General features: G+C 73.9%; 123 protein-coding genes and 1 pseudogene (1 of these 124 running past the window's edge). 64 read left to right on the forward strand and 60 right to left on the reverse strand.

The annotated features are described in order from the left end of the window. The coding region (locus H958_RS47660) for a hypothetical protein (protein ID WP_231379296.1) at positions 1-417 on the forward strand (417 nt) is incomplete at its 5' end. Between the two features lie 175 nt (positions 418-592). On the opposite strand, the gene H958_RS38465 is transcribed toward H958_RS47660, so the two are convergent. Together H958_RS38465 and H958_RS43620 are read right to left on the reverse strand one after the other, a co-directional pair. After that, positions 593-1,714 (reverse strand): TOMM precursor leader peptide-binding protein, encoded by a 1,122-nt coding sequence (locus H958_RS38465; RefSeq protein WP_051324487.1) that lies wholly within the window; start codon positions 1,712-1,714, stop codon positions 593-595. 88 nt (positions 1,715-1,802) lie between these two features. Beyond that, positions 1,803-2,588 (reverse strand): class I SAM-dependent DNA methyltransferase, encoded by a 786-nt coding sequence (locus H958_RS43620; RefSeq protein ID WP_051324488.1) that lies wholly within the window; start codon positions 2,586-2,588, stop codon positions 1,803-1,805. Positions 2,589-2,697: 109 nt separating this feature from the next. On the opposite strand from H958_RS43620, the gene H958_RS43625 reads away from it, so the two are divergent. After that, complete coding sequence (locus H958_RS43625; protein ID WP_081686035.1) at positions 2,698-3,120, forward strand: RNA polymerase sigma factor; 423 nt, start codon at positions 2,698-2,700, stop codon at positions 3,118-3,120. Next, positions 3,117-3,701, forward strand: a complete 585-nt coding sequence (locus H958_RS0118390) for a winged helix-turn-helix domain-containing protein (RefSeq protein ID WP_028059733.1) — start codon at positions 3,117-3,119, stop codon at positions 3,699-3,701. Before H958_RS43625 ends, H958_RS0118390 begins: the two co-directional genes overlap by 4 nt. 4 nt (positions 3,702-3,705) lie before the next feature. On the opposite strand, the gene H958_RS0118395 is transcribed toward H958_RS0118390, so the two are convergent. From H958_RS0118395 to H958_RS38485, 4 genes are all read right to left on the reverse strand, one after another. After that, positions 3,706-5,862 carry a GNAT family N-acetyltransferase gene (locus H958_RS0118395; protein WP_028059734.1) on the reverse strand — a complete coding sequence of 719 codons (2,157 nt, stop codon included), beginning with the start codon at positions 5,860-5,862 and terminating at the stop codon, positions 3,706-3,708. Further along, positions 5,859-6,296 (reverse strand): Fur family transcriptional regulator, encoded by a 438-nt coding sequence (locus H958_RS0118400; RefSeq protein ID WP_051324489.1) that lies wholly within the window; start codon positions 6,294-6,296, stop codon positions 5,859-5,861. Before H958_RS0118400 ends, H958_RS0118395 begins: the two co-directional genes overlap by 4 nt. A gap of 9 nt (positions 6,297-6,305) precedes the next feature. Beyond that, on the reverse strand, positions 6,306-7,439 hold the full coding sequence (locus H958_RS38480) for a cation:proton antiporter domain-containing protein (RefSeq protein WP_051324490.1): 1,134 nt from the start codon (positions 7,437-7,439) through the stop codon (positions 6,306-6,308). A gap of 147 nt (positions 7,440-7,586) precedes the next feature. Beyond that, positions 7,587-8,012 carry a DUF7144 family membrane protein gene (locus H958_RS38485; RefSeq protein ID WP_037410693.1) on the reverse strand — a complete coding sequence of 142 codons (426 nt, stop codon included), beginning with the start codon at positions 8,010-8,012 and terminating at the stop codon, positions 7,587-7,589. A 115-nt stretch (positions 8,013-8,127) separates the two neighbouring features. Between H958_RS38485 and H958_RS0118415 the strand changes: the two genes are divergently transcribed. After that, positions 8,128-9,222: a lysylphosphatidylglycerol synthase transmembrane domain-containing protein gene (locus tag H958_RS0118415; RefSeq protein WP_028059736.1), complete on the forward strand. Its 1,095-nt coding sequence runs from the start codon at positions 8,128-8,130 to the stop codon at positions 9,220-9,222. On the opposite strand, the gene H958_RS0118420 is transcribed toward H958_RS0118415, so the two are convergent. Together H958_RS0118420 and H958_RS0118425 are read right to left on the reverse strand one after the other, a co-directional pair. After that, positions 9,190-11,898, reverse strand: coding sequence for a LuxR C-terminal-related transcriptional regulator (locus H958_RS0118420; RefSeq protein ID WP_028059737.1), 2,709 nt, complete (start codon positions 11,896-11,898; stop codon positions 9,190-9,192). The two genes, H958_RS0118415 and H958_RS0118420, sit on opposite strands and share 33 nt — an antisense overlap. A 92-nt stretch (positions 11,899-11,990) precedes the next feature. Further along, positions 11,991-12,200, reverse strand: a complete 210-nt coding sequence (locus tag H958_RS0118425; protein ID WP_037410699.1) for a hypothetical protein — start codon at positions 12,198-12,200, stop codon at positions 11,991-11,993. 65 nt (positions 12,201-12,265) lie between these two features. Between H958_RS0118425 and H958_RS0118430 the strand changes: the two genes are divergently transcribed. Continuing rightward, complete coding sequence (locus H958_RS0118430; RefSeq protein ID WP_028059739.1) at positions 12,266-13,219, forward strand: universal stress protein; 954 nt, start codon at positions 12,266-12,268, stop codon at positions 13,217-13,219. 61 nt (positions 13,220-13,280) lie between these two features. On the opposite strand, the gene H958_RS38495 is transcribed toward H958_RS0118430, so the two are convergent. Then, positions 13,281-13,511: a hypothetical protein gene (locus H958_RS38495; protein WP_037410701.1), complete on the reverse strand. Its 231-nt coding sequence runs from the start codon at positions 13,509-13,511 to the stop codon at positions 13,281-13,283. A 5-nt stretch (positions 13,512-13,516) separates the two neighbouring features. Continuing rightward, positions 13,517-14,020, reverse strand: a complete 504-nt coding sequence (locus H958_RS0118440; RefSeq protein WP_028059740.1) for a DUF1269 domain-containing protein — start codon at positions 14,018-14,020, stop codon at positions 13,517-13,519. Between the two features lie 109 nt (positions 14,021-14,129). Between H958_RS0118440 and H958_RS0118445 the strand changes: the two genes are divergently transcribed. The 4 genes from H958_RS0118445 to H958_RS0118460 are packed head-to-tail and all read left to right on the forward strand — an operon-like array spanning position 14,130 to position 17,309. Then, positions 14,130-14,699, forward strand: coding sequence for an HdeD family acid-resistance protein (locus H958_RS0118445; protein WP_081686036.1), 570 nt, complete (start codon positions 14,130-14,132; stop codon positions 14,697-14,699). After that, complete coding sequence (locus H958_RS0118450) at positions 14,700-15,773, forward strand: AI-2E family transporter (protein ID WP_028059742.1); 1,074 nt, start codon at positions 14,700-14,702, stop codon at positions 15,771-15,773. An 11-nt stretch (positions 15,774-15,784) separates the two neighbouring features. Then, positions 15,785-16,576, forward strand: coding sequence for a hypothetical protein (locus H958_RS0118455; protein WP_156028054.1), 792 nt, complete (start codon positions 15,785-15,787; stop codon positions 16,574-16,576). A 16-nt stretch (positions 16,577-16,592) separates the two neighbouring features. Next, a complete protein-coding gene (locus tag H958_RS0118460; RefSeq protein WP_028059744.1) occupies positions 16,593-17,309 on the forward strand; it encodes an MBL fold metallo-hydrolase in 717 nt (238 codons plus the stop codon). Here H958_RS0118460 and H958_RS38500 read toward each other — a convergent pair. Next, complete coding sequence (locus H958_RS38500) at positions 17,240-19,288, reverse strand: phage holin family protein (RefSeq protein ID WP_051324491.1); 2,049 nt, start codon at positions 19,286-19,288, stop codon at positions 17,240-17,242. The genes H958_RS0118460 and H958_RS38500 overlap by 70 nt on opposite strands. A gap of 210 nt (positions 19,289-19,498) precedes the next feature. On the opposite strand from H958_RS38500, the gene H958_RS38505 reads away from it, so the two are divergent. From H958_RS38505 to H958_RS0118480, 3 genes are all read left to right on the forward strand, one after another. Then, positions 19,499-19,900, forward strand: coding sequence for a potassium channel family protein (locus H958_RS38505; RefSeq protein ID WP_051324492.1), 402 nt, complete (start codon positions 19,499-19,501; stop codon positions 19,898-19,900). An 84-nt stretch (positions 19,901-19,984) separates the two neighbouring features. Then, the gene (locus H958_RS38510; RefSeq protein WP_051324493.1) at positions 19,985-20,944 is read left to right on the forward strand and encodes an arylsulfotransferase family protein; all 960 of its coding nucleotides are present in this window, start codon (positions 19,985-19,987) and stop codon (positions 20,942-20,944) included. Positions 20,945-21,072: 128 nt separating this feature from the next. Next, positions 21,073-21,612, forward strand: a complete 540-nt coding sequence (locus tag H958_RS0118480; RefSeq protein WP_028059745.1) for a DivIVA domain-containing protein — start codon at positions 21,073-21,075, stop codon at positions 21,610-21,612. Between the two features lie 19 nt (positions 21,613-21,631). On the opposite strand, the gene H958_RS0118485 is transcribed toward H958_RS0118480, so the two are convergent. Next, positions 21,632-22,501: a WD40/YVTN/BNR-like repeat-containing protein gene (locus H958_RS0118485; RefSeq protein ID WP_028059746.1), complete on the reverse strand. Its 870-nt coding sequence runs from the start codon at positions 22,499-22,501 to the stop codon at positions 21,632-21,634. Between H958_RS0118485 and H958_RS46410 the strand changes: the two genes are divergently transcribed. Together H958_RS46410 and H958_RS46415 are read left to right on the forward strand one after the other, a co-directional pair. Next, positions 22,492-23,481, forward strand: coding sequence for an iron-containing redox enzyme family protein (locus H958_RS46410; RefSeq protein WP_028059747.1), 990 nt, complete (start codon positions 22,492-22,494; stop codon positions 23,479-23,481). The genes H958_RS0118485 and H958_RS46410 overlap by 10 nt on opposite strands. Continuing rightward, positions 23,478-24,653 (forward strand): carboxylate-amine ligase, encoded by a 1,176-nt coding sequence (locus tag H958_RS46415; RefSeq protein ID WP_028059748.1) that lies wholly within the window; start codon positions 23,478-23,480, stop codon positions 24,651-24,653. Before H958_RS46410 ends, H958_RS46415 begins: the two co-directional genes overlap by 4 nt. Positions 24,654-24,670: 17 nt before the next feature. Here H958_RS46415 and H958_RS0118500 read toward each other — a convergent pair whose 3' ends face one another. Further along, on the reverse strand, positions 24,671-24,889 hold the full coding sequence (locus tag H958_RS0118500; protein ID WP_028059749.1) for a CDGSH iron-sulfur domain-containing protein: 219 nt from the start codon (positions 24,887-24,889) through the stop codon (positions 24,671-24,673). After that, positions 24,886-25,557 carry a methyltransferase gene (locus H958_RS0118505; protein WP_028059750.1) on the reverse strand — a complete coding sequence of 224 codons (672 nt, stop codon included), beginning with the start codon at positions 25,555-25,557 and terminating at the stop codon, positions 24,886-24,888. The genes H958_RS0118500 and H958_RS0118505 overlap by 4 nt, the downstream gene beginning before the upstream one ends. 93 nt (positions 25,558-25,650) lie before the next feature. Here H958_RS0118505 and H958_RS38515 point away from each other — a divergent pair, with 93 nt between their 5' ends. Then, positions 25,651-26,406 (forward strand): cupin domain-containing protein, encoded by a 756-nt coding sequence (locus H958_RS38515; protein WP_231379297.1) that lies wholly within the window; start codon positions 25,651-25,653, stop codon positions 26,404-26,406. A 21-nt stretch (positions 26,407-26,427) separates the two neighbouring features. Here H958_RS38515 and H958_RS0118515 read toward each other — a convergent pair whose 3' ends face one another. After that, entirely contained in the window at positions 26,428-27,156 is a 729-nt protein-coding gene (locus H958_RS0118515) for a metallophosphoesterase family protein (RefSeq protein ID WP_156028055.1), read from the reverse strand. Continuing rightward, the gene (locus H958_RS0118520; RefSeq protein WP_028059752.1) at positions 27,153-27,962 is read right to left on the reverse strand and encodes an SMP-30/gluconolactonase/LRE family protein; all 810 of its coding nucleotides are present in this window, start codon (positions 27,960-27,962) and stop codon (positions 27,153-27,155) included. The genes H958_RS0118515 and H958_RS0118520 overlap by 4 nt, the downstream gene beginning before the upstream one ends. A gap of 85 nt (positions 27,963-28,047) precedes the next feature. On the opposite strand from H958_RS0118520, the gene H958_RS38520 reads away from it, so the two are divergent. The 3 genes from H958_RS38520 (at position 28,048) to H958_RS0118535 (ending at position 30,020) form a co-directional block, all read left to right on the forward strand. Further along, positions 28,048-28,983 (forward strand): YihY/virulence factor BrkB family protein, encoded by a 936-nt coding sequence (locus H958_RS38520; RefSeq protein WP_037410705.1) that lies wholly within the window; start codon positions 28,048-28,050, stop codon positions 28,981-28,983. A gap of 31 nt (positions 28,984-29,014) precedes the next feature. After that, positions 29,015-29,533: a DUF1360 domain-containing protein gene (locus H958_RS0118530; RefSeq protein WP_196807427.1), complete on the forward strand. Its 519-nt coding sequence runs from the start codon at positions 29,015-29,017 to the stop codon at positions 29,531-29,533. Between the two features lie 112 nt (positions 29,534-29,645). Beyond that, the gene (locus H958_RS0118535; protein WP_196807428.1) at positions 29,646-30,020 is read left to right on the forward strand and encodes an STAS domain-containing protein; all 375 of its coding nucleotides are present in this window, start codon (positions 29,646-29,648) and stop codon (positions 30,018-30,020) included. A gap of 13 nt (positions 30,021-30,033) precedes the next feature. On the opposite strand, the gene H958_RS0118540 is transcribed toward H958_RS0118535, so the two are convergent. Next, positions 30,034-31,044, reverse strand: a complete 1,011-nt coding sequence (locus tag H958_RS0118540) for a Crp/Fnr family transcriptional regulator (RefSeq protein WP_028059755.1) — start codon at positions 31,042-31,044, stop codon at positions 30,034-30,036. A 100-nt stretch (positions 31,045-31,144) separates the two neighbouring features. Here H958_RS0118540 and H958_RS0118545 point away from each other — a divergent pair, with 100 nt between their 5' ends. The 5 genes from H958_RS0118545 (at position 31,145) to H958_RS0118565 (ending at position 36,080) form a co-directional block, all read left to right on the forward strand. Then, positions 31,145-31,951, forward strand: a complete 807-nt coding sequence (locus H958_RS0118545) for a hypothetical protein (RefSeq protein WP_028059756.1) — start codon at positions 31,145-31,147, stop codon at positions 31,949-31,951. Between the two features lie 74 nt (positions 31,952-32,025). Further along, positions 32,026-33,012 (forward strand): chemotaxis protein CheB, encoded by a 987-nt coding sequence (locus H958_RS38525; protein WP_037410708.1) that lies wholly within the window; start codon positions 32,026-32,028, stop codon positions 33,010-33,012. After that, positions 33,009-34,877, forward strand: coding sequence for a CheR family methyltransferase (locus tag H958_RS0118555; RefSeq protein WP_028059757.1), 1,869 nt, complete (start codon positions 33,009-33,011; stop codon positions 34,875-34,877). The genes H958_RS38525 and H958_RS0118555 overlap by 4 nt, the downstream gene beginning before the upstream one ends. 82 nt (positions 34,878-34,959) lie before the next feature. Beyond that, positions 34,960-35,196, forward strand: a complete 237-nt coding sequence (locus H958_RS0118560; RefSeq protein WP_156028056.1) for a hypothetical protein — start codon at positions 34,960-34,962, stop codon at positions 35,194-35,196. Positions 35,197-35,279: 83 nt separating this feature from the next. Further along, positions 35,280-36,080, forward strand: coding sequence for an SDR family NAD(P)-dependent oxidoreductase (locus tag H958_RS0118565; RefSeq protein WP_028059759.1), 801 nt, complete (start codon positions 35,280-35,282; stop codon positions 36,078-36,080). A gap of 65 nt (positions 36,081-36,145) precedes the next feature. Here H958_RS0118565 and H958_RS0118570 read toward each other — a convergent pair whose 3' ends face one another. The 3 genes from H958_RS0118570 to H958_RS0118585 all read right to left on the reverse strand — a co-directional run bounded on the left by H958_RS0118570 (position 36,146) and on the right by H958_RS0118585 (position 37,915). Further along, positions 36,146-36,916 (reverse strand): SigB/SigF/SigG family RNA polymerase sigma factor, encoded by a 771-nt coding sequence (locus tag H958_RS0118570; protein ID WP_028059760.1) that lies wholly within the window; start codon positions 36,914-36,916, stop codon positions 36,146-36,148. Positions 36,917-37,250: 334 nt separating this feature from the next. Continuing rightward, positions 37,251-37,502: a DUF3618 domain-containing protein gene (locus H958_RS38530; protein WP_037410710.1), complete on the reverse strand. Its 252-nt coding sequence runs from the start codon at positions 37,500-37,502 to the stop codon at positions 37,251-37,253. Further along, the gene (locus tag H958_RS0118585; protein WP_028059762.1) at positions 37,499-37,915 is read right to left on the reverse strand and encodes a phage holin family protein; all 417 of its coding nucleotides are present in this window, start codon (positions 37,913-37,915) and stop codon (positions 37,499-37,501) included. Before H958_RS0118585 ends, H958_RS38530 begins: the two co-directional genes overlap by 4 nt. Positions 37,916-38,016: 101 nt before the next feature. On the opposite strand from H958_RS0118585, the gene H958_RS0118590 reads away from it, so the two are divergent. The 11 genes from H958_RS0118590 (at position 38,017) to H958_RS0118640 (ending at position 51,297) form a co-directional block, all read left to right on the forward strand. After that, a complete protein-coding gene (locus H958_RS0118590) occupies positions 38,017-39,639 on the forward strand; it encodes a carbamoyltransferase family protein (protein WP_028059763.1) in 1,623 nt (540 codons plus the stop codon). Then, a complete protein-coding gene (locus H958_RS0118595) occupies positions 39,636-41,045 on the forward strand; it encodes an HAD-IIIA family hydrolase (protein ID WP_037410713.1) in 1,410 nt (469 codons plus the stop codon). The genes H958_RS0118590 and H958_RS0118595 overlap by 4 nt, the downstream gene beginning before the upstream one ends. Continuing rightward, the gene (locus tag H958_RS0118600; RefSeq protein ID WP_196807429.1) at positions 41,042-42,046 is read left to right on the forward strand and encodes a glycosyltransferase family 9 protein; all 1,005 of its coding nucleotides are present in this window, start codon (positions 41,042-41,044) and stop codon (positions 42,044-42,046) included. The genes H958_RS0118595 and H958_RS0118600 overlap by 4 nt, the downstream gene beginning before the upstream one ends. Further along, the gene (locus tag H958_RS0118605; protein ID WP_028059766.1) at positions 42,043-42,954 is read left to right on the forward strand and encodes a glycosyltransferase; all 912 of its coding nucleotides are present in this window, start codon (positions 42,043-42,045) and stop codon (positions 42,952-42,954) included. The genes H958_RS0118600 and H958_RS0118605 overlap by 4 nt, the downstream gene beginning before the upstream one ends. After that, a complete protein-coding gene (locus tag H958_RS0118610; protein WP_028059767.1) occupies positions 42,954-44,177 on the forward strand; it encodes a glycosyltransferase in 1,224 nt (407 codons plus the stop codon). Before H958_RS0118605 ends, H958_RS0118610 begins: the two co-directional genes overlap by 1 nt. A 101-nt stretch (positions 44,178-44,278) precedes the next feature. Next, on the forward strand, positions 44,279-44,821 hold the full coding sequence (locus H958_RS38535) for a D-sedoheptulose-7-phosphate isomerase (protein WP_156028090.1): 543 nt from the start codon (positions 44,279-44,281) through the stop codon (positions 44,819-44,821). Next, positions 44,818-46,251, forward strand: coding sequence for a D-glycero-beta-D-manno-heptose 1-phosphate adenylyltransferase (gene rfaE2, locus H958_RS0118620; protein ID WP_028059768.1), 1,434 nt, complete (start codon positions 44,818-44,820; stop codon positions 46,249-46,251). Before H958_RS38535 ends, rfaE2 begins: the two co-directional genes overlap by 4 nt. Further along, positions 46,241-46,930, forward strand: a complete 690-nt coding sequence (locus H958_RS0118625; RefSeq protein WP_028059769.1) for an SDR family oxidoreductase — start codon at positions 46,241-46,243, stop codon at positions 46,928-46,930. The genes rfaE2 and H958_RS0118625 overlap by 11 nt, the downstream gene beginning before the upstream one ends. A gap of 6 nt (positions 46,931-46,936) precedes the next feature. Next, positions 46,937-47,995, forward strand: coding sequence for a glycosyltransferase family 9 protein (locus H958_RS38540; protein ID WP_081686042.1), 1,059 nt, complete (start codon positions 46,937-46,939; stop codon positions 47,993-47,995). Positions 47,996-49,479: 1,484 nt separating this feature from the next. Further along, positions 49,480-50,412: an SDR family NAD(P)-dependent oxidoreductase gene (locus H958_RS38545; RefSeq protein ID WP_196807430.1), complete on the forward strand. Its 933-nt coding sequence runs from the start codon at positions 49,480-49,482 to the stop codon at positions 50,410-50,412. Positions 50,413-50,442: 30 nt separating this feature from the next. Continuing rightward, positions 50,443-51,297, forward strand: coding sequence for a glycosyltransferase family 2 protein (locus H958_RS0118640; RefSeq protein WP_028059770.1), 855 nt, complete (start codon positions 50,443-50,445; stop codon positions 51,295-51,297). 23 nt (positions 51,298-51,320) lie between these two features. Here H958_RS0118640 and H958_RS0118645 read toward each other — a convergent pair whose 3' ends face one another. Next, positions 51,321-52,001 (reverse strand): DUF1990 family protein, encoded by a 681-nt coding sequence (locus tag H958_RS0118645; RefSeq protein ID WP_028059771.1) that lies wholly within the window; start codon positions 51,999-52,001, stop codon positions 51,321-51,323. Between the two features lie 57 nt (positions 52,002-52,058). On the opposite strand from H958_RS0118645, the gene H958_RS0118650 reads away from it, so the two are divergent. Continuing rightward, positions 52,059-52,247, forward strand: coding sequence for a hypothetical protein (locus H958_RS0118650; RefSeq protein WP_028059772.1), 189 nt, complete (start codon positions 52,059-52,061; stop codon positions 52,245-52,247). Here H958_RS0118650 and H958_RS0118655 read toward each other — a convergent pair. After that, complete coding sequence (locus tag H958_RS0118655; RefSeq protein WP_028059773.1) at positions 52,244-53,014, reverse strand: endonuclease/exonuclease/phosphatase family protein; 771 nt, start codon at positions 53,012-53,014, stop codon at positions 52,244-52,246. The two genes, H958_RS0118650 and H958_RS0118655, sit on opposite strands and share 4 nt — an antisense overlap. A 38-nt stretch (positions 53,015-53,052) precedes the next feature. Between H958_RS0118655 and H958_RS0118660 the strand changes: the two genes are divergently transcribed. From H958_RS0118660 to H958_RS46420, 4 genes are all read left to right on the forward strand, one after another. Beyond that, positions 53,053-53,565, forward strand: a complete 513-nt coding sequence (locus H958_RS0118660; RefSeq protein WP_156028057.1) for a hypothetical protein — start codon at positions 53,053-53,055, stop codon at positions 53,563-53,565. Next, positions 53,565-54,005, forward strand: a complete 441-nt coding sequence (locus H958_RS0118665) for a DUF421 domain-containing protein (RefSeq protein ID WP_028059775.1) — start codon at positions 53,565-53,567, stop codon at positions 54,003-54,005. Before H958_RS0118660 ends, H958_RS0118665 begins: the two co-directional genes overlap by 1 nt. Positions 54,006-54,022: 17 nt before the next feature. Then, positions 54,023-54,412 (forward strand): VOC family protein, encoded by a 390-nt coding sequence (locus tag H958_RS0118670; protein ID WP_028059776.1) that lies wholly within the window; start codon positions 54,023-54,025, stop codon positions 54,410-54,412. Between the two features lie 111 nt (positions 54,413-54,523). Continuing rightward, positions 54,524-54,691, forward strand: coding sequence for a hypothetical protein (locus H958_RS46420; protein ID WP_156028058.1), 168 nt, complete (start codon positions 54,524-54,526; stop codon positions 54,689-54,691). Between the two features lie 89 nt (positions 54,692-54,780). Here H958_RS46420 and H958_RS0118685 read toward each other — a convergent pair whose 3' ends face one another. Next, on the reverse strand, positions 54,781-55,254 hold the full coding sequence (locus H958_RS0118685; RefSeq protein ID WP_028059777.1) for a hypothetical protein: 474 nt from the start codon (positions 55,252-55,254) through the stop codon (positions 54,781-54,783). 22 nt (positions 55,255-55,276) lie between these two features. Then, positions 55,277-57,055 (reverse strand): glycoside hydrolase family 15 protein, encoded by a 1,779-nt coding sequence (locus tag H958_RS0118690; RefSeq protein WP_028059778.1) that lies wholly within the window; start codon positions 57,053-57,055, stop codon positions 55,277-55,279. 75 nt (positions 57,056-57,130) lie between these two features. Between H958_RS0118690 and H958_RS0118695 the strand changes: the two genes are divergently transcribed. The 4 genes from H958_RS0118695 (at position 57,131) to H958_RS0118710 (ending at position 61,600) form a co-directional block, all read left to right on the forward strand. Continuing rightward, a complete protein-coding gene (locus tag H958_RS0118695) occupies positions 57,131-58,915 on the forward strand; it encodes a thiamine pyrophosphate-requiring protein (RefSeq protein ID WP_028059779.1) in 1,785 nt (594 codons plus the stop codon). Further along, positions 58,912-59,328, forward strand: a complete 417-nt coding sequence (locus tag H958_RS0118700; protein WP_028059780.1) for a hypothetical protein — start codon at positions 58,912-58,914, stop codon at positions 59,326-59,328. Before H958_RS0118695 ends, H958_RS0118700 begins: the two co-directional genes overlap by 4 nt. Continuing rightward, a complete protein-coding gene (locus tag H958_RS0118705) occupies positions 59,328-60,002 on the forward strand; it encodes a gluconate 2-dehydrogenase subunit 3 family protein (RefSeq protein ID WP_037410723.1) in 675 nt (224 codons plus the stop codon). The genes H958_RS0118700 and H958_RS0118705 overlap by 1 nt, the downstream gene beginning before the upstream one ends. 80 nt (positions 60,003-60,082) lie before the next feature. Further along, the gene (locus tag H958_RS0118710) at positions 60,083-61,600 is read left to right on the forward strand and encodes a GMC family oxidoreductase (protein ID WP_081686067.1); all 1,518 of its coding nucleotides are present in this window, start codon (positions 60,083-60,085) and stop codon (positions 61,598-61,600) included. On the opposite strand, the gene H958_RS0118715 is transcribed toward H958_RS0118710, so the two are convergent. Beyond that, complete coding sequence (locus H958_RS0118715; RefSeq protein ID WP_028059783.1) at positions 61,584-62,582, reverse strand: SDR family oxidoreductase; 999 nt, start codon at positions 62,580-62,582, stop codon at positions 61,584-61,586. The genes H958_RS0118710 and H958_RS0118715 overlap by 17 nt on opposite strands. A gap of 74 nt (positions 62,583-62,656) precedes the next feature. Further along, complete coding sequence (locus tag H958_RS48320; RefSeq protein WP_051324496.1) at positions 62,657-64,846, reverse strand: LuxR C-terminal-related transcriptional regulator; 2,190 nt, start codon at positions 64,844-64,846, stop codon at positions 62,657-62,659. A gap of 578 nt (positions 64,847-65,424) precedes the next feature. Between H958_RS48320 and H958_RS46425 the strand changes: the two genes are divergently transcribed. Together H958_RS46425 and H958_RS46430 are read left to right on the forward strand one after the other, a co-directional pair. After that, complete coding sequence (locus H958_RS46425; RefSeq protein WP_156028059.1) at positions 65,425-65,829, forward strand: helix-turn-helix domain-containing protein; 405 nt, start codon at positions 65,425-65,427, stop codon at positions 65,827-65,829. A 233-nt stretch (positions 65,830-66,062) separates the two neighbouring features. Next, positions 66,063-66,218, forward strand: a complete 156-nt coding sequence (locus H958_RS46430) for a hypothetical protein (protein WP_156028060.1) — start codon at positions 66,063-66,065, stop codon at positions 66,216-66,218. Between the two features lie 265 nt (positions 66,219-66,483). Here the strand turns inward: H958_RS46430 and H958_RS46435 are convergent, their stop codons facing one another. Continuing rightward, entirely contained in the window at positions 66,484-66,768 is a 285-nt protein-coding gene (locus tag H958_RS46435; RefSeq protein WP_156028061.1) for a hypothetical protein, read from the reverse strand. Further along, positions 66,765-67,106 carry a hypothetical protein gene (locus tag H958_RS0118745; RefSeq protein WP_028059786.1) on the reverse strand — a complete coding sequence of 114 codons (342 nt, stop codon included), beginning with the start codon at positions 67,104-67,106 and terminating at the stop codon, positions 66,765-66,767. The genes H958_RS46435 and H958_RS0118745 overlap by 4 nt, the downstream gene beginning before the upstream one ends. Positions 67,107-67,271: 165 nt before the next feature. On the opposite strand from H958_RS0118745, the gene H958_RS38560 reads away from it, so the two are divergent. Together H958_RS38560 and H958_RS43630 are read left to right on the forward strand one after the other, a co-directional pair. Beyond that, the gene (locus H958_RS38560) at positions 67,272-67,487 is read left to right on the forward strand and encodes an FmdB family zinc ribbon protein (RefSeq protein WP_037410810.1); all 216 of its coding nucleotides are present in this window, start codon (positions 67,272-67,274) and stop codon (positions 67,485-67,487) included. A 28-nt stretch (positions 67,488-67,515) separates the two neighbouring features. Further along, a complete protein-coding gene (locus H958_RS43630; protein WP_051324498.1) occupies positions 67,516-68,535 on the forward strand; it encodes a helix-turn-helix domain-containing protein in 1,020 nt (339 codons plus the stop codon). 280 nt (positions 68,536-68,815) lie between these two features. Here the strand turns inward: H958_RS43630 and H958_RS0118760 are convergent, their stop codons facing one another. The 17 genes from H958_RS0118760 to H958_RS0118840 form a co-directional block, all read right to left on the reverse strand. After that, a complete protein-coding gene (locus H958_RS0118760; protein ID WP_051324499.1) occupies positions 68,816-69,676 on the reverse strand; it encodes an XdhC family protein in 861 nt (286 codons plus the stop codon). After that, the gene (locus H958_RS0118765; protein WP_037410727.1) at positions 69,673-71,997 is read right to left on the reverse strand and encodes an aerobic carbon-monoxide dehydrogenase large subunit; all 2,325 of its coding nucleotides are present in this window, start codon (positions 71,995-71,997) and stop codon (positions 69,673-69,675) included. Before H958_RS0118765 ends, H958_RS0118760 begins: the two co-directional genes overlap by 4 nt. Next, the gene (locus tag H958_RS0118770) at positions 71,997-72,308 is read right to left on the reverse strand and encodes a hypothetical protein (protein WP_037410732.1); all 312 of its coding nucleotides are present in this window, start codon (positions 72,306-72,308) and stop codon (positions 71,997-71,999) included. The genes H958_RS0118765 and H958_RS0118770 overlap by 1 nt, the downstream gene beginning before the upstream one ends. An 8-nt stretch (positions 72,309-72,316) precedes the next feature. Further along, positions 72,317-72,745 (reverse strand): SRPBCC family protein, encoded by a 429-nt coding sequence (locus H958_RS38570; RefSeq protein ID WP_028059790.1) that lies wholly within the window; start codon positions 72,743-72,745, stop codon positions 72,317-72,319. Further along, entirely contained in the window at positions 72,738-73,301 is a 564-nt protein-coding gene (locus tag H958_RS38575) for a YceI family protein (protein WP_051324500.1), read from the reverse strand. Before H958_RS38575 ends, H958_RS38570 begins: the two co-directional genes overlap by 8 nt. A 2-nt stretch (positions 73,302-73,303) precedes the next feature. After that, positions 73,304-73,750, reverse strand: coding sequence for a molybdopterin cofactor-binding domain-containing protein (locus H958_RS0118785; protein WP_028059791.1), 447 nt, complete (start codon positions 73,748-73,750; stop codon positions 73,304-73,306). A gap of 174 nt (positions 73,751-73,924) precedes the next feature. Then, on the reverse strand, positions 73,925-75,256 hold the full coding sequence (locus tag H958_RS38580; protein ID WP_051324501.1) for a vWA domain-containing protein: 1,332 nt from the start codon (positions 75,254-75,256) through the stop codon (positions 73,925-73,927). After that, positions 75,253-76,137 (reverse strand): AAA family ATPase, encoded by an 885-nt coding sequence (locus H958_RS0118795; protein WP_028059792.1) that lies wholly within the window; start codon positions 76,135-76,137, stop codon positions 75,253-75,255. The genes H958_RS38580 and H958_RS0118795 overlap by 4 nt, the downstream gene beginning before the upstream one ends. Next, entirely contained in the window at positions 76,134-78,497 is a 2,364-nt protein-coding gene (locus tag H958_RS0118800) for an aerobic carbon-monoxide dehydrogenase large subunit (RefSeq protein ID WP_028059793.1), read from the reverse strand. The genes H958_RS0118795 and H958_RS0118800 overlap by 4 nt, the downstream gene beginning before the upstream one ends. Beyond that, the gene (locus H958_RS0118805) at positions 78,494-78,964 is read right to left on the reverse strand and encodes a (2Fe-2S)-binding protein (protein ID WP_028059794.1); all 471 of its coding nucleotides are present in this window, start codon (positions 78,962-78,964) and stop codon (positions 78,494-78,496) included. Before H958_RS0118805 ends, H958_RS0118800 begins: the two co-directional genes overlap by 4 nt. Before the next feature lie 5 nt (positions 78,965-78,969). Then, positions 78,970-79,842 carry an FAD binding domain-containing protein gene (locus H958_RS0118810; RefSeq protein ID WP_028059795.1) on the reverse strand — a complete coding sequence of 291 codons (873 nt, stop codon included), beginning with the start codon at positions 79,840-79,842 and terminating at the stop codon, positions 78,970-78,972. Next, positions 79,820-80,380 carry a hypothetical protein gene (locus H958_RS0118815; RefSeq protein WP_028059796.1) on the reverse strand — a complete coding sequence of 187 codons (561 nt, stop codon included), beginning with the start codon at positions 80,378-80,380 and terminating at the stop codon, positions 79,820-79,822. Before H958_RS0118815 ends, H958_RS0118810 begins: the two co-directional genes overlap by 23 nt. After that, a complete protein-coding gene (locus H958_RS0118820) occupies positions 80,380-80,637 on the reverse strand; it encodes a hypothetical protein (RefSeq protein WP_028059797.1) in 258 nt (85 codons plus the stop codon). The genes H958_RS0118815 and H958_RS0118820 overlap by 1 nt, the downstream gene beginning before the upstream one ends. Next, positions 80,634-80,894, reverse strand: a complete 261-nt coding sequence (locus H958_RS0118825; RefSeq protein WP_028059798.1) for a hypothetical protein — start codon at positions 80,892-80,894, stop codon at positions 80,634-80,636. Before H958_RS0118825 ends, H958_RS0118820 begins: the two co-directional genes overlap by 4 nt. Then, a complete protein-coding gene (locus tag H958_RS0118830) occupies positions 80,894-81,175 on the reverse strand; it encodes a hypothetical protein (RefSeq protein ID WP_028059799.1) in 282 nt (93 codons plus the stop codon). Before H958_RS0118830 ends, H958_RS0118825 begins: the two co-directional genes overlap by 1 nt. Next, positions 81,172-81,429, reverse strand: a complete 258-nt coding sequence (locus tag H958_RS0118835; RefSeq protein WP_156028062.1) for a hypothetical protein — start codon at positions 81,427-81,429, stop codon at positions 81,172-81,174. The genes H958_RS0118830 and H958_RS0118835 overlap by 4 nt, the downstream gene beginning before the upstream one ends. 1 nt (position 81,430) lies before the next feature. Then, entirely contained in the window at positions 81,431-82,312 is an 882-nt protein-coding gene (locus H958_RS0118840; RefSeq protein ID WP_028059801.1) for an FAD binding domain-containing protein, read from the reverse strand. Between the two features lie 78 nt (positions 82,313-82,390). Between H958_RS0118840 and H958_RS0118845 the strand changes: the two genes are divergently transcribed. Continuing rightward, a complete protein-coding gene (locus tag H958_RS0118845; RefSeq protein ID WP_028059802.1) occupies positions 82,391-83,356 on the forward strand; it encodes a LysR family transcriptional regulator in 966 nt (321 codons plus the stop codon). Between the two features lie 22 nt (positions 83,357-83,378). Here H958_RS0118845 and H958_RS0118850 read toward each other — a convergent pair whose 3' ends face one another. The 4 genes from H958_RS0118850 to H958_RS0118870 form a co-directional block, all read right to left on the reverse strand. Further along, positions 83,379-84,308: an alpha/beta fold hydrolase gene (locus tag H958_RS0118850; protein WP_231379301.1), complete on the reverse strand. Its 930-nt coding sequence runs from the start codon at positions 84,306-84,308 to the stop codon at positions 83,379-83,381. Beyond that, positions 84,305-84,772 (reverse strand): (2Fe-2S)-binding protein, encoded by a 468-nt coding sequence (locus H958_RS0118855; RefSeq protein WP_028059804.1) that lies wholly within the window; start codon positions 84,770-84,772, stop codon positions 84,305-84,307. The genes H958_RS0118850 and H958_RS0118855 overlap by 4 nt, the downstream gene beginning before the upstream one ends. Before the next feature lie 15 nt (positions 84,773-84,787). Further along, a complete protein-coding gene (locus H958_RS0118860; protein ID WP_028059805.1) occupies positions 84,788-85,060 on the reverse strand; it encodes an ACT domain-containing protein in 273 nt (90 codons plus the stop codon). 172 nt (positions 85,061-85,232) lie between these two features. Next, positions 85,233-86,285, reverse strand: a complete 1,053-nt coding sequence (locus tag H958_RS0118870; protein WP_028059806.1) for an NAD-dependent epimerase/dehydratase family protein — start codon at positions 86,283-86,285, stop codon at positions 85,233-85,235. 55 nt (positions 86,286-86,340) lie between these two features. On the opposite strand from H958_RS0118870, the gene H958_RS0118875 reads away from it, so the two are divergent. From H958_RS0118875 to H958_RS38585, 3 genes are read left to right on the forward strand one after another with little or no spacing between them, the layout of a single operon-like run. After that, positions 86,341-87,528: a zinc-dependent alcohol dehydrogenase gene (locus tag H958_RS0118875; RefSeq protein WP_028059807.1), complete on the forward strand. Its 1,188-nt coding sequence runs from the start codon at positions 86,341-86,343 to the stop codon at positions 87,526-87,528. 1 nt (position 87,529) lies between these two features. Then, positions 87,530-89,032 (forward strand): phytoene desaturase family protein, encoded by a 1,503-nt coding sequence (locus H958_RS0118880; protein WP_028059808.1) that lies wholly within the window; start codon positions 87,530-87,532, stop codon positions 89,030-89,032. Beyond that, on the forward strand, positions 89,032-89,496 hold the full coding sequence (locus tag H958_RS38585; protein ID WP_037410735.1) for a type II toxin-antitoxin system RatA family toxin: 465 nt from the start codon (positions 89,032-89,034) through the stop codon (positions 89,494-89,496). The genes H958_RS0118880 and H958_RS38585 overlap by 1 nt, the downstream gene beginning before the upstream one ends. On the opposite strand, the gene H958_RS0118890 is transcribed toward H958_RS38585, so the two are convergent. Genes H958_RS0118890 through H958_RS38590 form a run of 3 tightly spaced genes read right to left on the reverse strand, consistent with a single transcriptional unit; the run spans position 89,444 to position 92,325 of the window. Beyond that, positions 89,444-89,893: an SRPBCC family protein gene (locus H958_RS0118890; RefSeq protein WP_028059809.1), complete on the reverse strand. Its 450-nt coding sequence runs from the start codon at positions 89,891-89,893 to the stop codon at positions 89,444-89,446. The two genes, H958_RS38585 and H958_RS0118890, sit on opposite strands and share 53 nt — an antisense overlap. A 35-nt stretch (positions 89,894-89,928) precedes the next feature. Continuing rightward, positions 89,929-90,291 carry a winged helix-turn-helix transcriptional regulator gene (locus H958_RS0118895; protein WP_028059810.1) on the reverse strand — a complete coding sequence of 121 codons (363 nt, stop codon included), beginning with the start codon at positions 90,289-90,291 and terminating at the stop codon, positions 89,929-89,931. A 15-nt stretch (positions 90,292-90,306) separates the two neighbouring features. Further along, positions 90,307-92,325: a GAF domain-containing protein gene (locus H958_RS38590; RefSeq protein ID WP_051324502.1), complete on the reverse strand. Its 2,019-nt coding sequence runs from the start codon at positions 92,323-92,325 to the stop codon at positions 90,307-90,309. Between the two features lie 218 nt (positions 92,326-92,543). Between H958_RS38590 and H958_RS0118905 the strand changes: the two genes are divergently transcribed. From H958_RS0118905 to H958_RS0118920, 4 genes are all read left to right on the forward strand, one after another. Beyond that, positions 92,544-93,062, forward strand: coding sequence for a hypothetical protein (locus tag H958_RS0118905; RefSeq protein ID WP_156028063.1), 519 nt, complete (start codon positions 92,544-92,546; stop codon positions 93,060-93,062). Positions 93,063-93,109: 47 nt separating this feature from the next. After that, complete coding sequence (locus H958_RS43635) at positions 93,110-93,577, forward strand: antibiotic biosynthesis monooxygenase family protein (RefSeq protein WP_051324503.1); 468 nt, start codon at positions 93,110-93,112, stop codon at positions 93,575-93,577. Between the two features lie 91 nt (positions 93,578-93,668). After that, positions 93,669-93,809 carry a hypothetical protein gene (locus tag H958_RS46440; RefSeq protein ID WP_156028064.1) on the forward strand — a complete coding sequence of 47 codons (141 nt, stop codon included), beginning with the start codon at positions 93,669-93,671 and terminating at the stop codon, positions 93,807-93,809. A 232-nt stretch (positions 93,810-94,041) separates the two neighbouring features. Next, a complete protein-coding gene (locus tag H958_RS0118920) occupies positions 94,042-94,338 on the forward strand; it encodes a hypothetical protein (protein WP_028059812.1) in 297 nt (98 codons plus the stop codon). On the opposite strand, the gene H958_RS43640 is transcribed toward H958_RS0118920, so the two are convergent. Then, the gene (locus tag H958_RS43640) at positions 94,335-94,991 is read right to left on the reverse strand and encodes a pentapeptide repeat-containing protein (RefSeq protein ID WP_051324504.1); all 657 of its coding nucleotides are present in this window, start codon (positions 94,989-94,991) and stop codon (positions 94,335-94,337) included. The two genes, H958_RS0118920 and H958_RS43640, sit on opposite strands and share 4 nt — an antisense overlap. Before the next feature lie 95 nt (positions 94,992-95,086). On the opposite strand from H958_RS43640, the gene poxB reads away from it, so the two are divergent. Beyond that, positions 95,087-96,832, forward strand: coding sequence for a ubiquinone-dependent pyruvate dehydrogenase (gene poxB, locus H958_RS0118930; RefSeq protein WP_028059813.1), 1,746 nt, complete (start codon positions 95,087-95,089; stop codon positions 96,830-96,832). Between the two features lie 374 nt (positions 96,833-97,206). On the opposite strand, the gene H958_RS0118935 is transcribed toward poxB, so the two are convergent. From H958_RS0118935 to H958_RS38605, 3 genes are all read right to left on the reverse strand, one after another. Then, a complete protein-coding gene (locus H958_RS0118935; protein ID WP_028059814.1) occupies positions 97,207-97,488 on the reverse strand; it encodes a hypothetical protein in 282 nt (93 codons plus the stop codon). Continuing rightward, on the reverse strand, positions 97,488-97,856 hold the full coding sequence (locus H958_RS0118940) for a hypothetical protein (RefSeq protein ID WP_156028066.1): 369 nt from the start codon (positions 97,854-97,856) through the stop codon (positions 97,488-97,490). The genes H958_RS0118935 and H958_RS0118940 overlap by 1 nt, the downstream gene beginning before the upstream one ends. Positions 97,857-97,917: 61 nt before the next feature. Then, a complete protein-coding gene (locus tag H958_RS38605) occupies positions 97,918-98,946 on the reverse strand; it encodes a LysR family transcriptional regulator (RefSeq protein ID WP_081686044.1) in 1,029 nt (342 codons plus the stop codon). Between the two features lie 137 nt (positions 98,947-99,083). Here H958_RS38605 and H958_RS0118950 point away from each other — a divergent pair, with 137 nt between their 5' ends. The 3 genes from H958_RS0118950 (at position 99,084) to H958_RS38615 (ending at position 102,571) form a co-directional block, all read left to right on the forward strand. Further along, the gene (locus H958_RS0118950; RefSeq protein ID WP_028059816.1) at positions 99,084-99,470 is read left to right on the forward strand and encodes a hypothetical protein; all 387 of its coding nucleotides are present in this window, start codon (positions 99,084-99,086) and stop codon (positions 99,468-99,470) included. Continuing rightward, a complete protein-coding gene (locus H958_RS38610) occupies positions 99,467-100,384 on the forward strand; it encodes an alpha/beta fold hydrolase (RefSeq protein ID WP_051324505.1) in 918 nt (305 codons plus the stop codon). The genes H958_RS0118950 and H958_RS38610 overlap by 4 nt, the downstream gene beginning before the upstream one ends. 102 nt (positions 100,385-100,486) lie before the next feature. Continuing rightward, the gene (locus tag H958_RS38615) at positions 100,487-102,571 is read left to right on the forward strand and encodes an FUSC family protein (RefSeq protein WP_196807432.1); all 2,085 of its coding nucleotides are present in this window, start codon (positions 100,487-100,489) and stop codon (positions 102,569-102,571) included. 64 nt (positions 102,572-102,635) lie between these two features. Here H958_RS38615 and H958_RS0118965 read toward each other — a convergent pair whose 3' ends face one another. Beyond that, a complete protein-coding gene (locus tag H958_RS0118965; RefSeq protein WP_028059817.1) occupies positions 102,636-102,836 on the reverse strand; it encodes a hypothetical protein in 201 nt (66 codons plus the stop codon). 54 nt (positions 102,837-102,890) lie between these two features. Continuing rightward, entirely contained in the window at positions 102,891-103,544 is a 654-nt protein-coding gene (locus tag H958_RS0118970; RefSeq protein WP_028059818.1) for a response regulator, read from the reverse strand. Between the two features lie 19 nt (positions 103,545-103,563). On the opposite strand from H958_RS0118970, the gene H958_RS48750 reads away from it, so the two are divergent. From H958_RS48750 to H958_RS0118990, 4 genes and pseudogenes are all read left to right on the forward strand, one after another. Continuing rightward, a complete protein-coding gene (locus tag H958_RS48750; RefSeq protein ID WP_028059819.1) occupies positions 103,564-104,220 on the forward strand; it encodes an MMPL family transporter in 657 nt (218 codons plus the stop codon). Positions 104,221-104,228: 8 nt separating this feature from the next. Next, positions 104,229-104,519, forward strand: a pseudogene (locus tag H958_RS48755) (MMPL family transporter); the annotation flags it as partial. Positions 104,520-104,653: 134 nt separating this feature from the next. Next, on the forward strand, positions 104,654-105,385 hold the full coding sequence (locus tag H958_RS47670; RefSeq protein ID WP_231379308.1) for an MMPL family transporter: 732 nt from the start codon (positions 104,654-104,656) through the stop codon (positions 105,383-105,385). Between the two features lie 72 nt (positions 105,386-105,457). Beyond that, a complete protein-coding gene (locus tag H958_RS0118990; RefSeq protein WP_051324506.1) occupies positions 105,458-106,138 on the forward strand; it encodes an MOSC domain-containing protein in 681 nt (226 codons plus the stop codon). 42 nt (positions 106,139-106,180) lie between these two features. Here H958_RS0118990 and H958_RS0118995 read toward each other — a convergent pair whose 3' ends face one another. Further along, positions 106,181-106,678 carry a hypothetical protein gene (locus H958_RS0118995; protein WP_028059823.1) on the reverse strand — a complete coding sequence of 166 codons (498 nt, stop codon included), beginning with the start codon at positions 106,676-106,678 and terminating at the stop codon, positions 106,181-106,183. A 287-nt stretch (positions 106,679-106,965) separates the two neighbouring features. On the opposite strand from H958_RS0118995, the gene H958_RS38620 reads away from it, so the two are divergent. After that, positions 106,966-107,520, forward strand: a complete 555-nt coding sequence (locus tag H958_RS38620) for an alpha/beta hydrolase fold domain-containing protein (protein WP_051324507.1) — start codon at positions 106,966-106,968, stop codon at positions 107,518-107,520. 226 nt (positions 107,521-107,746) lie between these two features. On the opposite strand, the gene H958_RS0119005 is transcribed toward H958_RS38620, so the two are convergent. Then, positions 107,747-108,857, reverse strand: the 3' portion of a protein-coding gene (locus H958_RS0119005) for a metallophosphoesterase (protein ID WP_028059824.1). It continues 182 nt past the right edge of the window; only the last 1,111 of its 1,293 coding nucleotides appear in the window; its start codon lies beyond the right edge, outside the window; it ends in the stop codon at positions 107,747-107,749.

Below are 108,857 nucleotides of genomic sequence, written 5' to 3' on the forward strand. Positions count from 1 at the left end.
CACGTCCGAATGTTGCGCGACTACGACTGCGTCGAGCTCGTACGCACCGAGCCACGCCGCGGCGCCCTGCAGCACTTCTACCGCGCAACCGCGCGCCCCACGCTCGACGAGGACCAGTGGAAGACGCTGCCCTCCAGCCTGCGCAAGGAGCTCTCCGGCGAAACCCTCGCCGAGATCGTCGAGGACATGCGCGCCGCCTCGGAAGCCGGCAAGCTCGACGACCCCGAAGTGATCGTCCAACGCACCCCGCTCGAACTCGACGACCGCGCCTTCAAGAAGCTCAACCGCCTGCTCGCCCGCACCCACGAACAAGCACTCGCGATCGCCGCCGAAAGCGCCCAACGCCAAGGCGAGAAGAGCACCACGGTCTTCCCCACCGAGCTCGCCGTGCTGCACTTCAGGCGCGCCGAGCAGTAGACGTCACATGCAGCCGAGCCGGCGCGGCATGCGCATGGCGCGGCGGCGATGGCGCACCGAGTGCACTCCGTGGTGCACCCGCGCGCGCGGCAGGGCCCAGACCTGCCGTGTGCGCGGCCGGCGCGACGCGCGATCACCAGGCTGTTCCGGACGCGGCGGTCCCACTCGGCGCACGCTACCCCCGTGCGGACGGGAATGCAACAACTTCGCTTGACCCCTTGCAACGCGCACAATGCGGTCGGCGCACCACCTCCTCCAGCCGGGTGGACAACGTTGCCATGTCGAACAGCAGGACGCGCCCGCGGGTGGCGGGCGTGAGCGCCCCCGACAGGTGGTGCAGCGCCTCCATCGCGATGATCGCGCCGATCGCCGCCGACGCGGGCGCGAGCGTCGCCGCCACAGGCGCGCCCGCGCGCATGCGGTGGCGCGCGAGCTCTTCGTAGAGCGGATGACGGCGCCGGACGGCGGCCTCCTGGCACGCCAGGCACGCGGTCTCCCCCGGCACCACGAGCGGGCCGACGCGCACGAGCGGCGGCGCCTGGCCGGCCGAGATGTACGGCGTCCCGGTGCGCGCGCAGGCTTCGTCGACCCAGCGCGGCAGCTGGTGCGGCGGCCAGTCCGCCGTCTCGATCACGAGGTCGGCGCGCGCGGCGAGCGCGGCGATCTCCCCCACATCGCTCACGCGACACGCGCGCGCGACGACGGTGAGATCCGGCGCGAGCCGCAGCAGCGCGTCGCGCGCCGCGTCGACCTTCAGGCGCCCGGCGTCGGCGCGGGCGAAGAGCACCTGGCGCGCGAGGTTGCTCAACTCGACGACGTCGTCGTCGACCAGCTCCAGCGCCCCGACGCCTGCACCGGCCAGGGTCGCGGCGGCCTGGCTGCCGAGGCCGCCGACCCCGAGCACCAGCACGCGCGCCCGGCGCAGCCGCGCCAGCGCCGCGTGCGCGTCGACGCCCAGGCCCTCGAGGTAGATCAGCTGGCGGTCGAAGCGCTCGCGCTCCTCGGCGCTCAGCGGCGACGAGAGCGGCTCGGGCGCAAGCATCCCGGCGGCGTCGAGGTCGGCGAGCCGCCGCTCGCACGCGGCGACCGGCTCGCCGACGGCGGCGCTCAGCGACGCCGCGTCGTGCGGCGCGCGGGCGAGCGCGTAGAGCACCGCGACGTCGGTCCGCGAGGCGCCGCGCAGCACGCGGTCGCCGCCGGCGCCGAGCAGGAACACGTCGCCGGCGGCGCTCGGGAACAGCTCGATCGCACGCCGGAGCCGGCGGCGCGCGCCGGCCCCGGCGGCCGAACCGGTCAATTGCCCTTCTGCGTCATCGCCTCGGGGGCCACGGGCTGCTCGAGCGGCTGGATGTTCATGGTCACCTCCTCTCATCGGTCGTGAGCGGTCAAGCGGCGGCCAGGACCCAGACCGCCTTCGTGTGGACGTCCTCGTCGAGCGCCTCGTCCAGGCGGCCGTCGAGGTGCAGGCCGTGCCCGGCGAGGACGCGCAGGCCGGCGTCGCGCGCGCAGGCGGCGATCGTGCCCGGCGGGAAGTGGCGCTGGACGTGCTCGGAGCGCTCGCGCTCCCAGCTCGCGTCCGCGGCTCGGATGAAGGCGTCCAGCGTCGCCAGGGCGCTGGCGCCCGCGGCGAACGAGGAGTCCTCGCGCCCGTTCCAGACGAGCACGCGGTCGTCCTCCTCGACCACCGTCGCCGTCGCGAAGAAGCTGCGGTAGGTGGCCAGCGTGTTGGTGTCGAACAGCAGCGGCGCGCCCGGCGCGAGGTTGGCCGCCATGCCGGCGAGCGCCTCGCGCAGGTCGCCGGCGTCGCCGAGGTAGTTGACCGCGTCGTCGAGGCACGCGACGAGGGCGAACTCGCCGATCCTCCCGAGCGCGCGCATGTCGCGCCGCAGCAGCTCGACGTCAGGCCCCAGCCGCGCGCGAGCGCCGGCGAGCATCCCGTCGGAGACGTCGCAGCCGGTCACCCGCAGGCCGCGTGCCAGCCACGGCGCGCTGCTCCTTCCGGTGCCGCAGGCGACGTCGAGCACCGCGCCGGGCCGCCACCCGTGGCGGAGCAGCAGGGCCTCGAGCGTCCGCAGCCACGCGTCGTAGTCGTGGTGGGCGGTGAAGCGGTCGTAGTGCGGTGCGAAGGCGTCGAACGAGGCCTGCGCCGGTGTGCGGGTGAGCGTCTCCATGCCGCGATAGACCCGCCCACCCCATTTAACGGTTACATGGGGGATAGAACCGTAAAAGCATGATCGCTCAGCATCTCTTTGGGATTGGGCGGAGGCGCGCCGGTGCTGCCTGCCCGTCGCCCGCCGCTACGCGCGTGACGCCTTCGAGGCCGAGGACATCGTCCAGGAGGCGATGATGCGCGCCTGGCGCATGGCCGATCGCTGCCACTCGCCGGGCTCCCCGTGGGCGTGGCTGCGGCGCATCACCGCCAACGAGGCGCTGCGTGCGCGGGCGCGGGCGCGGCCGGAGGTGCCGCCGCCCGAGGAGCTCGGGCGCGAGGACCCCGAGCTGCAGCGCGTGCTCGACGCCGACCTGGCGCGTACCGCGCTCGCGGCGCTCGGCAGCGGCGAACGTGCCGTCGTGCAGGCGTTCTACCTCGAGGATCGCAGCGTGCCAGAACTGGCCGAACGGCTGGGCCTGTCGGTGACAGCCGCTAAGGTGAGGTTGCACAGAGCACGCGGACGCATGCTCGAAGCACTGAAGGAAGAGTGACCAGCCGCCCAGCCACCGCCCGCCGCCTCGACGAGGACTTGGCGCGAGCGCTCGCCCATCCGCTCCGCCAACGGATCCTGATGCTGTTGGAGCGCGAGGTGCAGTCGCCGCTGGACCTCGCCCGCGCGATGGGCGAGCCGCTGAACAAGATCGGCTACCACGTGCACGCACTGCGCGAGGCGGGCTGCATCGAGCTGGTGCGCACCGAGCACCGGCGCGGCGCGGTGGCCCATTTCTACCGGCCGACGTCGCGCGCGTTCCTGACCGACGAGCAGTGGGCCGGGCTGCCGCTGGGCATCCGCCGCAGACTCGTCGCGCAGACGCTGTCGGACCTGGTGGGCGACGCGCGCGGCGCCGCCGAGGGCAAGGGCTTCGACCATGAGCAGGTGCACGTCACGCGCACCGAGCTCGAGGTCGACGAGGAGGGCTTCGAGGCGCTCGTGGACCTGATGAACCAGACGCTGGACCGCGCGCTGGAGATCCAGGCCGAGAGCATCAACCGCCGGGCGACGGGCGAGACCGAGCCGGACGCGCCATCGCATCGCACGCTGCTCGGGCTGCTGCACTTCCACCGCCGCTAGCGGTTCACAGCGGCTTCTCCAGCCACGCGTCGCGGCGCCCGTCGCGCGTGAACACCTCGACCTCGCGATAGTCCGCGGCGCGGTAGAGCTGCAGCGCCTCGGCCAGTGCGCCGGTCGTGAGCAGCCGCACGCGCCGCGCACCCGCCGCGGCGGCGATCGCCTCCAGCTCGCCCAGCAGCCGGCGGCCGTGGCCGCGCCGGCGCGCCCCGGCGGTCACGAACATCCGCTTGACCTCGGCGATCTCGGGCGAGAGCAGGCGCACGCCGCCGCAGCCGACGGCGCGGTCGTCCTCGTAGAGCACGAGGAACGCGGCGCCGGGCTCCTCGAACGCGCCCTCGGTCGCGAAGATCGCCTCGCTCGGCGCGAACCCGTTCCCGAGCCGCTCGCGCACGAAGCGCATGTACTCCTCGAACAGCTCCCGCGCGGGGCCGGCGTGGGCGGGCTCGCGGCGCAGATCCGCGCCGACCGCGCGGCGGACGACGAGCACCGCGACGTCGTCGTGGCGCCCGGAGCCCCAGCGCTCGGCCTCGGCCTGCGCGAGCTCGGCGAGCGCCTGGGCCCCCAGCTCGCGCCCGTGCTCGCCAAGCAGCCCTGGCAGCGCCGCGTCGCTGAAGAAGCGCCGGTCGCGGCGCGCCTCGAGCAGGCCGTCGGTCGCGGCGAACAGCGTGTCGCCGGGGTCGAACGGCAGCTCGCGCTCGGTGAAGCGGCTGTCGGGCTCGACGCCCAGCGGGACGCCGCCGCCCGCGAGCTCGTCCTCTCCCCCGCCGGCCCGCAGCAGTCGCGGCGCCGGATGGCCGGCGTTGCAGTAGCGCATGCGGCCGCCGTCGAGCACGGCGAGGAAGACGGTCGCGAAGCCGCTCGCCGGCAGGCGCCCGCGCATCAGGCGGTTCGCCTGGCTGATCACCTCGGCCGGGCTGTCGGTGTCCAGCGTGCGCGCCTCGACGAAGAAGCGCACCATCGCGCTCATCGCGGCGACCTCGAGCCCCTTGCCGCTGACGTCGCCGAGCAGCACCGCGAGCGCGCCGCGCCGCAGCCGCCAGACGCCGAACAGGTCGCCGCCGCCGAGATCGCGGCCCGCCGGCTCGTAGACGATGCCGACCTCGAAGCCTGTCAGCGCCGCAGGCGGCTCGGGCACGAAGCCGCGCGTCAGCGCGCGGGCGACGCGCCGCTCGCGCTGGAAGTCGAGCGCGTTGGCGATCGCGCCGGCGGCGCCGAGGGAGAGCGCGCTCAGACGCCGCAGCTGGTCCTCGCCGAAGCGGTCGGGCGCCTCGTGCGCGACGGTGACGACGCCGAACAGGCGCACGCCGAGCGCGACCGGGACGTGTACGAACGAGCGGATCCCCTCCGCCTCGATCGTCCGCTGGAGGAACCGGTCGCGATCCTCCTCGCGGCTGACGTACGGCTCGCCGGTCTGGGCGACGCGGCCGAGCATCCCCTCGCCCGGGCGCACGCGCGTCGCCGCGACGCGCTCGGAGAACCCGCGGTTGGCGACGCTGCGCAGCTCGTCCGTCGTCGGGTCGAAGCGGCGCAGCAGCACCTTGCTCGCGCCGGTCAGCTCGGCCGCCTGCTCCACGATCGCGCGGTAGACGGCGTCCGGATCCAGCGACGCGGCGACGGCCTGCCAGGCGCGGTTGAGCCGCTGCTCCTCGCGCGAGCGCTCCTCGCGCTCGAGCGCGAGCGCCGCGAGCCGCGCGAAGACCTCGACGGCGCGCAGGTGCTCCTCCCGGAGCGGGGCGCGCGGCGGGTGCGCGGAGATCACGAGCACGCCGAGCGTGCGCCCAGCCGCGGTCCGCACGGGGCAGGAGATGAACGACGAGTTGACGTACCACTCCCACGCGTCGCCCGCGCCGCCGGCCTCGAGCCTGCGCTTGAGCGCGGCCGCGCCGGGCCACTCGGCGATGCTGGGGATCAGCAGCGCGCTGCCGCGCTCGATCGCCGCCTCGGTCACGCCCGGGTGCTCGGGGTCGTACGGGCGCGAGAGCACGGGCGTGAACGCGCGCGCGGCCGCAGCCGTCACGAACCACGAGGCCGCCGGGCGGATCTCGCCGCGCTCGATGTCCACGACCTCGAACGCGACGCCGCTGACGTCGATCAGCGCGCGGAGCTGCCCGACGATCTCGTCGAGCGTGTCCTCGAGCCGGCTCTCCGGCGCCTGGCTCATTCAGCGGCGCAGCCGGCGCAGCGCCCATGGATCGGGAAATGCGTGAAGCGCGCCTCATGCCCGAACGCCGTGCGGACGAGCTCGCGCACGCGGTCGAGTTGCGCCGGCTCGACGGTCGTGATCCGCCCGCAGCGCTCGCACACGAGGTACTCGCGCTCGCCGCCGCGCGCGAGCACGTAACGGCCAGGTCCGTGCCCGACGTGGACGTGCGTGACGACGCCGAGCTGCTGCAGGCGCTCGAGGTTGCGGTACACCGACGCCGGTTCCAGGCTCGGCGCGATCTGCTCCGCCGCGAGCGGTCCCGGCGCCGCGAACAGCGCCTCCAGCACCGTGCGGGCGGGAAGGGTCACGCGATGGCCGGCGCGCCGCAGAGCCGCCAGCACGTCGTCGATCGTCTGGAACTCGAGCGGCTCGCGTTCGGGAGCGAGCGTCATGGGGAAAGCCTACGTACGCAGCACGCGCCTCGCGACCGCCGGCACGAGGCCGCCCTGGCCGAACACGGAGAACAGCACGGCGACGAAGACGATGCCGTAGACGGTTTCAGCGCCTTCGACGCCGTCGAGCACCGCGAACGCCGCGAGCAGGATCGGGACCGCACCCTTGAGCCCGCTCCAGGCGACGAACGCGCGGTCGCCCGGCTCCAGGCGCGCCTGCGCGAGCGTGATCGCGACGACGATCGGGCGGATCGCGAACACGAGCGCGAGCGTGAGGATCGCGCCGTCGCGCCAGGCGCTGGCGGGCAGGCCGGTGAGGTCGATCGTGAGGCCGAGGGTGACGAACACGACGATCTCCGCCAGGCCGGCGAGCGGCTGCGTGAACCCCTGCACCCGCAGGTCGTCGTCACCGAGCACGAGTCCGGCGACGAAGACGGCGAGGAAGCCCGAGCCGTGGGCCAGCGACGTGACGGCGTAGAGCACGACGGCGAGCGCGAGCAGCAGCACCGGCCGCATCTGCTCGCTGCCGAGCCGGACGAACGGCGCCAGCACGCGTGCGCCGAGGAACCCGAGCGCGACGCCGACCGCCATCTCGATGCCGAAGTCCGAGACCACGTTCAGCAGCGTCGCGTCGTCGTGCGTCGCGAGCTCGATCATCCCCAGCATCAAGGCGATGCCGGCGGGGTCGTTGACGCCCGCCTCGCCTTCCAGGATCGTCCCGGCGCGCCCGCGGATCCGGGTGCCGCCGAGCACGGAGAACACGACCGCCGGGTCCGTCGGCGCGAGCGCCGCGCCGACGATCCCGGCGAGCGTCCACGAGAACCCGAGCACGGCGTGCGCGACGACGGCGATCAGGCCCGCCGTCAGGAACGTGCCGAGCACGCCGAGCGACATGACGGGGTTGACGGAGCGCCGCATCCGGGCCCAGCCGATGTCCATGCCGCCGTTGAGCAGGATCACGACGAGCGCGACGACGGCGATCCGCTCGACGGCCTGCGTCCCCAGCGGGTCGCCCGGTACCAGCGCCGCCGCGAGCAGGAACAGGCCCGGCGCGGGCAGCGGCAGCCGCATCGAGAGGATCGCGAGCGCAAGGCCGGCGGCGACCGGCAACAACAGGAGGGCGAAGTCGGAGATCTCGGACATGGCAAGGCCACGCCGACCAGTCTTCCCGGCACACCCATCGCGGATCCTATCCGTCACCCCGGGCGGGCGCTGCGCCCTGACCCGCGCGCGGGAGGGCGGCGCCGATGTCCCTATGACTCAGCGCGGCCCGCCCGCCGATCGAACGTGTCAGCGCTCCTCGGCCCAGTTGACCGTGAGCTGGTAGATGATGATCACGTCGAGCGTGATCATCAGCAGCGACCACAGCGGGAACGCCGTGATCACCGCCATCTGCAGCAGCGAGTTGACGACCGCGAAGAAGATCGCGGTCCAGCGCGCCCAGCCCTGCAGGGCGAACAGGCCCCAACAGGTGAGCAGCATCAAGGCGCCGACGACCATGTGGACCCAGCCCCAGACGGTGAAGTCCCAGACGATGACGCCCCGCCCGCCGACGGTCACGACTTGGTCGTTGAGCACCGCCGCGAGGCCGTAGACGATCGAGAAGCCGCCGGCGACGAGCAGCATGATGCCGGCGAAGACGATCCAGCCGCTCAGTTGCGGCTCGGCGCGCGCGCCGGCCTGCGCGCCGTAGTGGGGAGAGGAAGCAGCAGCCATGGGCGCAGTGTCAGCGCCGAGCGGGTGATGCGGCCTCGCTCGGGCGGGATGATTCGCCGTGGGTTCATGCGAGGCGGGTGACCCACCGTCGTCGCGCTTGCGACATGATCCTCGCGTGGATCGGGCGCGCTCCGAGTCGCTCGGCGACCGGCTCGAACAGGCGATCGAACGGCATGCCGACACGGCAGGCGAGATCGAGCGCGCGCAGGCGGCCGAGCCGCCGCGCGGACGCCTGCGCCGGACCGTCATGTGGCTCGCGATCACGGGAGTGTCGCTGTACCTCGTCCTCCCCAGCGTGATCGAGGTGTTCGGCTCGTGGCGGCGGATCACCGAGTTCTCGCTGCTCGCGCTGGCCGCGATGGCGGGACTCCAGGCCGCGTCGCTGGCATGTCTGTGGGCGCTGCAGCATGTGGCGCTGCGCGCGCGGCGCTGGCGCCCGGTGATCGCCTCCCAGCTCGCCGGCAACGCGCTGTCGAAGATCGCCCCCGGCGGCGGCGCGCTAGGCGCCGCGCTGCAGTACCGCATGCTCGTCCAGGCCGGGCTCCCCGCGGGCTCGACCGTCGCGGCGCTGACGGCGGTCAACCTGCTCGTGTTCGCCGTCGTACTGGCGCTGCCCGTCCTGGCTATCCCGGCGCTGCTGCGCGGCGCGGTCGACCGCAGCCTGCTCGAGACCGCGATCGCCGGCCTGGTGATCTTCGCCGTCGCCGCCGGCGCCGGCGCCGTGCTGCTGTCGACCGACCGCCCGCTCGCGTGGATCGGGCGCACCGTGCAGCGCGTCCGCAACCGGCTCAGGCGCCGGCGCGCCCAGCCGCTCGACGCGCTGCCGGACCGGCTCCTGCGCGAGCGCGACCGCATCCTGCAGACGCTCGGCCCGCGCTGGAAGCGAGCGCTGGCGGCGACCGTCGGGCGCTGGCTGTTCGACTACGGCACGCTGCTCGCCGCGCTCGCGGCGATCGGCTCGCATCCGCGCCCGGGCCTGGTCCTGCTGGCGTTCTCCGGCGCGCAGGTGCTCGCCCAGATCCCGGTCACGCCCGGCGGGCTCGGCTTCGTCGAGGCCGGGCTGACGGCGATGCTGGCGCTCGCCGGCGTCTCGGCCGGCGATGCCGTGCTCGCCACGTTCGCCTACCGGCTGTTCTCCTACTGGCTGCCGCTGCCGTTCGGCCTGCTGGGGCTCGCACTAGCTCCGCGCGCCGCCGCTCAGCAGGCGTAGGTCGCGCGCCCGCTCGACGGCCTCGCGCCGGCGCGCCACGTCGAGCTTGCGGTAGATCGAGCGCAGGTGCGTCTTGACCGTGTTGGTCGTGACGAACAGCTCGGCGGCGATCTCGCGGTTGGACAGCGTCGTCGGCAGGTAGCGCAGGATCGCGTGCTCGCGGTCGCTGAGCGGCTCCAGCAGCGGGGCGACCGAACGCGGCGCCGGCGCGCGGTCGGCGAACGCGTCCAGCAGCTCGCCGACGACCGCGCGATGCGCGGTGCCCGCGCGGATCTGCTGCCGCAGCAGCGCCTCGATCCGGCGTCCACCGTCGATGAACGGCCACCGGTGCCCGGTCCGCTCGGCGATCTCGAGCGCCTCGCCGAGCGCGCGCGAGGCGGCCGCGGGCTCGCCGGCCTCATCGTTGGCGACGGCGCTCAGCACCGCCCGCTCGACGCCGGTGACGGCGTGCGCCTCCCGGTCGACGGCGACGGCGGCGGCCGTGAGCCGCTCCACCGCACCGGCGGCGTCGCCAGTCGCGAGCAAGAGCCGCGCCTCGGTCACGCCGACGACGAGCCACGGCTCCTCGGCCACCTCGGCGAGCACGGCGCGGGCCGCATCGAGCTCGCCGAGCGTGGCGAGCAGCCGCGCCCGCAGCGCGGCGAGCGTGGCGCGCTCGTACGGCGGCGGCGTGCCGGCGCGGAACTCGGCCTCGAAGCGGTCGAGCTTGCGCAGGCCGTCCTGCGCAAGCCCGCGCGCGCCGTCCATGCGCGCGTCGAGGTGGACGAGGACGAAGTGCAGCTGGCGCGACCGCGAGCCGGAGGCGGCGGCGCGTGCTGCCTCCAGCTGCTCGGCGGCCTCCCGAGGGCGCAACTCGTAGAACGCCGCGATCGCCAGCGAGAGGTGCGCGCACGCGAGCTGCGGGATCGCCGACCACCCGCGGCGCGCCGCAAGCTCGATCGCCGCGCGCGCGTGCTGACCTGGCGTGGCGGGACCGTCGGCCATCACGTCCACCAGAGCGAGGTGGCTGAGCGCGGACACGAGGATGTACTCCAGCCCCGCCGGCTGCGCGACCGCCACCGCCTCGCGCAGCTCCTCGGCGGCGCGGTCGAGGCGCTGCGCCCACAGGGCGGTCTCCCCGAGCGCGGCGTGCACGAGCGCGCGGCGGGCCTGGTCGGGGATGCCGCCGTGCCCGGCCGCCTCGGCCAGGAGGTCGTCAGCGGCGGCCAGCGCGGCGTCGAAGTCGCCCTCGAGGCGAGCCGCGTAGAGGCGTGCGAGCACCAGCGTCTCGAGGTAGCGCCGGCGCCGCGCGTCCGGGACGCGCGCCGCCCCGAGCTCGGCATGCGCGAGATGGATCTCCGCAGCGTCCACGTCACCGATGTCGAGCGCCGTGCAGGCGAGCGCCGCAGCCAGCTCCGCGTCGTCGCGCAGGCGCTCCGGCGGCAACGCGCCAACCAGCGACCGGATCGCGCCGCCTTGTCCGCGCACGAACAACTCGAGCCAGTGCTCCGCGACGATCTCGACGGCGAGGTCCCACTCCCCCGCCTCGACGGCGTGCCGCAGCGCGTGCGAGTCGGCGCCGCGCTCGGCGTACCAGCGAGCGGCGCGGGCGTGCAGCTCCGGCAGCTCACCGGCCAGCTCGCGCGCGGCCCGCGTGCGCAGCAGCCGGGCGAAGAGGCGGTGATATCGGAACCACTCGCGGTGCTGATCGATGCCGATCACGAACCCGTTGGTGCGCTCGAGCGCCATCAGGGTGTCCGCGCCCGCCCACCCACCGTCCAGGGCGTTCGCGAGGTCCCCGCACACGCGGTCGACGATCGACGTGCGCAGCAGGAACGAGCGCAGCTCGGGCGACTGGCGGTCGAGCACCTCCGCGAGCAGGTAGTCGCCGACCGCGCGGTCGTCGCCGGCGAACTGCGAGACGAAGCGCTCCGGGTCCTGGCGGCCCTGGAGGCTGAGCGCCGCCAGCCGCAGGCCCGCGCCCCAGCCCTCGGTCCGCGCCGTCAGCGCACGCACGAGCCGCTCGGGCAGCGCCAGGCCGTGCGCCTCGAGCAGCTCGGCCGCCTCCTCCTCGTCGAACGCGAGGTCGGCCGCGCGGATGTCCACGAGCCGCCCCCGCACACGCAGCACGTGGAGCGGGAGCGCGGGATCCGCGCGCGCGCTGAGCACGAGCCGCAGCGTGGGCGGCGTGTGCAGCACCAGGAAGCCCAACTGCTCCAGGCAGTCGAGCGAGCGCACGACGTGGAGGTCGTCGAGGACGAGCACGACGGGCCGCGGCAGGCCGGCGAGCGCGTTCACGAGCAGCGGCACGAACACCGACCGGGACTCGCGCACCGGCGGTGCGAGCGCGTCGAGCGGCGAATCCGGCGGCACGGCGGCGACGGTCTGCAGCGCGGTCAGCACGGCGGCCCAGAAGCGGCCGGGCTCGTCGTCGCCGGGCTCGAGCGACACCCACGCGGCCCGCGCCCCGATCGCCGAGGCGAGCAGCGTCGACTTGCCGCTGCCGGCCGGCCCGCTCACGAGCGTGACCGGCTCCCGCAGTCCCTCCTCCAGGAGGGCGCGCAGCCGCGGCCGCTCGACGAAGCCGTACGGAGGCGCGGGCGGCGAGAACTGCGTCACGAGCGGAGGCCCCCCGGCGAACGATCCCGCCGGGCGCTCGTCGCGCGGAGGACCTTCCGCCTTCCCCACCGCCGGCATGTCCTTTAGAACGTACCCCTCCCGTGCAGGGATTGTCGAGCGCTGGCGTGACCCATTCGGGCCGACGGCGCGCACCGCTGCTGCACTTCCCCCTATCCGCGCTCGGGCGGCAGCCGGCGGATCTCCAGCAGCTCGAGGCCCATCTCCTGGAGCTCCGCGAGGATCTGGTGCAGGTCCTCCTGACCCTGCACCGGGCCGCGAAGCACGGTCTCGACCGGCTCCACCTCGGCCGCGAGGCCGAGCGAGTCGGCGAGGTGATCGCCCACGCGTCCGCGTACCCGGATCTCATAGTTGAGCGGCATGCGTGCCCTCATGCTGCCGTCGCTCCGGATTGGCGGCCATCACCCCGGTGGGATGAGCCGGTCTCATGCTGCCGGCACGTACGGTCCAGAGCGGGATGGAGCCGACCGTCGTCTGCGCGTTCGACCCCGACGCCGGCGATCGCGCGCCGGTCGAGCTCGCCCGCCTGGCCGCACGCCTGCTCGGCAGCAACCTGCTGATCGTGGTCGTGCGCCCGGGGGGAACCGCGCCGGAGCGGCTCGCGCGGGTGGAGGAGCGAGGTCCGCGGCGGCCGCTGGAGGCGCTCGCCGCCGAGCTGCGCTGGGAGCCCGCGGCCGTGCGGGTCGTCACCGCCCCCTCGGCCGCCTGCGGCCTGTATGACGTACTCGCCTCCGTGCGGCCGGCGCTCGCCGTCGCCGGCTCCGCCGAGGAAGCGCCGCACGGGCGCGTGCGGCCGGGCACGACCACGCAGCGGCTGCTCGACGGGGCGCCATGCCCGGTGGCGATCGCGCCGCGCGGCTGGACGGATCGCCCGCTGCGAGCGATCGCGGTCGCGGTCCTCCCGTCGCCGGAGGGGCGCGCCGCCCTGCGCGCCGGCGCGGCGCTCGCGCACGCCGCGCGCCTCCCGCTGCGGATCGTGCTCGTGCTCGCCGGCTCCCCGGACACGACCGAGGCGAACGCGATCGCCCGCGAGCTGGCGGACGATGGTCCGCACCCGGCGATCCCGGGCGGGCTTGACCACCCCGCCCGGGATCGCGCACCGGCCGCCGGCGGCGCCGCCGCGGTCCTCGTCCCGGCGCTCGCCGGCGCCGCCATCGCCGCCGAGCCGGCGGCGCCGCGCCTGGACGTCGCCTCGGAGGTCTACGTCGGCGACCCCGCCGACACGATCGTGCGCGCGTCGGCGCAGACGGACCTGCTCGTGCTCGGGTCGCGCGCCTACGGTCGCGCCGGCGAGGTCCACACGGGAGGCGTGTCGCGGCGCGTGCTCAACGGCGCGCACTGCCCGGTCGTGCTCGTCCCGCGGGAAGCGGCCCTCGCCTGACGTCGCCTCTGCGCGCGGCGCGCCGCGGGAAGCGGCGAGACGTCGACGAGCGACCTGGGCTTCAGGTGCGTCGTCCGGCCTTGACGGCCGGACTCACGGGCAGGCGGCGGACCTCTATCAGCTCGAGCCCGTTCGTGCGCAGCCGGTCGAGCACGCCGTGCAGCGCGGGGCGGTCGGCGACCGCCCCGCGCAGGACGGTTCCCGCGGGTGCCACGGAGGCGTGGAGGCCGAGCCGGTCGGCCACCTCGATCCGCACTGGGCCGAGGACGCGGATCTCCACGCGGGGCGTCATGGCCTTCAGACCGTCGCGGCCGCCCGCTCGTTGGAGATCGCGGCGGCCAGCTGCGCCTCGGCTTCGTCGCTGAGGGAGCTCTGGATGATCTGGCCTTCGTACTTCGAGATCTCGGGGAGGACCTTGTCCGGCGTCGAGCGGCTGACGAGCACGATCAGCGCCGCGCCGCCCGGCTCCAGCCGGCTGCCGAGGTCCTTCATGAAGCGGTCGTCGACGCCGACGTCGCTCATCGCGCCCGCCGCGCCGCCGGCCGCCGCTCCGACCGCCATGCCGAGCAGCGGCGCGAGGAAGATCAGGCCGATCAGGCCGCCCCAGAGCGCGCCGCCGGTGGCTCCCATGGCCGCCGTCTTGGTCGTCTGGTGCAGCTTGACCTTGCCGCCTTCGTCGCGGGTGACGACCACGGCGTCCTCGAGGTCGATGGCGTGCTCGACCTGCAGGCGCGACAGGACGCCGAGGACCTCCTTGGCGGTGGCCTCGTCCTTGTAGGCGACGGCGATGAGATTGCTCATTGACGAACTCCTTCGCTCGGGTCGCCACACTGTCGGCGGTCGCGGTGTGATGGTGCATCGCCCGATCGGGATGATGCGGCGTCATCCTGGCGCCGCATAGCGTGGCGGCATGTTCAGTGAAGTCCCGCAGATCGCCCGTGACTGGTGGGTGCTCGCCCTGCTGGGGCTCATCTGCGTCGTCACGGGGATCGTCGCGATCGTGTGGCCGGGCATCACGCTGCTCGCGCTCGGCCTGATCTTCGGCATCTACCTCGTCATCGCCGCGAGCATGGAGATCGTCGACGCCATCACAGGGCCGCCCGGCGGCCGCGCCATCAGCGCGATCCTCGGCGCGATCGCGCTGATCGCCGGCCTCATCTGCATCCGCCGCCCGGGCGCGAGCCTGCTGGCAATCGTGATCGCGGTCGGCATCTACCTGGTCGCCTCCGGCGTGATCCGGATCGTGCTCTCGTTCGAGACCAGCGAAGGGCGCGGCTGGGCGATCGCGCTCGGTGCGCTCGACACGGTCATCGGCATCCTGATCCTCGCGTGGCCGGGACTCGGGCTCGCGACGCTCGCGTTGCTCTTCGCGGTGTCGATGCTGATCCGCGGCATCTTCGCGATCGTGATCGGCTTCAAGCTGCGCGGGATGCGCCACGGGGAGCCCCCGCCGGTGCATACCGCGAACCTGGCCACGTAAGTGCCCCCTCAGCGCGTCGAAGTCGTCATCGGCGTGCGCACGCTGCTCACGCTGCTGGCGTTCGGCGCGCTCGTGGCGCTGGCGATCCTGTCGCTCGGCACCCTGATCTCGATCTTGGTGGCGGCGACCATCGCGCTCGGCCTCGACCCGGTCGTCGGGGCGCTCGTGCGGCGCGGCTGGAAGCGCGGGCGCGCCGCGCTGACCGTGTTCGCGGGGCTGTTCGTCGCAGTCTTCGCGCTCGTCCTCGTCACCGCCGGCCCGGTCTGGAACGAGGTCGCCGACTTCGTCCACGCGCTGCCGGCCTACTGGGACGAGCTCCAGCAGAAGGACTGGTTCCAGCAGCTGACCGCGACGGCAGGCGCGGACGACAAGATCCGAAGCGCGCTCAAGGACCTCGCCGCAGGGCTGCCGGAGGCGGCGACCGCGGTGCTGGGGATCGCCGGCGGCGTCTTCGGCTCGGCCCTCTCGCTGGTGACGCTGTCGTTCCTGTCGCTGTTCCTGCTGATGGAGCGCCCGGCGATCACCGACTGGCTGTTCGGGTTCGCGCGCCCCGAGACCGACGCGCGCTGGCGGCCGGTGCTGGAGGACTCGATCGGCGCGGTGTCGTCGTCGCTGATCGGCAACGTCGCGATCTCGGTCGTGGCGGCGACCGTGGCCGGGCTGTCGGCGTGGGCGTTCGGGCTGCCGTTCCCGATCGTCCTGGCCCTGATCACCGGGCTGCTGGACCTGATCCCGCAGGTGGGCGCGACCGTCGCGGCCGTGATCCTCGTGGGCGTGGCGCTCACCGTCAGCACGCCGGCGGCGATCGCGATGCTGGTGATCCAGCTCGTCTACCAGCAGGTCGAGAACTACATCGTGTACCCGATCGTCTACCGCCGCGCGGTGGAGCTGTCGGGCTTCACCACGATCGTCGCGGTGCTGATCGCGAGCTCGATCCTCGGTGTCCCGGGCGCGATCCTCGCCGTCCCGTTCGCCGCCGTGATCAAGATCGTGCTGCGCGAGGCGGGCGCGCCGCGGCGCGCGCGGATGGCGGCCCTGCGGCAGGCCGACGAGCGCGAGCAGGTACCGGTGTGACGTCCCGGCGCATGCCGCGAGACAGGCCGATGTGGCCGATCGACGCGCTGATGGAGATCGGGCGCGACTGGATCGGGCGCTTCATCGCCGTCCAGGGCATCGACCGCGCGATGGCGATCGGCGCGCAGGCCTACACGGCCCTGATCCCGCTGCTGATCGTCTACGCGGCGCTGCTGCCGAACAGCACGAGCTTCGCCGACGCGCTGATCGACCGCTTCGGGCTCACGGGATCCTCCGCCGAGAGCGTGCGGCAGGCGTTCGCGGCATCGGGGACGGTGGAATCGAGCGTGACGGCGCTCGGCGCCGTCCTGCTGATCATCTCCGCGCTCTCCTTCACGCGGGGGATGCAGCGGCTCTATGAAGGCGCGTACGGGCTGCCGACGCGCGGGATGCGCAACACGAAGTGGGGCCTCGCGTGGCTCGCGGTCATCAGCGTCGTCTCGGCCGTCCGGCCGCACCTGCTCGGTGCGCTGGGCGGGCAGGCCGAGATCGTGGGGTCGCTCGCGCTCTCAGGGGTCCTGTGGCTCGTCACGCCGTACCTGCTGCTCGGGCGGCGCATGCGCTGGCAGCGCCTCGCTCCGGTCGCCGTGCTGTCCGCGATCGGGATGACCGGCGTGGGCATCTGGTCGGTGATCTGGATGCCGCACACGATCAGCTCGTCGGCGCAGCAATTCGGCATGATCGGGATCGGCTTCGCGCTGCTGGCCTGGCTGGTCTCGATCGCCGGCGTGCTCGTCGTCGCCACGACCGGCGGCGCGATGGTCGCCGATCGCCTGGATGCGCGCAAGGCTACGGCCGCGTGACGCCGGGGCCGGCGAGATGTCCTCGAGGATCACCTGGCTGGGCCATGCCACGGTCCTGCTCGAGATCGGGGGCGCCCGGCTGCTGACCGACCCGGTGCTGAGAGCGCGGATCGCGCATCTGCGGCGATCCGTGCCGGTGCCCTCAGACCCGGCGCCGGTCGACGCGGTGCTGATCTCGCACGTGCACCACGACCATCTCGACCGCCCGTCGCTGCGGCGCTTCGCGGGTGCCGAGGCGCTGGCGCCGGCCGGCTCGCGCGGGCTGCTCGCGGGGCTGCGGGTGCGCGAGGTTCGCGCCGGCGAGCGGGTCTCCGTCGCGGGAGTCGCGATCGACGTCGTCGCGGCCCGGCACGAGGCGCGCCGGCGCCCGGGCGCGCCGGTGCTCGACGCGCTGGGCTTCGTGGCCGGACGCGTGTGGTTCGCCGGCGACACGGACCTGCACGACGGCATGAGCGCGCTGCGAGGCGCCGTGGACGTCGCGTTGGTGCCCGTCTGGGGCTGGGGGCCGTCGCTCGGTCCCGGGCACCTCGATCCCGAGCGCGCCGCGCGCGCGGTCGCGCTGATCGAGCCCGCGGTCGCGATCCCGATCCACTGGGGCACCTACCTCCCCTACGGCAGCCGCCGGCGCGACCTGCTGGTCGTGCCGCCGCGCGAGTTCGCCGCCTACGCCGCCGAGCTGGCGCCGGCCACGCGCGTGGTCGTGCTCTCGCCCGGCGAGTCGCTGTCGCGGTAGGCGTCCTGCCCGAGGCCGGCGAGCCAGCCGCGGAGGATGCGGTGCACCGCGGGCGCGCCGATCACCGGCGGGTCCGGCCACGGCAGGTCAGGCGGGTGCAGGACGAACGGGTGCGACTGCGAGCCGCCGAGCCCGCCGTGCGAGCCGACGAGCTCCTCGAAGGCGGCGACCTCGTCGAGCTCGGGCCAGTAGGTGCCGTTGACGACGAGGTCGGGGCAGTGCGGATAGGCGTCGGTGCGGCGGACGTGGTCGGCGGCGGTGGGGCCGAACGGCGCCAGCGGGTCCTCGCCCTTCGTGCTGCCGTCGGCGAGGCGATGGATGCCGCCGTGCCCGAGCACGATCGGGCCGTCGGCCTCCGAGCGCACGAGCACGAACGCGACGCCGGGGTGCGTCCGCAGCGCCTGGACGAGCCCCGCGCGGGTCGCCTGGATCTGCTCGAGCGTGACCCGGCCCGGCTCGCGCGGGAAGCTGATCAGGCCGAGGTTCCCCGACGCCATCACCGACACCTCGGGGATGCCGGACGGCTCCGGGTCCCTCAGGCGCTCGCGGGCCGCCGTGCGGACCATGTGGCCGGCCGCCGTGTCGCGGGCGGCGAGCTCGGCGACGCCGGCGTTGAACGAGGACAGCCCCTCGTCGCTGTGCGCGTCCTCGGCGCGGACGTCTCCCCCGCCGTGGCGCGCGACGACGTCGGCGAGCTCCTCGCCGTAGCGCTGCCGGAACGTCGCGCCCTGGCTCTGGCCGTGATCGGACAGCACGACGAGGCGATACGGGCGCGGCGCGTGCTCGACCGCGTCCGCGATGCGCGCGATGGCGAGGTCGACGCGGCGCAGCACCGCGAGCGTGTCGGGCCGCTCGAGCCCGGAGTGGTGCGCGACCTCGTCGTAGGCGAGGAAGGTCGTGTAGACGACGGGGCGCCCGGCGAGCACGTCGGCGGTGACCGCGGCGACCTGCAGGTCGAGCTGGATCACCGTCGCGTACGCGCGCACGAGCGCGTACTTGAAGCCGCGCTTGATGCGGGGGCGGACGTCGCGCCGCGCCTGCCCGACCGCGGCGAAGCGCTCCACCACGATCTCCCCGACCACGCGCAGCAGGGTGCGCGCGACGCCATACGGGCTCGCGAAGTACGCGAAGTAGTCCTGGCCGAGCCGGCCGGGCCTGTCGCGGTCGAGCACCGTGCTCATCGTCAGCATGCTGTGCGGCGCGTCGCCGGAGAGGATGTTCGCGCGGCTGGCGCCGTCGGCGTACAGCAGGCCGCGGCCGTCCGAGCGGCGGCGCTCGATCTCCGCCGCGTCCTTCGGGTGGTTGGTCACGATCGCGCGCCCGGCGTCCTTCTCCCACCACCGGAACGCGGGCATGTCGCCGTCGTCGCCGTGCAGCAGGCCGGCCTGGCAGGCGCCCGTCTGCGAGGACCAGCCGGTCTCCCAGGACTCGAGCCGGTAGCCCCGCTCGTGCACCCAGCGCGCGAGCGCGGGCGCGTTGCCGTCGCGCATCGCGCGCTTGAGGACGTCGTGGGCAAGCCCGTCGATCTCGAGCAGGAGCAGGCCGGGGACGTCCGCGCCGACCGCGAGCTTGGAGCGCTTGAGCTGGCGGCGGACGACGTGGCGGTACCAGAGGTCGCCGCGGTCGAGGGCGAGCACGCCGCCGACCACGGTCGTGATCGCCGTCAGGCCGAGGATCACGCCGAGCGCCGACCACAGGTCGCCGACGTGGACGTCGTCCAGCGCGGCGGAGCCGAGCAGCAGCAGCGCGCCGTTGAGCACGAGCGCGCCGAGGCCGAGCGTGGCGACGGTGAACGGCAGCGCGAAGCGCAGCAGCACCGGCCACACGATCGCGTTCGCGAGGCCGAGCACGGCCGCCAGGCTCAGCGCGGCGGTGAAGCCGTCGAGCGTGAAGCCCGGAAGGAGCGCGCTGAGCCCGAGCAGCGCCGCGGCGTTGAGCAGCAGGACCACCGCGAGGCGGCCGAGCAGGTGAACGGGCACGTTCGGCCGGCTTTCCTCAGAGCGCCGCCGCCGGCGGCTGCTGGACGGACTCGGCTTGCCTCGCGGTCCGGGCCCGGATCGCGGCTCCCTGCTCGCCGGCGGTGGCGTCCGTGAGGCGGTGCATGGCGGCAGCCTCGATGAGCATGGGGTGCGCGGCATCACCCGGTTCGGACGAGGAGGACGTCATCCCGGGGCCGTAGCATCCACGATGTGGACCGGCCCTGGTTCAAGGGCGGCACGATCACGGCGCGTCGCGCCGCCTGGGCGATCGCACTCTCGACGGTGTTGGTCACGATCCTCGGCGCGGTGATGATCTGGCTGCTGGACCGCAAGGAATTCCCTTCGCTGGGCAGCGGCATGTGGTGGGCGCTGCAGACGATCACCACGGTCGGCTACGGCGACCACGTGCCGACCACCGCCGAGGGGCAGGTGGTGGGCGGCGTGATCATGGTCTCGGGGATCGGGGTGGTGACGGTCGTGACGGCGACCATCACGGCGGCGTTCGTCGAGGGCATGCGCACGCGGCTGGGAAGGGGCCGCGACGAGGCGATCCTCGCGCGGCTGGAGCGGATCGAGCGGCAGCTCGAGCGGCTCGAGCGGCTCGAGCGCTGAGCGCTCTTCGGTTTCGCTTACACGAGCGCCGGTGCTGACGTGGTGGGAGGGCAAGACCAACACGCGCGGCTACGGTCAGGGCTCGTGGGTGACCACGCGGTCCGCGCCGACCTCTCGGCGGTGGGCGCCTCGCGCACGCGGCACGCGGTCGACTCGATCGTCCAGGAGATCGACGTCGCCACGGGAAAGGTCCTCTTCGCGTGGCACAGCATGGATCACGTCGCGCTGACCGAGTCGCACGCCGGGCCGCCCGCGCCGGGGCACGACTTCCCGTACGACTACTTCCACGTCAACTCGGTGGCCGTGGACAGCGACGGAAATTTGCTGATCTCGGCCCGCAACACCTGGACGATCTACAAGGTCGACCGCCGCACCGGCCGGATCCTGTGGCGGCTCGGCGGCAAGCGGAGCGACTTCCCGCTCGGCCCTGACGCGCGGTTCGCGTGGCAGCACGACGCGCGGCGCCAGCCCGACGGGACGATCACGATGTTCGACAACGAGTCGACGCCGAAGGTGCGGGATCGGTCGCGGCTGCTCACGCTGCGCGTCGACGAGCCGGCGCGAACGGTGTCGGTCGCCGCGGCGCTCACCCATCCGGCGGGCGTCCTGGCCGACGCCGAGGGCAGCGCGCAGCACCTGCCCGGCGGGGACGTCTTCGCCGGCTGGGGGCTCGGGCGGCGGGCGTCGGAGCAGGACGTGAGCGGCAAGCTGCTGTTCGACGCGCAGTTGCCCGCGGGCTACGACAGCTACCGGGCGTTCACGTTCGCCTGGGACGGGCGGCCCTCGGATCCGCCGGCGGCGTCGATCGAGCGCAACGGCGGCGCGCTGACCGCGCGGGCGTCGTGGAACGGCGCGACCGGCGTGACACAGTGGGAGCTGCTGGCGGGTGCCTCGGCCGGCTCGCTGCGGGTGGTGGCGAGCGCGCCGCGGACAGGCTTCGAGACGACGCTCACCTCGGGTGCCCGCGGGCCCTTCTTCGCCGTGCGCGCGCTGGCGGGCAACCGCCTGCTGGGCAGCTCGGCTTCGGTCGACACATCGACCTGACGCGCCGCGAGGTGTGTGACACACACCCTTCGTCAGGCGCGCGGCGGCGCGCCATGTGCAGCGTCTTTACGTAAAGGCCGGTCGTTGCGTCGGAAGGAGAGGCTTCTGAGCGTGCGAACATCAACTCTGTGTCGTCGCGTGGAGAATCGCTCTCACTGTTCGTCGTCCAGCGCACGTTCACGCTGGTGCGGCGGGGTTATGACCCGCAGGAGGTGGATCGGCATCTCCAGCGGGTGAATCGCATGTTCATGAGCACCGACGCCGGTCAGGCGTTCTCACATGAGCGCGCGGCGTTGCAGGAGCGCGAGCGTGAGGTGGAGCGGCGTCAGGCCGAAGCGGAGCGAGCGCTGGAAGGCGCCCGGCTCGAGGCGGAGGCGACCCTCGAAGGCGCCCGCAAGCGGGCGGACGCCGACGCGGCAGCCGGGGCCCGCGCGCTCGAGGAGGCCCGCTCGGAGGCGGCCGCGCTCCTGGCCCGCGCCGCCGCGGAGCGCGAGCAGATGCTCGCCGCCTACCGCGAGGAGGCGCTCGCCCAGGCGCGCGCCGAGGCATCCGAGACGCGCGAGAGGCTGATGAAGGAGGCCGAGGAGGAAGTACGCGTCTACGCGGAGCGCCGCAAGCGCGAGGCCGACCGTCACGTCGAAGCCGCCCGCCGCCGCCGCGGGGGCTGAGCCCGCCCCTACTTCAGCTTCACGTAGCGCCTCCAGTCGCGCCGCCGTCGCCGGAGGACCGCACCTCTCCACCCGCGACCGACGCGTAGAGCGTGCCGTCGCGGCCCACGGCGAGCTCGTTCGGGGCGCTTGCGATCGCTCCGTGGCGTGACCACGTCGCTCCGCCGTCGGCGCTGACGGTCACCTCGCCGCGGCGGTCGGCGCGGTAGAGGCGGTCCGGGGCGGCCCAGGCGAGCAGGCCTCCGGGCGTCGCGTCGCGCGGGCGCCACGAGCGGCCCTCGTTGCTCGACGTGAAGCCGCCCTGCTCGGTCGTCACGACCAGACGGGAGCCGTCGCGCGGGTCGGCGGCGAGGTCGACCGGGGGCGCCGGCGGCGTGCGCCTCTCGAACGCCTTCCCGCCGTCGCTGCTCACCAGGACGTCGGGCTCGTCGGCGCGAACGGCCACGATCCGGCCGCCGGCGAGCTCGAGCAGGTGGTAGTCGGCCTGGCCCAGCTGCGCGACCGCCGTCCACGAACGGCCGCCGTCGGTCGAGCGGATCAGCCCGAGGTTCTCCGGCAGCGTGCCCTCTTCGGGATGCCCCGACGCGAGCAGCACGCCCGGGCGCGCGGCGCGCACGACGAGGTTCGAGGAGACCGAGCCCGCGCCGTCGGACGTCTCGAGCCGCCCGGCGATCCGCACGGCCTCGCCTCCGCGCCGCTGCACGCGGAAGAGGCCGACGCCGGTGCCGAGGTACAGCGTGCCGTCCTTCGGGTCGACCGCGATCGAGCCGATGAACGCGTTCGCGGCGCTCGGCGCCGCGCCGGTGCACGGCGCATCGCCCGCACGGCAAGCGCGTGTGAGCGGGGTATGAGGGGACGCTGCATGGGTAGCACGGCGGCGTGCCTGCACTTCCTGAGCCCCGTGGCGCGGCGAGCGAAGCCCTGCTCGCCGCGCTGCGCACGCCCCCGCACCCGGATCTCGCGCTTCCCGAGCCGGACGACGACGAGGACCTGCAGCTGTCGCTCTACTGCTGCTACGAGCTGCACTACCGCGGCTTCGACGACGTCGCCGAGGCATGGGAGTGGGATCCGTCGCTGCTCGCGTTCCGTGCGGGGCTGGAGCGGCGCTTCGAGGCGGACATGCTCGCGCTCGCGGGATCGCCCGAGGCGCCCGCCGACGAGATGGACGTCGCGCTGCGCGAGCTCGAGGCGTCCGACGAGGCGCCGTCGCTCTCGAAGTACGTCGAGCGCGAGGCGACGGCCGCCCAGGTCGAGGAGCTCCTGATCCATCGCTCCGCCTATCAGCTCAAGGAGGCCGACCCGCACTCCTGGGTGCTCCCGCGGCTGTGGGGCGGCCCGAAGGCGGCGATGGTGGAGATCCAGGCCGACGAGTACGGTGGCGGCCGCGCGGACCGGATCCACGCCGAGCTGTTCGCGGGCTCGATGCGCGCGCTCGGGCTCGACTCCGCCTACGGCGCCTACCTCGACCGCATCCCCGGCGTCACGCTGTCGACGGTCAACCTGATGTCGCTGCTCGGGCTCCACCGGAGCCGCCGCGGCGCCATCGCCGGTCACCTCGCGATGTTCGAGATGACGTCGTCGATCCCCAACCGCCGCTACGCCGCCGGCCTGCGCCGCCTCGGACACGGCGAGGACGCGACCGCCTTCTTCGACGTCCACGTGGTCGCCGACGCGGTGCACGAGAGCGTCGCCGCGGTCGATCTCGCGGGCGGCCTGGCGCGCCAGGAGCCGGCGCTGGCGCCCGACATCCTGTGGGGCGCGCGGGCGCTGCTCGCCGTCGAGGGCCGCTGGGCGACGCATCTGCTGACCGCCTGGGAGCAGGGCAGGTCCTCCCTGCTCGCCGGTGCGCGATCGCCGGCCGCGGCATGAACGCGACCGAGCTGCGCGAGGCGTTCGACGCGCCGGAGCCGATGACGATCGGCCTGGAGGAGGAGGCGATGCTGCTCGACCCCGCGACGGCGGATCTCGCGCCGGTCGCCGCCGAGGTGATCGCACGAGCGACCGAGCTGCGCGGCGCCGACTCGCGCGAGGGCGCGGCGGACGACCGGGCGGCGCGCGCACTCGCCACCGTCGCGGCGCCGCGCGCGATCCTCCCCAAGCGCGAGTTGCCCGCCTCCCAGATCGAGCTGACCACAGCGCCGGCCGCGACCGTCGCCGAGGCGATCGCACAACTCGGGCGGGGCCGCCGCGCCCTTGCCGCCGCCGCCGAGGGCCTCGCGCTCCCCGCCGCCGCGGGCATGCACCCGTTCGCGGCGCCGCTCGGGGAGCTCAGCGAGGGCGACCGCTACGACGCGATCCTGGCCGAGTACGGCGACGTCGCCCGCAGCCAGCTCGTGTGCTCCCTGCAGGTGCATGTCGCCGTCGGCGGAGCCGACCGTACGCTGGCGGTCTACAACGCGCTCCGCGGGCATGTGCCCGAGCTCGCCGCGCTCGCCGCCAACGCGCCGTTCCTCGGCGGCCGTGACTCGGGGCTCGCGTCGGTGCGCCCGCTCGTCTCTGGCCTGCTGCCGCGCCAGGGCGTGCCGCCCGCGCTCGAGTCATGGGAGGCGTTCGCGGACGCCCTCAGCTGGGGACGCGCCGCCGGCGCCGTTCCCGAGCCGCGCCGCTGGTGGTGGGAGCTGCGTCCGCACGTGGCCTACGGCACGCTGGAGCTGCGCGTGCCGGACGCGCAGACGACGCTCTCCGACGCCGCGGCGGTGGCCGCGTTCGCCCACGCGCTGATCGCCTGGCTGGCCGAGCGCCACGACGCGGGCGAGCCGCTTCCCGCGCCGGCCTCGTGGCGGATCGCCGAGAACCGCTGGACGGCATGCCGCTTCGGGCTCGACGGCGAGCTCGCCGATCTGCGCACCGGTGAGCGGACGCCCGTGCGCCGGGTGCTGCTGGAGCGCCTCGCGCAGCTCGCGTCCTCGGCGGAGCGCCTGGGATGCGCGGCCGAGCTCGCGAGCGCCGGCGCGCTGATCGAGGCCAACGGCGCGCAGCGCCAGCGTGAGCTCGGGCCGGTCCTCGCCGCGCGCCGGCTCGCCGAGCTGTATCTGGAGTAGCGCGACGGGCGCCGGCTTCAGGCGGCGCGTCCCTGCTCGGCGCCGCTCGGCGCCTTGAACCGGATCAGGTTGTGCGTGCCGTCGCAGAACGGGCGCAGCCGCGACTTGCCGCAGCGGCACAGCGCGACGGTCTCCCGGCCGGTGTCGATCTCGTTGCCGTCCTGGTCGACCAGGCGGAACGGGCCGCGGACGAGCAGCGGGCCGTCGCGATAGGGCGTGATCAGGGTCTCGCTCATGTCCCGCCGTCCTTCCCCGCCCGGCCCGGCGCCATGCCGCGCAGTACGAGAACCTCCTCCTCCGCCTGCCCGGACGCGAGCAGGCCGCGGTCCTCCAGCTCGGCGCGCCGATCGCGCAGGATCGGGCCGAGCGGGCCGCGCTCGCGCGCGGCGACGTCCGCTTCGAGCCCCGCGGCGGCGTAGGCGGCGAGCGTCGCCTCAGGCCCGCAGACCTCCGAGTGGACCAGCAGCAGCACGCCGCCCGGCGCGAGATGCGCGGGCGCGTCGGCGCAGATGCGGTCCAGCACCGCGCGGCCGTCGGCCCCGGCCTCCCACGCGCGCCCGGGACCGCGGGCGGGCGGCTCGTCCCCCGGGATGTACGGCGGATTGGCGACTATCAGGTCGAAGCGCTGGCCCGCGACCGGCGCGAGCAGGTCGCCGCGGTGGGCGCGGATGCGGATGCGGCTCAGACGCGCGTTGAGGCTCGCGTTGAGCGCGGCGCGGCGTGAGACGTCGACGGTCGTCAGCGCGCCCTTGAACGCGCGCGCCGCCGCGAGCCCCGCGTACGCCGGCCCCGCGCACAGCTCGAGCACGCGCGCGCCGGCGGGAAGCGGCTGCGTGCACGCGGTGCGCGCGAGCAGCCGCGTGTCCGAGCGCGGGTGGAAGACCCCGGGGAGGACGATGAACACGGCGCAGGCATCGCCGCACGGCGCTCCGCGGAAACGGCGATGGTACGCGCGGTGACGCCCCCACCCGCGGCCGGCGCTCGTAGACTCGCGCCGATGACAGGGGCGACCATGGTCGGGGCCGGCGGCGGAGAGGTCATCGGGGACTCGCCCGAGCGCCGCGTCGAGATCCTGTGCGAGCACGATCCGCTGCACGCGACGGTGTCGCGGTTCGGGCCTGGGCGCGACGGGGCCGATCTGCACGTCCACCGGTCCCACTCCGACGTCTTCTACGTCCTCGAGGGCGAGCTTACCGTCCGGCTCGGCGCGCAGGACCGGCAGGTCGCGCTGCCGGCGGGGACGCTCGCGCTCGTTCCGCCGCCCGTGGTCCACGGCTTCCGCAACGCGAGCGACGCCGACGTGCGCTACCTCAACTTCCACGCGCCCGGGAGCGGGTTCGCCGCCTACATGCGCGGGCTGCGCGAAGGGCGCAGCGTCGGGTTCGACCAGCATGACCCGCCGCAGGATGGCGGCCGGCCCGTGTCGGAGGCGTCGATCGGCGCCGCTGAAGAGCTCGCCGGCGGCCGGCGGCTGCTCGCGGACACCGAGGAGATCGCGATCGCCGAGCTGTCGGCGACCCAGGCCGAGCACGTGCACGCCCGGCACGTCGAGGCGTTCTACGTGCTCGAGGGAACGCTCGAGCTGATGCTCGCCGGCGAGGCGGTCCGCGCGGAGCAGGGCGCGTGGGTCACGGTCCCGGCAGGCGTGCGGCACGCGGTCGGCGGCGAAGCGCGCTATCTCGACGTGCACGCGCCGAACGCGGGCTTCGCGGCGCACCTGCGCGGGGACGCGACCGCGTTCGATCAGGAGTAGCCGCGCGGCGATGCGCGGGCGTCACGGCGCGCGGTCGAGCCCGAGCGCCCGCGCGCGCTCGCGCGCCGGCCGCGGGTCGAACGGCGCGCGGCGCCACGTCGCCGTGCGGGCCTCGAGGTCGAGCTCGAGCCAGAGCGCCGCGGCCTGGGCGTCGAGTCCCGCCCACCATCCAAGCGGCGACGGCGCCGGCGCGCCGACGGCGCCCGGGTTGAGCAGCCATTTGCCGTCCCCGAGCTCGAGCGGCTCGTCGACCCGCACCGCAACCGCCCGAGCGCGCCCGCCGGCCGAGGCCGCCCAGGCGCTCGCGACGTGCGTGTGACCGACGAGCCCGATCGGCGCGCGCTGCGCCGCCAGGCACGCGCCCGCGTTGGACGGCCCGACGAACTCCCAGACCGGGTTGCGAGGGCTCCCATGCCAGCACTGCACGCCTTCCCGCCGCGCCGCCGGCCGGCGCCGCCGCAGCCAGCCGAGCTCCTCCTCGGTGAGCTGCTCGCGCGCCAGCTCCACCGAGCGCGCGCCGAGCTCGCCCAGCCGCGACGGGTCGACCGACCCGGTCGCCCCGTAGTCGTGGTTGCCCACCAGGGCGACGCGGCACCGCGACCGCGTCAGCCGCAGCGCGCGCGCCGGGTCCGGGCCGCCACCGAGCATGTCGCCGAGCGACCACAGCTCGTCCGCGTCCGCCGCCGCGCCGAGCACGGCCTCGAGCGCTTCGGCGTGCGCGTGCGCGTCCCCGAAGACGGCGACCCTCATGGCCACCCGGCGCCGGGCTCGGGGGCCTGCACCGCCAGCACCTGCCCGGTCGGCTCGCCCGCGCCCACGTTCCCGATCCCGCCCCACTCGGCCGCCATGATGAACAGCGTCCGCCCGTCCTCGCCGCCGAGCATGCAGGCGAAGCCGCCGCGGTCGAGCTCGACGACGTCGAGCACCTCGCCGCCCTCGCGCACCCGCACGCAGCGCCGGTTCGGCACGTCCGCGTACCAGACGGCGCCCGAGGCGTCGATGCAGATCCCGTCCGGCGCGCTGCCGTCGACCGCCGCCCACACGCGCCGCTCGGACAACGAGCCGTCCTCGCCGATGGCGAACGCGGTCAGCCGCCCGGCGTAGGACTCGGCCACGATCAGGGTCGATCCGTCGGCCGTGACGGCCATCCCGTTGGGGAACGCGAGCCCGTCCGCCACCCGCTCTCCCGACCCGTCGGGCCGGACGATGGCGACGCCGCCCGGAGCGAATTCGCCGCCCGGGAACTCGAAGCCGGCGTAGTTGACGTACGCGTTCCCGCGCCCGTCGACCACGAGCTCGTTCCACGGCGGGGCGGCGATCGCGCCAAGCTCGGCGTACGGCTCGCCGCCGGCCAGCAGCACCGCTTCGCGCCCCGACACCACGAGCAGGCGCCCGTCCGGCAGCCAGTCGAAGGAGAACGGGAACGAGGACAGCCGCATCACGACGTCGTCGCCCGCGCGCAGCTCGCCCGCCACCCAGTCGGAGAACCACAGCCGCCTGTCGTGCCAGCGCGGGGACTCGCCAAGGGCGATCCCCGTCCACAGAACCTCAGCCATCCGGACCTCCTCGAGGGGACAAACTGACGCTTAGACCGTCTCCCGAAACGAAAATGATCGCGGGCCGCCGGGTATGCCGGTGCCCATGCCCAACGCCGCCGCGGTGCCGCAGAACCCGACCGACCTGTCCGGTCGCACCTGGCCACAGGTGCTCAAGCGCACGGTGAGCCAGTTCTCCGAGGACAAGCTGACCACCTGGGCCGCGGCGCTCACGTACTACGCCGTCCTCTCGATCTTCCCCGCCCTGCTGGCCCTGGTCAGCATCCTCGGCGTGATCGGCCCGTCGGCCACCCAGCCGCTGATCGACAACCTCTCCACCGTCGCTCCGGGCCCCGCCAAGCAGATCCTCACCAGCTCGCTCAAGAGCCTGGGCGCCGCGCAGGGCGCATCGACGCTGGCGTTCGTCATCGGCCTCGTCGCGGCGATCTGGTCGGCCTCGGGATACATCGGCGCCTTCATGGACGCCGCCAACGCCGTCTGGGACGCGCCCGAGGGGCGCCCGATCTGGAAGCGCATCCCGCTCCGCGTCGGCGCCACGATCGTGCTGCTGCTGCTGCTGGCGGCGAGCGCGCTGGCGGTCGTCCTCACCGGCCCCGTCGCCCGCTCGGTGGGGAACCTGATCGGCCTGGGCGACACGTTCGTGACCGTGTGGGGCATCGCCAAGTGGCCGGTGCTCGTGCTCGTCGTCTCGTTCATGATCTCGCTGCTGTTCTGGGCCGGCCCGAACGTCAAGCAGCCCGGCTTCCCGTGGGTCACCCCCGGCGGCCTGCTGGCCGTGATCCTGTGGATCGTCGCCTCGCTGCTGTTCGCGGTCTACGTCGCGAACTTCGCCTCCTACAACAAGACCTACGGCAGCCTCGGCGGCGTGATCGTGTTCCTGATCTGGCTGTGGATCACGAACCTGATCATCCTGCTGGGCGCCGAGTTCAACTCCGAGATGGAGCGCAGCCGCCAGATCGCGGCCGGCCATCCGCCCGACGAGGAGCCGTACCTGCCGCTGCGCGACGAGCCGAAGGCGTGACGGCTCCGCGCACCGTGGGTAGCCCCATCGCGTGACAGCCACGAGCGAGCGAACCGACCTGCCCGGACGCTTCGGCGCCGAGTACGCGGGCGACGACGAGCACCGGCCGCTGGCCGGCTACAGCATCCTCAGCACGGCCTTCGCGGGCGCGTTCGCCGGCGCCCTGATCGTCGCGCTCCGGCGCGGCAGGCCGCTGCCGGACCGCATCAGCACCCGGGACCTGGTCCTCGCCGGCATCGCCACCCACAAGGTCAGCCGCCTCGTCGCCAAGGACAAGGTGACGGGCTTCCTGCGCGCGCCGTTCACGCGCTTCCAGGAGCGCTCCGGCCACGGCGAGGTCGAGGAGGAGGCGCGCGGGCGCGGCCTGCGCCGCGCGGTCGGCGAGCTGCTGATCTGCCCGTACTGCGTCGGGCAGTGGGTCGCGGGCGGCTTCACCGTCGGCTACGTCTACGCGCCCCGGCTCACCCGTCTGCTCGCCGGCATGTGGACGATGCACGCGATCGCGGACGGCCTCCAGCTCGCGTACGTCGCCGCCGAGGACCGCGTCTAGCGCTCCACCGACCGCCGCTCACGGTCGGATCTCTGACCGCGTTCAGGCTCGTGGTCAGGTGCAGGCTCGCCGCCACCACCTTGGACGGCCGCGGCGCGGTATGACGATCCGGATGGACGAAAGTCTGCCGCTCGGCCTCGACCGTGACGGCTCGCCGCCGCTGACGGTGCTCGAGTCGCGCGCCGGCCCACGGGTGGTGCTGACCGTGAAGGGCGAGGTCGACCTGGCGTCGTGCGACGGCCTGCGTGCCGCGCTCGAGGGCGTCGCCGACTCCGGCGTCAGCGAGATCTGGCTGGACCTCACGCACGTCGGGTTCATGGACTCGACCGGCCTCAACGTGCTGGTGGAGGCGCACCGGGAGCTCAACGGGCGCAGCTTCGCGCTGATCTGCCCCGAGGGCCCGGTCCGCCGCGTCATCGCGGTCTCGGGCATCGACAAGGTGATCCCGGTCCATGTGAACCGCTCCGCGGCCGACGGCGCGACTTAGCCTCGATCCAGGCTCAGCGACGGCGCCGGGCCGCGGACCGAAGGCGCTCCAGGCGCTCGGCGCGCTCGCGCCGGAGCGCGTCCGTGCGAGCGCGCAGCGCGGTCGTCTCGACCTGTAAGACCTCGAGGTCCCTGCCGCGCCGCGCGGCCGTCTCGTGCGCGGCTTCGAACGACGCGCGCAACTCCTCCCCGCGCCCGGACGCCATCGGCGCCGGCGCGGACTCATGCGGGGGCTCTTCGGCGGCGCGCGGCTCGGGCATCAGCCGCCGCCGCTGGCGCACCACCTCGCCCTCCTCGCCCTCCGCGGGCGACGGAGCCTCGCCGGTGAGCAGCCACGTCCCGTCCTCACGGCGCACGACGCGCCCCGTGCGCGCAAGCTCGGCGAGCGCCGAGGACACCGTGGGGCGGCGCGCGCCGACGATCTCGCCGAGCAGCCGGTGCGGCAACGCGAGCGGGAGCGCGATGCCCTCGGGCGCCACGCGCCCCCAGCGTTCCGCGAGGTGCCAGAACAGCGCGACGAGCCGGTCCTCCACGCGGTTGAGCTGCGAGATCGCCTGCGTGACCGCCAAGCGCTGCGCACGGCCCGCCAGGCGGTCCACGAGGACCGCGCCGATCTCCGGATACGCGCCCAGCTGCGTCGCCACACGGCGGTCGAGCAGCGCCACACGCACCGGCGAGAGCGCGTTCCAGCGGACGGTGACCGAGAGCAGCAGCGGCTCCCCCTCGATCCGCCACGGCCGCACGATGTCGCCTGGACCCAGCAGCTCGGTGCTGACCATCATGCTGAGCACGACCTCGCGCGCCAGCACTCCGTCGACGACGAGCAGTCCGTAATGCGCGGGATCGGCCTCGCCGAGCCGCCCCACATCCCATTCCCCGGTCGCCAGCGCGCTCACGCGGACGCGCAGCTCCCGCGCCGCCGCAGAGCGCCGCTCGGGCGTCAGGAGGCAGCCCAGCTCCGGGTCGAGCTCGAGCAGCGAGCCGGCGGCGTCCCGGTGGGCGCGGTGTGCCGTCGACGCGGCCATCTGGGTCATCGTACGTGCCCTGACACCGGCGCGGATGCCGTCGCGGTCCGGCTTGTGACCGGTGCGTAGCACATTCAGGCAGTGTAAATACGCTCGGCCCATGAACGACCTCGCCGAATCTGCGCGCGCAGCGTCGCTCCTCGACATCGATCCCACGCTCGCCCATGTGCTCGGCGCGCGAGTGGCGGTGACGACGGGCCGGCTGCCGCTGCTGGAGGTCGTCGCACCGGCGCCTGGCTCCTGGACGCCCCGCGCCTCCCGCTTCGCCGTGCTCGACGGGCTGCTGCTGTGCGGCGATCCCGGAGGCGAGATCAGCGGCGCCTTCGGCCCGGGCGACCTGATCGGCACCGGCGACCTCGCGGCGGGTACGTGGACCGCGGGCCCGCGCGTCCGCCTCGCGGTGATCGACGAGTCGTTCACGACGCTGATCCGCCCTTGGCCCCAGGTCGAGGCGCGCATGGCCGCCCGTGCCGCCCGCCAGGAAGCGGCGCGCACCGCGCTGCGCGCCGCGGCCCGGCAGACGAATCCGCAGGAGCGGCTGCTGGCCGTCGTGTGGTCGCTCGTCGCGCGCTGGGGAGAGCAGTCGCAGAAGGGCTTCAGGCTGCGGATCGGGCTCGACGCCGCCGCGCTGACGCGGCTCACCGGCCTGGGTCCCGAGCTGCTTGAGCGGACGCTGCGAGCGCTCGAGGGCGAGCACGTCATGCGGACGACGGGGGACGCGTGGTTGCTGACCCGCGGCGCGGGGCACGCCGACACCCTCCGCCGCCGCCGCGACGAGCTGCGCCACCGGGTCGCCGAGCAGCTCGCCTTCGCGCGCACGGCCCAGCAGGATGCGCTCGCGGTCTTCGAGCGCATCGAGCTGACCTTTGCCGACGGGTTGGAGGAGGCACGCGCGCGCGGCGGATAGGGGTAGATTCCCTTTGAGTGGATGAGGCGTCTCAGGCCCAGTCGCCGCGCGCTGCGCCCGCGCGCGTCATCGGCATGGCCGCTTCGGCCGGCGGCGTGGAGGCATTGCGGACCCTGGCCGCCGGCTTGGCGGCCGATCTGCCGGCGGCGATCTTCGTCGTGCTGCACATCCCGGCGACCGGCCGCAGCCTGCTCGGGCCGATCCTCGACCGCGAGAGCGCGTTCACCGCCGTGGTCGCGGAGGATGCGATGGCGATCCAGCCCGGCCTGATCTACGTCGCGCCCGCGGATCGCCACCTGCTCGTGCGCCGCGACCGGATCGAGCTCAGCCGCGGCCCGAAGGAGAACGGCGTCCGCCCCGCCGCCGACCCGATGTTCCGGTCGCTGGCGCGGGCATGGGGTCCGGCGGCGATCGGCGTCGTGCTGTCGGGCGCGCTCGACGACGGCTCCGCCGGCACCGTCTCGATGTCGGAGGCCGGCGGCACCGTGATCGTGCAGGACCCGGCGGACGCGCTGGTCCCGGGGATGCCGGCGAGCGCGATCGCCGCCAATCCCCCGGACTACACGCTCCCGCTGGCGGAGATCGGCGGCGTGCTCGAGCGCCTTGTGAGAGCCGCCGCCCCGGCGCCTCGAGAGGAGGAAGCGATGCCGTCGGTCCCCGATCCCGATGATCATCTGCGCGCGGAGCAGCGCCCTGCCGGTCCCGCGAGCGGCTTCACCTGCCCTGAGTGCAGCGGCGCGCTGTGGGAGGTCAAGGACGGCGCGCTCGCGCGCTACCGCTGCCGGGTCGGCCACACCTACTCCGAGGACGCGATGGTCGAGGCCCAGGGTCAGGCCGTCGAGGCCGCGCTGTGGACGGCGCTCGAGGTGCTCGAGGAGCGCGGCGAGCTGCTGCGCCGGATCGCCGGCCGCATGGAGGGCAAGCCGCGCAGCGCCCGGCGCTTCGAGGAGTCCGCGCGCGAGGCGCTCGACCGCGCGGCGCTGATCCGGCGCGCGCTCAGCATGGGCGTGGGCAGCTACGCCCTGACGGTTGACCAGATGCTCGAGGAGACCGCCGGATGAGCGAGGCCGACGCGGCATTCGAGGCGCTGCTGGAGTTCCTCAAGCGCACGCGCGGCCTGGACTTCACCGGCTACAAGCGCACGAGCCTCGAGCGGCGGTTCCGCCGCCGCATGGAATCGGTCGGCTGCCCCGGCTACAGCGACTATCTCGACTACCTCGAGGTCCATCCGGACGAGTACGAGCAGCTCTTCGAGACGCTGCTCATCAACGTCACCGAGTTCTTCCGCGACCCGCCGGCCTGGCAGGACATGCAGGAGCGGGTGCTGCCGGAGCTGATCGCCGCCAAGGCCGAGGACGAGCCGATCCGCATCTGGAGCGCGGGCTGCGCCAGCGGGCAGGAGGCCTACACGATGGCGATGGTGCTGGCCGAGCTGCTCGGGGTCGACGACTATCGCGAGCGCGTGAAGATCTACGCGACAGACATCGACGAGGACGCGCTCGCCCAGGCGCGGCTGGCGGTGTACGCACCGAAGGAGCTCGAGAGCCTGCCCGACGGGCTGCGTGAGCGCTACTTCGAACGCTCCGACAAGAACTGGGCGTTCCGCAAGGACCTGCGCCGCGCCGTCATCTTCGGCCGCAACAACCTGATCCAGGACGCGCCGATCTCGCGCCTGGACGTGCTCATCTGCCGCAACACGCTGATGTACTTCAACGCCGAGACGCAGGCGCGGATCCTGCGTCACTTCCATTTCGCCCTGCACGAGCACGGCGTGCTGATGCTCGGGAAGTCGGAGATGATGATCTCCCACCGCGACCTGTTCGCGCCGCTCGACCTCAAGAAGCGCATCTTCACCAAGCAGCCGCGCGACTCGCTGGCCGCGCGCGCGCTCGGGTTCACGAACGGCGACATCGCCGAGCTGCCGACCCCCGATGACGACCGCGGCACGCGCGACGCCGCGCTCGAGCTCGGCCCGCATCCGCTGCTGATCGTCTCGCGCACCGGGCGGCTCTCGTTCGCCAACCTGCCGGCACGGGCGCTGTTCCAGCTCGCGCTCGACGACTTCGGGCGCGCCTTCGACGAGCTTCCGATCGCGCACCGCCCGTCCGAGCTGCGGCCGGCGATCGAGCAGGCGCTGCGCGAGCGCCGGCGCGTCCCGGTCGGCGAGGTCGCCTTCACGCCCGACCGCGGCGACGAGCGGCGGCTCGGCATCGCCGTGTCGCCGCTGCTCTCGAGCGCCAACACGGTGCTCGGCGTCAGCGTCGTGTTCGAGGATGTCACGCGCTACTTCGCGCTGCAGAGCGAGCTCGAGGGCAACCGCCGCGACCTCGAGCTCGCCTACGAGGAGCTGCAGTCGACGATCGACGAGCTCGAGACGACCAACGAGGAGCTCCAGTCCGCGAACGAGGAGCTGCAGACGACCAACGAGGAGCTCCAGTCGACCAACGAGGAGCTCGAGACGATGAACGAGGAGCTCCAGTCGACCAACGAGGAGCTCGAGACGATCAACGACGAGCTCCGCGACCGGACCGGCGAGCTCAACCAGGTCAATGAGTTCCTCGAGGCGATCCTCACGTCGCTCGGGTTCGGCGTCGCGGTGCTCGACACGCACCAGCGCGTGCAGATCTGGAACCACCGCGCCGAGGATCTCTGGGGCCTGCGACGCGACGAGGCGCTCGACCACCACTTCCTCAGCCTGGACATCGGGCTGCCCGCGGAGCAGCTCGCCGCCGCCTTGCGGTCGGTGCTCACCGGCACGCACCCGCGCGAGAGTCGCGAACTGCAGGCGGTCAACCGGCGCGGGCGGCCGATCGTCGTCAGCGCGACGGTGCTGCCGCTGGTCAGCCGGTCGATGGGGGACGGGGCCAAGGTCCAGGGCGCGATCGTGCTGATGGAGGATCAGCCCGCCGAAGACGCGGCCGAGTAGCGCTCGCCGTCAGCGCGCCGACCGCGACCGGTGCGACGCGACGCCGCCGGGGAAGTCCCGGCCCACGATGAACGAGGACGAGATGGCCAAGCGGATCCGGATCGCCAGCCGGCGCGCCGCGGAAGCCGCGAAGCGCACCGCCGAGGCGCATGAGCAGGCGGCTGACGCGCACGAACGGCATGCGAACATCGCCGATGAGATCGGCGAGACCATCGAGGACGCGCAGCGCTCTCGCGAGCTCGCGCAGCGGCTCCGCGCGAATGCGCGACGCGATCGCGAGATCGCCAAGCGCGAGCACGAGCTCGGCCGCAAGGACTAGTAGCGCGCGATGCAGGGACGCGGCGGGGTCAGCAAACGGTCTCGTCGCGTTGCCGCTCCCGCCGGGGTGGAGATCCAAGGGGGATGGACACGACGACACCTCGCCGGCTCGCCCTTGTGACCGGCGCCTCCAGCGGCATCGGCCATGAGCTCGCCAAGCAGTTCGCCTCGCACGACTTCGACCTTGTCATCGCCGCCGAGGACGAGGACCTCACGGCGGTCGCCGCCGAGCTCCAGGGCCTCGGAGCCGGCGTAAAGGCCGTGCAGGTGGACCTCGCCACAGAAGAGGGCGTCGAGCACCTGTATCGAAGCCTCGAGGGCAGGACGCCCGACGCGGCGGCGCTGAACGCCGGCATCGGCGCCGGCGGCGCGTTCGCGAGCGACACGGACCTGCGACAGGAGCTCCGGCTCGTCGACCTCAACGTGCGCTCGACCGTGCACCTCGCCAAGTACCTGGTCCGCGACATGGCGGCCCGCGGCGAAGGGCGCCTGCTGTTCACGTCCTCGATCGCCTCGACGATGCCCGGCGCCTTCCAGGCCGTCTACAACGCCTCGAAGGCGTTCGTGCAGTCATTCGCGCTCGCGCTGCGCAACGAGCTCCGGGACACCGGCGTGACCGTCACGGCGCTGATGCCCGGGCCGACCGAGACCGAGTTCTTCGAGCGCGCCGGCATGCTCGACACCCAGGTCGGCGCCGGCGACAAGGACAGCGCCGAGGACGTCGCGCGCGACGGCTTCGACGCGCTGATGGCCGGCAAGGAGCGCGTCGTCTCGCACTCGCTCTCGACCAAGCTGCAAGGTCGCGGCAGCCGCCTCATCCCCGACAAGGTCAAGGCCGAGCTGCACCGCAAGATGGCCGAGCCGGGCTCGCGCCCCCGCGACTGACCGCCGCGGAGATGCCCCGGCGCGGCGCTGCTCATCGTCGACCGCGAGCAGGCCGCGACGGCGAGCTAGAGGTCGGTTTCGGCGTGCTGCTGGAGCGTCGCGATCGACTTGCTGAGCATGCGCGAGACCTGCATCTGCGAGACGCCGAGCAGATCGGCGATCTCGCGCTGCAGCAGGTCCTCGCGGAAGCGCAGCTTCACGACCAGGCGCTCGCGGTCGGGCAGGTGGTCCAGCAGCGAGTCCACGGCGACCGCGTCTTCGACCGTCGCGAAGCCGTGCTCCTCGACCGCGGCCAGCGCGCGCTGGGGCTCGTCGTCGCCGTCGCGCGCCGGGCGGTCGAGCGCCACCGGGCGGTGCGCGGTGTCGGAGGACAGCGCCTCGAGCACCTGCTCGACCTCGACGTCAAGCCGCTCGGCCAGCTCCGCCGGCGTCGGTGCCCGGCCGAGCCGGCCGGTCAGCTCACCGCTGACCCGCTCGATCCGCAGCGAGAGGTCCTGCAGCTCGCGCGGCACGCGGACCGACCAGCCGTAGTCGCGGAAGTAGCGCTTGATCTCGCCGAGGATCGTCGGCGTGGCGAAGGAGGTGAACGCGCTGCCGCGGTCGGGGTCGAAGCGGTCGACCGCCTTCACGAGCGCGAGCGACGCGACCTGCACGACGTCCTCGCGCTCGGCACCGCTCGGATAGCGACGCGCGAGGTGTCGGGCGAGCGGCATGTAGCGCTCGACCAGGGCGTTTCTGACCGCCGGCTCGCGATCCCGGCGGTACCGGCGGAAGAGCGCGTGCTCTTCGCCGCGCCGGACGAGCAGCGCAGGTGAGTCAAGAACGACGGGGGCCATAGCGTTGGCTTCACCGCCAAGGCATGCAAATCACGCCTCATGAGAGGGTGCTGGGTCCGCCGTCTGACGGCGAGACGCGCGGCTAAGCGCCCGAATGTGTCGAAGTGGTTCTCCGGTTCGTCGCGACGGCCGCCGCGGCACCGGCCGCGAGGGCGATGATCAGGACCCTCCCGCGCCGTTTCGGCGGCCGGCGATCGCGGCCCGTCATCCGCCGGACCGCGAGCGTTCCCTCGCTCGCGGCGCGCCGCAGGTGCGCGTGGACCTCGTCGTCGCTCAGCAGCCGGTCGATCACGGCGCTCGCGTTGTGAGCCATCTGCGATCGAGCTCCTCTCACTCAGGTCCCGGTCCGGCGGCGGGAGACGAGGCGGCTCGCGAGCAGCGTGAGGACGAACGCGCCGGCGGCCGCGGCGATCGGCGCGGGGTTCTCCCGCGCGCGCTGCTTGAGCTCCTCGGCCTTGTCGCTCGCCCGCGCCTTGACGTCGGTCTTGGCGGCGAGCTCGGCGGCCGTGTCGCCGAGCTCGCGGCGGACCTCTTCGATCTCGCCGCGCAGCTCGGCCGCGGTCTTCGGCTCCCCGTCGGCGGTCAACTGCTGCGCCCGCTCTTGGCCCGGGTCTTGACCCATGCCAGATCCTCCTTCGTCGAATCCACGGCCTGCTCGGGCAGCGGCGGCGTCGCCCGGCGCACCTGCTTGCGACCGGCGAGCGCCAGCACGCCGGCGATCGCGGCGTAGACGACCCCGACGATCAGCGCGGCGAGCCACGCCGCCATGGCGGTGGCCAGTGCGAGGATCACGCATGCGGTCAGCGCGCCGAGCGCGAACACGGCGAGCAGCCCGGCACCCCCGAACATGCCGGCTCCGGCCCCCGCGCGCTTGCCCTTCTCCGAGAGCTCGACCTTGGCGAGCTCGATCTCCTTGCGCACCAGCGTCGTCGTCTGATCCGACAGCTCGCGCAGCAGGTCGGCGGTCGGGCGCTCGCGCCCTTCTGTGTGCTCGCGCATACAGAACGGCCTCGCCACGAGCACGGCCCGCGTAACCCCTCGCGGTCGACCTTCTGACCGGTGCGGTTAGAAGAGAAGCGCTTCTCGGCAGTTCGGGACCGATGACCGCCGTACTCGGGATCAACGCAGTGTTTCACGACCCTGCCGCCGCTCTCGTGGTGGACGGGAAGATCGTCGCGGCCGCCGAGGAGGAGCGCTTCTCGCGCCGCAAGCACGGCAAGACGCCGGTCGCCTTCTCGACCTGGGAGCTGCCGGAGCAGGCGATCGCGTACTGCCTGCAGGCGGGCGGTCTCGCCCCCGGCGACCTCGACGCGGTCGCCTACTCGTACGACCCCGATCTGGCGTTCCAGCCCAATGGGGACATCACCGCGGCCGAGTGGGAGGGCCTGCGCACGCTCTACGCGCGCCGCGCGCCGCTGTTCCTGCGCGCGGCGCTCGGGGGATGGGAGGGCGACTTCCGCTGGATACCGCATCACGTCGCGCACGCGGCCTCGGCGACGTTCGCGTCGGGGTACGACCCGTGCAGCGTGCTCGTGCTGGACGGCCGCGGCGAGTCGGCCTCGCATCTGGCGGCGCGCTCGGCCGGCGGCGAGCTCGAGCCGCTGGCCGCGCAGGCGCTGCCGCACTCGCTCGGGCTGCTCTACGAGGAGCTGACCGCGCACCTCGGCTTCCGCCGCTCCTCCGACGAGTACAAGGTGATGGCGATGGCCTCCTACGGAGAGCCGTCGTTCCTTGGCGAGCTGCGCTCGCTCGTGCGCGCCGACGGTGCGGGCGGCTACGTGGTGGACGACGTCGACCTGCCCGGCTACGTGCCGGCGCTGGGGCCGGGCCAGGAGTTCACTGCGGCGCATGCGGCGCTGGCGGCGTCGGTGCAGCGGCGCCTGGAGGAGGTGCTGCTGGACCTCGCGGGCTGGCTGCACGAGCAGACCGGCGACCGCGACCTCGTGATGGCGGGAGGCGTGGCGCTGAACTGCGTGGCGAACTCCCGCCTGTGGCGGGAAGGACCGTTCGAGCGGGTCTGGGTCCAGCCGGCCTCAGGCGACTCCGGCACCGCCCTGGGCGCGGCGATGCACGTCGCGCACGCGCTCGGCGATCGCGTCGCGCCGATGCGGACCGCGGCGCTGGGCCGCTCGTGGGACGACGACGCCCTGGCCGCGCGGCTGCGGGTCGCCGGCGTGCGCTTCTCGCGGCCGCCCGACATCGCCGATGCCGCGGCCGAGGTGCTCGCCGGCGACGGCGTGGTCGCGTGGTTCCAGGGACGCTCGGAGTACGGGCCGCGCGCGCTGGGGCACCGCTCGCTGCTGGCGGACCCGCGGCGCGCGGAGAACCTCGAGAAGCTCAACGACATCAAGGGCCGCGAGCAGTTCCGGCCGGTAGCGCCGATGGTGCTCGCCGAGCGCGCGGCGGAGATCTTCGACGGCCCGCTGCCGTCGCCGTACATGCTCTTCACGCACGGCGTGCGGGACGGCTGGCGGGAGCGGATCCCGGCGGTCGTGCACGTCGACGGGACCGCGCGGATCCAGACGGTGGACCGTGCGCAGGAGCCGCTCGTCGCCCGCATGATCGAGCGCTTCGAAGCCCGCACCGACGTGCCGGTCGTCGTCAACACATCGCTCAACACGGCGGGGCGGCCGATGGTCGACGACCCGCGCGACGCGCTGGAGTGCTTCGGCTCGAGCCCCGTCGACGCGCTGGCGATCGGGCCGTTCCTGGTGACGCGATGAGCACGCGCGCGATCGTGATCCCTAGCGTCGGACGGCCGTCGCTGCCGCGCCTGCTGGAGGCGCTGGAGGGTGAGGAGGTCCATGTCGTCCAGGGGCTGGCGCCGGCGGCGGCGCGCAACGCCGGCTGGCGCGCGGTCACTGCCGAGTGGGTCGTGTTCCTCGACGACGATGTGGTGCCCGAGCCCGGCTGGCGCGAGGCGCTCGACCGCGACCTGCGCCCGGGACTCGACGGCAGCCAGGGCCGGATCGTCGTGCCGGTGCCCGACCGGCCGACCGACTGGGAGCGCAACGTCGCCGGCCTGCAGGACGCCCGCTGGGCGACCGCCGACATGGCCTACCGGCGTGAGGCGCTGGCGGCGGTCGGCGGCTTCGACGAGCGCTTCCCGCGCGCGTTCCGCGAGGACGCCGACATCGCCCTGCGCATGCTCGACGCGGGCTTGCGGCTCGAGCGCGGGACGCGGCGCGTCGTGCACCCCGTCGGCGCGGCGGGGCCCGCGGTCTCGCTGCGCAAGCAGGCGGGCAACGCGGACGACGTGCTGATGCGCGCCCTGCACGGCCGCGACTGGCGCGAGCGCGCGGGCGCACCGCCGGGAAGGCGCCCGCGGCACCTCGCGATCGCGGCGGCCGGGGCCGCCGCGCTCGGCGCGGCGATCGCGCGCCGGCCGCGCGCCGCCGCCCTCGCGGGCGCCGCCTGGGCCGCCGGGACCGCCGAGCTGGCGTGGGCGCGGATCGCTCCCGGCCCGCGAACGCCGCGCGAGGTCATGACGATGGCGTGGACGAGCGCGGCGCTGCCGTTCGCCGCCTGCGCCTGGTGGCTGCGCGGCCTCGCCGGGCTGCGCGGCGCGCTCGCCGCGCCCGGTCCGCGCCCGTGGCCGAAGGCGGTGCTGCTCGACCGCGACGGGACGCTGATCGAGGACGTGCCGTACAACGGCGACGCCGGGCTCGTCGAGCCGATGCCGGGCGCCGCGGACGCGCTCGCGCGGCTGCGCGAGGCGGGCATCCCGACGGCCGTCGTCAGCAACCAGAGCGGGATCGCGCGCGGGCTGGTCCGCCACCGCGACGTGCAGGCGATCCACCGTCGCATGGAGGAGCTGCTCGGCCCGCTCGGGCCGCTCGAGTACTGCCCGCACGGCCCGTCCGACGGCTGCGAGTGCCGCAAGCCCGCCCCCGGCCTGATCCTCCGCGCAGCCGAGCGCCTCGGCGTGGGGCCGGAGGACTGCGCCGTGATCGGGGACATCGGCGCCGACGTCGACGCCGCCTGCGCGGCCGGCGCGCGGGCGGTGCTGGTCCCTACCGCGCGCACGCGCGCGGGCGAGGTGGCGGCGGCGCCGGAGGTCGCCCCGGACCTGGCCGCCGCCGTCGCGCAGTTGCTGGAGGACCCCGTCGCGGTGCTGGAGGCGGCATGACCCACGTGCTCGCGGTCCGCCTCGACAACGAGGGCGACGTCCTGCTCGCCGGGCCGGCGATCCGCGCGCTCGCCCACGGCGCCTCGCGCGTCACGCTGCTGTGCGGTCCGCGCGGCCGCCAGGCCGCCGCGCTGCTGCCCGGCGTCGACGAGGTCGTGTGCTGGCGCGCGCCGTGGATCGACCCCGAGCCCGAGCCCGTCGACCGCCCGGACGTCGACGCGATCGTGCGCCGGATCGCGGAGCTGCGCGTGGACGCGGCCGTGATCTTCGGCTCCTTCCACCAGAGCCCGCTCCCCACCGCGCTCGTGCTGCGGCTGGCGGGCGTACCGTGGATCGCCGCGACGTCGGTCGACTACCCGGGCTCGCTGCTCGACGTGCGCCACCGGGTCCCGGACGACGTCCACGAGGTCGAGCGAGCGCTCGACCTCGCGCGTGCCGCCGGGTACGCCCTTCCGCCGGGCGACGAGGGCGAGCTGTTCGTCACCGCCGGCTCGGCCCCGGCCCCCACGCAGCCGTATGTCGTCGTGCACCCCGGCGCCTCGGTCCCCGCGCGCGCGTGGGCGCCTGACCGTCATGCCGAGCTGGTCGCCGCACTCGCCGAAGAGGGACGGCGCGTCGTCGTCACGGGCTCGCCGGACGAGCGCGACCTGACCGCGTATGTCGCGCGCGATGCCGGCGTCGACCTCGGCGGCGCGACGACGTTCGCCGGGCTCGCGCGCGTGCTGGCGGCGGCCGACGCGGTGGTCGTCGGCAACACCGGCCCTGCCCATCTCGCGGCGGCGGTCGGCACGCCGGTGGTCTCGCTCTTCGCGCCGACGGTCCCCGCCGTGCGCTGGCGCCCGTGGCTGGTGGCGCACGAGCTGCTCTACGTCGACGTCCCGTGCGCCGGCTGCCGCGCGCGCACGTGCCCGGTGGCCGGGCACCCGTGCCTCGCGGGCGTGACGGTCGAGGAGGTCGTCGAGGCGGTGGACCGGCTCGCGCCGCTGGCGGTGGCGGCATGAGGATCCTGCTGTGGCACGTCCACGGCGCGTGGACGACCGCGTTCGTGCAGGGCCGGCACGAGTACGTCGTGCCCGTCGTCCCCGACCGCTCGGCCGACGGCGTCGGCATCGCGCGTACCTATGCGTGGCCGCGGAGCGTGAGCGAGCTGTCGCCCGAGGGGCTGCGCGGCGAGCATTTCGACGCCGTTCTGCTCCAGCGCCCGCGTGACGAGGCGCTCGTGCGCGAGTGGCTCGGGTACCGCCCGCCGGCGGTCTATGTCGAGCACAACGCGCCGCAGGGCCGGATCGCCGAGATGCGCCATCCGGTCGCCGACCGCGAGGACCTCACGCTCGTGCACGTCACGCACTTCAACGCGCTGTTCTGGGACGCGGGCGCGACGCCGGTGCGGGTGATCGAGCACGGCGTCGTCGATCCCGGCGAGCGCTACACCGGCGAGCTGGCGCGCGCCGCGGTCGTGATCAACGAGGCCCGGCGGCGCGGGCGCGTGACCGGGACCGACCTGCTGCCGCGCTTCGAGCCGCTGGACCTGTTCGGAATGGGCTCCGCGCGCGACCTGCCGCAGGCGGCGCTGCACCATGAGATGGCGCGCCGGCGCGCGTACCTGCATCCGATCCGCTGGACGTCGCTCGGCCTCTCGCTGCTTGAGGCGATGCATCTCGGGATGCCGGTCGTCGCCCTCGGCACCACCGAGGTCCATGAGGCTGTGCCGCCGCCGGCAGGCATCGTCTCGACCGACCCGAGCGTGCTCGAGCGCGGCCTGCGCCGCCTCCTCGGCGACCCGGACGAGGCGCGTGAGCGGGGCCGCGCGGCTCGCGCCGCCGCGCTCGCCCGCTACGGACTTGCGCGCTTCCTCGCGGACTGGGACGCGCTGCTGGCACAGGTCGTCCGCGAGGAGGTGACGGTCTGATGCGAATCGCGATGGTGTCCGAGCACGCGAGTCCGCTGGCCGTGCTCGGCGGCGTGGACGCCGGGGGCCAGAACGTGCACGTCGCGGCGCTGGCCACGGCGCTCGGGCGGCTCGGCGACGAGGTCGTGGTGCACACGCGCCGCGACGATCCGGCGCTGCCGCGGCGCGTCGAGCTCGCGCCGGGCGTGGAGGTCGACCATGTCGACGCGGGGCCTGCGTCCGAGCTGCCGAAGGACCAGCTGCTGCCGCACATGGGGGCGTTCGCCGAGAAGCTGCGCCGGCAGTGGGCCGCCGAGCCGCCTGACGTGATCCACAGCCACTTCTGGATGTCGGCGCTCGCCGCGCTGCACGCGGCCGACGACATCCCCGTGGTGCACACCTTCCACGCGCTCGGGACGGTCAAGCGCCGCCACCAGGGCGTCAAGGACACGAGCCCGTCCGGGCGGTTGGCGACCGAGCGCTGGATCGCCGCCTCGGTGGACCGGCTCGTGGCGACGTGCACCGACGAGGTCTTCGAGCTGTTGCGCATGGACGCGGACCGGCGCCGTATCACGGTCGTGCCGTGCGGCGTCGACCTCGAGCGCTTCGGACCAGGGCGGGCCGAGCCGCGGACCGCAGGTCGCCACCGGCTGGTGGCGGCCTGCCGGCTCGTGGAGCGCAAGGGCGTCGGGAACGCGATCAGCGCGCTGGCGGACGTGCCGGACACGGAGCTGCACGTGGCCGGCGGCCCGGCGCTCGAGGACCTCGACCGCGATCCGGAGGTGCGCCGGCTGCGTGCGCTCGCGGAGGCCTCGGGCGTCGCTGATCGCGTCGTATTCCGCGGGCGCGTCGCGCGCGACATGATGCCCGCGCTGCTGCGCTCCGCCGACGCGGTCGTGTGCGTGCCGTGGTACGAGCCGTTCGGGATCGTGCCGCTGGAGGCGATGGCGTGCGGCGTGCCGGTCGTCGCGTCGGCGGTCGGCGGCCAGACGGACTCGGTCGTGCACGGCGTCACGGGCGTGCACGTGCCGCCGCGCGACCCGGACACGCTCGCGACGACGCTGCGGGCGCTGCTCGCGGACCCGGAGCGGCGCGCGAAGCTGGGCGCGGCGGGAGCCGAGCGCGCGCGAACGCGCTACGGATTCGACCGCATCGCGCGCGCCACGCGCGACGTGTATGCCGAGGTCGCGCGGACCCGCACGCGGTTCATCCGGCGCGGGCGCGGGCGGGAGGCGGCGCGGTGACGCGGTTCGCGAGCCGCCCGCCGTTCCCGCGCGACGGCGCGGCGTCCGTCGCCGCGCCGCCGGCGGCGCGCGGCTTCACCGCCCGCGACCACGTCGACGCGCTGTCCTCGGCGCTCGCCGACCTCGACGTCGCGCGGCTCGAGCGCTGGGGCGTGCGGCTGGCGGCGGTGCTCGGCGGCGGCGGGCGGCTGCTCGCGCTCGGCAACGGCGGCTCGGCGGCGCAGGCGCAGCATCTGACGGCGGAGCTGGTCGGGCGCTATCGCGATGACCGCCCGCCGTTCTCCGCGCTCGCGCTCTGCAGCGAAGGCCCCGCGCTGACCGCGATCGGCAACGACTACGGCGCCGAGCAGGTGTTCGCGCGCCAGGTGGCCGGACACGGCCGCCCCGGCGACGTCGTGATCGCGCTCTCCACCTCAGGCGCGTCGCCGAACGTCATCGCCGCGGCCGAGGTCGCGCGCGAGGGCGGCATGACCGTGCTCGGCCTCACCGGGCCGTCGCCGAACCCGCTCTTCGACCGCTGCGACGACGCGCTCTGCGTCGACTCCCCGCACACCCCGACCATCCAGGAGATCCACCTGATCGCCATCCACCTGCTGTGCGCGGCCTTCGATGCCGCGGTGATGAAGGCGGTGCTGCCGCGATGAGCCGCTTGACGATCGTCGGCGACGCCCTGCTCGACCGCGACCTCGAGGGCCGCGCGGACCGGCTCGCCCCCGACGCGCCCGTTCCCGTCATCGACGCCATCGAAGCCGTGCCGCGCGCCGGCGGCGCGGGCCTCGCCGCGACGCTCGCCGCCCGCGCCGGGCACGCCGTGACGCTCGTCTGCGCGCTCGGCCGCGACGCCGCGGGCGAGGAGCTGCGGCACCTGCTGGAGTCCGCCGGCGTCGAGGTCCTCGATCTCGGGCTGCGCGGGCCCACGCCGGAGAAGGTCCGCGTCCGCGCGGGCGGCCAGTCGCTGCTGCGGCTCGACCACGGCGGCCCGGCGACGGGCTGCGGCCCGCTCGACCGGCTGCCCGAGGCCGACGCCGTGCTCGTCTCGGACTACGGCCGCGGCATCACGTCCGAGCCGACCGTCCGCGACGCCCTCTGCGGCGAGGTCCCGCTCGTCTGGGACCCCCATCCGCACGGCGCCGCGCCGGTCGCGGGCGCGACGCTGGCGACGCCGAACCTGAAGGAGGCGCTGGCCGCGGCGGGCGACGGCGAGAGCGGCGCGTCGCCGCCCGGCGGCTCCCTCGTCGCGACCGCCGCATCGTCGCCCGGCGGCGCCCTCGGCGCCCCGGCCGCATCGCCGCCCGGCGCCACCGCCGGGTCGCCGCCCGGCGGCGCCACCCACCTCGTCGCCGGCGAGACCGCCGCCCGGGCGCTTCTGCGCCGCTGGCGGGCCGTCGCCGTGTGCGTGACGCTCGGCAGCCGGGGCGCCGTGCTCGTCGACGGCGACGGACCTGCGCTGGCCGTGCCCGCACCGCGTGTGCAGGGCGATCCGTGCGGCGCCGGTGACTGCTTCGCGATGACCGCGGCAGCCCGCATCGCCGCCGGCGCGCTTCCCTCGGAGGCGGTGCGCGCCGCGGTCGAAGCGGCTTCGGCGTACGTCGGGCGCGAGAGCGCGGCTGTGCCGTCGGGCGACGCCGTCGAGCTCGCCGCGCGCGTGCGCCGCTCCGGCGGCACCGTCGTGGCGACCGGCGGCTGCTTCGATCTCCTGCACGCCGGGCACGTCCACATGCTCGAGCGCGCCCGCGCGCTCGGCGACTGCTTGATCGTGTGCCTGAACTCCGACGCGTCGGTCGCGCGCCTGAAGGGCCCGGACCGCCCGCTGGTCGACGAGCAGGACCGCGCCGCCGTGCTCGCCGCGCTGGCCTGCGTCGACGCGGTGGTGGTGTTCGGCGAGGACGACCCGTCGCGCGTGCTGGCCGAGCTGCGGCCGCACGTGTGGGTCAAGGGCGGCGACTACGCGTTGTCCGACCTGCCCGAGGCCGAGGTGCTTGCGAGCTGGGGCGGTCGCGCCGTGCTCGTCCCGTACGTCGCCGGGCGCTCGACCAGCGGGCTGATCGACAAGGCGGCGGCGCATGTCGGCTGAGCTCGGGACGGTGCTCGTCACCGGCGGCGCGTCGGGACTCGGGGCGGCGGTCGCCGACGCCGTCGCGCGGGAAGGCGGGACGCCGGTCGTGCTCGACCGCGCCCAGCCGGACGACGGCCTCGCGTGGGAGCGCGTCGACCTCGCCGACCCACGAGCGGCGGAGGCCGCGGTCGCACGCGTCGCGGAGCGCCACGGCGGCCTCGACGCTGTGGTCACGGCCGCCGGCATCGACGCCTGCGGCGAGCTCCCGGACATCGAGCCTGAGGCATGGGACCAGGTGATCATGGTCAACCTGCTCGGCACCGTCTCGGTGGTCCGCGCCGCGCTCCCCCACCTCGAGCGCTCGCACGGCCGCGTGGTGACCGTCGCGTCCACGCTCGGCCTGCGCGCACTGCCCGCCGCGACCGCGTACTGCGCGAGCAAATTCGGCGTCGTCGGCTTCACCCGCGCACTCGCGCTCGAGCTCGGCGATCGCGTAGGCGTGACGATGCTCGTCCCGGGCGGGATGCGCACGCGCTTCTTCGATGACCGCCCGGAGGAGTTCAAGCCCGCCCCTGACCAGCGGCTCAACGACCCGAGCGAGGTCGCCGACGCCGTCGTGTTCGCGCTCCGGCGCCCGCCGGGAGTCGAACTGCGCGAGCTCGTGATCACGCCGTCGGCGGAGCCGTCGTGGCCGTGACCCGGGATGCCGGGGGCTGCTGAGACACGCGCAGGGCGGGCGGGAGACCGCGCGCGACGGCCCGCGGCGTGGGGAGATGACGCGCGGCGGGCAGCCGGCGGCGACGGTGCGCCGCCGGCGGCCGGCGGCGACCGCGGGCGGCGCTCCGGCCCCATCCTCGTCGCCCTGCGCGACCTCGGACTCGGCGACTTCCTCACCGGCATCCCCGCGCTGCGGGCGCTGGCGCGCGCCTTCCCGGAGCACCGGCGCGTGCTCGTCGCCCCGGCGGTGCTGGCGCCGCTGGTCGCCCTGTCGCGCACGGGCTTCGAGCTGTGGCCGGACCCGCCGCCGGGCGCCGACGTCGCGGTGAACCTCCATGGCCGCGGGCCGCAGAGCCACGTCCGGCTGCTCGCGGCGCGCCCGCGCCGGCTGATCGCGTTCGCGTGCGGGGACCACGCGGGGCCCGAGTGGCGCGCGGGCGAGCACGAGGTGCACCGGTGGTGCCGGCTGCTCGCCGAGAGCGGGATCGAGGCCGACCCCGGCGACCTCGACCTCGAGCTCCCCGTCACGCCGACGGGCGCGACCGTCATCCACCCAGGCGCCGCGAGCGAGGCGCGGCGCTGGCCGGCCGAGCGCTGGGCCGCGATCGCGCGGGTCGAGGCCGAGGCGGGGCACGACGTGGTCGTCACCGGCGACGCGCGCGAGCGCGAGCTGGCCGCGCGCATCGCCGACGGCGTCCCGCGCGCCACCGTGGTCGCCGGTCAGACGGACCTGTCCGGGCTCGCGGCGACGGTCGCGGGCGCGGGGCGGGTCCTGTGCGGCGATACCGGCGTCGGGCATCTCGCGACCGCCTTCCGCGTCCCCTCGGTCGTCCTCTTCGGCCCGACGCCGCCGGCGGAATGGGGCCCGCCGCCCGACCGCTCGCGCCACACCGCCCTATGGGCCGGCCGGCGCGGCGACCCGCACGCCGACGCGCCTGATCCGGGGCTGCTGGAGATCAGCGTCGACGACGTGCTCGCCGCGCTGTGTCGGCCGGGGCGGACGCGGAGACCGCGGGTTCCGGCGAACGTCAACGGCGGCAGGTGAGGGAAGCGCGGGGCCGGCCGCGCGGCCAACCGATCACCGTCTCGACGGGGTGCCCTACAAACCTTCGAACCATTCGAAGGTTCGTAGGGCACCCCCGGGACCGTCTGGGCGCAGGCGATCGATCGCGATCGGTGAGCGCCCCGCGGTGATCGGGCGCGATCGGAATCACGCCCTTACCGCGCAGTCGCGGCGATTCGCCGCGGGGCGTCGCGGCGATCGTCGGCCCGGCGGCGATGACAAGCGTGAAGCGGCGATCTCGACTTCAATGTCACGCCCCGCGAGCGAGGCGCACCGCTGGCCGACCGAGCGTTGGGCGCGATCGCGTGGGTCGAGCCCGGGGCGGGGCACGACGTGGTCGTCACCGGCGACGCGGGCGAGCGCGAGCTGGTCCGCGCATCGCCGACGGGCTCGCCGGGCAGACGGACCTGGCCGCAAGCCGGCGCCGCTGCTGAAGCGCAGCGTCGAGGACGTGCTGGCCGCGCTGTCGGCCGGGGCGCGCGCGGAGACCCGGGCTGCGGCGAAGCGAGGAGGCCAGCCGCTCGCCAAACGATCACCGTGCTCGACGGGGTGCCCTACAAACCTTCGAACTATTCGGGGCGGCGCCGCCCGGCGCGGCGGGCAGAGCGAGGGCCGCCCGCGTGACTGCTGGAGCCGCGCGGCGCGGCGATTGCGCGGTGCAAGCCGTCGTTGCCGCCACGGGATCGGCGAACGGCGGGCAGTAAGGAGGTGGGGACGGGTCGCGTCCCCGGCTCGCGAGGCCGCGTGATCGTTTTTTCGCGGGCCGCCGAGGGGTGCGTCACGTTTATCGATACATAGCTTGAGAAACGTGACGCACCCCCCACACGGCGCGAGCGAGCGTGATCGAACATGCGCGTTCACCCGGACTCAGTGACAGAACGTGGTCGATCATCGCGGCGCGGTCTGACCCTCGCGGAGATCGAGCGGGGCGGCCGCACACCGCGCGTCCGCGTCACCGCTCCGCGCGGACAGGCGGGCCCGGCGGAGACGGCGCGGTCGTCCTCCTGAGCGGCCGGAGGCAAGACAGCCGCCTCTCCTTAGTGCGCAGTTCCCAGCCCGGGGAGCCCCGGCGCGACGGTCTCGACGAATGGCCGGTTCAAGGTTCGTGGGGCACCCCCGGGACCCCCCAGGCGAGGACAATTGAATCGTTATCGATGAGGCGGAAATAGTGGTCGGACGCGATCGAACTCACGCCCTTACCGCGCAGTTGACGTTCGCCGGGGAGGCGCGGCGATTCGCGGGCGCGCGCGGCGTCGCGGGCATCGCGGCGCGGCGACCGCCGTGGCGTCGCGGCGATTCGCGGGCGCGCGGGGCGTCGCGGGCATCGCGGCGCGGCGAACGCGCGAACGCGCGGCGATTCACGGGACCGCCGCGGCGATCGCCGACCCGAGCCGCAAATCACCGCCCCCCGCGGCCGGGCCCCAACCGCGCGGATGCGGCGGGACGCCCGTGGGTACGCCCCCGGGGTGCCCGTCGTCGTCATCACCGGCGCCTCCAGCGGCATCGGCCGCGCCGCGGCGCAACTCTTCGCGCGACGGGGCGCGAGCGTGGTGCTGGCGGCGCGCGCCGCGGCTCCGCTGCGCGAGGCTGCGCGCGAGTGCGGCAACGCGCTCGCGGTTCCGACCGACGTGAGAGACGAGGCCGCCGTCGCGCGGCTGGCGGAGGAGGCGATCGCGCGCTTCGGGCGGATCGACACGTGGGTCAACAGCGCGGGCGTGATCGCGTACGGCCGCTTCGACGAGGTCCCGTCGGACGTCTTCCGCGCGGTGATCGAGACGAACCTGATGGGCCAGGTCCACGGCGCGCGCGCCGCGATCCCGCAGTTCCGCCGCCAGGGCAGCGGTGTGCTGGTCAACCTCTCCTCCGTGTGGGGGCGCGTCACCTCGCCCGACGTCAGCGCCTACGTGACGAGCAAGTTCGCCGTGCGGGCGTTCAGCGAGTGCCTGCGCCACGAGCTGCGCGACGAGCCGGGCATCGGCGTCGCGACGATCCTCCCCTCCCCCGTCGACACGCCGATCTTCCGCCAGGCCGCCAACTTCACCGGGCGCGCGACCCGCCCGATCCCGCCCGTGACCGATCCTTGGCGTGTCGCCGAGGGCATCGTGCAGTGCGCGCAGGACCCCAAGCGCGAGGTGACCTACGGACCCGCCGGGCGCCTGCTCGAGTACCTGCACAGCCTCGCGCCCGGCCTGTATCACCGCTTCGCGCCGGGCGCGTTCTCCGGCGGCAACTTCTGCGTCCGCCCAGCCGCCCCCACCGCCGGCAACGTGCTGGAGCCCGTGCCCGAGCTCGAGGGCGTCGACGGCGAGTGGCGCACCCGCCACCGCCGCACGCTCGCCCAGGCGCTGCTGGACGCGGCGGGCGGCGCGCTGCGCGGCCTCGCGGGACGCGAGCGATAGCTGCGCGCCGCCACGAGGTAGGACACCGCCGTGCCAGCGGTCACCATCGTCGTCGCTTCCCGCAACCGCCGGCCGCAGCTGCTCGAGAGCGTGCCGCGCCACCTCGCGCTGCCGGAGCGCCCGCCGGTGATCGTGGTCGACGACGCGTCGGCGGACGGGACGGCGGAGGCGCTGGCCGTGCTGCCGGTGCGGGTCATCCGCCTCCCCGCGAACCTCGGCGGCGCGGCGCGAAACGCCGGCGTGCGCGCCGCCGAGACCCCGTACGTCGCGTTCAGCGACGACGACGCGTGGTGGACGCCCGGCGCGCTCACGCGCGCCGCCGCGGTGCTCGACGCCCATCCCCGTCTCGCCGTCGTCCAGGCGCACGTGCTCGTCGGGGCGGACGAACGCGACGACGCGACCTGCGTCGCGATGGCGGCGTCGCCGCTGCCGGCGGCCGCCGGCCAGCCCGGTCACCCGATCCTCGGCTTCGTCGCGTGCGCCGCCGTCGTCCGCCGCAGCGCGTTCCTCGAGGTCGGAGGCTTCTCCGAGCGGCTGGCCGTCGGCGGCGAGGAGGAGCTGCTGGGCCTCGATCTCGCGGCCGCCGGCTGGCAGCTCTCCTACGTGCCGGAGATCATCGCCCACCACCATCCGCCGCCCGCGGCCGGCGGGCGCCCGAAGCGGCGCGAGATCATGCTGCGCAACGCGCTCTGGACGGCCTGGCTGCGCCGCCCGCTCGGCGCCGCCGCGCGCGCGTCGGCCGGCGCCATCGCCCGCGCCCCCGCGGACCCGACGACGCTTTGCGCGATCCGGGGCGCCCTCGCCGGCGCCGTCTGGGTGCTGCGCGAGCGCCGCGTCAACCCGCCGCACGTCGAGGCGATGCGCCGCCGGCTCGAAGACGCCTGACCCGCGCCGCCGGGACCTGGCCGCTAGACCTCGGCGCGCCGCGTCTCGATCTCGATGCCCCGCTCCAGCCGCCCGCCGGCGCGCCGCGCGACGCGCTCGATCACGCTCGTCCACATGTGCAGCTGCACCTCCTTGGCCATCCGCAGGCGGTCGTGCAGGACGTACGAGAGGCGGTCGCCGCCGCGCGCCCACGACTCGATCTCGAAGACCAGCGCGCCGTCCTCGTCGCGCCCCCGCCACTCGATCTGGCCCGCCTCGATGTGGCCGTCGAGCGTCACCAGCCGGAACGACGACGGCGTCGCCTCGACGACGCGGATCGGCCCGTTCCACGGGCCGGGCATGTGCACGACGTACTCGTCGCCCACGCGCACCTCGCCCTCGTCGCCCGCGATCTTGCGAAAGTGCGCGAGAGCGCCCGGCGCGACCCGGTTCGGATCGGTCTTGATCTGGTCGAAGAGCCCCTCCGCGGTCAGCTCCGCGCCCGAGATGCGCCCCCTGTAGCGGCGGCGGAACAGCGGCCCGCTTCCGTCCTCCGGCAGCTGCACGCCCTCGCGGGTGATCCCCTCCGCGACCGGCGGCGGGCCATCCTGCGGCCATGCGCCGTCGAGCTCGCGCCGGAACAGCGGCGTCGTCCGCCACATGTAGGCCCACGAGGTCATGGCGATGCCGAGCGGCCACCGCGCCGCGATCATGAGTCGGTTCACGCGTTCGGGCTACCCGGATTCGCGTGCGCGGACCGGCCCGCGGGTAGCCCGCTCCAGATGCGCCCTTCAACAGGGATCCACGCGGCGTCGATGGGCGCCGTGGTCCTGTGCATCGGCCTCTGGATCCGCGCCAAGACGCTCACGCAGGAGGAGCGCGGCAACGCCGAGCGCCGCGCCCTGTTCGTCGGTCTGTGGCCCGCGCAGCTGTGGCTGGCCGGCGACGCGGCCGAGCGGCGCGGCTACTAGCCGCGGCGCAGGTCGGCGATCAGCGCCGAGTGGTCGCTGAGGCCGCTGCGGCGCCATTCGTGCGCGTACTCCGCGGCCACCGGCTCGAATCCCCGCGCGAGGATGTGATCCAGGCGCCAGCCGCCGCGGTCCTGCGCGAACGTCCAGCTCGCCGACCGGTGGCCGTAGCCGTGCAGCGCGCGGTAGGCGTCGACCCAGCCGCGCTGCCGCAGCCCGAATACGAGCGCGCGCTCGGCCTCATTCCAGCGCTCGCCGCGCTCCTCGCGCAGCCGCCCCGCGGAGTCGTGGGCGAACGTCAGCACCTCGCCGTCGTCGAGCTCGCGCCGCGGCGTATTCAGGTCGCCGCACAGGATCGCCGGGCCTTCGGCGTCCGCCAGGTACGCCGCAAGCGCCTCGTGCGCGCGCACCTTGGCCAGCTCCGGCGCGGGCGAGATCGGCGAGTGGAAGTTGACGATCTCGACGTCGCCCGCCTCGCAGCAGAGCACGCGCTCCGGCCACGGCACGCCGTCCGGGAGCGGGAGCCGGCGCACCGGCTCGCGGGCCGCCACGAGCACGCCGAGCAGCCGCTTGCGCTGCACCCGCAGCCCGTCGAGCGCCAGCTCGCAGGCGGTGAAGCCGGCGTCCGCGAGCGCCGCACGCCACAGCGGCGCCGTCCTGGCCGTCACCTCCTGGAGCGCCACGACGTCGGCCGCCGTGCTCGCCAGCGCCGCGGCCTGCTGCGCCTGCTTGGTCACCCGCCCGGCGACGTTCCACGTGATCACCCGCACGGCAGGAACCATGCCCCAAGGCTGGAACTGACGAAACCGTGGCCGGTCTATTCGCGGAGGTGCCCGACAACGTGCGCGGGGAACGCGTCGGCCTCGCGGTGCGCCGGGCCTTCCTCACCCTCTTCGCGCTGTTCGCGCTGCTCGCGCTGCTCGGCCTCTTCGGCCAGCGCAGCTCGACCGCGACCGCGACCGGCCCCGCCGGCGCGCTGCGGCTCGACGCGCCCGGCGCCGTGCGCGGCGGACTCTTCTTCGAGGCGCGTGTGGATGTCACAGCGACGAAGCCGGTCCAGCATCCACGGCTCGTGCTCGACGAGGGCTGGCTCGAAGGGATGCAGGTCAACTCGATCGAGCCGGCGCCCGAGAGCGAGGCGAGCCGCGACGGCCGCCTCGTGCTCAGCTACGGGCAGCTCAACCCCGGCGACCGCCTGCGCGTCTACCTGCAGTTCGAGGTCAACCCGACGAACAACGGCCGCCGCCCGGCCGGCATCGAGCTCGACGACGCCGAGACGCGCATCGCCCGGATCGACCGCGACATCACGGTGATGTTCTGATGGATCTCGTCCTGCGCACGATCTTCGTCTTCTTCCTGATCCTGCTGGTGACGCGTGTGGTGGGCCGGCGCGAGCTGAGCTCGATGGAGCCGTTCGACCTGATCCTGCTCGTGGTGATCGGCGACCTCGTCCAGCAGGGCGTGACCCAGAGCGACTACTCGCTCACGGGCACCACGACGGTGATCGTGACGATGGCCTCGCTGGTCGTCTTCACCGCCTACCTCAGCTTCCGGTTCAAGCGCCTGCGCCCGCTGCTGGAGGGCGAGCCGACGCTGCTCGTGTCCGAGGGCCGGCTGCTGGAGCGCAACCTGCACCGCCAGCGGATGAGCGTCGAGGAGCTGCGTGCGGAGGCGCGGCAGCAGTCGATCGGCTCCTTCGACGACATCCGCTACGCCGTGCTCGAGACCAACGGCAAGGTCAGCTTCGTCACCAAGGGCTGAGCGGGTAGCCCCCGGCCATGAGCTCGGTCATCGACCACATCGCGATCGCCGTCTCCGACCTGGAGCGCAGCCGCCACTTCTACTCGGTCGCGCTCGCGCCGCTCGGGTTCGAGGAGCGCGGGCCGTGGAGCGACGAGAAGCGCGAGATCGCGTTCGGCGGCGACGGCGCGGACGACTTCGCGATCTCAGACCGCTACCGCACCGGCGGCACCGTCCACGTCGCGTTCCGCGCCGCCTCGCCCGACGCGGTCGACGCCTTCCACGCCGCCGCGCTGGCCGCCGGCGGCGAGGACAACGGCGCGCCCGGGTTCCGCCCGGAGTACGCGCGCGACTACTACGGGGCGTTCGCGCTGGACCCTGACGGCAACAACGTCGAGGCCGTCTGGCACGCGCCTACGGAGCGGTGACCGCGAGCGACCTTGGTGTCGCGCAGCTCCAGGTGGATCGCGACCATGCCCGGATCGTCGAGCGCGCGGCCGGGTAGGCCGGGCGCGTGATCCACCCGAACGGAGACGCCCATGGCTGAATCGACCCCGCAGGACCCGAACGAGCGCCCGCGCGAGGACCGCGGGGAGCCCGGCGCGGAGGGCGGCGAGTCCGACGCGACGCGCAAGCCCCCGCCGGTACCCGCCGAGGATGACTCGCCCGTCGGCGACACCGACCAGCACAGCGACTCGGATGCCTAGTTGACGACCGTGCTGATGACGCCCGGCATGGCGGCCGAGCACGTCACGCTCACGGCAAGAGCCCGAAGCTCGGCTAGCTGCCGCGACGGCTACGCCGCGAGCGCGTCGAGGTGCGCGGCGATCGCGATCGCCGCGCGCTCCTGCGCCGCGTAGAGCTCGCGCAGGTGCGCCGGCGACCCCGCGTCGCCCTCGCTGACGAGGCCGCGGACCTCGTCCTCGAGCGCCGCGCCGCCCACGTCGCCCGCCAGCCGGACGAGCATGCCGGCGCGCACGCGCGCGCCGTCGGCGAACGCGGCCAGGACGGTCTCCGGCGCGAGCGGCGCGCGGCCGAACACGCGCCCGTGCAGCACCGCCGAGTTGGTGCGGTGTGCCTGGACCTGGGCGCCATGCGCCTCCTCGGGCGACATCCCGGCGGCGCCGGCCAGGTGGTCGATCGCCTGCGTGATGCCGGTCGCGTCCACCGGCAGGGACGCCCGTAGCGCCGGCGAGACCGCCTCCAGCAGCGCGCGGTGCTCGGCTCGGGCGCCCGCGAGGATCGCCTCGACCTCCTGGCGATGCGTCATGCCCTCAACAGTACGCCGGCGCTCACGGTGAGCTCCATCGGCCTCCATCGGCGTGCAGCGAGAGCGCCGCCTCGATGTGGGAGAGATGCGTGAACGCCTGCGGGAAGTTGCCGAGCGCCTCGCCGGTCGCGGCATCGGCCTCCTCGGAGAAGAGGCCGAGGTCGGTCGCCGTCTGCAGCGCGCGGTCGAACGTCTCCTGCGCCTCCTCGGCGCGCCCCTGGCCGGCGAGCACCTGGGCGAGCCAGAACGTGCACGGGATGAACGCGCCCTCGCGCGGCATCCCGTCGTCGGCGTCGTAGCGGCGCAGCAGCCCGTCCTCCCCGAGCGCCTCGCGCAGCACGCCCACGGTCGAGACCATCCGCTCGTCGTCGCACGCGATGAAGCCGTACGCCGGCAGGCGGAGCACCGCGGCGTCGAGATCGCCCGAGCCGAACGCCTGCACGAACGTGCCGCGTCCGGCGTCGTACCCCTTGGACAGGACGGCGTCGCGGACCTCGTCGCGCGCGGCCTTCCAGCGCCGCAGCGGCGCCCTGCGCAGCGAGCGCTCGGCGAGCGCGATCCCCCGGTCCAGCGCGACCCAGCACATCGCCTTGGAATGGACGAAGTGACGCGGCGCTCCGCGCCACTCCCAGATGCCGCAGTCGGGCTCCTGCCAGCGCTCGGCCGCGGCGTCGACGAGGTCGAGCAGGAAGCGCCAGTAGTCGTCGTCGGGCGAGTGGCCGAGCTCGAACCAATTCCAGCTCTGCTGCAGCAGGTGCCCGTACGCGTCGAGCTGCAGCTGATCAGCGGCCGCGTTGCCGACCCGCACCGGCCGTGCCCCGTGCCAGCCCTTCAACGGCAGCTCCTGCTCGTTCAGCCGCCGCTCGCCGCCGATGCCGTAGAAGACGCGCAGGTCCGCGGCCGTGCCGGCGGCCGAGCGCTCGACGAAGCGGCGGAACGCGTCGGCCTCGTCGTCGTGGCCGAGCTCGGTGAGGCAGTGGGTGGCGAGCACGGCGTCGCGGATCCACGAGTAGCGGTAGTCCCAGGTGCGCCGCTCGCCGCCCTGGAGCGTCTCGGGCAGCGAGGTCGTCGCGGCCGCCACCATGGCGCCGGTCGGCTCGTAGGTGAGCGCCTTCAGGACGATCGCCGAGCGGCGCACGTCCTCGCGCGTGTCCTTGGCCCACTCGCGCCAGCGCCGGACGGTGTCCTCGAGCGCCGCGTCCAGCCGCTCGGCGCCGGGCGGCCCGTGGTGGCGCTCGAGCTCGTCGGGGCGCCGGAACGCGATCAGGACCCGTACGCGCTCGCCCTCGCGCACCATCGCCTCGGCGACGAGGTCGCCGTCGTCGGGCTCGAAGCCGGGGTCGCACGCGCACAAAAGCCCGTCGTCGCCGCCGATCGCCGCGTACACGCCGCGCCCCTGGTGGCGCAGCCACGGCCGCACCTCGCCGTAGTCGAAGCGCGCGGCGACGCGAAAGCGCACCGTCACCGTCCCGCGCACCCCCTCGACGATGCGCAGCAGCGCGCGGTGCTCGCGCGCCGGATCGAGCGGATCCTCGAACGGCATCGCGTCCAGCAGCCGCGCCTCGCCGCCCCCGCCGCGCAGCGTGCTCTCGAGCACGAGCGTGTCCTGGAGATAGCGACGGTCGGAGAGCCCGCCGCCCTCGACCTCGATCGTGCACGCCCCGCCGTCGGGGTCGAGCACGCGGGCGAACAGCGCGCCGTCGTCGAAGCGGGGCATGCAGCACCACTCGATGGCGCCGTCGCGCGCCACCAGCGCGGCCCCGTGACAGTCGGCGAGCAGCGCGTAGTCGGAGATCTCCACAGCGCCCTCTTACCCGCTTGGTCCGGCATGTGACGGCTCTCATCGAGTGTCACGGCGGCGGGGTACTCGGGACACATGGCACAGCCGACGGTCGGACAGTTCATCCTCGAGCGCCTCGCCGCATGGGGCGTCAAGCGCGTCTACGGGTACCCGGGCGATGGCATCAACGGCATCCTCGGCGCCTTCCACGAGGTCGGCGATCGCGTCCGCTTCGTCCAGACCCGCCACGAGGAGCTCGCCTCGTTCGCGGCCTGCGCGCACGCGAAGTTCACCGGCGAGGCCGGTGTCTGCCTGGCGACCTCCGGGCCGGGCGCGATCCACCTCCTCAACGGGCTCTACGACGCCAAGCTCGACCACCAGCCGGTCGTCGCGATCATCGGCCAGCAGGCGCGCGTCTCGCTCGGGGCCAGCTACCAGCAGGAGGTCGACCTCGACGCGCTCTACAAGGACGTCGCGGGCGAGTTCGTGCAGACGCTGATGGTGCCCTCGCAGGCCGCGCACCTCGTCGACCGCGCGCTGCGCGTGGCGCTGGCGAGCCGCACGGTGACGGCGATCATCGTCCCCAACGACGTCCAGGAGGAGCCCTACGAGGAGCCCCCGCGCGCACACGGCTCGGTCTTCTCGTCGCCCGGATACGACCGCCCCCGCGTCGTGCCGGCCCATGACGCGCTGCAGCGCGCCGCCGAGGTGCTCAACGCCGGCGAGCGGGTCGCGATGCTGATCGGCCAGGGCGCCAAGGACGCCGAGCGCGAGGTGATGGAGACCGCCGAGGTGCTCGGCGCCGGCGTCGCCAAGGCGCTCAACGGCCGCGCGGTCCTGCCGGACACGCTCCCGTACGTGACCGGCTCGATCGGGCTGCTGGGCACCAAGCCCTCCTACGACATGATGGAAGGCTGCGACACGCTGCTGATGGTCGGCACGAGCTTCCCGTACTCGGAGTGGCTGCCCAAGCCCGGCCAGGCACGCGCCGTCCAGATCGACATCGACGCCCGCATGGTCGGCATCCGCTACCCGACCGACGTCGACCTCGTCGGCGATGCCGCCGAGACGCTGCGCGCGCTGCTCGGGCTGCTCGAGCGCAAGCAGGACCGGTCGTGGCGCGAGGAGATCGAGGCCGGCGTCGCGCGCTGGTGGGAGATCCTCGACGAGCGCGCGCACCAGTCGGCCGATCCCATCAACCCGCAGCTCGTCTTCCAGGAGCTCTCGCCGCGGCTGCCCGACCGGGTGATCCTCACGGCCGACTCCGGCTCGGGGACGAACTGGTGGGCTCGTCACCTCAAGCTGCGCGACGGCATGCAGGCCGCGCTCTCGGGCACGCTGGCGACGATGTGCCCGGCGATCCCCTACGCGCTCGCCGCCAAGTTCGCCTACCCGGACCGCCCCGTGATCGCCGCGATCGGCGACGGCGCGATGCAGATGAGCGGGATCAACGCGCTGATCGACATCGCCCGCTACCACGGCGAGTGGGCCGACCAGCGGCTCGTGGTCTGCGTGCTCCACAACGACGACCTCAACCAGGTCACGTGGGAGCAGCGCGTGATGTCGGGCGATCCGAAGCTCGACGCGTCGCAGGTCCTGCCGGACTTCCCCTACGCCGACTACGCCCGGCTGCTCGGGCTGCACGCCGTCCGCGTCGAGCGGCCGGAGGAGCTCGGCGCGGCCTGGGACGAGTGCCTCGCCGCCGGGCGCCCCGCGGTGCTCGAGGCGATCACCGACCCGGAGGTCCCGCCGCTGCCGCCGCACATCCGCTTCGAGCAGGCGACCGGGATGGCGCATGCCCTGGCGGGCCGCGATCCCAGCGCGCGCGAGATGATCACCCAGTCGGTCAAGGGCAAGCTGACCGAGTTCGTCAACCGATGAAGACCCTGCGCGACTTCCGCCGCGGCCGGATGCAGCGCCTGCTGTCGGCCGCCACCGCGGCGAGCGCGCTGCCGCTCGGGTTCGAGATCTTCGTCAACCACTACGGCGGCTCGTTCGGCAACAAGTGGATGTGGACGCCGGTCGTGCTGAGTCCCGCCCTGTCGGCCGCCGGCGTGGCCGGCGTGGTGTCGGAGCGGGCCGCGAAGACCGTCCTGCCCGCGCTCTCGGCCGTCTTCTTCCTCGACGGCGCCGCGGGCGTCTTCTTCCACCTGCGCGGTGCCGCGCGCAAGCCGGGCGGCTTCAAAGAGGCGACGTACAACCTCGTGATGGGACCGCCGGCGCTCGCGCCGGGTGCGCTGACGATGGTCGGCGGGATCGGGCTGGCGGCGTCGCTGGCACGGCGGGAGCGCTGATGTTCCGCGACGCGGGGCATCTCCCCAAGCTGCGCGACACGCCGCCCGACCCGACGCAGCTGCCGCGCCAGCGCCGCGGCAGGACGCCGCAGATGCACGGGCGCTACCCGGACTACGACGTGCTCGAGAACGCCCGCCACTGGGACGAGACGACGCGCGAGGTCGTGCTCGCCCGCGTGAACGAGGTGCCGCCGGTCCGCTTCTTCGCGCCCGAGGAGGCGGAGGTGCTCCGGCTCTTCCTCGACGTCGCGCTCGCGCAGGATGCCGAGCCGCGCATCCCCGTGCTCGAGATGGTCGACGCGCGCCTCTTCACCGGCGAGACCGACGGCTACCGCTACGACGACATGCCCGAGGACGGCGAGACGTGGCGGCGGCTGGCGCGGCAGCTGCGCGCCGACGGCTTCGATCGCCTCGCCGACCGCGAGGAGTATGTGCGCGCGCTGCACGACGGCGAGCACGCGTGGGAGGGCCTCAACGCCGAGCGCGCGTGGTCGGTCGTGATGCGCTACGCCCTCTCGGCCTTCTACTCGCACCCGTGGGCCTGGAACGAGATCGGCTTCGGCGGTCCCGCCTATCCGCGCGGCTACATGCGCATGGGCGTCGGCGACCATCGCGGACGCGAGCCGCACGAGGGCGCGGAGGCCTTCGAACGCGACCCCGTGCAGGACTCGTGAAGGGCTCGCGGCCGCCGCGCGACAACCGCTCCGCGTTCCTGCTCGACGTCCACCGGCGCGGCATCCCCGGCGCCGCGCGCATGCGCCGCTACGAGGATGGCGACGAGGTGGACCTCGTGATCGTCGGCGCGGGGGCCGGCGGCGGGACGCTGGCGCAGCGGCTCGCGCGCAAGGGCTGGCGGATCGTGATCCTCGAGTCCGGGCCGTTCTGGGACCCCGACCGCGACTGGGTCTCCGACGAGGCGGGCCAGCACAAGCTGTACTGGACCGCGCCGCGCGTGATCGGCGGCGGCGACCCCGTCGAGCTCGGCAAGAACAACTCCGGCCACGGCGTCGGCGGGTCGATGATCCACTACGCCGGCTACGCGCCGCGCTTCCATCCCTCCGACTTCGAGACGAACAACCGCGACGGCGTGGGCGCCGACTGGCCGGTCTCCTACGAGGAGCTGCGGCCGCACTACGAGCGCGTCGAGCGCGAGCTGCCGGTCGCCGGGCAGGACTGGCCGTGGGGCGATCCGCACGCCTACCCCCACGCGGCGCACCCGATCTCCGGCGCCGCCGAGCAGGCGCGGCGCGGCGCCCTTGCCGCCGGCGTCGACATGCGGATCGGGCCGGTGGCGATCCCGAACGGCACATTCGGCAACCGCCCGCACTGCATCTACCGGGGCTTCTGCCTGCAGGCCTGCAAGGTCAACGCGAAGGCGTCGCCGTTCGTCACCCACCTGCCCGACGCGATCGAGCACGGCGTCGAGGTGCGGGCCGACTCGCACGCCGTGCGGATCGGGTTCGCGGGCGGCCGCTGCACGGGCGTGACGTACGTGCGCGACGGCCGCGAGCGCTTCCAGCGCGCCGCCGCGGTGTGCGTGTCCGGCTATTCGATCGAGTCGCCGCGGCTGCTGCTGAACTCCGATGGCCTCGCCAACGCCGCCGACCAGGTCGGGCGCTACCTGATGGTGCAGGGCGCGACGCAGGTCGCCGCGCGCTTCCCCGACGCGCTGCGCCAGTACAAGGGACCGCCGCCGGAGATCAGCTCCGAGCAGTTCTACGAGACCGACGAGTCGCGTGGGTTCGCGCGCGGCTTCTCGATCCAGACGGTCGGCCCGCTGCCGATCGACTGGGCCCAGCACGTGCTCGCCGACGGCCACTGGGGCCACGCCCTGCGCGAGTACATGCGCGACTACAACCACTGGACGACGCTCGGTCTGCTGTGCGAGCTGCTGCCGCTGGCGGAGAACCGCGTGACCCTGGCGGAGGAGAAGGACGCCCACGGCATGCCGGTCGCCCGCTTCGACTACACGCAGTGCGACAACGACCGCGCGAACATCGCCTACGGCACGAAGGTGCTCGAGCGCATCTGGGAGGCCGCCGGCGCCCAGGACACGCTCACGATCGGCCGCTACGCCCACCTCGTCGGCGGCTGCCGCATGGGCTTCTCTCCCGAGGACAGCGTCGTCGACCGCGATCACCGCGCGTGGGGCATCCCGAACCTGTTCGTGTGCGACGGGAGCGTGATGCCGACGCAGGGCGCGGCGAATCCCGCCCTGACGATCATGGCGCTCGCCTCGCGGCTCGCGGAGCGGCTCAGCGCCGGGCGATGACGCCGGCGGCCAGCGCGGCCGACGCGGCGGTCACGGCCGCGAGGGGGCGCTTGTGCAGCGTCAGCCAGGTCTGGGGGCTGCGCGCCTTCGCCTGGCCGTCGAAGATGCCGTGCGGTCCGGGATCGCCGGGCGGCGGCCCGAAGAGGTTGTCGGGTCGTGTGGAGGGATCGATCTCGCGGTCGGTCTCCTGGGCCTGCTCGTTCGTGCGGCCGAGGTAGCGGTCCATCAGCCCGGACGCCACCTTCTCGCCCACGATCGTGTACATCGTGGGCAAGCCGACCCAGATCTCGCGCCGCGGATGCGCGGCGGCGTGGGCGATCGCGCGCGCGGCGATCTCCGGCTGGTAGATCGGCGGCACGGGCTGTGGGTGCTTGCGCAGCCGCGTGCGGACCCAGTCGAACTGCGGCGTGTTGAGACCGGGAAGCTGGACGAGCGCGACCTGCACGTGCGAGCCGTGGTGGATCAGCTCGGCGCGCAGCGAGTCGAGGAAGCCCTTGATCGCATGCTTGGCGCCGCAGTACGTCGCCTGGAGTGGGATCCCGCGCCGTGACAGCGCCGAGCCGACCTGCACGATCACGCCGCGGTCGCGCGGGAGCATCCGGCGCAGCGCCGCCTGGGTGCCGTGAACGGACCCGAGGTAGGTCACCTGCGTCACGCGCAGGAACTCCTCCGGCGTGGTGTCCATCACCTCCGCGAGCACCGCGGTCATGGCGACGTTGATCCATACATCGATCGGCCCGAGCTCGGCTTCGATGCGCTCGGCGGCGCGCTCGACCTGCTCGGCGTCCGCGACGTCCGCGCGAGCGACGCACGCCCGCCGTCCGTGGCCGCGGACCTCCTCGGCGGCCGCCGCGAGGCGGTCCTCGCCGCGGGCGATCAACCCGACGTCGGCGCCCTGGCGCGCCAGCTCGCGCACCGTCGCCCGTCCCACACCGGCCGAGGCGCCGGTGACCACCACGACCTTCCCCGTGAGCTTGCCCATCCCGCCGTCATACCCGCGATCGTCCGCGTCATCCGCCGATCGGGCGAAGCGAGGGCTGCGTGCGGTCGGCGAGGTCAGTCGCCGCGCGCCGGCGCGAGGCGCGCGACGGCGGCGCCGGCCTCGCGCCGGGAGGAGACGTTGAGCTTGGAGAGCACCGAGGAGACGTGGTGGTCGACGGTCTTGGGGGCGATCACGAGGGCGCGGGCGATCTCGGTGTTGGTCGCGCCTTCGACGATCAGCTCGAGCACCTCGGTCTCGCGCGGGGTGAGCCCGGCCGGGGCGGCGCGGGACGCTCCGCGCGGGCCGCGCGGAATCCTCCGCACGCCGGCGGCGCGGAGGCGGCGGCGCAGGTGCGCGGCCGAGCGGACGGCGCCGAGCCGGTCGAAGACGGCGAGCGCCTCCAGCCGCGCGGGCTCGCCGGCGGCGTCGGAGAGCGCGTCGGCGCGCTCGTACGGGAAGCCGATCCGCGCCCAGGCGGTCGCGGCGCCGAGGTGGTCGCCGGCGGCGGCGCGGGCGTACGGCTCGGGGTCGTCGGCGTGGACCGGCACGTGCTCCCCGGCGCGCCGCATCCAGTGGGCCAGCTCCGCCCGCGGCCAGGGGTCGGCGCGCGAGACGGCGAGCTCGTAGGCCTCGCCCACGAGCGCGGCGACGGCCGTGACGTCGCCGTCCAGCCAGGCGTGCTCGGCACGCGCCGCCGCCACCGGCCCGAGCCGTTGCAGCTCCTGCGTCTTGACCGCCACGCGCCATGCCTCCTCGAGCGTCTCCCCCGCCTCGGGATCGCCCCGGCGCGCCTGCAGGCGGCCGAGCACGATCAGCGCGGGACAGAGGCTCACGCCCTGGTGCTCGCCGAGCGCGAGCGAGGCACGCGCGTCGGCCTCGGCGGCGTCCCACCGGCCGAGCAGCAGACGCAGGTTCGCGCGCACCCCGAGCATGTACTGCTCGTAGCCGTCCAGCTCGCGCTCGCGGGCGAAGCGAAGCGCGCGCTCGACGTCGCCCGCGCCGCGCGGATCCTCGCGCCGGCGGATCAGCGTCGCGGTGGCGAGGTTGACGAGCGCGCGCGCGGCGTGGTCCTCGGCGCCGCGCGCGGCCGCGAGCGCGTGCGCCTCCTCGAGCAGCGCCCGGCCGCGCTCGTTCTCCGCGCCGCCGACGAGCACGGTGCCGACGTTCGTCAGCGCGTGCGCGACGGTCTCGTCGTCGCCGAGGCGCCGCGCGAGCTCGACGGCGCGCGTGCCGAGCGCGACCGCCTCCTCCCCGCGCTCGGCGAGCATCGCCAGCTGCGAGCGCGCGCTCAGCGCCATCGAGAGCTCGTGGCTGTCGGGGAACGCCTCCAGCAGCGCGATCGCGCGGTCGAGCGCCGCCTCGGCCTCCGCGCCGCGGCCCGACCACCACAGCAGGCGCGAGATCCAGCGCAGGCCGTCGCCGGCGCGCAGCGTGTCGCCGGCGGCCTCATGCAGCTCGAGCAGCGCGCTCCGGGCCTCGAGGGCGCGGTCCATGCGGCCGCACAGATACGCCTCATAGGCCACGCCCTCGAGCGCCTCGGCGCCCGCGCCGGCGTCGAGCGCGGCGTCCCAGTGCTCGAGCGCCTGCCGGTGCCCGCGGGCGGCGCTCGCCGCTCGCGCCGCGGCCGGCGCCAGCCGGCGGATCGCCGCGGCGTCTCCCGCCCGCCGCGCGTGATGCACGAGCCGCGCGGGATCGGCGCCGCCGCGCGCCTCCAGCGCCTCCAGCACGAACCGGTCGAGCCGCCGGCGGCGGACCGGCGAGATCGACTCCTCGACGGCGCGCCGCGCCAGGTCGTGCCGGAACGCGAGCGCGTCGCCGTCGAGGCTCAGCAGTCCAGCGGCGATGCACTCGTCGATCGCCGCGGCGTCCTCGTCGGCGAGCCAGAGCTCGGCGGGGCCCGGCACGACCGCGGCCAGCTCGACGACCGCGCGCGCCGCCGGCCCGATCCCCGAGAGCCGCGCGGCCAGCGCGTCGCGGACGCTCGCCGGCACCGTCTCCCCCGCCGGCGCGGCAAGCGCCTCGGTGACGAAGAACGGGTTGCCGCCTGACACCGCGTGCAGGTCGTCGGCCGTGCGCCCGGCGCGCCGCGCGAGCAGCGCGACGGCCTCCGCGGACAGCGCCGGCGGCTCGATCCGCCGCACGCAGTCGCGCGGCAGCGCCCCGAGCACGCGCCGCACCTCGGGCCGGTCGCTCAGCGCGTCGCTGCGGCACGTCAGCACCAGGCAGCCGGGCGAGCGAACGAGCCGGCGGCCGAGCAGCGCCACCTCGAGCCCAGCGTAACCGGACGCGGTACTCGCGTGGGGCGTGTTCCCGCTGCACCCAGCGGCCCGCGAGTGGCTCCCCGGCCGCGCCGACGTCGCGCGAGCCCCGTGACGGTCGAGCACATCGAGGATCGCGGTGCGGTAGGCTGAACGTTGCTTGCAGCTCGTGTCACTGCTGACCACTCGCGTCCGAGCACCTGTAAGCACGTTGACCCACTTCAAGAATTGGAGGATGACTCGATGAGTCAGCCCGAACGCCTGCCCGATCACTCCCGGCAGGATGGAGCCACATCGCGCGGACGTGGATCGGCCACGACCGCCGAGGGGATCGCCGGAGAGCGAGCCCTGCTTGCCGCCCGCCTGCGCGGCCACAAGACCGAGCGGGTGACGCGCGCCGCGCGGCGACTCGAGGACGCTGCGCGCGCCGACGCACGCGCCGGCTAACGGTCGGCCCACGCGGCGAACGAGGCGGTGCACCCGAACAGCGAGCCGCCCGGAACCGCGGACCGCCGCGTGCTCCACCTCTCAGCGACCCCCCGACGCGCGCCGCGCCCGTCCCTGAACGGGTGATATCGTTTGACGTGTCCGGGGAGACCAGCTTTCCCCGCTCGCTGACGCAAAGCCGGATGCCGTACGCGCACCGCGCCAGCGCCCTTTTGTATATGCGGCCACTGCTCGGCCCAGCCGAGCGGCGAGGTGGCGCACGGAGCGCCACTGGAAAGGGACGCATCATGCCCCGAGCCGATTCCGCCACGCTGAACGTCCAGCCGCGCCAGCGACGAGACGTGTACGAAGGCCTTGCGAAGCTGCCCGCGGGCCGCTCGGTGAAGGACCTGCTGGGCGACTTCGAGATGCCCGAGAGCGAGCTCCGGGAGACCCTGCGCAAACTCGATCAAGCCGGTCTGGTGCGACGTGTGAAGGGGACCTGGTGGGCGATCCCGCTCGAGCCGACGAACGGGGATCCGAGAGCCGAAGCGGTCGCCTGATCCGGGGCGCGGACATGCCGAGCGAGCCACCGCACGACGCGCCCGTTCCCGAACCGGTGCGCGTCAATCAAGACCCGGACCGAGGCCGCGGCTCAGCTGGGGCCGCGACCGATCCGTCCGAGGAGCGCGAGGCGCGGCGGAGGGCGCGCGAGGATCGCCGCGGGCCGCGCGCGGAGCGCCCGGAGGAGAGGACTTCCTCTCATCGCAGGCGGCTGCCGCTCGAGGCGCCGCTGATGCGGGGTGTGGTCAGCGCCGGGATCGTCGGGATCGCGGTGTTCATCGCCGCGATCATGGGCTCACAAGGCGCCCAGGCGTGGCTGATCGGCTTGGTGGTGTCGGTCACGTCGCTCCTTCTGGCCGCGGTAGCGCGGCTCTCGCGACGGGCGTGATCTCGAGCGGCGGTCCACGCCGACGCGGGCGGAGTCCCAGCAGCCGGTGCTCCCGGCGGCCGGCACGAGCGCGATCGCGGGCGCTGTGGCCGGCGATCGTCGGCAGGGCTTAGGACGCTTGCGCACCGCGCGCGACGATCGTCGCCGGGTGGTGTCCGACGGCAGGTGGCCGTCCTTCGTTGTCCCAGCCGTCCAGCTCGGGTCCCGAGGAACCCGTGCGGAGAAGCGTGGGAGCGCTGGTGTAGCGTTGCCGGGAGCGGAACACTCACGCGCGCTCGACGTCGATGCGCCGCCGGCGCTCCGCGTCGTTGCGCGCGATCGTCTCGCGGATCTGGGCCGAGATCCGCGCGGAGAGGTCCGGAGGTCTGTTGTACGCCAGGCCGCGCGGCCGTGCGCGCAGGGATCGCAGGCCCACGAGCTCGGACAGGTCGCCGACGATTTCGAGCGGCCCCCCGCAACCGGGGCAGAGGTCATCGAGATGATCTGCCGGGGGCCCATCACGCCATACGCGCGCCCTGCAGGCCAGGCATTTGGAATGCGCCATGGTCACGTCTCCTTCGGCGCGGTCGCCGCACCCGCACGGGTCGTCGGCGCGCGGTGGCGGCGCTCGGCATGGTCGTGCCTGCGCGCTCGAACTTCTTGCACATGGGTGGCACTCTCGCGCAGGGACCGGCGCGTGCCGGCGGCGCGGGGCTTGGGCGCCCAGGCCTGGCCGCACTTCCAGCAGCGGTCGGTCTGGCCCGCCATCGGTGCCTGGCAGCCGTGGCACAGGCCCGGCTCGTGGCGGTTGCGCATGATGCTCATCTCCAGCTTTGGAGGGGGCGGTCTTCGCGTCAGCTCGCCCCGCGCGTTCGGGATCGTCGGCAGCGCCGACTCGACGGGATCCATGCGGACCCCCTTTCAGGCGAGCGCGGGAGAACCGGTTCCGAGGCTTCAGACTGGTGCGCGTCCGCACCGGTCACGTTAGCGGACAGGGCGATCGGCTCTGCGCCGAGAGCTCGTACGCAGCGACCGTCCTGACACCGCACCGCCGAACCAGGAGAATCACCGATGGTGCCCGTGTACGTGTACCGGCGCGAGGACGGCTCGACCTTCGAGCTCCAGCAGCGCATGACCGAGGACAGCCTGGTCAGATGTCCGACGACGGGTCAGCGGGTCGAGCGTGTCCTGCAGCCGTTCGCTCCGCGTTTCAAGGGCACGGGGTTCTACTCGACCGACCACCGCAAGCCTAAGCCAGAGGAGCAGCCGAAGCGCGCGGGCGGGGAATGACGGCGGGTGTATCGTGAATTGAGTCGTCATGCCGTGGCTCGTCGACAGCGACGTGGAAGCCGCGTACGGGTTCGCCCGCTCGATCGGGGCGCCCCGTACGGAGGAGGAGTTGGCGTGCCGCGTGCTGCAGGCGCTCGCCGAGCTCGTTCCCGCAGACGTCCTGACGTGGGATCGCGTCGAGCTCGCCACCGGCGCAGTCCGGCACACGGCGCTCCCGGAAGGAGCGGAGCCCGACGGAGCGTTCGAGGCCGTCGTCGGGGACGCGGCCGGTCACCCGCTCCTCGCGGCGCACGCGGCGGGTCGCCGCCCGGCCCTGCGGCTGTCGGACGTCGTGGAGCGCGGCGTCCTCACCCATGACGAGCTCTATGGCGAATTCCTGCACGCGTCCGGAGTGGAGTACGAGATCGCGATCGGCGTTCGGACCGGGCGCGGCGAGGCGGTCGTCGCCGGACTCGGGCGCAGCGAGCGCGCGTTCTCCGAGCGCGACCGCGATGTGCTCGACATTGTCCGCGCGAGGCTCGAGGGCGCGCTGCGGACCACGGAGGCGCGCAGGCGTCTCGCTCGCGCGCTCGCCGGCGAGCCGCGGCCCGACACGGCGGTGGTCGTGCTCGATCGCGACGGCGAGATCCAGCTCTCGAGTCCTGGTGCGGCGCGCTGGCTGATCGAGCACTTCGGCGTGGGCGAGCATCCCGGCTGGCTGCCGGCAGCGGTGGCCGAGTGGCTCGCGCTGCCGCCGCGCCCGCCGCTGGTGAGCGAGCGCGAAGGCCGGCGCCTCACGGTCCGGTTGCTGCCCGGCGATCCGCACGTCCTGCTGCTCGAGGAGACGGTGGCGTGCTTCCGCATGGACGTGCTCGGGCGTCTCGGGCTGACCGCGCGCGAGAGCGAGGTCCTGAGCGCGGCCGCCGCTGTCGCCGACGAAGCAGAGCTCGCGTGCGAGCTGTTCCTGAGCCTTCACGCGGTACGCGAGCGGCTCGCGCGCCTCGAGGCCAAGCTGGGCGTGCAGACGGCGCGCGACGCCGTCGCCCTGGCGCTCCGCGAGAGCGTCTGACGGCCGAATCCCCCGGCCGGCCGGGGTTGTATGGAACCGCGATCGCCGCCTCAGAGCCCTCGCCGATCTCCGCGCCGCGCCGCCGTGAAGACCCACCGGAGGAAGCCGAGCCGCCCCTGGTCACGCGGCCTGCGCGGCCAAGGAGTACAGTTGATCGTAGCTGGCCCTGTGGCCAACATTTCCAGCCTGAGAGCGGGACTACGCCGACTCGCGAACGACGCGCCAAGGCAACGCACCCTCAGGCGATGGGATCGACTGCGGGGCCAGTCCCGCGCTCGCTCTACCTGCGCGCGGCGAACGCCGCCTGGCAGCCCTCACAACAGAAGTACACGCGCCCGTCGCCCTCGCCCAGGGACGGCGTCGACTCGCTCACGACGACCTCCATCCCGCACACGGGATCGACGGCGGTCACGGGGGCCGCCGGCGCGTGCGCCGTGCGCTCGGCGACGATCTCCGCGAGGATCGAGATCGCGATCTCGGCCGGCCCGCGCGCCCCGATGTCCAGACCCGCCGGGGTGTGGACCTGGGCGCGCAGCGCGTCCGGCACGTCGAGCGAGGCGACCACCGCGGCGCCTCGCCGCGGCGACGCGACCAGGCCGACGTAGCCGACGCCGGCGTGCAGGGCGCGTGCGAGCAGCGGCTCCTCGCCCTCGCCGTGCGAGGCGACGACCAGCGCGGCGTCGGACGCGTCGGGCTCGGCGCCGCGCGCGACGTCGTAGCCCGCGGTCGCCGCGAGCTCGGCCACCGCGCGCGCGATCGGCGTGTCGCCCGCGACGACCACGCGCGCCGCCACCGGCTGCGGCTCGAGGAAGATCTCCAGCGACCCGCCGCTCAGGCACGGGTTGTGTGCGACGACGACGCCCTCCGCCGTCGCGGGCTCGTCCGCGGGCGCCGCGCCGGGGATCAGCCGCAGCAGGAGCGCCTCGCCGGTCTCAAGCGCCCGCGCCGCGTGCAGGCGGACCGAGGACTGCGCGCAGACGCCGCCGACGAAGCCCTCGATCGTCCCGTCGGCCAGCACGAGGGCGGAGTCCCCGGGCCGCACCGACGTCGGCTTCGCGGCGCGGACGACGGTCGCGATCACGAACGGCACGCGGCCGCCCCGCAGCCGCTCCATCTCCTTCACGAGCTCACCCTTGATCATCGCGCTCCTTGCATCGCCTCCCACACGCGCGACGGCGTGCAGGGCATGTCCACGTGCCGGACACCGAACGGCTCCAGCGCGTCGCAGATCGCGTTCACGATCGCCGGCGGCGAGCCGACGGTGGCCGACTCGCCGATCCCCTTGGCCCCGATCGGGTGATGCGGGGACGGCGTGACGGTCTCGCCCGTCTCCCAGTCCGGGACCTCGACGGCGGTGGGGATCAGGTAGTCCATCAAGGAGGCGCTGAGGCAGTTGCCGTCCTCGTCGAAGGCGATCTGCTCCATCAGTGCCATGCCGACGCCGTCGGTCAGCCCGCCGTGGATCTGCCCCTCGACGATCATCGGGTTGATGCGCACGCCGCAGTCGTCGACCGCGACGAAGCGCCGGACCTTCACGTGCGCCGTCCCGGGGTCGACGTCGACCACGCACACGTACGCGCCGAACGGGAACGTCAGGTTCGGCGGGTCGTAGACCGCCTCGGCGTCGAGCCCGGCCTCGACGCCCTCGGGCAGCTCGATCGGCCCGCGCGCGGCCAGCGCGATCTCGCGGATCGAGGCGCCCTGCTCGGGATCGCCCTTGACCGCCCAGCGTCCGCGCACCCACTCGAGGTCCTCGGGCGCGACCTCGAGCATCGCGCCGGCGACGATCCGCGCGCGGTCGCGCACCTTGCGCGCGACCAGCGCCGCGGCGGCCCCGCTCACCGGCGTCGAGCGGCTGCCGTAGGTGCCGAGCCCGTACGGCGTCGTGTCCGTGTCGCCGTGCACGACGTCGACGTCCTCCGGCGGGATGCCCAGCTCCTCGGAGACGATCTGCGCGAACGTCGTCTCGTGCCCCTGGCCCTGCGTCTGCACGCTGATCGCCAGCTGCGCGGTGCCGGAGGGGGAGATGCGGATCGCGGCGCCGTCGTTCATCCCCAGTCCCATCATGTCCATGTGCCGGCGCGGGCCGGCGCCGACCGCCTCGGTGAAGAACGACACCCCGATCCCCATCAGCTCGCCCCGCGCCCGCTTGGACGCCTGCTCGCGCCGCAGCTCCTCGTAGCCCGCGAGCCCCAGCGCCTTGCGCAGGGCGCGCTCGTAGTCGCCGGAGTCGTACACCCAGCCGGTCCGGCTCTCGTACGGGAACTGCTCCGGCCGCAGGAGGTTCTTCAGCCGCAGCTCGACCGGGTCCATGCCCAGCTCGCGCGCGAGGCAGTCCACGACGCGCTCGACGAGGTAGACCGCCTCGGCGATCCGGAACGAGCACGCGTACGCGACCCCTCCCGGCGCCTTGTTCGTATACACGCCGGTGACGCGGCAGTGCGCGGCGGCGACGTCGTATGAGCCGGTGAAGACGCTGAAGAAGCCGGCCGGGTAGCGGCTCGGCTGCGCGGTCGCGTTGAACGCGCCGTGGTCGGCGATCACGTCGACCGCCACGGCGAGCAGCCTGCCCTCGCGCGACGCCGCGATCCGCCCGCGCATCGCGTAGTCGCGCGCGAATCCGGTCGACATCAGGTTCTCGGAGCGGTCCTCGACCCACTTGACGGGCTTGCCGGTGAGCATCGAGCCGACCATCGCGCAGACGTAGCCGGGGTAGATCGGGACCTTGTTGCCGAAGCCGCCGCCGACGTCGGGCGAGATGACCCGGATGCGGTGCTCCGGCAGGCCCGTGATGAGCGAGTACAGCGTGCGGTGCGCGTGCGGCGCCTGCGTCGTGCACCAGATCGTCAGCCTCTCGCCGACGCGATCGAAGTCGGCGACCGCCCCGCACGTCTCCATCGGCGCGGGATGCGAGCGCGGAAACAGCATGTCCTGCTCGACCACGACGTCGGCCGCGGCGAACGCCGCCTCGGTCGCCGCCGCGTCGCCGGCCTCCCAGTCGAAGACGTGGTTGTCGATCCGCCCGGCCTGGTCGTCGCGGATCACCGGCGCGTCGGGATCGAGCGCGCGGCGCGAGTCGACGACGGCCGGCAGCACGTCGTACTCGACGTCGATCAGCTCGCGGGCATCGCGCGCCGAGTAGCGGTCGTCGGCGATCACGAACGCGACCTCCTGCCCCTGGAAGCGGACCTTGTCGGTCGCCAGCACGGCCTGGACGTCGGCCGACAGCGTCGGCATCCACGCCATCCCGCGCTCCGCGAGGTCCGCGCCGGTGATCACGGCGTGCACCTTCGGATGCTGCAGCGCCGCGGAGACGTCGATCGAGAGGATGCGCGCGTGGGCGACCGGCGCGCGCAGCACCGCACCATGGAGCATCCGCGGCAACTGGACGTCGTCGACGTAGCGCCCCTGCCCGCGGATGAAGCGCGCGTCCTCCTTGCGCTTCATGCGCCCGAACCCCATCACGGCTCGTCCTTCAGATCGCCGGCGGACGAGCCCTCCGGGGCCGGTGAAGTCGCATGGGCGAGCGTCGGCCCCTTCCAGTCGACGACCGCGACGTTGATCGTGCGGCAGCGCCCGCACTTCACGCGCACGCGCTTGGTCATCTGCTCGAGGTCCATCGCGTGCGCGAGCACGTTGCCGCACTCGACGCAGACGTAGTCGTACCGGCCGTTGCCGCGGAACACCGGGCGGTCGGGGTCCTCCTGGAGCGCGGTGGCGCCGTCGGGCGGCACCTCGCCCTCCTGGATCCGCCGCATGACCATCCGCTCCACGGCAAGCCTCAGATCTTCGCGAGCTTGCCCGTGAAGTCGTTGATCAGCGCGTCGAGCACGCTGTAGACGACGCCCTCGCCCATCGACGCGGGCTTGCCGTTGACCTGCGCCGAGGTGTGGATCCGCCCCCCGCCGTCGGACAGCGTGAACGCCACATCGGCGTTCGCGTAGCCCTGGCCGCCGACGTCCTTGGAGGAGACCTTGAGCACGGCGCGATGCGCGTCCTCGTCGCGCTCGGTGACCTCGACGGTCCCGCGGAACGTCATCGACATCGCGCCCATCTTGACCTTGATCTCCGCCTTGGCTCGATCGGGGCTCTCGCGCTCGAGCACCTTGCCGCCCTCGACGCAGGGGATGATCCGGTCGAGGTCGAGGATCGCGTCCCAGTTGTACTCGGTGGGCTTGCCCGTGGAGAAGGTGTGGTCGAGCTCAACCATCGCGTTCGCTCCTTGTCGCTGCGACCGTCGCGGACACCCGCGCGTCGATCTGGACCTCGACGACGTCGGCGACCTTCAGCGTGCCGAACAGCGCCGAATACGGCTTCATCTTCCAGTCGGTCTGCCTGATCATCGCGCTGCCGGTGAGGCGGCCGTCGCCCGAGAGGTTCAGGGCGAACTCGATCGGGGCCCGGAAGCGCATCAACTCGAGCTCCCCGTGCACCTCGAGCCGGCTGCCCGAGACCTCGACCCGGCTCGAGCGGAAGCGGATCGGCAGGCCCTTGAGGACCTCCTCGTCGATCGTCTGCGCGATGCCGGCGCGCTCCTCTTCGCCCAGCGGGGAGATGCCGCCGCTGGCATCGACGACGCGCAGCGAGCGCGGGTCGGCCATCAGCGCCATCGAGATCGTGTCGCCGGCCTCGATCTTCGCGCTCCAGCGGGTGACTTCGATGATGAGGTTGTGCCCCGCCTTGGCGGCGGCGCCCCCCTTCCCGGTGAGGACGGTGAGCGTGCCGTCAGCCGGGCCGAGGGTGTGGATTCCAGGTTCGAGCGTCATGGTCAGTCCCGGTATACGGTCTGCGCGTCCAGGCCACCCTCGACTCCCGGGGGGAGTGCGCCCGAGCCATGGGCATAGAGCGCGACGTCGGCGATCGTCCGGGTCTCGCCGCCGCCCGCGAACGCGCCGTCGGCCCACTGCAGGTGGTCGGCCTCGGTTCCGAGGTCGGCGCCGGCGAGCAGCCGCGCCTTGGCGAGGATCTTCCCCGTCGCGCTGACGACGGCCGCGCCCGTGCCGCCGGACGGGCTCGTGTTGTAGCCGTGCCCTGCGCCGAAGCGGTTCTCGTCGGCCGGGACGACCTTGACGTCGAGCGCCGGCACGCCGAGCTCGGCGGCGACGAGCTGCGCGTAGCGGGCCTCGTTGCCGTCGGGCTCGGTCGTGAGGCTCAGGACCATCTTGCCGGTCGGATGCACGCGCAGGAACACCGCGCGGTATGCCTCGTCAGCCACGCTGCCTCCTCATTCGCTCCAGGTGCGCCGTCAAGGCGTTGTGGTCGTCGCGGTCGCAGAACGCCGGCTGGGGTCCGCCGGCAGGGTGCGCGGGCACCGCGGGCCGGTCGCAGCCGGGGTAGATGCACGTGCGGACAGGGAATCCTGCCGCGCCAGAGTTACCCTCGTGCCGGTTCACCATCCTGGCGTCGTCCTCCCGCGGCTCGGGCCGTATCCGCTCGGCATCGCGACCGAGCTGCCCGCGACCGGCGTCGCGCTCGCCCATGGCTCGTCCTCCTCCTGCTCCTCCGGCGCGTCAAGCTTGCGGGTGCGCTCCGCCGCGATCGCCTCCGCCACCTCGCCGAGCGCCTCCAGGCTGTGGCCCGAGACGAGCGCGTCGATGTGCGGCAGCGCCGCCGCCATGCCGCCGACGCGCGGCGCGAACCCGCTCGCGCTCGCGCGCGGGTTGACCCACACGATCCGGTAGGCCAGGCGGGAGAGCCGCTGCATCTCGCGCGCCACGAGCTCCGGCTCGCCGCGCTCCCAGCCGTCCGAGATGATCACGATCACCGCGCCGCGCGCCATCCCGCGCCGGCCGTGGCGGTCGTTGAACGCGCGCAGCGCCTCGCCGATGCGGGTCCCGCTGGACCAGTCGGGCGCCGCCGCGGCGGCGCGCTGGATCGCGCGCTCGGGCGAGCGCGTCGCGAGCGCGCGGGTGATGCGCGTGAGGCGGGTGGCGAACACGAACGCCTCCGCCTGGCGGGCGCACGCGAGGAACTGGAGGTACGCGCGGGCGTACGGCTCCATCGAGCCGGAGATGTCGCACAGCAGGACGATCCGGCGCGGGACGACGCGGCGGCGGCGGCGCGCGAGCCGGCTCGGGTCGCCGCCCGTGCGCAGAGCGCCGCGCAGCGTCCGGCGCAGATCGACGTGCTCGCCGCGCCGCGCGCGGTCGGCGCGCCGCGTGCGGCGCTTCGGCGTCGCGATCTCCAGCCGCGCCATCAGCTTGTAGAGCTGCGCGAGCTCGCCCGGCTCGAGCGCGTCGAAGCGCTTGCCGCGCAGCCGCTCCTCGTCGCTCGCGGCGACGGGCACGGGGACCTCGCGCTCGGGCTCGCGGCCGCGGGCGCCCGTGCCGTGGACCGGCGACGGCGGCCCGGCGGCGACGCCCTCGGCGCCCGCTTCGCGCCGCGGCGCGGCCTCGCGCTCGTCCGGCGGCGCCGGCGCCCAGGGCGCGTCCTCCGGCGGCGGGGCGGGCCGCTCGGTGAGCCCGCCGAAGACCGTGAAGAACACGGCGTCGAACGCCTTGACCTGCGACGGGTCGGAGACCAGCACGGCGCGCGCCGTCCAGTACAGGCGCGTGCGCGCGACGGGCCGCGCGAGCGCCAGCGCGGAGGCGAAGCGCGCGGTGCGCTCGGGCGTCATCGGCAGCCCCGCCTCGTGCAGGCGGCGCGCGAAGGCGGCGACGAGCGGCGGCAGGTCGAGCTCGAGCGCCGCGGCCGCCACGGCGACGTGCCGCGGCCCGCTCACACGAGGCTCCCGAGCCCGGCGGCGCGCACCACGTCCTGGTCCTCGCCGTACTTGAGCACCGCGCCGAGCGTGCGGTCGATCGTGGTCTCGTCCAGCTCGATCACGCCGAGCAGCTGCAGCGCGGCCAGCCAGTCGATCGCCTCGGCGATGCCCGGCGGCTTCTGGACGTCGCTCTCGCGCATCTTCGCCACCGCGGTCACGACGGCCACCGCGAGCGACTCCGCCGCGGCCGGCACGCGCCGGCGGACGATCTCCAGCTCGCGCTCGGCCGTCGGGTACTCGATCCACTGGTACAGGCAGCGGCGCTTGACCGCGTCGTGCAGGTCGCGTGTGCGGTTGGAGGTCAGGACGATCGCCGGCGGATGCGTCGCGCGGATCGTCCCGAGCTCAGGGATCGTCACCGCCGCGTCGGCGAGCAGCTCGAGCAGGAACGCCTCGAAGTCGTCGTCGGCGCGATCGATCTCATCGATCAGGAGCACGGCAGGTCTAGGTCCAGGGTGCTCCAGCGCGCGCAGGAGCGGTCGCCGCACGAGGTACTGCGGCCCGAACAGGTCATCCTCCCCCAGCCGCGCATCGTTGGCCTCCGCGAGCCGGATCGCGAGCAGCTGGCGCGGGTAGTTCCACTCGTACAGCGCCTCCGACGCGTCGATGCCGTCGTAGCACTGCAGCCGGATCAGCGGGGTGTCCAGCGCGCTCGCGAGCGCCTTGGCCGCCTCGGTCTTGCCCACGCCCGCCTCCCCCTCCAGCAGCAGGGGCTGCGGGAGGCGGAGGCTGAGGAAGAGGGCGGTGGCAAGCCCTTCGTCGACGAGGTAGTCGACGGCGGCCAGCCGCCGCGCAAGCGTCTCGGCGTCGGGGGCGAGATGTTCCAGCTCGTCGCTCACTGCGGCGGCTCGGGCCTTCCCTGCATCGCCGCCCACACGCGCGCCGGGGTGCACGGCATGTCGATGTGGTCGACGCCGTGGGTGTCGTGCAGCGCGTCGATCACGGCGTTGACGATCGCCGGCGGTGAGCCGACGTTGGGCGATTCCCCGACGCCCTTGGCGCCGAGCGGATGGTGCGGGCACGGCGTGACGGTCTCGCCGAGCTCGAAGTCCGGGCACTCGAGCGCGGTGGGGATCAGGTAGTCCATGAACGAGCCGTTGAGGCAGTTGCCCGCCTCGTCGAACGAGATCACCTCCATCAGCGCGATGCCGACGCCCTCGGCGAGGCCGCCGTGGATCTGCCCCTCGACGACCATCGGGTTGATGCGCACGCCGCAGTCGTCGACGGCGATGAAGCGGCGGACCTTCACGTGCGCCGTCTCGGGATCGATGTCCACCACCGCGATGTAGGCGCCGTAGGGATACGTGAGGTTCGGCGGGTCGTAGATCACCTGCGCGTCGAGGCCGCCCTCCATGCCCTCCGGCAGCACCTCGCCGGAGTAGGCGCGCCTGGTGATCTCGAAGATCGTCGCGCCCTGCTCCGGGTCGCCCTTGACGTACCAGCGGCCCTTCTCCCAGGCGAGATCCTCAGGGCGGGTCTCGAGCATCGTCGCGGCGATCCGGCGCGCCTTGTCGCGGACCTTGCGCGACACCACCGCGACCGCCGCCCCGGACACCGGCGTCGAGCGCGAGCCGTACGTGCCGAGCCCGTAGGGCGACTTGTCGGTGTCGCCGTGGCGGACGTCCACGTCCTCAGGCGGGATGCCGAGCTCCTCGGCGACGATCTGGGCGAACGTCGTCTCGTGGCCCTGGCCCTGGGTCTGGGCCGAGAGCGAGACGACCGCCTTCCCCGACGGGTGCACGCGCAGGTCCGCGCCGTCGTTCATCGACAGACCGAGGATGTCCATGTGCTTGCGCGGGCCGGCGCCGACGCCCTCGGTGAAGAACGAGACGCCGATGCCCATCAGCTCGCCGCGCGCCCGCTTGGACGCCTGCTCGCGCCGCAGGTCCTCGTAGCCGGCGATGTCCATCGCGACCCGCATCGCCTTCGCGTAGTTGCCCGAGTCGTAGGTCCAGCCGGTCGTCGTCTCGTACGGGAACTGCTCCGGCTTGATGAAGCTGCGCATGCGCAGCTCGATCGGGTCGGTCCGCATCTCCATCGCGAGCGCGTCGACCATCCGCTCGACGAGGTAGACGGCCTCGGTGATGCGGAACGAGCAGCGGTACGCCACGCCGCCCGGCGCCTTGTTGGTGTAGACCGCCTTGACCTTGACGTGGCTCGCGGTGAGGTCATAGGAGCCGCAGACGATGTGGAAGAAGCCGGCGGGGAACTTCGTCGGCTGCGCGGTCGAGTCGAACGCGCCGTGGTCGGCGATCACGTCGACCCGCAGGCCGGTGATGCGCCCGTCCCTGGCGCACATCTCGGCCTTCATCACGTAGTCGCGCGCGAAGCCGGTCGACATCAGGTTCTCCGAGCGGTCCTCGATCCACTTGACCGGCGCGCCGGCGACGATCGAGCCGGCGATCGCGCACACGTAGCCCGGATAGACGGGGACCTTGTTGCCGAAGCCGCCGCCGATGTCGTTGCAGCGGATCCGGATCATGTGCTCGGCCAGGCCGGCCACGTGCGCGTAGACCGTGCGGTGAGCGTGCGGCGCCTGGTTGCCGTTGTAGATGTCGAGCTGGCCGGTCTGCGGGTTGAAGTCGGCGATCATCCCGCACGTCTCGAGCGGCGCCGGGTGGCAGCGCGGGTAGATGATGTCGCGGCTGACGATCGTGTCGGCCTCGGCGAACGCGCGGTCGGTCGCCTCCTCGTCGCCCGCCTCCCAGGTCGGGCTGGCGAGGTTGTCGAGCTGCCCCTCCTTGTCGTCGCGGATCAGCGGCGCGTCGGGGTCCAGCGCCTTGCGCGCGTTGACGACGGCGTCAAGCGGCTCGTAGTCGACGTCGATCAGCCCCAGCGCGTCGCGCGCCGAGTACTCGTCGGTCGCGATCACGAACGCGACCTCCTGGCCCTGGAAGCGGACCTTGTCGCCCGCGAGCACGGCCTGGGTGTCGTAGGAGATCGTCGGCATCCACGCCAATCCGAGCGTCTCCAGGTCCTTCGCCGTGACAACCGCCGCGACGTTCGGGTGCGCGAGCGCGGCGCTCGTATCGATCGAGTTGATCTTCGCGTGCGCGAACGGGGAGCGCAGTATCGCGCCGTGCAGCATGCCCGGCAGGCGGATGTCGTCCAGGTAGGTGCCCTTGCCGCGGATGAAGCGGGCGTCCTCCTTGCGCTTCAGGCGGCCGAAGCCGATCGGCCGCTCCTCGATCGCGCTCATCGTGGTGCCTCCTGGTGCTCGGCGGCCCAGCGGACCGCCGCGACGATGTTCTTGTAGCCCGTGCAGCGGCAGATCGCGCCCGAGATCGCGGTGCGGATCTCCTGCTCGGTCGGGTCGGGGTTGGCGTCCAGCAGCGCGCGCGTGGTCATCAACATCCCCGGCGTGCAGAAGCCGCAGTGCAGCGCGTGGCACTCGTGGAAGCCCTGCTGGAGCGGGTCCAGCACGCCGTCGACCTCGAGCGACTCGACCGTCCGGATCTCGTGCCCCATGCACATCGCCGCCAGCGCCGTGCAGGACTTCAGCGGCTGCCCGTCCATGAGGACGACGCAAGCGCCGCAGTTGGAGGTGTCGCAGCCCCAGTGCGTCCCGGTCAGTCCCGGCGTGTCGCGGATGAAGTGCACGAGCAGGGTCCGCGGCTCGACGTCGCGCGAGACGACCTCGCCGTTGATCGTGATCGTCACCAGCATCTCGTTCAGACCTCCTGCTGCAGGGCGCGGGCGGTCGCGCGCCGCAGCGCGCGCTTGGTCAGCACCCCGGCGAGGTGGCGTTTGTAGTCGACCGGGCCGCGGCCGTCCGGGACCGGCATGCAGTCCTCGCTCGCGATCGCGCCGGCCTGCTCGAGCAGCTCCTCCGACAGCGTCGCCTCGCGCAGCAGCTCCTCGGCGCGGGTGAGGCCGATCGTCATCGGGCCGACGGCGCTGAGGCCGATCCCCACGTCGGCGATCGTGTCGCCGTCGAGCCAGACGGCGACCGACGCGGCGGCGATCGCCCAGTCGCCCGCGCGGCGCTCGACCTTCTCGTGCGCGGAGCCCGCGCCCGGTGTCACCGGCAGCCTGATCTCGGTCAGGATCTCCCCTTCGCCGACCGCGGTCATCCACGGGCCGCGGTGGAAGTCGTGCATGCCGATCACGCGCGAGCTGCCCTGGCCGCGGATGACGACGCGCGCCTTCACCGCGGTGCAGACCGCCGACAGGTCCTCGGCGGCGTCGGCCTGGCAGAGCGAGCCACCGATCGTGCCGCGATTGCGCACGACCGGGTCGGCGATCACCTGCTCGGCGTCGCGGAAGGCCGGGAAGCGATCGTGCAGCAGCTCGGACTCGAGCAGCTCCACGTGGCGGGTGAGCGCGCCGATGGCGATCTCGTCGCCCTCCTCGCGGATGTACGCGAGCTCGTCCAGGTCGTTGATGTCGATCAGCCGCTCGGGCGTCGCGAGCCGCAGCTTCATCATCGGCAGCAGGCTGTGGCCGCCGGCGATGATGCGCGCGCCCTCGTGCGCCTTCAGAGACGCGATCGCGCCGTCGAGCGACGTCGCCCGCTCGTAGTCAAACGGCGCTGGGGTCTGCATCTGGCTCCTCGTATTGGACGGGCGCGTCGGTGCCGATGACGGGAGATCTCGACGGCCGCGCGGCGGGATACAGGGCGCGCGCGGCGAGGCTCCCGCGCGTGATGTCGCGCAGCACCGGGCCGCCGGCCGGGCTGGCGACCGCGATCGGCGCCTCGCGGCCGAGGCGCGCCAGGGTGAGCGTGCCGCGCGTGTAGACCTCGCCGATCCGCGGCGCCTTCGCCGTGCCGAGCTCGCGGAAGCCCTCGGCCGCGGCGCCGGGATACAGGCCGTCGACGAGCCCGACGGCATCCTGCATGCCCGCCTTCTTGACGAGCAGGCCCTCGAGCGCCTGCACGGCCGCGTCCAGGTGCGTGTTGATGCCGGTCACGACGCCGTTGACGGGGGCGCTCTTCTCGACGATCTCTCCCACTGCGGAGATGGTGTCGTCTAGACCAACGGAGATCTGACGCAGCGCGAAGATCGTGGCCACGAGGTAGTAGACGAGCGCGAGCACGATCAGGACGACCGTGGCGATCAGGACGACTCCGGCGGCGGGCATCAGGCGTCGTCCAGGATCGTGTCGAGCGAGCCGCCGTAGGCGGCGACGAGCTCGACGGTCTCGACGACCTGCTGCTGGGTCGTCAGCAGCAGCGGCGCGGCGTTGAGGTCGCTCGACCCCGCGGTGGCGACGGTGGCGATGCCGCGGACCGCCGGGACGATGCTCCGGGCCTCCTTCAGCACGCCGTGGAGCAGGTAGACCACGACCGGCAGGACCACCAGCAGGAGCACGAGGTCGCCGATCCACCAGAGCGTCATGACGGCCTCCTCTCGGCGACCACCGCGGCCTTGCGGGCGATGCCCGGGAGCGCGGACAGGATCGTCTCGAACTGGGCGTTGATCGCCTTCACGGCCGGCTCGAGCGGCCGCAGGTGCTCGGCCTCGACCGTCTTGAGCGCGGCCGACAGCGTGGCGAGGCCTTCGGAGATGCTGTGCAGGCCGCGCCGGATCTCGATCAGCGCCACGGCGAGCACGGCGATCACGACGGCGGCGAGGATGACGGAGAGCGCGACCATCACGCCACCGCCTCGGCGCCGTAGCCGTCGGTGAGCGCGTTCATGTAGCCGTCCTGCACCACGGCTTCCTCCACGATCAGCCCGAGCACGGGGGCGGTCGCCTCGAGCTGCGGGATGCCGGCGGTGTTGGCGGCGACGGCGCCGGCGACGTCCAGCAGGCTGCCGACCGAGCTCTCGATGTCGCGCACGGCGCGGATGAGCGCGGCGAGCAGGCCGGCCACGATCAGCGCCGCGACGAGGCCGATGATCAGCGAGACGACCCAGGCGGTGTGCGCGCTCATTTGCCGACCGCCACCTTCCTCAGCGCCCGCGCGGAGCGCAGGATGCGCACGCCGGAGTCGTTGATGCGCGCGACGCCGCCGAGCTCGGACGTCTGCCGGCGCACGGTCTCGAGGCCGGCGACCGAGGTCCGCGCCTGGGCCGCGATCCGCTGAGCGAGCGCGACGATCGTGACGACGATCGCCGCGGCCACGAGGATCACGACGATCCCGAGCGCCATCCCGACGTACCAACCGCTGCTTGCCGCTAGCGGCATCTCACACCTCCTCCTGCACTTGGAGCGCCCGTGCGGCGGCGCGCTGGAGAACGCGCTGCGTCAGGACGCCGGCGACGTGCCGCTTGTACTCCGCCGACCCGCGTTGGTCGCTGACGGGCTCGCACGCTGCGGCGGCGAGCGCGGCGGCGCGGGCGAACAGCTCCGGCGAAGGCGGCTCGCCCACGAGCGCCGCCTCGGCTTCGCTGGACGTGATGTCCCCGCCGGCCGCGGCCAGCGCGACGCCCGCGCCCGCGATCACGCCGTCCTCGAGGGCGAGCGCGGCTCCGGCGGCGACGACGGCCCAGTCGCCGACGCGGCGGTCGACCTTCGCGTACGCGCTGCCGGAGCCGCGCGGCGCGGGGACGCGGATCTCGACGAGCATCTCGGCGGGCCCGACGGCGGTCTCGTACGGGCCGCGGTGGAACTCCCGCATGCCGACGACGCGCTCGCCGCCGGTGGCGCGGATCACCATCTGGGCCTTGAGCGCCGCGCAGACGGCGGACAGGTCCTCGGACGGGTCGGCCTGGCAGAGCGCGCCGCCGATCGTGCCGCGGTTGCGGACCACCGGGTCGGCGATCACGCGCTCGGCGTCCTTGACGATCGCCAGGCGGCGATCGAGCGCCGTGGACTGCAGGAGCGCGTTGTGGCGCGTCATCGCGCCGATCCGCACCTCGCCGTCCTCCTCGGTGACGTAGCCGAGCTCGTCGGCCAGCGGATCGATGTCGACCACGTACGACGGCGACGCCAGCCGCAGCTTCATCATCGGCAGCAGGCTGTGGCCGCCCGCGAGCAGCCGCGCCTCGGGGCCGAGTTGCTCCAGCAGCATGAGCGCGTGATCGACCGACGTGGCTCGCTCATAGCCGAACGGTGCTGGGACCTGCAGGACTCCTCCTTGGTCTCTCTCCGGATCCAGCTTCCCGGTGTTACGGTCGAGGTGTCAACCCGAGTTAAGTGATCGCTTATGACCCTCGCGCAGCTGCAGTCGTTCGTGCTGGTCGCCCGGCACGGGTCGGTGAAGGGGGCCGCCGCGGAGCTGTCGGTCACCGAGCCCGCCGTGTCGGTCGCGGTATCGGCGCTGAGGAAGGAGCTCGGGGATGAGCTGTTCGTGCGCAACGGGCGCGGGATCGCACTGACCGAGGGCGGGCGCAGGTTGGCGGCGCTGGCGACCGAGATCCTGGGGCTGGCCGAGCAGGCCCGGCGGTCGGTGGCCTCGGGCGAGTCGCGGCGGGTGTCGGTCGTGGCCACGAGCCTGGTGGCCGAGCACATCGCACCGCTGATCGAGCTGTTCACCGCGCGCGAGGAGAGCGTCGAGGTCGCCGTCGAGGCGGTGCCCGGCGGCGAGTTCGCCGACGCCCTGGAGCACCGGCGGGCGGACATCGCCCTCGGTCCAAGCCCGGGGGCCGAGCGGATCGCGTCGGCGCCGTTCCTGCGCTGCAGGCTGATCCTCCTGGCCGCGCCGTCGCACCGGCTGGCGGGCGCGCGGTCGATCGCGCCCTCCGAGCTCGCGGGGGAGCGCTGGCTGGTCGGGCAGCCGGACCTCGATCCCTCGACCGGCGCGGGCCTCTTCCTCGCGCGCAACGGCCTCGCGCCCGAGGTCGCCTCCTACAGCTCCCAGGCCGCCGCGATCGCCGCCGCCGCGGCGGGCGAGGGCGTCGTGCTCGCGCTCGCGCACTCGGTCGTTGACGAGGTGCGCCGGCGCGCGCTCGTACGGCTCGACGTGCGAGGCACGCCCGTGCTCGAGCTGTGGCACGCGAGCACGCTGGGGCTGGGGCGCGCGGTGCCCGCAGCGCTGGAGCTGCAGCGGTTCGCGACGACGGCGGAGGCGACGCAGGCGATCTCCTCGGGACGCGCGGGCGCCGTGTCCTCGCATGCGCGGCCGCAGGTGCATGTGACGCTGTGGCAGTCGGTGGCGGCTCGGCGGGGCTGAGCGGCCGCGGCCGACCCGGCGCTCACCGGGCTCGCAACCACTCGACGAGCAGCCGGTTCACCTCGTCCGGCCGCTCCTGCTGCACCCAGTGCCCGGCTCCCGCGATCGTGTGCGAGCCCGTGAGCCCCGGCATCGTCGCCGCCTGCTCCTCGATCACACGCGCGAGCCAGCCGCGCGTCGCGTCGTGCTCTCCGCCGAGGAACAGCGACGGCTGGCGGATCGGCGCGCCGTCCCAGGCCGCGAGGTCCTCCCAGTCGCGGTCGACGTTGCGGTAGCGCGCGAGCGCCCCGAAGAACCCCGTCCGCTCGAACTCGCCCGCGTAGACGTCGAGGTCGTCCTCGGGCAACCATGCCGCGTCCGGGAAGCGGTCGCGCATCCTCCCGCCGGCCGGCACCGTGAAGACGTTCACGTGGTGCTCGCCCGAGAGTGCGGCGTACAACCCGCGCAGCCACCCGCGCACATCGGGCTCGATCTCCGCCTCGGCGCGCCCGACGGCCTGGAAGTAGCTGACGTAGAACTCCTCCTCGCCGCCCGCGCGCGCGAAGATCGACGTCGGCCGCGGCCCGCCGCGCGGCGTGTACGGGACGCTCAGCAGCGCGACGCGCTCGAAGACGTCGGGCCGCAGCAGCGCCGAGTTGGCCGCGATCGGGGAACCCCAGTCGTGGCCGGCGATCGCCGCGCGCTCCTCGCCGAGCGCGCGCACCACGCCCACATTGTCGGACACGTGGGCGAGCATCCGGTAGGCCTCGACCTCGGGCGGCTTCGACGAGCGGCCGTAGCCGCGGACGTCGATCGCCACGGCGCGGAAGCCGGCGGCGGCCAGCGCCGGAAGCTGATGCCGCCACGAGTACCAGGACTCGGGGAAGCCGTGGACGAGCAGCACGAGCGGGCCGGAGCCCTCCTCGGCCAGGTGGATGCGGCCACCCTCGACCTCGACTAGACGGTGATTCACGTGCTCCGTTCGTGCTCGGCGGCCCAGCGGATCGAGCGGACGATCATCGCGTACCCCGTGCAGCGGCAGATCTGGCCGGAGATCGCCTCGCGGATCTCGGCGTCGGTCGGATCGGGATTGCGGTTCAGCAGCGCCCGCGCCGTCAGGAGCATCCCCGGCGTGCAGAACCCGCACTGCAGCCCGTGCTCCTCGTGGAAGCCGCGCTGCACCGGGTCCAGCTCCCCGTCGCGCTCGAGCCCCTCCACCGTCGTGATCTCGTAGCGCTCGGCGGTCGCCGCGAGAACCGTGCAGGACTTGACCGGCTCGCCGTCCATCAGCACCACGCACGTTCCGCAGTTCGACGTGTCGCAGCCCCAGTGGGTGCCGGTCAGCCCGAGCGTGTCGCGGAGGAAGTGGACGAGCAGCAGGCGGGGCTCGACGTCGCGCGAGTGCTCCTCGCCGTTTACCGAAACCGTGATCCGCATCCCGCGGTCAGCAGGCTACTGCTCCGCCACCCCCACGACCCCGACGACGTTCATCAGCCACGCCCCGAGCTGGCTGCCCGCGCGCATGGGCGACTCGACGCAGAGGTCGAGCCGCGCCGGCGCATGACGGTCGCTCGCGCGGAACTCGCAGGCACGCACGGCGAAGCCCCGCCGGCGCAGGAGCACGAGGACGCGCAGGAGCACGTCGGCGTCGCCGGTGGTCTCGAGGGACAGGCGGCGCTCACGGCCGATCGGGGCGAATGAGGGGGACTGGACGATGGCGGTCACGAGGGAACCTCCTGTCCCCTGTTCTCCGCCGCGTCACCGCGCCGGTCCCGAGGGGACCGTCGTGGCCTGGGCGCGAACGACGCTCAGGCCTAGGTGGCGATAATGGAGATGCACGGCGTGCCCGAGGCGATGGAGATCGCAATGGCGCGCCGGCGGAGCATCGCGACCAAGCTTACAGGCGCCGGCCGAGCCCCGTGAACAGCTCGCGCACCCGCAGCGGCCCGCCCGCGTGCGGCTCCAGCGGCGGGGTCGACAGGCCGGCCGGCTCGCGCATCCCCGCGAGCAGCTCCTCGAGGGCCTCGACGGCGGTGTGCCGCGGCGTCCAGCCGAGCTGCTCGCGCGCTTTGCTCGTGTCCATCACCGGCACCTCGAGGCCGAGGTCGAACCAGCCGGGCGGCGCGGGCTGCAGGCGCGCGTGCCACGTCGCGGAGGCGAGCGCGCGCAACGGCCGCTCCGGGACGCGCAGCCGGCGGGCGCGCAGCACGCGCGCCAGCGTGCCCGGGTCGAGCACCGGGTCGGCGGCGATGTTGTAGGCGCCGGACGCCTCGGGCGAGAGCGCGGCGAGCCGGTACGCCTCGGCAACGTCGGCGGCGTGCACGCACTGCACGACGAGCCGGTCCGGCAGCGGCAGCACGGGCAGGACGCCCGGCTTGAGCAGCCGCGCCGGCAGCAGCGGCCCCGCGAACAGGCGGCGAATCTCCGGCCCCGCCTCGCGCTTGAAGATCAGCCCCGGCCGCAGCCGCACGACACGCAGCGCGGGGAACCCCGCCTCGACCGCGTCGAGCATGCGCTCCGCGGCCGCCTTATGGCGCGAGTAGAAGAGCGACTGGATGCCGCCGACCGGCCACGACTCGTCGACCGGCCGATCCTTCGGCCCGGGCGAGTAGGCGCCGATCGAGGACGCGTACACGAGCGCCGGCACGCCCGCTTGCCCCGCGGCCTCGAACACGCGCCGCGAGCCCTCCACGTTGACGCGCTCCAACTCGGCGTCGTCGCGGCTCGGCTGGATCAGCCAGGCGAGATGGATCACCGCGTCGGCGCCTTCGAACAGCGCGCGCATGTCGTCGCGCGCCACGTCGGCGGTCACCCAGCGCGTGCGCACCGCCTGCCAATCCGGCCGCCGGCGCGCGATCCCCACGATCTCGCGCACGCGCGGGTCGTCCCCGAGCGCGCGGACGACGCTCGTGCCGACGTTGCCGGTGGCGCCCGTGACGACGATCCTCATGCGCGGAGGGCTACCCAGGGTGCGGCGATCGCACCGTGTGGGTAGGGACCGGCCGATGAGAGCTCTCACCTTCCACGGCAAGCGCGACGTGCGGATCGACAACGTCCCCGATCCCACGATCGAGCAGCCGACCGACGCGATCGTCCGCATCACCTCGACCGGTCTGTGCGGCTCCGATCTGCACCTGTACGAGGTCCTCGGACCCTTCATCGGCGAAGGCGACGTGCTGGGACATGAGCCGATGGGCATCGTCGAGGAGGTCGGCGCCGAGGTCACGGGCATCGCGCCGGGCGACCGCGTCGTGATCCCGTTCAACATCTCCTGCGGCCGCTGCTTCATGTGCGAGCACGGGCTCCAGTCGCAGTGCGAGACCACCCAGGTGCGCGAACAGGGCATGGGCGCGGCGCTGTTCGGCTACACCAAGCTCTACGGCGAGGTGCCGGGCGGGCAGGCCGAGTTGCTGCGCGTGCCGCAGGCGCAGTACGGCCCGATCAAGGTGCCCGAGGGGCCGCCGGACGACCGCTTCCTGTATCTGTCGGACGTCCTCCCCACCGCCTGGCAGGCGGTCGAGTACGCGCAGATCCCGGACGGCGGCAGCCTCGCGGTGATCGGCCTTGGGCCGATCGGCGAGATGTCCACGCGCATCGCCCAGCATCTCGGCGCCGGCCAGGTGATCGGGATCGACCTCGTGCCGGAGCGCCTGGCGCGCTCGCGGAGCCACGGCGTGCAGACGATCGACGTCGGGGCCGTCGGGAAGAACGTGCCGGAGGCCGTGCGCGAGCTGACCGGCGGGCGCGGCCCGGACTCGGTGATCGACGCCGTCGGCATGGAGGCGCACGGCGCCCCCGGCGCCAAGCTCGCCCACACGCTGGCGGGCCTGATGCCCGACGCCGTCGCGCGCAAGGTGATGCAGACGGCCGGCATCGACCGGCTGAGCGTGCTGAACCTCGCGATCGAGATGGTGCGGCGCGGCGGGACGATCTCGCTGTCGGGCGTCTACGGCGGCACCGCCGACCCGCTCAACATGCTGCAGCTCTTCGACAAGCAGGTGACGCTGAAGATGGGTCAGGCGAACGTGCGGCGCTGGGTCGACGAGATCCTGCCGCTGCTGTCCGACGGCGACGACCCGCTCGGCGTCGACACGTTCGCCACGCACCACCTGCCGCTGACCGAGGCGCCCGCCGCCTACGAGATGTTCCAGAAGAAGCAGGACGGCGCGTTCAAGGTCGTCTTCAGGCCCTGACGTGACGCGCGTCCTCGTGGTCGGCGCCGGCCACAACGGCCTGGTCGCCGCGATCCATCTCGCGGCGGGCGGCTGCGACGTGACGCTGCTCGAGCATGCGCCGCGTCCCGGCGGCGCGACCACTTCGGTGCAGTCGACGCTGCCCGGCTTCGTGCACGATCACTGTGCGGGCTTCGTCCCGATGACCGCGGCGTCTCCCGCGATGCGCGAGCTGGAGCTGGACGTCGAGTGGATCGTCCCGCCGGTCGTCCTCGCACACCCGTTCCCCGACGGCTCGGCGATCGCGCTGCACCGCGACGTCGGCGCGACGGTCGCGTCACTCGGCGCCGCCGGGGGCGGCTGGGCGGCGGCGATGGAGCGGCTGCTGCCGCTCGCGCAGCCGCTGACCGACGCCGTGCTGACGCGCCTCCCGCCGCTGCGCGCGCCGGCGCGGCTGGCGCTGTCGCTGCGGCGCGACGGCATCGAGTGGGCGCGGCGGCTGGCGGCCTCGGTCGAGGCGCTCGGCCTCGACCTCTTCGAGGGCGACCGGCGCGCGACCGCGTGGCTCGCGGGCTCGGCCCAGCACACCGGCCTGCCGCCGACGACCGCCGCGAGCGGCGCGTTCGGGCTGCTGCTGCAGCTGCTCGGCCACAGCCACGGGTGGCCGCTGGCGCGCGGCGGGATCCAGACCCTGACCGACGCGCTCGTGCGACGCGCGCAGGCCGCCGGAGCGCGGCTGCGCTGCGACGCGACCGCCGAGGAGATCCTCGTCCGCGGCGGGCGCGCCGCGGGCGTGCGCCTGCGCGGCGGCGAGGAGCTCGCCGCGGATGCGGTCCTCACCACGGTCAGCGCCGGAGTGCTCGCGCGCCTGGTCCCCGCGGGCGCCCTCCCCGGCCGCCTGCACCGGCGGCTGGGCATCTGGCGCTACGGCACGGCGCCGTTCAAGCTCGACTACGCCCTCTCCGGCCCGGTGCCATGGACGGCAGTAGAGCCGCGCGCGGCGGCCGTCGTGCACGTCGCGGGCGAGCTGGAGGAGCTCACGCGCGCCGCAGACGACGCCCGCCGCGGGCAGGTGCCCGAGCGGCCGGCGCTCGTCGTCGGCCAGCAATCGCTGCACGACCCGGCGCGCGCGCCCGCCGGCCGGCACACGCTCTACGTCTACGGCCACGTCCCCTCCCGCTACGAGCTCTCCGACGAGGCGGTGGCGGAGCGCATCGAGGCGCAGCTCGAGCGCTTCGCGCCCGGCTTCTCCTCGCTCGTGCTGGGCCGCGCCCTGCGCTCGCCGCGACAGTCCGAGCAGGAGAACCCGAGCCAGGTCGGCGGCGACCTCGCAGGCGGCTCCTACGAGCTCGACCAGCAGCTGATCTTCCGCCCGGCGCCTGCGCTCTGCCGCTACCGCAGCCCGCTGCGCGGCCTCTACGTCGCCGGCGCGTCGACCCACCCCGGCGGCGCGGTGCACGGCATGAGCGGCCGCGGCGCCGCGCGCGCGCTGCTGCGAGACCGGCGCGTCCGGAGGCTCGCCTGATGCCGGCCTACGGCGACTGCCGGACCGCCGAGATCGACGCGACGCCGCAGGCGTGCTTCGACGCGCTGACCGCCTACGAGCGGCTGCCGGAGTGGCAGGGCGCGGTCTGCGCGGCGCGCGTGCTCGAGCGCGACGAGCAGGGCCGCGGCATCGTGGTCGAATACGAGATCGACGCGCGCGTCAAGCGCGTCCGCTACCGGCTGCGACAGGTCTACGACGAGCCGCGGCGGCTCGGCAGCGAGTACCTCGGCGGCGACTTCCGGGACTTCGCCGGAGAATGGCGCTTCGAGCCGCTCGCCGGCGGGCGCACGCGCGCCGAGCTCGACCTGCGCATCGACCCCGGCCGCTTCGTGCCCGGGCCGGTGCGCGCCGTGATCGCCGACGCGGTGATGCGCCGCGCGCTCTCAGACCTCAAGCGGCACGTCGAGCGACCCGGCGCAGCGCGCGCCGCTCGAGGCGCCTGAGCGACTCCGCGTTGCGGAGCTTGATCACGAGGTGGACGAACGGGTTGAGCGCGAGCGGCGCGAACACGCCGTCGGGGCGCTCGCTCATGCGCACCGTCGTGCCCCCGTCGGCCGGCTCGAGCTCGAGCCGGACCGCCGCGGTGCCGACGGGGCGCGCCTTCGCGCGCAGGCGCAGGAGGCGCGCCGGCTCCACGGCGACGACCTCGGTGTGGTCGCGCACGGTCAGCGGCCCGATGCCGACCGCGTGGTGGAACCGCGTGCCGGGCGCCGGGAAGCCGTCGTCGGCGTCGCGCACCGTCTTGGAGCCCACGACCCACTCGCCGTACTCCGCCGGATCGGCGAGCACGTCCCAGATCGCCTCGGGCATGACCGGAATGAACCGCTCGATGGTCGCCATCGCGGGGGTCTACCCCGGGCGGCCGGCCGCCAACGTCAGCAATCGTCTTCGAGCAGGTGCTCCGACGCCCACAGCGAGATCTGCTCGAGCGCGGGCATCAGCGCCTTGCCGCGGTCGGTCAGCGCGTAGGAGACCGAGACCGGCGGCCCCGGGTCGACGGTACGGGCGATCGGCCCCGCGGCGGTGAGGTCCGACAGCCGGTCCGACAGCACCGAGTCCGAGATCTTGCCGATCGCGCGCGAGAGCTCGCGGAAGCCGGCCGGCGACGTGCGCAGGTTGCCGAGCACGACGGCGTTCCAGCGCTTGCCCAGGAAGACGAACGCGCGCGCGAGCGCTTGGTCTCCGCGCTCGCACGCCTCGGCGGCGTACTCCTGCCGCTGCTTGCGCGCCGTCGCCATGCGACGCATGGCAAGCTACCCGCTCGCCCTTTCGTAGCCGCTCGGTATCGGGATATCGGCCGACACCAGCGTGCCGCCGTCCGGCGGCGTCACGATCGCCAGCCGCCCGTCGAGCACGGCGACCCGGTCCTTGAGCCCCTGCAGGCCGCTCCCCTCGGCGCGCGCGCCGCCGACGCCGTCGTCACGGACCTGGATGCGCAGCGAGCCGTCGCGGATCTGCGCCGCGACCTCGGCGCACGACGCCTGGGCGTGCTTGGCGACGTTCGTGAGCGCCTCGGCGACGACGAAGTAGGCGGTCGCCTCGACGGCCGCCGGCAGGCGCCCGGACGCCACGTCGAGCTCGACGGGAACGATCATCCGCGAGGCCAGCGCCTCGACGCTCGCGCGCAGCCCCTCGCGCGTCAGGACCGACGGGAGGATGCCCTGCGCGAGCTCGTGCAGCTCGGCCATCGCCCGGTTGGTCTGCTCGATCGCGTCGTTGACGAGCGCAGGCGCGCCCTGCTCCTTGCGATGGAGCGCGCGCAGCGCGAGCTTGAGCGTGATCACGGTATGGACGAGGCGCTGCTGCGCGCCGTCGTGCAGGTCGCGCACCACCTTGCGGCGCTCGGCGTCGGTCGCCTCCATCAGACGGGCCCGCGACGCCGCCAGATCCGCCCGCGCCTGCACGTTGGAGATCGAGGTCGCCACGAGCTCGGTGAACTCGCCGATGCGCGCCTCGGTGCTCGCCGGCAGCGGGTCACGCCGGCACGAGGACGCGATCATCGCACCCCACAACTGTCCCTGGACGACGATCGGACCGCCGACTGCCGACCGCACGCCGCTGCGGGTCAGGCGCTCGGCGAGCGGCCCGGTGGCGGTCGCGTAGTCGTCGATCCGGGACGGCGCGGCGGTGCGCCATACCAGGCTTGAAACGTTTTCGCCGCCGAGTGGCTCGCTCGATCCGACCGGCAGCACGTCTTCGTGGTGGCCCCAGCTCCCGACGACGGTCGCGATGCCCTCCTGGAAGCGCGTCACCCGCATGTCGTCGACGTCGAGCAGCTGCGCGAGCTCCTCCGCGACGGCCATGAAGATCTCGCCCGGCGGCAGCTCCCGCGCGACGAGCGTCGCGACCCGCCGCAGCGCGGCCTGCTCCTCGGTGAGCCGCTCGCTCTCGGCACGCGCCTCGGCGTTCGAGATCGCGGTCGCGATCAGCTCAGTGAAGCTCGCGATCCGCGCCTCGGCGCTCTCGGGCAGCGGATCCGAGCGCATGACCCAGGCGAGCATCGCGCCCCACAGCCGCCCGTCGACGATGATCGGCGCCCCGATCGCGGAGCGGACGTTCAGGTGCCGCACCACCTCGGGAATGCCCCTGCCGCCGGACTCGTAGTCGGCGACGCGCGCCACCCGGCCGGTGTGCCGGATCTCGGCGGCGATCATGGTGTCGGCGAGCTTCATGCGGTCGCTCGGCAGCGGCCCGTACCCCGGCGCGGTCCAGCCCGCGAGCGGCTCGATCTCCTCGTCGCCGTAGACGTAGCGGATCGCTCGCGCGCCGTCGACGCCGAGCAGCATCCCGACCTCGCGCCCGACGGCGGCGAAGATCTCGTCGGGCGAGACCCCGCGCGCGACGAGCTCGGCCACGCGGCGCAGCGCCGCCTGCTCCTGGGCGAGCCGGCTGCGGGCCGCGTCGGCGTCGCGCGCGCGCCGGCCGCCATACGCTCCGAGCTCGCCGGCGAGGACCGCGACGGCGAGATAGGCGAGCAGCGTCGCGACGTCGCCGGAGTCCGGCAGCGTGTGCGGATGGGTCGGCGGGAACTTGAACCAGTCGTACGCAACGAGGCCCGCGATAGCGACCGGTGCTGCGTATGCGGCGCCTAGCGTACGCGCGATCATGACCACGGTCGCGGCGCACACGACTGCCAGCAGCGCGGCGACGAGGTCGGAGTCTGCTGCGGCCAGGATGACCGCGACGACCGCGAACGTTCCAAGTCCGGCACCGAAGCCCAGCGCTGTCTCAGCGCCCGCAGGGACCCGCCGCGCACGCGTCGGTGCGGTCATGGCTGCGAGGCTAAACGAGCGTGCTCTCCGCCGCCACGGAATTCGGGCGCGTTTACGCAGCCCTCGTGCGCTCTTTGACGTCTAGCGACGCCTCGTCGCAAGCCCTCGCCGATCGACCATCTTTCGGCGCAAAATGGCGGCTCGCGGGCAGTGCGCGGCGGCGGTCGGACCGGATGCGCCGGCGCCGGGAGCGCGCGCCGTCTGAGAAGCTGCGCTGCGTGAACGACATCTGGGTGGCCCTGCTCCACGTGCGCCGGCTGGACGGGACGGGCGGCGCCTTCGTCTACGGCGCCGCACGGGCGGAGGGCGTGGTCGGCGCCGTTGCCGCGCTTGCGCTGCACGCCGGGGAGCAGGACCTCGAGTTGCTGGCGATCGAATGGCTGCAGTCGTACGACTCGCTGCCGCAGCGCGGGCAGGAGAGCGAGCCGGTGCGCGCGGTCGTCGCCGCGGCGGAGGAGGCCGACGCCGTGCTCGACTTCGCCTTCGCGTATCCCGAGGACACGGAGCCCGACCCCGCGGAGGTGCTCAAGGAGCATGTCGACGGGTTCGTCGAGCACTGGATCGACGACGCGGTCGAGCGCTTCGGCGCGTTCGAGCTCGGCGACTACGCGTTCATCGCCGAGATGCGGCTCGATCCGGGCGCCGCCGAGCCGGAGATCGGCTGGGCCTACCAGGGCTCGCTCACGCGCGCCTCGCAGCTGTTCGCGCGCGCCGCGCGCGAGGCTGCGGACGGGTAGCGCAGCTGCCCGGGACGCGGCCGCCGTCGCCGCGGTACGGTCGTGCCGTGCGGATCACGCTGTTCGAGGTCGCCCGCGGCGACGACGAGCGGTTCCTCGCGCGGCGCCCGGACGCCGGCGTGCTGTTCCGCGCGCTGCGCGACGATGTCGCGTTCCGCTTCGCGGCGTTGACGGACGCTCCCGTGGCGAGCGCGTTCCCGGCCCACTCCGGCGAGTACGAGGTCGTGCACGCCGACGGCTCGCCGGACGGCCGCGAGGGTGTGACGCTGATCAACCCGTTCGACGTCCCGGCCGGGGGCGACGATGCGTTCCTCGCCGGCTGGCACGCGATCCGCGAGGCGCTCTCAACCCAGCGCGGCTACCTCGGCACGCGGCTGCACCGCGACGACGCGGCCGAGCTGCGCTTCGTCAACGTCGCCCGCTGGTCGAGCCCGCTGATGTTCGCCCGCGCGCTGCGGACGGTCGAAGCGAACATCCCGTTTGACTCGCATCCCGCGCTCTACCTGGTCGTCTGAACCCTCGCGTCATCAACCGGCGAGGCCCGACTACCCTAAAGAGGAGCGGGTCCGCCCGTGACCCGCAAGACGTTAGTGAGGAGTGTGTCCTATGGGCGGCATCTCGCTTGGCGGGATCATCGTGATCATCGGCATCGTCCTGATGATCTTCTGGAGCTTCTGGATCGGCCTGATCGTCACGCTGATCGGCCTGGTCGCGTTCGGGGGCTTCGCACGCGGGAAGTGGTACTGACCCGCGCGACGTAGGCGAGCGGCCGGGGGGCGCCTCTAGGCTGCGCAGGTGTCTCCGGCGGTCCACGCAGCCGACGCGTTTCTCGCCGCCGCCGATCGCCATCCCGCCGACGGCGTCCCGCTGCGCTGGTCGGCGGGAGCGCGCGAGCTCGCGCGATCGGGGTCGAGGGGTACGGGGATCGCGACGCGGCGATGGCCGCCGCGGTCGCCGAGGCCGGGCTAGGCTCGGGAGCATGTCAATTCCCACCGCGCCGATCGCCGCCGGCTCGCTGATCGGCGGCTACCTCGTGGCGCGCGAGACCGGCGTCCGGCCGCTCGGCGGCGCGGTGCTCGCCGCGGGCGGCGCCGTCTGCGCGCGCGAGTGGCGGCGCGTGGCCGGCACGCCAACCGCCGCCGCGCTGCTCGCGCTCTATCTCGGCGGCTTCGGCGCCTCGCACCCGCTCGCGAAGCGGATCGGCGCCTGGCCGTCCGTCCTCGCCGTCTCCGGCGCGAGCGCGGCCGCCGCCTTCGCGCTCTCGGACCGCCGCTAGCCGACCTCGATCCCGAGCCGCTCGGCCAGCAGCGGCGCGAGGCCGGCGAGCTGGACGGAGTCGATGATCGCGCCGCGCAGCGCGCGCAGGTCGCCGCGCGGGTCGTCGAGGTCCGAGCCGCGGAGGTCGACGCTCGCGAGCCGCGCCTGGTCGACGTCGACGCGGTGCAGGCGGCAGTCGGTGAACCGGACCTGCTGAAGCGCGGCGGCGTACAGGTCCGCCTCGTCGAGCCGGCAGCGCTCGAACACGGCGCGCACGATCCGGGCGGCGCGGAAGGTCGCGAGATCGAGGCGGCAGTCGCGGAAGACGACCTCCTCGGCCTCGACCTCCGTGAGCGCCGCGCCGGTGAGCCGGCAGCGCTCGAAGACGACCCGCTTCAGACGTCCGCCGGTCCAGTCCGCGTTCGACGCGTCGCAGTCGCCGACCACGACGTCGACGAGCGACAGCGAGCGCAGCCGCGAGGACGCGAGGCTCACCGAGCTCACGCGCGAGCGCGCGATCGAGCCGCCCGCCGCCCGCGCTCCCGCCAGGTCGGCGTGCGCGACGTGCGCGTCGGCGATCGCGAAGCCGGTCGCGAGCGGCTCGGCGACCCACGCGTCGAGCTCCTCGTCCACGACGTCCGGCGCCGCCGGCGTGCCCGCCCAGGCCTTCACGGCGGGCAGCCTAGCTCCCGCCGCCCCGGCGCGTTCGGGCCCATCCCCCGCCCACAGCTACCGCGGCACGGCCGCCCGCCCGTAGCGTTCAGGGCATGCCGACCACCGTCGCCGATCAGGTCGCCGGCGTGCTCAAGGCATCGGGCGTCCGGCGCGTCTACGGCTTGCCCGGCGACTCGCTCAACGGCCTCACCGACGCGATCCGCCGCGACGGCGGCCTCACGTGGGAGCACGTCCGCCACGAGGAGGCGGCGGCGTTCGCGGCCGGCGGAGAGGCCGCCGCGACCGGCGAGCTCGCCGTCTGCGCCGCCAGCTGCGGCCCGGGCAACCTGCACCTGATCAACGGCCTCTACGACGCCAACCGCAGCCGCGTCCCGGTCCTCGCGATCGCGGCGCACATCCCGCGCGAGGAGATCGGCGGCGGCTACTTCCAGGAGACGCACCCACAGGAGCTGTTCCGGGAGTGCAGCCTGTTCAGCGAGCTGGTGAGCGTCCCCGCGCAGCTCCCGCGCCTGCTCGAGATCGCGATCCGGACGGCGATCGAGCGCCGCGGCGTCGCCGTGCTCGTCATCCCCGGCGAGGTCTTCCTGGCCCAGGCGACGAGCAACTCCAGGCCGCCGCAGCCGATCATGCGCACGCAGACCGTCGCCCGGCCCGCCGACGGCGATCTCGCGAAGGCCGCCGCGCTGCTCGACCGCGCCGAGCGCCCGACGATCCTCGCCGGCGCGGGCTGCCAGGGCGCGCACGCGGAGCTGATCGGGCTCGCCCGCGCGCTCAAGGCGCCGATCGTGCACACGCTGCGCGGCAAGGAGGTCGTCGAGTACGACAACCCCTACGACGTCGGGATGACGGGGCTGCTCGGCTTCGCCTCGGGCTACCGCGCGATGGAGCACTGCGACGCGCTGCTGATCCTCGGCGCCGACCTGCCCTACCGCGAGTTCTATCCCGACAACGTCCCGATCGTCCAGGTCGACGTCCGCGGCGAGCAGATCGGCCGCCGCGCGCATGTCGACGTCCCGCTCGTCGGCACCGTCAGGGACACCGCCTCGGCGCTCGTCTCGCTCCTGCGCCCCGATCGCGACGACGCTCACCTGCAGCGGATGCTCGCCCACTACCGCCGGACCCGCAGGCGCCTCGGAGCGCTGGCCGAGGAGAGCGCGAGCGGCGCCCGCATCCACCCGCAGTCCGTCGCGGCGGCGATCGACCGGCTCGCGACCGAGGACGCCGCGTTCCTCGCCGACGTCGGGACGCCGGTCGTGTGGGCCGCGCGCCACCTGCGCATGAACGGCAGGCGGCGGCTGATCGGCTCCTTCGCCCACGGCACCATGGCCAATGCGCTGCCGCAGGCGATCGGCGTGCAGGCGAGCCACCCCGGCCGCCAGGTGATCACGCTCTCCGGCGACGGCGGGCTCGCGATGCTGCTCGGCGAGCTGATCACGCTCCGCCAGCTGCGGCTGCCGGTCAAGGTCGTCGTCTTCGACAACTCCGCGCTCGCCTTCGTCGAGCTCGAGATGAAGGCGGCGGGGATCGTGAACTTCGGCACCGGGCTCGAGAACCCCGACTTCTCCTCGGTGGCCCGCTCGCTCGGCCTCTACGGCGTGCGCGTCGAGCGCCCGGAGGAGCTCGAGGACGGGCTGCGCGCCGCGCTCGACCACCAGGGACCCGCCGTCGTCGACGTCCTCACCGCCCGCCACGAGCTCTCGCTGCCCCCGAAGATCACGTTCAAGCAGGCCGGCGGCTTCGCGCTGTGGGCGACGCGCAGCGTCCTCTCCGGCCGCGGCGACCAGCTCGTCGAGCTCGCCAGGACCAACGTCCGCCAGCTCGAGCTGGAGGGGCTGTGAGCGGTCGACACGATGGACGACCCTCGCCGCGACCTCGCCCCGCCCTGTTGCCTTTGCCGTCTCCGCCCGCGTGGACCGAGAAGCCGGTTCGCGGCGATCGCGCGCGATCGGTCTCGCCCCCTGACGCGCAGTTGACGTTCGCCGGGAGAGACGGGCCGCGCGCGGAGATCGCGTCGCGGCTGGGATCACGGCGTGCTCGCGGCCGTCGCGCCGTGCTGGCGCCGGTGAACGTCAACGGCGGCAGGTAAGGGGAGCGAGGGCGAGCCGCGTGCCCCCGACGATCACCGCGTGCCGGGGGTGCGCGACGTTCCTTAGGTCACCCCCTGGCACCACCGCGCGGAGGCGGTCGATCGCGACGGAGGCGGCGGGAGGACTCAGGGTTCCGAGGGCGAGGACGCCGGCGACGACGGCCACGTCCAGGTGGACGTTTCGATCTTCGTCGCGGGCACGAGCACGTGCAGCGGCTGGGAGACCACCTGGCCGTTGATGATCGTGGCGCCGATGTCCACGCTGAGCGGCCCGACGGCCGGCGGAGTGAAGGACATCAGGACCGGGGCGGCGTTCGGCGGGGGCGGCGCGGTCGCCGCGCTCGCAGCCGCGGGGGCGGCCAGCGCGAGCAGGCCGGCGGCCGCCGTCAGGGTGAGCGTGCGACGCATCAGCCGTTCCCTCCCGCCGCGCCGGAGACCTGGCCGCCGGAGAGCGCGCCGCCCGCGGAGACCTGGTTGTTGGTGTTGATGAACGTCGACGGCGCGGTGGTGATGATGGTCGGGCCGATCACGGCGGCCACCTGGCCGACGGTCGGACCCGTGAAGCCCAGCGAGGCCGCAGGCGTGCCCGCCCAGCCGGCGGCGCTCAGGCCCGGCGCCCAGCCGGCGGGCAGGGTCGCGGCAGGAAGCTTCCAGCCGGCCGTGGGTGTGGGCGTCGGGGGAAAGGTCGCGGCGTGCGCACCGGCGGCCGGGACGGCGATCGCCGCCGTCGTCAGCACGGCGGCTATGGCCGCACCGCGCTTGCAGGACAGGTTCATCTGCATGGCTCCTTCGCAGGCGGCCGATCCCGGCCGCTGGGTCATGTAGTTGACCAAGACACTAAGAACGGCGGCGTGCCCGGCCCCCTGTTCCGCGGAACGGTTGGATCTGACCTGACGGGGTGCCGGTGGCGCGCTTGACCGCGAGCTCAGGCACCACGACCGGAGTCGAGAGGCTGGATTCCGGCACACAGCCGGGCACGCGCGCGAGCCGCAGCGCGATCGCGACGAACTCCGCGACGAACGGCGTGCAGGCGTCGCGCCGCCACGCGACCGAGACCGACGCCGGCGGAATGTCGGCGACAGGCACGAACGCCAGGCCCGGACGGGCATAGAAGCGCCGCGACGACGCCTGCGTGAACGCCATCCCCTGGCCGCGCATGATCGCCTCGAAGCACTCGTCGACGGTCGTCGCCTCCGCCCCCACGTTGACCGGATGCCCGTCCCGCTGGTCGACCGCGAGCCAGTAGTCGCGCCAGTAGCCCGGGGCGCGCCGCGCGACGAACGGCTCGTCCACGAGCATCTCGGTCACCACCTCGCTGCGGGCCGCGACCGGGAAGCGGTCGGCGACGACGAGCACGCGCGGCTCGATGAACAGCGGCTCGGAGGCCAGCCACTCCGATGCCGGCAGCGGTGGCCGCACGAACGCGACGTCGACCTTGCCGTCGGCAAGCCCGCACGAAGGATCGGCGAACCCGAACTGGCGCATCTCGACGTGCACCTGAGGGTGAAGCGTCTCGAATGCCTCGAGGATCGACGGCGTCAGCTCGGCCGCGGCGTTGGCGACGAAGCCGACGAGGAAGCGCCCGCGCTCGCCGCGGGCCGCTTCGCGCGTCGCTTGGAGCGCGCGCTCGGCGCTGACCAGCACGCGGCGGGCCTCCTCCAGCAGCACGGCGCCCGCCGGGGTGAGCTCGACGTGCCGGCTCGTGCGCTCCAGCAGCTGCGCGCCGACGAGCTGCTCGAGCTTGTGGATCTGGGTGCTCAGCGCGGGCTGGCTGAGGTGCAGGCGCATCGCGGCATGGCCGAAGTGCAGCTCCTCCGCCACCGCCACGAAGTACCGGAGCAGCCTGAGGTCGATGTCGCACCCCATGTAGCACTACCGTAGTCACGGACGATGAGTGCATCGATAGGCACTGCCTATCGATTCCTCCTGCATCTGCATTGGTTTCGCACGCTCCTGCTGCCTAGCGTCGGTACTAGGCCAGTATCACTCGACCAGGAGGTGAGATGCCGACTCCACAAGCGTGGGCAGAGTCGTTCAGGCAGGCCACGAACGAGGACGCCCTGATCGGCGCGCACGGCAGGCAGTACTCGTGCACCTACATGCTCGACATGCAAGAGCAGCGAGTCATCGTCGAGATGCACAAGGGCCGCGTCGAGAGGATCAACCTCGACCCGCAGCCGCTCGACGACTATCAGTTCGCGCTGCGCGCTCCGGCGAAGACGTGGCGTGGCATGGGCGAGCGCGTACCCAAGCCGATGTACCACGGCATCTGGGCCGCCTCCTTCCGCGAAGGCCTCAGCATGGAGGGCGAGCTCCTCGTGCTGATGCAGAACCTGAACTGCTTCACGCGCCAGGTCGAGCTCCTGCGCGAGACCGGAGTCCCCGTATGAGCGCTCAGATCTCCCCCGTCACGGGGCACTACGTCACGTTCTCGGTCGAGGATCCCGACCTCGGCGGCGAGTACAAGGTCTTCTATCTCGAGAACGGGCAGGGCCGGCCGCTGGTGTGTCAGCACACGGCCGGCTGCCACAACCACCAGTGGCGCGACCTGCTCGAGGACCCGGAGATCACGGCCGACCACCGCGTGATCGCGTACGACCTGCCGCGCCATGGCAAGTCCGACCCGCCGAACGACCGCCGCTGGTGGGAGGAGGAGTACCGGCTGACGGCGGACTTCTACACGAAGTTCATCGTCGCGCTGTGCGACGCGCTGGAGCTCGAGGACCCGATCTTCATGGGCTCCTCGTTCGGCGGCAACGTCGCGCTGCAGCTGGCCTACCGCTACCCGGACCGCTTCGCCGCCGTGATCCCGGTCGAGGCCGCCGCGTACTCGCCCGGCTTCTTCCTCGACTGGTGGCACCGCCCGGACGCCAACGCGGCTCAGGTCTGCGCTTCGGGCACCTGGGACCTGATGGCGCCGATGTCGCCGGACCGCGACCGCTGGAAGACGTGGTTCTACTACACGCAGGGCTCGGAGGCCTTCCGCGGCGACCTGTACTTCTACTCCGTCGACCACGACCTGCGCGAGCACCTGTCGGAGATCGACGGCGAGCGCTGCCCGGTCGTGATGATGACGGGCACCTACGACTACCTGACGACGCCGGAGATGACCGCGGAGACCGCGAGCCGGATCCGGGGCGCGGAGTTCATCGTCATGGAGGACATCGGGCACTTCCCGATGAGCGAGAACTATCCGGTGTTCAAGCGTTACCTCGAGCAGGCACTCGAGCAGATCGAGTCGCGGCTCCCCGCACCTCACGCCGGCAACGGGCGGACTCCTGAGATCCACCGCCAGGCGGCGTGAGCACGCGCCGCGCCGGCGTCCTTCCCCGCCGGCGCGGCGCCCCTGCCCTCAGCGGCGGGCACGACGTCCTGCCCGCGCGCGAACCATGTGATCCTGCAGGGAGTGAACTGGCTCCGGCGGCACGACCCGATGCTCTCCGCGCTGCGGCGGGCCACGCGGACGGCGATCGTGATGCCGGCGATGTTCGCGCTCGGCAAGCAGGTGATCGGCAACCCGACCGTCGCGACGTTCGCCGCGTTCGGCTCGTTCGCGATGCTGCTGCTCGTCGACTTCGCCGGGCCGATGCGCTCGCGCCTGCAGGCGCAGGCCGCGCTGGCGCTGACCGGGGCCGTGTTCGTGTGCTTCGGCACGCTCGCGTCGCAGACGACGTGGCTCGCCGCGCTCGCGATGGCGGTCGTCGCGTTCGGCGTGCTGTTCGCCGGCGTCGTGAGCTCGGTGCTGGCGGCGGCGACGACCTCGCTGCTGGTCGCCTTCACGCTGCCCGTCACGCTGCCGGGGCCGGCTTCGTCGATCCCCGACCGGCTGGCCGGCTGGGGCCTCGCTTCGGGCGGCGCGCTGCTCGCCGTCGCTCTGCTGTGGCCGGCGCCGGCGCGGGACCCGGTGCGCAGCGCGGCGATCCGGGCCTGCCGCGCGCTGGCGACGCGCCTGCGCGGCGCCGCGAGCGAGGCCGGCGAGGCGGTGAAGGCGCTGCACGACGTGTTCTTCGCGACGCCGTACCGGCCGACCGGGCTGAGCACCGCCGCGCGCTCCGTCGTGCGGCTGGTCGACGAGCTGAAGTGGCTCGACTCGATCGTCCCCGCGGATGTGCCGGCGGCGCGCGGCGCCGGGACCGTCTGCGGCGCCGCGGCCGCGGTGCTCGAGCGCGGCGCCGACCTGCTCGACGCGCCGGCGCTCCCGCCCGACGGGCTCCACCGGGCGCTGGAGGAGCTGCGCGCCCGGCTCGCCGAGCTCGAGCGCGAGGCGATGCGGATGCTGCCGGCGCCGTCGTCGCTGGACCCGACCTTCCGGGCGCACGAGCTCAGCTACGTCGTCTCGCAGATCGCCGGCAACATCGATCTCGCGGCGGCCGCCGAGCGCCGCAGCTGGCTGGAGCAGCTGCTCGGCCGCCGGCCGTCCGGGCTGACGAGCCCGCTGTCGGCGGCACACGAGCGCGCGGGCGCACACGTCGAGCGCAGCTCGCTGTGGCTGCAGAACAGCGTCCGCGGCGCGGTGGCGCTCGGGCTCGCGGTGCTGGTGGCCGACCTCTCCAACGTGCAGCACGCGTTCTGGGTCGTGCTCGGCACGCTCTCCGTGCTGCGCTCGAACGCGCTCAGCACCGGCCAGGGCGTGCTCCAGGGCGTGCTCGGCACGCTCGCCGGGTTCGTCGTGGGCGCCGTGCTCGTCTCGCTGATCGGGACGAACACCGCGCTGCTGTGGGTGCTGCTGCCGCCGGCGGTGCTGTTCGCCGGGCTGGCGCCCGCGACGATCTCCTTCGCCGCCGGCCAGGCCGCGTTCACGCTGGTGCTGCTGATCCTCTTCAACCTGCTCGCCCTACAGGGCTGGGAGGTCGGGCTGGTGCGGATCGAGGACGTCCTGCTCGGCTGCGCCGTGAGCCTGCTCGTGGGCCTGCTGTTCTGGCCGCGCGGCGCCTCGACGGCGCTCGGCAGGGCGCTCTCGGCGGCATACGTCGACAGCGCCGCCTACCTCGCCGCCGCGGTGCGCTTCGGCGCGCTGCGCGGCGCGCCGCCGTCCGCCGAGGCGGCGCGCGCCGCGGCCGCCTCGCGCCGCCTCGACGACACGTTCCGCAGCTACCTCGCGGAGCGCGGTGCCAAGCCCCTCCCCCTCGCCGACGTCACGAGCCTCGTCACCGGCGTCGTCGGCCTGCGGCTCGCGGGCGACGCGGTGCTCGACCTGTGGCGCGAACGCGGCTCTGACGGCGCCGCCGATCCGGCGGGCCGCGAGCTGGCGGCGAGCGGCGAGCGCATGGCCGTCTGGTACGACGGCTTCGCGGCGAGCCTCGACGGCGACCGGCCGGTTCCCGAGCCGGTGACGCGCGACGAGCTCGCCGAGCGGCGTCTCGTGGACGCGCTCGACGGCGAGGCAGGCGACACCGCCGTGCGGCTGATCTGGACCGGCGACCACCTCGACGCGGCGCGCCGGCTGCAGGCGACGCTCGCCGGCCCGGCGCGGACGCTGTCCGGGGCCTAGACCGGGTTCGCGAGTGGGCTGACCGGCGAGGGTCGCGCACGATCGGCAGCTCGTGCAGCGAGCGCTATCGGCGCCAGAACGCCAAGCGCTGAACGGACGCCTTCAGGATCGCGCTCGAAGGGATGTGCAGATCGCGGCGGTCTTGCAACGCGTCGAACGGGCTGAGCCGGATCTCGCCGCCCGTGCCGAGCACGACGTGGCCGTCGTCCGCGCGCGTGCCGTCGACGATGATCCAGCCGCGCTCGACTCGCATGTTGTCGCCCATCCACCGAGCCTAGCCACGACCCAACGCGGCGAGACCCGTCCGCGCTGCTGATCTTCACGCGGCTTCTCCGGCGTCGTGGGCGAGCAGCGCGATCTGGACGCGGTTGTTGAACTCGAGCTTTTCCAGCATGCGTGAGACGTGCGCCTTGACGGTCGCCACGCTCATATAGAGGTCGCGGCTGATCTCGGCGTTGGACTTGCCGAGGCCGACGGCGACGGCGACCTCGCGCTCGCGGTCGGTGAGGCGGTCGAGTTGCTCGCGGGCCCGGCGCCGGCGGTCGCCGAGGCCGTCGCCGGTGACGTGGCCGATGAGGCGGCGCGTGACGGCCGGCGAGAGCATCGGCTCGCCGGCGGCGACCGCGACGACGGCGCGGACGAGGTCCGCGGGTGGGGTGTCCTTGAGGAGGAATCCGCTCGCGCCGGCGCGGAGGGCGCGCACGACGTCGTCGCCGGCCTCGAAGGTGGTGAGGACGATGACCTCGGGGGCGTCGTCCTGGGTGCGCAGCAGCTCGGTGGCGGTGAGGCCGTCCATCCCGGGCATCCGGATGTCCATCAAGACGACATCGGGCTCCTGCTTGGCCACCGCGTGGCCGACCTCGGTGCCGTCGGCGACCTCGCCGACGATCGTGATCTCCGGGGCGCCTGCGAGCAGCATCGACAGGCCGGCGCGGACGAGCGCGTCGTCGTCGACGACCAGCACCCACGTCATCGCCCGGCACCGCTGGCCGGTGATCTGCGCCTGGCTCGTCCTCACCTTGTTCGGCGGGTTCGCCGCCGGAAAGGTGTCGCACCGCTGGATCCAGTCCTTCTCGATCCCCGGCCATTCGGCCTATGAGGCGAATCAGCGCACGCTCGAGCAGTTCGGCACGGGCATGCGCCCGCCGGTGGTCGTCGTCTTCCGCGCGACCGGCGATGCGACCCGCAGCTCGGCGATCCGTGACGCGATGACGCGGGCGGCGAAGGCGAACCCGGGCGCGCGGACGAGCTCGTTCTTCACCACGGGCAGCCTCGCCTACGTCTCGAAGGACCGCCACACCGCGTTCATGGAGATCCACCCGCCGGGCGAGGCAGTCTTCGACCTGCCGAGCGGCGCCGAGGCGACACGACGCGCGGCGGCCGACGGACTGCCGGCCGGGACAAGCGTGCACGTGACAGGCCGCGACCCGCTGGCGGAGGCGAGCAAGCACGGAGACACCGGCGGCACGAGCGTGCTGCTCGAGTCCGTGATCGGCGCGGTCGGCGCGCTCGTGATCCTGCTCTTCGTCTTCGGCACCCTGCCCGCCGTGCTGATCCCGCTCGCGGTCGCGATCGCCGCGATCCTGAACACGTTCACGCTCGTGTGGGGGCTGACGTACGCGACGTGTCGATCATCGTCCAGTTCCTGATCGCGCTCGTGGGGCTCGGCATCGCGATCGACTACGCGCTGCTGATGATCTTCCGCTTCCGCGCCGAACTGTGCCAGGGCGAGGACGTCGAGACCGCGCTCGTCGAGACGATGACCCACGCCGGCCGCGCGGTGATCGTCTCGGGGTCGACCGTCGCGATCTCGCTGCTGTCGCTCGTGCTCCTGCCGCTGCCGTTCATCCGCTCGATCGGCATCGCCGGGATGCTGATCCCGACCGTCTCGGTGCTGGCGTCGATCACGCTGCTCCCGGCCATGCTGGCCGTGCTCGGCGAGCGCATCAACCGCGTCCGTGTGCTCCCGCGAAGCTGGGTGAGCTCTCGGGGATCGCGGGAGCGGCGGCGCCGACCGCCTGGCGCAGCGGCGACGACTCGATCGTCGAGGCGTTCCCGGCTGCCGACGGGGCGGCGGACGGCATCCAGCGCACCGTCGACACCGTCAACCGCGCGCTCGAGGGCACGCACGGGACGCTCGGCGGGACCGCCGCCGCCGACCGCGACTTCATCCACGCGGTCTACGGCAACGCCCCGTACCTGCTCGCCTTCGTGATCGGGCTGACGCTGATCCTGCTCGCTCGCGCCTTCCGCTCGATCGTGCTCGCGGTCAAGGGGGCGCTGCTGAACCTCGTCTCGCTCGCGGCGGCGTTCGGGGTCGTCGTGCTCGTCTTCCAGCACGGCCACGGCGCGTCGCTCCTGGACATCGAGGCCACGCACTCGATCAACGCCTGGATCCCGCTGCTGATCTTCGCGTTCCTGTACGGCCTCTCGATGGACTACGAGGTCTTCATGCTCAGCCACATGCGCGAGGCCTACGACGAGACCGGCTCCACCGAACGCGCGATCGAGCTCGGCCTGGCCCGCACCGGCAAGCTGGTCACCAGCGCCGCGCTGATCCTGATGTTCGCGTTCCTCGTCCTCTCCACGGGCCCCGGCGTCGAGAACAAGGAGCTCGCGATCGGGCTCGCGGCCGGGATCATCCTCGACGCGACCGTGATCCGCGCCCTGCTCGTGCCGGCACTCATGCGCGTGCTCGGCCGGGTGAACTGGTGGATGCCGCGCTGGACGGCCTCCGCGCTCCTGATCCGCCCCGCAAGACGCAGCCAGACGTCGCCTAGCCACCACCCCGCTAGGCTTGGCGGCCGCGCCTAGGGACGCTGCTCAAAGGCGTCCTCCAGATGAGATCGGAGGAGCGTGTCGTCATCACCCGAGCGAGTCGCCCGCGTGTCCGAACTGTGCCGGTACCCGGTCAAGTCGATGGCGGCGGAGCGCCTCGAATCGGTCGCGCTCGGCTGGCACGGGTTCGAGGGCGACCGGCGATGGGCGTTCGTGCGCCCCGGCCTGGAGCGGAGCGACTTCCCGTGGCTGACGATTCGCGAGCGAGCCGATATGGGCCAGTTCCGTCCGCGCTTGGCCGATCCCTCGCGGCCGGATGACTCACGCACCATCGTCGAGACCCCGGAAGGCGATGACTTCGACGTCGTCGACCCGAGGCTGGCCGCCGCGCTCGGCGATGGAGTGCGGGTCATCAAGCAGAACCGCGGCGTGTTCGACACCGCGCCGGTGTCGTTGATCTCGGCGGCAACCGTGCGGGCGATCTCACATGCGGCCGAGGTCGCGCCCGACGTGCGGCGGTTTCGTCCGAACGTGGTCGTCGACGCCGGGGACGAGCCGTACGAAGAGGATGCCTGGATCGGCCGCGTGCTGCGCCTGGGCGAGGCCGAGATGCGTGTCGACCAGCGCGACAAGCGTTGCGTGATGGTCGACGTCGATCCGGAGTCGTCCCAGCGTCGGCCTGGCCTGCTGCGAACCATCGCGCAGCGGCGCTCGACGTGCCTCGGCGTCTACGGCACGACCGTCACGCCGGGCCGGATCAGCATCGGCGACCCGGTGTACCTCGCCTGACCTGGCCTCGCGAGGAACTCGGCATCGGACGACTCGCCGCGCTCACGCGGGCGGCGCCGCCAGCGCCTCGCCCAGGCTGTCGAGCATCCGCTGCTCGCCTTCACTCACCCGCTCGGCGTGGAAGCCCATGAAGCCGCCCTCTTTCGCGGCGTCCGCTGCCGCTTGGGCGGTGTCGAGCAGCCACACGCGGACGGCCGCGGCGTCCTCGGGCGACGCCTTCTCTGAGACGATGCGGTTGACGTCGCGCAATTCGTCCAGGATCTCGACGCCCGCCGTGGCGCCCTTCGACGGCTTGAAGCCCCCGAGTGGGTTCTTGTGCTGCCGCGCATCGCCCGCGGCCTCGCGCGCAATGCTGCTCACCAGCTCGCCGTGGTTCCCACCCTCGGCGGCCGCGAGCACCGTCTTCAGCGTCGCCGATGTCTCTTTGAGGGCCTCGATCGGGCCACCCGGATCGGCGAGCGAAATGGCCATGCCCGCGACGAACGGCGCTCGCTTGAGCCGCGTCCACTCCTCGTCGGTGAAGTTCGCCTTCGACGTCATGCGCGCCTCCTCGCTTCTCGAATCGCGACATTTTCGCCGATCGCGTGCGCGGGGGCCGAAAATGACACGGTGACGTCGTCAGGAGCACCCGACGTTTGCATCGGGCGGACCCGTGGGTTCGCGCCACTGGCGCGTCCGGACTCGCATGCGAGCATTGCCGAGCGCCAGCCCAGCGCGTTATCGCGCGCGCCGGCGGGTAACGCCTATCCGGCCGTCAACTGGGATCGCGCCGTGCTCGCGGCCGTGCGCCGTCCTGGCGCCGGTGAACGTCAACGGCGGCGGGTAAGGTGAGCGGAGGGGCGAGCGGCGGGGATCGCGTCGCGGCGATCCGCTGGCTGGCCGCGAATGGCGAGCGCGAGCTCGGAGCGGGGCGGCTGATCGTCGGCGGTCAGTCCGCGGGCGCGCACCTCGCGGCCCTCGTGCTGCTCGTGCTCCGCGACCGCGGGGAGCTCGAGCCGGTGATCGCGGCGAACCTCGCCTACGGCGTCTACGACGTCTCGATGACCCCGAATGCGCGACGGTGGGGCGACCAGCGCATCGTGATCGGTACCTCGGATCTCGCGTTCTTCGCCGCGCAATACGCCCCGAAGGAGCGCCATCGCGATCCCGACGTCTCGCCGCTGTATGCCGACCTCACCGGCCTGCCCCCTGCGCTGTTCAGCTGCGGCACGCTCGATCCACTGCTCGACGACACGCTGTTCATGGCCGCCCGCCGGCAGGCCTCCGGAAGCCCGGCCCAGTTGGCGATCCACCCGGGAGCCCGGACGCGCGCGAGCGGATGGTCGAGTTCGTTCGGACGCGCACGTAGATCCAGGAGTCCCTCGTCCCTGGAGCTCGTATGACTCATCTCCGCCGTACCGCCATGCTCGTCGCGATCCTCGCCGTCGCGGGCGTTGTGGCAAGCCCCGCCCGCGCCGAGGCTCGGCTTGGCGATCGTCGCGCCAGACGCGCGGGCTCCCGCCGCCGAACGCGGAGATCGCGCTCGTCGCCGAGGACGTGGACGCGGCGTACCGGATCGCGGTCGACGCCGGGGGCGAGCCGCTGGCCGCGCCGGCCGCTCCCGGCTGGTCAGCCGAGGACGGAGGTCAGCGCGCTTCGCGCGTCGATGCCGGCCGGCGACGCCTCGACGTCGTGCCCGAGCCACTCGCACACGCCCGGCAGCACGGCGGCGAGCATCGCCACGGACGTGCCGTCGCCGCTGACCCCGGCGGGCATCCGGCACCAGTTCCAGTGCAGCGCGTCGGCGGCGCGGTTGCGCGGGTCCGCCGCGGCCCAGAACGCGTCGGCGGCACGGCGCAGCTCGCCAGGGCGCAGCTCGGCGACGACCAGGTCGTAGTCGAGCGCGGCGAACAGCCGCACGACGTCGAGCTCGGTCACCGGGCCGGGTCCGAGCGCGGCGATCGCGCCGTCGAAGGGGGCTTGGATCCCGTGGTGGTTCGGAGGCGCGAAGCCCGCCTCGGCGCCGCTCGCGGCGGCGAAGGCGCGCGCCAGCAGATCGGGCAGGTAGTGCTCGGCCGCCGTGCGGGTGAGCCAGCCCGCGTCCGTCTGACCCACGACGCGCGCGGCCGCCGCGTCGATCGCCTTCGTGGCGGTGGTGGCCGCGCCGCGCACCGGCGGGACGCGGAACACGCCTCGCACGACGGGCTGCGGCGCGAGGTCGACGACGGCGACCGAACTGGCGAACAGGTGCGGCTCGGCCGCGGGCGTGCCCGCGAGCCGGCCGCTCCAGGCACCGAAGTCGTGACCACCGAGGATCAGATCGACCGCTTGCGCCCACGGCCGCGCGATGGCTTCCAGGCGACCGGTGCGCGTCGCGATGCCCTCGCCGTCGGGCCACCACGTCGCTCCCTCGTGCACGAGCGCGACGACCCAGCGGGCGCCGTCGCGGCGCAGCGCGCGAGCATGCTCGACGACGCGATCCTGCCAGTCCGGATACGGCTCCGGGGCCTGCGCCAAGCAGTGGACCTGGGAGTGCGTGAGCCCGATCACCCCGAGATCGCCGACCATGGCGGTCGCGTCGAGGCCGACGTCGGCGTTCGCGCACAAGTGCGGGAACGGCAGCCGCGGCAGCGCCTCACGCCCGTCGTCGAAGTCGTGGTTGCCGGCAGCGGCGGCCGCGATCGGCAGCCGCTCGACGTCGGCCCACGGCCGCTCGCGCAGCAGCGGATACGACGGGTTG

The organism is Candidatus Solirubrobacter pratensis (assembly GCF_000425945.1).
Classification (GTDB): domain Bacteria; phylum Actinomycetota; class Thermoleophilia; order Solirubrobacterales; family Solirubrobacteraceae; genus Solirubrobacter; species Solirubrobacter pratensis.

Coding starts and splice junctions, on each gene's coding strand:
- H958_RS0118555 (WP_028059757.1), top strand. CDS start 33,009: ATGAGCGAGGCCGACGCGGCATTCGAGGCGCTGCTGGAGTTCCTCAAG.
- H958_RS0118760 (WP_051324499.1), bottom strand. CDS start 69,676: ATGATCAAGGGTGAGCTCGTGAAGGAGATGGAGCGGCTGCGGGGCGGC.
- H958_RS0118845 (WP_028059802.1), top strand. CDS start 82,391: ATGACCCTCGCGCAGCTGCAGTCGTTCGTGCTGGTCGCCCGGCACGGG.
- H958_RS0118820 (WP_028059797.1), bottom strand. CDS start 80,637: ATGACGCTCTGGTGGATCGGCGACCTCGTGCTCCTGCTGGTGGTCCTG.
- H958_RS0118445 (WP_081686036.1), top strand. CDS start 14,130: ATGTTCAGTGAAGTCCCGCAGATCGCCCGTGACTGGTGGGTGCTCGCC.
- H958_RS0118765 (WP_037410727.1), bottom strand. CDS start 71,997: ATGGGGTTCGGGCGCATGAAGCGCAAGGAGGACGCGCGCTTCATCCGC.
- H958_RS0118665 (WP_028059775.1), top strand. CDS start 53,565: ATGGATCTCGTCCTGCGCACGATCTTCGTCTTCTTCCTGATCCTGCTG.
- H958_RS0118835 (WP_156028062.1), bottom strand. CDS start 81,429: ATGCCGCTAGCGGCAAGCAGCGGTTGGTACGTCGGGATGGCGCTCGGG.
- H958_RS0118500 (WP_028059749.1), bottom strand. CDS start 24,889: ATGAGCGAGACCCTGATCACGCCCTATCGCGACGGCCCGCTGCTCGTC.
- H958_RS0118800 (WP_028059793.1), bottom strand. CDS start 78,497: ATGAGCGCGATCGAGGAGCGGCCGATCGGCTTCGGCCGCCTGAAGCGC.
- H958_RS0118700 (WP_028059780.1), top strand. CDS start 58,912: ATGAAGACCCTGCGCGACTTCCGCCGCGGCCGGATGCAGCGCCTGCTG.
- H958_RS38575 (WP_051324500.1), bottom strand. CDS start 73,301: ATGACGCTCGAACCTGGAATCCACACCCTCGGCCCGGCTGACGGCACG.
- H958_RS0118855 (WP_028059804.1), bottom strand. CDS start 84,772: ATGCGGATCACGGTTTCGGTAAACGGCGAGGAGCACTCGCGCGACGTC.
- H958_RS0118540 (WP_028059755.1), bottom strand. CDS start 31,044: ATGGCCGCGTCGACGGCACACCGCGCCCACCGGGACGCCGCCGGCTCG.
- H958_RS38585 (WP_037410735.1), top strand. CDS start 89,032: ATGCCGGCCTACGGCGACTGCCGGACCGCCGAGATCGACGCGACGCCG.
- H958_RS0118430 (WP_028059739.1), top strand. CDS start 12,266: ATGCTGCCGGCACGTACGGTCCAGAGCGGGATGGAGCCGACCGTCGTC.
- H958_RS0118420 (WP_028059737.1), bottom strand. CDS start 11,898: ATGCCGGCGGTGGGGAAGGCGGAAGGTCCTCCGCGCGACGAGCGCCCG.
- H958_RS0118650 (WP_028059772.1), top strand. CDS start 52,059: ATGCGCCCTTCAACAGGGATCCACGCGGCGTCGATGGGCGCCGTGGTC.
- H958_RS0118965 (WP_028059817.1), bottom strand. CDS start 102,836: ATGGGCGACAACATGCGAGTCGAGCGCGGCTGGATCATCGTCGACGGC.
- H958_RS46420 (WP_156028058.1), top strand. CDS start 54,524: ATGGCTGAATCGACCCCGCAGGACCCGAACGAGCGCCCGCGCGAGGAC.
- H958_RS0118605 (WP_028059766.1), top strand. CDS start 42,043: ATGAGGATCCTGCTGTGGCACGTCCACGGCGCGTGGACGACCGCGTTC.
- H958_RS38485 (WP_037410693.1), bottom strand. CDS start 8,012: ATGGCTGCTGCTTCCTCTCCCCACTACGGCGCGCAGGCCGGCGCGCGC.
- H958_RS0118875 (WP_028059807.1), top strand. CDS start 86,341: ATGAGAGCTCTCACCTTCCACGGCAAGCGCGACGTGCGGATCGACAAC.
- H958_RS46440 (WP_156028064.1), top strand. CDS start 93,669: ATGGGCGGCATCTCGCTTGGCGGGATCATCGTGATCATCGGCATCGTC.
- H958_RS0118585 (WP_028059762.1), bottom strand. CDS start 37,915: ATGCGCGAGCACACAGAAGGGCGCGAGCGCCCGACCGCCGACCTGCTG.
- H958_RS0118890 (WP_028059809.1), bottom strand. CDS start 89,893: ATGGCGACCATCGAGCGGTTCATTCCGGTCATGCCCGAGGCGATCTGG.
- H958_RS0118520 (WP_028059752.1), bottom strand. CDS start 27,962: ATGGCTGAGGTTCTGTGGACGGGGATCGCCCTTGGCGAGTCCCCGCGC.
- H958_RS0118685 (WP_028059777.1), bottom strand. CDS start 55,254: ATGACGCATCGCCAGGAGGTCGAGGCGATCCTCGCGGGCGCCCGAGCC.
- H958_RS0118460 (WP_028059744.1), top strand. CDS start 16,593: ATGTCCTCGAGGATCACCTGGCTGGGCCATGCCACGGTCCTGCTCGAG.
- H958_RS46415 (WP_028059748.1), top strand. CDS start 23,478: ATGAACGCGACCGAGCTGCGCGAGGCGTTCGACGCGCCGGAGCCGATG.
- H958_RS0118815 (WP_028059796.1), bottom strand. CDS start 80,380: ATGCCCGCCGCCGGAGTCGTCCTGATCGCCACGGTCGTCCTGATCGTG.
- H958_RS0118920 (WP_028059812.1), top strand. CDS start 94,042: ATGTCAATTCCCACCGCGCCGATCGCCGCCGGCTCGCTGATCGGCGGC.
- H958_RS38590 (WP_051324502.1), bottom strand. CDS start 92,325: ATGACCGCACCGACGCGTGCGCGGCGGGTCCCTGCGGGCGCTGAGACA.
- H958_RS0118560 (WP_156028056.1), top strand. CDS start 34,960: ATGGCCAAGCGGATCCGGATCGCCAGCCGGCGCGCCGCGGAAGCCGCG.
- H958_RS0118830 (WP_028059799.1), bottom strand. CDS start 81,175: ATGAGCGCGCACACCGCCTGGGTCGTCTCGCTGATCATCGGCCTCGTC.
- H958_RS38515 (WP_231379297.1), top strand. CDS start 25,651: ATGACAGGGGCGACCATGGTCGGGGCCGGCGGCGGAGAGGTCATCGGG.
- H958_RS0118970 (WP_028059818.1), bottom strand. CDS start 103,544: ATGACGTGGGTGCTGGTCGTCGACGACGACGCGCTCGTCCGCGCCGGC.
- H958_RS0118670 (WP_028059776.1), top strand. CDS start 54,023: ATGAGCTCGGTCATCGACCACATCGCGATCGCCGTCTCCGACCTGGAG.
- H958_RS38495 (WP_037410701.1), bottom strand. CDS start 13,511: ATGACGCCCCGCGTGGAGATCCGCGTCCTCGGCCCAGTGCGGATCGAG.
- H958_RS0118395 (WP_028059734.1), bottom strand. CDS start 5,862: ATGAGCCAGGCGCCGGAGAGCCGGCTCGAGGACACGCTCGACGAGATC.
- H958_RS0118810 (WP_028059795.1), bottom strand. CDS start 79,842: ATGCAGACCCCAGCGCCGTTTGACTACGAGCGGGCGACGTCGCTCGAC.
- H958_RS0118745 (WP_028059786.1), bottom strand. CDS start 67,106: ATGGATCCCGTCGAGTCGGCGCTGCCGACGATCCCGAACGCGCGGGGC.
- H958_RS0118590 (WP_028059763.1), top strand. CDS start 38,017: ATGACCGCCGTACTCGGGATCAACGCAGTGTTTCACGACCCTGCCGCC.
- H958_RS0118400 (WP_051324489.1), bottom strand. CDS start 6,296: ATGACGCTCGCTCCCGAACGCGAGCCGCTCGAGTTCCAGACGATCGAC.
- H958_RS0118425 (WP_037410699.1), bottom strand. CDS start 12,200: ATGCCGCTCAACTATGAGATCCGGGTACGCGGACGCGTGGGCGATCAC.
- H958_RS38605 (WP_081686044.1), bottom strand. CDS start 98,946: ATGGGGTGCGACATCGACCTCAGGCTGCTCCGGTACTTCGTGGCGGTG.
- H958_RS0118455 (WP_156028054.1), top strand. CDS start 15,785: ATGCCGCGAGACAGGCCGATGTGGCCGATCGACGCGCTGATGGAGATC.
- H958_RS0118595 (WP_037410713.1), top strand. CDS start 39,636: ATGAGCACGCGCGCGATCGTGATCCCTAGCGTCGGACGGCCGTCGCTG.
- H958_RS46430 (WP_156028060.1), top strand. CDS start 66,063: ATGCGGGGTGTGGTCAGCGCCGGGATCGTCGGGATCGCGGTGTTCATC.
- H958_RS0118715 (WP_028059783.1), bottom strand. CDS start 62,582: ATGGGCAAGCTCACGGGGAAGGTCGTGGTGGTCACCGGCGCCTCGGCC.
- H958_RS0118710 (WP_081686067.1), top strand. CDS start 60,083: ATGCGCCGCTACGAGGATGGCGACGAGGTGGACCTCGTGATCGTCGGC.
- H958_RS0118950 (WP_028059816.1), top strand. CDS start 99,084: ATGCCGACTCCACAAGCGTGGGCAGAGTCGTTCAGGCAGGCCACGAAC.
- H958_RS0118940 (WP_156028066.1), bottom strand. CDS start 97,856: ATGAACCTGTCCTGCAAGCGCGGTGCGGCCATAGCCGCCGTGCTGACG.
- H958_RS0118535 (WP_196807428.1), top strand. CDS start 29,646: ATGGACGAAAGTCTGCCGCTCGGCCTCGACCGTGACGGCTCGCCGCCG.
- H958_RS0118515 (WP_156028055.1), bottom strand. CDS start 27,156: ATGAGGGTCGCCGTCTTCGGGGACGCGCACGCGCACGCCGAAGCGCTC.
- H958_RS0118570 (WP_028059760.1), bottom strand. CDS start 36,916: ATGGCCCCCGTCGTTCTTGACTCACCTGCGCTGCTCGTCCGGCGCGGC.
- H958_RS0118610 (WP_028059767.1), top strand. CDS start 42,954: ATGCGAATCGCGATGGTGTCCGAGCACGCGAGTCCGCTGGCCGTGCTC.
- H958_RS38525 (WP_037410708.1), top strand. CDS start 32,026: ATGGCCGCTTCGGCCGGCGGCGTGGAGGCATTGCGGACCCTGGCCGCC.
- H958_RS0118805 (WP_028059794.1), bottom strand. CDS start 78,964: ATGCTGGTGACGATCACGATCAACGGCGAGGTCGTCTCGCGCGACGTC.
- H958_RS0118825 (WP_028059798.1), bottom strand. CDS start 80,894: ATGGTCGCGCTCTCCGTCATCCTCGCCGCCGTCGTGATCGCCGTGCTC.
- H958_RS0118625 (WP_028059769.1), top strand. CDS start 46,241: ATGTCGGCTGAGCTCGGGACGGTGCTCGTCACCGGCGGCGCGTCGGGA.
- H958_RS0118995 (WP_028059823.1), bottom strand. CDS start 106,678: ATGACGTCGAAGGCGAACTTCACCGACGAGGAGTGGACGCGGCTCAAG.
- H958_RS0118705 (WP_037410723.1), top strand. CDS start 59,328: ATGTTCCGCGACGCGGGGCATCTCCCCAAGCTGCGCGACACGCCGCCC.
- H958_RS0118935 (WP_028059814.1), bottom strand. CDS start 97,488: ATGCGTCGCACGCTCACCCTGACGGCGGCCGCCGGCCTGCTCGCGCTG.
- H958_RS0118695 (WP_028059779.1), top strand. CDS start 57,131: ATGGCACAGCCGACGGTCGGACAGTTCATCCTCGAGCGCCTCGCCGCA.
- H958_RS0118565 (WP_028059759.1), top strand. CDS start 35,280: ATGGACACGACGACACCTCGCCGGCTCGCCCTTGTGACCGGCGCCTCC.
- H958_RS38520 (WP_037410705.1), top strand. CDS start 28,048: ATGCCCAACGCCGCCGCGGTGCCGCAGAACCCGACCGACCTGTCCGGT.
- H958_RS38480 (WP_051324490.1), bottom strand. CDS start 7,439: ATGTCCGAGATCTCCGACTTCGCCCTCCTGTTGTTGCCGGTCGCCGCC.
- H958_RS0118440 (WP_028059740.1), bottom strand. CDS start 14,020: ATGAGCAATCTCATCGCCGTCGCCTACAAGGACGAGGCCACCGCCAAG.
- H958_RS0118600 (WP_196807429.1), top strand. CDS start 41,042: ATGACCCACGTGCTCGCGGTCCGCCTCGACAACGAGGGCGACGTCCTG.
- H958_RS38540 (WP_081686042.1), top strand. CDS start 46,937: ATGCCGGGGGCTGCTGAGACACGCGCAGGGCGGGCGGGAGACCGCGCG.
- rfaE2 (WP_028059768.1), top strand. CDS start 44,818: ATGAGCCGCTTGACGATCGTCGGCGACGCCCTGCTCGACCGCGACCTC.
- H958_RS43620 (WP_051324488.1), bottom strand. CDS start 2,588: ATGGAGACGCTCACCCGCACACCGGCGCAGGCCTCGTTCGACGCCTTC.
- H958_RS0118545 (WP_028059756.1), top strand. CDS start 31,145: ATGAACGACCTCGCCGAATCTGCGCGCGCAGCGTCGCTCCTCGACATC.
- H958_RS38570 (WP_028059790.1), bottom strand. CDS start 72,745: ATGGTTGAGCTCGACCACACCTTCTCCACGGGCAAGCCCACCGAGTAC.
- H958_RS0118870 (WP_028059806.1), bottom strand. CDS start 86,285: ATGAGGATCGTCGTCACGGGCGCCACCGGCAACGTCGGCACGAGCGTC.
- poxB (WP_028059813.1), top strand. CDS start 95,087: ATGCCGACCACCGTCGCCGATCAGGTCGCCGGCGTGCTCAAGGCATCG.
- H958_RS0118895 (WP_028059810.1), bottom strand. CDS start 90,291: ATGGCGACGGCGCGCAAGCAGCGGCAGGAGTACGCCGCCGAGGCGTGC.
- H958_RS38610 (WP_051324505.1), top strand. CDS start 99,467: ATGAGCGCTCAGATCTCCCCCGTCACGGGGCACTACGTCACGTTCTCG.
- H958_RS43630 (WP_051324498.1), top strand. CDS start 67,516: ATGCCGTGGCTCGTCGACAGCGACGTGGAAGCCGCGTACGGGTTCGCC.